The organism is Enterobacter sp. WPR_3_1, from assembly GCF_003635055.1.
Lineage (GTDB): Bacteria > Pseudomonadota > Gammaproteobacteria > Enterobacterales > Enterobacteriaceae > Enterobacter > Enterobacter ludwigii.
On record NZ_RBXU01000014.1, the window covers coordinates 1 to 115,343 of the forward strand.

Annotated in this window: 107 protein-coding genes and 5 tRNA genes (1 of these 112 running past the window's edge); 60 read left to right on the forward strand and 52 right to left on the reverse strand. The window is 54.3% G+C overall.

All coding sequences use genetic code 11. The features are described 5' to 3' along the window. The 5 genes from BJ887_RS19610 to BJ887_RS19630 all read right to left on the reverse strand — a co-directional run. Nucleotides 1-719, reverse strand: a 719-nt coding sequence (locus BJ887_RS19610; RefSeq protein WP_121340313.1) for an elongation factor Tu, incomplete at its 3' end; no start/stop codon positions are given. Nucleotides 720-837: 118 nt separating this feature from the next. Next, a tRNA-Thr gene (locus BJ887_RS19615) sits at nt 838-913 on the reverse strand. Nucleotides 914-919: 6 nt separating this feature from the next. Next, nucleotides 920-994 (reverse strand) — tRNA-Gly (locus BJ887_RS19620). A 116-nt stretch (nt 995-1,110) separates the two neighbouring features. Next, nucleotides 1,111-1,195 (reverse strand) — tRNA-Tyr (locus BJ887_RS19625). 8 nt (nt 1,196-1,203) lie between these two features. Beyond that, a tRNA-Thr gene (locus BJ887_RS19630) sits at nt 1,204-1,279 on the reverse strand. Between the two features lie 315 nt (nt 1,280-1,594). Between BJ887_RS19630 and coaA the strand changes: the two genes are divergently transcribed. Continuing rightward, nucleotides 1,595-2,545 (forward strand): type I pantothenate kinase, encoded by a 951-nt coding sequence (coaA, locus tag BJ887_RS19635; RefSeq protein ID WP_025206418.1) that lies wholly within the window; start codon nt 1,595-1,597, stop codon nt 2,543-2,545. 50 nt (nt 2,546-2,595) lie between these two features. Here the strand turns inward: coaA and dppF are convergent, their stop codons facing one another. The 9 genes from dppF to BJ887_RS19685 all read right to left on the reverse strand — a co-directional run bounded on the left by dppF (nt 2,596) and on the right by BJ887_RS19685 (nt 13,181). After that, on the reverse strand, nt 2,596-3,609 hold the full coding sequence (gene dppF / locus BJ887_RS19640) for a dipeptide ABC transporter ATP-binding subunit DppF (protein ID WP_020882631.1): 1,014 nt from the start codon (nt 3,607-3,609) through the stop codon (nt 2,596-2,598). Further along, nucleotides 3,606-4,589: a dipeptide ABC transporter ATP-binding protein gene (gene dppD, locus BJ887_RS19645; RefSeq protein ID WP_014168148.1), complete on the reverse strand. Its 984-nt coding sequence runs from the start codon at nt 4,587-4,589 to the stop codon at nt 3,606-3,608. Before dppD ends, dppF begins: the two co-directional genes overlap by 4 nt. Before the next feature lie 10 nt (nt 4,590-4,599). Next, entirely contained in the window at nt 4,600-5,502 is a 903-nt protein-coding gene (gene dppC, locus BJ887_RS19650; RefSeq protein ID WP_014168147.1) for a dipeptide ABC transporter permease DppC, read from the reverse strand. A gap of 9 nt (nt 5,503-5,511) precedes the next feature. Further along, entirely contained in the window at nt 5,512-6,531 is a 1,020-nt protein-coding gene (gene dppB, locus BJ887_RS19655) for a dipeptide ABC transporter permease DppB (protein ID WP_020882632.1), read from the reverse strand. Nucleotides 6,532-6,692: 161 nt separating this feature from the next. Continuing rightward, nucleotides 6,693-8,300 (reverse strand): dipeptide ABC transporter periplasmic-binding protein DppA, encoded by a 1,608-nt coding sequence (dppA, locus tag BJ887_RS19660; protein ID WP_014168145.1) that lies wholly within the window; start codon nt 8,298-8,300, stop codon nt 6,693-6,695. A 620-nt stretch (nt 8,301-8,920) separates the two neighbouring features. Continuing rightward, nucleotides 8,921-8,997: transfer RNA gene (locus BJ887_RS19670), tRNA-Pro, on the reverse strand. Between the two features lie 91 nt (nt 8,998-9,088). Further along, nucleotides 9,089-10,780 (reverse strand): kdo(2)-lipid A phosphoethanolamine 7''-transferase, encoded by a 1,692-nt coding sequence (gene eptB, locus BJ887_RS19675; RefSeq protein WP_025206419.1) that lies wholly within the window; start codon nt 10,778-10,780, stop codon nt 9,089-9,091. Between the two features lie 261 nt (nt 10,781-11,041). Then, nucleotides 11,042-12,244, reverse strand: a complete 1,203-nt coding sequence (locus BJ887_RS19680; RefSeq protein ID WP_025206420.1) for an MFS transporter — start codon at nt 12,242-12,244, stop codon at nt 11,042-11,044. Nucleotides 12,245-12,482: 238 nt separating this feature from the next. Further along, on the reverse strand, nt 12,483-13,181 hold the full coding sequence (locus BJ887_RS19685) for an autotransporter domain-containing protein (RefSeq protein WP_020882635.1): 699 nt from the start codon (nt 13,179-13,181) through the stop codon (nt 12,483-12,485). 162 nt (nt 13,182-13,343) lie between these two features. On the opposite strand from BJ887_RS19685, the gene tag reads away from it, so the two are divergent. Then, entirely contained in the window at nt 13,344-13,925 is a 582-nt protein-coding gene (gene tag / locus BJ887_RS19690; RefSeq protein WP_078775034.1) for a DNA-3-methyladenine glycosylase I, read from the forward strand. Beyond that, a complete protein-coding gene (locus BJ887_RS19695) occupies nt 13,903-14,343 on the forward strand; it encodes an N-acetyltransferase (RefSeq protein ID WP_044858831.1) in 441 nt (146 codons plus the stop codon). The genes tag and BJ887_RS19695 overlap by 23 nt, the downstream gene beginning before the upstream one ends. Here the strand turns inward: BJ887_RS19695 and BJ887_RS19700 are convergent. After that, the gene (locus tag BJ887_RS19700; RefSeq protein ID WP_229216862.1) at nt 14,312-16,591 is read right to left on the reverse strand and encodes a molybdopterin guanine dinucleotide-containing S/N-oxide reductase; all 2,280 of its coding nucleotides are present in this window, start codon (nt 16,589-16,591) and stop codon (nt 14,312-14,314) included. The genes BJ887_RS19695 and BJ887_RS19700 overlap by 32 nt on opposite strands. A gap of 212 nt (nt 16,592-16,803) precedes the next feature. Between BJ887_RS19700 and BJ887_RS19705 the strand changes: the two genes are divergently transcribed. The 6 genes from BJ887_RS19705 to ghrB all read left to right on the forward strand — a co-directional run bounded on the left by BJ887_RS19705 (nt 16,804) and on the right by ghrB (nt 22,792). Beyond that, the gene (locus tag BJ887_RS19705; RefSeq protein WP_121340316.1) at nt 16,804-17,466 is read left to right on the forward strand and encodes an OmpA family lipoprotein; all 663 of its coding nucleotides are present in this window, start codon (nt 16,804-16,806) and stop codon (nt 17,464-17,466) included. Nucleotides 17,467-17,590: 124 nt separating this feature from the next. Continuing rightward, a complete protein-coding gene (locus BJ887_RS19710) occupies nt 17,591-18,607 on the forward strand; it encodes a LacI family DNA-binding transcriptional regulator (RefSeq protein ID WP_032679356.1) in 1,017 nt (338 codons plus the stop codon). A gap of 103 nt (nt 18,608-18,710) precedes the next feature. Further along, a complete protein-coding gene (locus BJ887_RS19715; RefSeq protein WP_032679355.1) occupies nt 18,711-19,460 on the forward strand; it encodes a sugar phosphate isomerase/epimerase in 750 nt (249 codons plus the stop codon). A 3-nt stretch (nt 19,461-19,463) separates the two neighbouring features. After that, on the forward strand, nt 19,464-20,402 hold the full coding sequence (locus tag BJ887_RS19720) for a sugar kinase (protein WP_121340317.1): 939 nt from the start codon (nt 19,464-19,466) through the stop codon (nt 20,400-20,402). Nucleotides 20,403-20,510: 108 nt separating this feature from the next. Next, nucleotides 20,511-21,791 carry an MFS transporter gene (locus BJ887_RS19725; RefSeq protein WP_121340318.1) on the forward strand — a complete coding sequence of 427 codons (1,281 nt, stop codon included), beginning with the start codon at nt 20,511-20,513 and terminating at the stop codon, nt 21,789-21,791. A gap of 26 nt (nt 21,792-21,817) precedes the next feature. Next, the gene (gene ghrB / locus BJ887_RS19730) at nt 21,818-22,792 is read left to right on the forward strand and encodes a glyoxylate/hydroxypyruvate reductase GhrB (protein ID WP_014168132.1); all 975 of its coding nucleotides are present in this window, start codon (nt 21,818-21,820) and stop codon (nt 22,790-22,792) included. Nucleotides 22,793-22,850: 58 nt separating this feature from the next. Here the strand turns inward: ghrB and cspA are convergent, their stop codons facing one another. Together cspA and BJ887_RS19740 are read right to left on the reverse strand one after the other, a co-directional pair. After that, entirely contained in the window at nt 22,851-23,063 is a 213-nt protein-coding gene (cspA, locus tag BJ887_RS19735) for an RNA chaperone/antiterminator CspA (RefSeq protein ID WP_014168131.1), read from the reverse strand. Between the two features lie 245 nt (nt 23,064-23,308). Continuing rightward, nucleotides 23,309-24,019: a DUF3053 domain-containing protein gene (locus BJ887_RS19740; RefSeq protein WP_020882641.1), complete on the reverse strand. Its 711-nt coding sequence runs from the start codon at nt 24,017-24,019 to the stop codon at nt 23,309-23,311. A gap of 331 nt (nt 24,020-24,350) precedes the next feature. Here BJ887_RS19740 and BJ887_RS19745 point away from each other — a divergent pair, with 331 nt between their 5' ends. Then, nucleotides 24,351-24,638, forward strand: a complete 288-nt coding sequence (locus BJ887_RS19745) for an HTH-type transcriptional regulator (protein WP_014168128.1) — start codon at nt 24,351-24,353, stop codon at nt 24,636-24,638. 46 nt (nt 24,639-24,684) lie between these two features. On the opposite strand, the gene BJ887_RS19750 is transcribed toward BJ887_RS19745, so the two are convergent. The 4 genes from BJ887_RS19750 to BJ887_RS19765 all read right to left on the reverse strand — a co-directional run bounded on the left by BJ887_RS19750 (nt 24,685) and on the right by BJ887_RS19765 (nt 30,034). Next, nucleotides 24,685-26,304, reverse strand: coding sequence for an ABC-F family ATP-binding cassette domain-containing protein (locus BJ887_RS19750; protein ID WP_121340319.1), 1,620 nt, complete (start codon nt 26,302-26,304; stop codon nt 24,685-24,687). 272 nt (nt 26,305-26,576) lie between these two features. Next, nucleotides 26,577-28,646 (reverse strand): glycine--tRNA ligase subunit beta, encoded by a 2,070-nt coding sequence (gene glyS / locus BJ887_RS19755; protein ID WP_014168126.1) that lies wholly within the window; start codon nt 28,644-28,646, stop codon nt 26,577-26,579. A 9-nt stretch (nt 28,647-28,655) separates the two neighbouring features. Further along, the gene (gene glyQ, locus BJ887_RS19760) at nt 28,656-29,567 is read right to left on the reverse strand and encodes a glycine--tRNA ligase subunit alpha (RefSeq protein ID WP_014168125.1); all 912 of its coding nucleotides are present in this window, start codon (nt 29,565-29,567) and stop codon (nt 28,656-28,658) included. Between the two features lie 161 nt (nt 29,568-29,728). Beyond that, the gene (locus BJ887_RS19765; RefSeq protein ID WP_014168124.1) at nt 29,729-30,034 is read right to left on the reverse strand and encodes a YsaB family lipoprotein; all 306 of its coding nucleotides are present in this window, start codon (nt 30,032-30,034) and stop codon (nt 29,729-29,731) included. Nucleotides 30,035-30,218: 184 nt separating this feature from the next. Between BJ887_RS19765 and BJ887_RS19770 the strand changes: the two genes are divergently transcribed. Further along, entirely contained in the window at nt 30,219-31,214 is a 996-nt protein-coding gene (locus BJ887_RS19770; protein ID WP_014168123.1) for an acyltransferase, read from the forward strand. Here the strand turns inward: BJ887_RS19770 and BJ887_RS19775 are convergent. The 4 genes from BJ887_RS19775 to xylA form a co-directional block, all read right to left on the reverse strand. Beyond that, a complete protein-coding gene (locus BJ887_RS19775) occupies nt 31,207-32,127 on the reverse strand; it encodes a GlxA family transcriptional regulator (protein ID WP_121340320.1) in 921 nt (306 codons plus the stop codon). The genes BJ887_RS19770 and BJ887_RS19775 overlap by 8 nt on opposite strands. Beyond that, a complete protein-coding gene (locus tag BJ887_RS19780; protein ID WP_020882645.1) occupies nt 32,127-32,666 on the reverse strand; it encodes an isochorismatase family protein in 540 nt (179 codons plus the stop codon). Before BJ887_RS19780 ends, BJ887_RS19775 begins: the two co-directional genes overlap by 1 nt. Before the next feature lie 103 nt (nt 32,667-32,769). After that, nucleotides 32,770-34,224, reverse strand: a complete 1,455-nt coding sequence (xylB, locus tag BJ887_RS19785) for a xylulokinase (protein WP_121340321.1) — start codon at nt 34,222-34,224, stop codon at nt 32,770-32,772. Between the two features lie 71 nt (nt 34,225-34,295). Then, a complete protein-coding gene (gene xylA, locus BJ887_RS19790) occupies nt 34,296-35,618 on the reverse strand; it encodes a xylose isomerase (protein WP_086462926.1) in 1,323 nt (440 codons plus the stop codon). A 371-nt stretch (nt 35,619-35,989) separates the two neighbouring features. On the opposite strand from xylA, the gene xylF reads away from it, so the two are divergent. The 4 genes from xylF to xylR all read left to right on the forward strand — a co-directional run bounded on the left by xylF (nt 35,990) and on the right by xylR (nt 40,966). Continuing rightward, a complete protein-coding gene (xylF, locus tag BJ887_RS19800) occupies nt 35,990-36,982 on the forward strand; it encodes a D-xylose ABC transporter substrate-binding protein (protein ID WP_032679983.1) in 993 nt (330 codons plus the stop codon). Nucleotides 36,983-37,053: 71 nt separating this feature from the next. Continuing rightward, the gene (locus BJ887_RS19805; protein WP_020882648.1) at nt 37,054-38,595 is read left to right on the forward strand and encodes a xylose ABC transporter ATP-binding protein; all 1,542 of its coding nucleotides are present in this window, start codon (nt 37,054-37,056) and stop codon (nt 38,593-38,595) included. Then, nucleotides 38,573-39,754 (forward strand): xylose ABC transporter permease XylH, encoded by a 1,182-nt coding sequence (gene xylH, locus BJ887_RS19810; protein WP_014168116.1) that lies wholly within the window; start codon nt 38,573-38,575, stop codon nt 39,752-39,754. The genes BJ887_RS19805 and xylH overlap by 23 nt, the downstream gene beginning before the upstream one ends. Before the next feature lie 33 nt (nt 39,755-39,787). Further along, complete coding sequence (gene xylR / locus BJ887_RS19815) at nt 39,788-40,966, forward strand: D-xylose utilization transcriptional activator XylR (protein ID WP_020882649.1); 1,179 nt, start codon at nt 39,788-39,790, stop codon at nt 40,964-40,966. Nucleotides 40,967-41,013: 47 nt separating this feature from the next. Here xylR and BJ887_RS19820 read toward each other — a convergent pair whose 3' ends face one another. After that, nucleotides 41,014-41,838 (reverse strand): protein bax, encoded by an 825-nt coding sequence (locus BJ887_RS19820; protein ID WP_020882650.1) that lies wholly within the window; start codon nt 41,836-41,838, stop codon nt 41,014-41,016. A 314-nt stretch (nt 41,839-42,152) separates the two neighbouring features. Between BJ887_RS19820 and BJ887_RS19830 the strand changes: the two genes are divergently transcribed. Then, a complete protein-coding gene (locus BJ887_RS19830; RefSeq protein ID WP_121340322.1) occupies nt 42,153-44,183 on the forward strand; it encodes an alpha-amylase in 2,031 nt (676 codons plus the stop codon). A 179-nt stretch (nt 44,184-44,362) separates the two neighbouring features. After that, complete coding sequence (avtA, locus tag BJ887_RS19835) at nt 44,363-45,619, forward strand: valine--pyruvate transaminase (RefSeq protein WP_047954895.1); 1,257 nt, start codon at nt 44,363-44,365, stop codon at nt 45,617-45,619. A 4-nt stretch (nt 45,620-45,623) separates the two neighbouring features. Here the strand turns inward: avtA and BJ887_RS19840 are convergent, their stop codons facing one another. Together BJ887_RS19840 and yiaJ are read right to left on the reverse strand one after the other, a co-directional pair. Continuing rightward, nucleotides 45,624-46,079: a 4Fe-4S dicluster domain-containing protein gene (locus BJ887_RS19840; protein ID WP_121340323.1), complete on the reverse strand. Its 456-nt coding sequence runs from the start codon at nt 46,077-46,079 to the stop codon at nt 45,624-45,626. Between the two features lie 3 nt (nt 46,080-46,082). Beyond that, the gene (yiaJ, locus tag BJ887_RS19845; RefSeq protein WP_020882654.1) at nt 46,083-46,901 is read right to left on the reverse strand and encodes an IclR family transcriptional regulator YiaJ; all 819 of its coding nucleotides are present in this window, start codon (nt 46,899-46,901) and stop codon (nt 46,083-46,085) included. A 224-nt stretch (nt 46,902-47,125) separates the two neighbouring features. Between yiaJ and yiaK the strand changes: the two genes are divergently transcribed. The 8 genes from yiaK to araD are packed head-to-tail and all read left to right on the forward strand — an operon-like array spanning nt 47,126 to nt 54,675. Next, nucleotides 47,126-48,124: a 3-dehydro-L-gulonate 2-dehydrogenase gene (gene yiaK, locus BJ887_RS19850; protein ID WP_014168108.1), complete on the forward strand. Its 999-nt coding sequence runs from the start codon at nt 47,126-47,128 to the stop codon at nt 48,122-48,124. Between the two features lie 10 nt (nt 48,125-48,134). Next, nucleotides 48,135-48,602 (forward strand): YhcH/YjgK/YiaL family protein, encoded by a 468-nt coding sequence (locus tag BJ887_RS19855; protein WP_047954894.1) that lies wholly within the window; start codon nt 48,135-48,137, stop codon nt 48,600-48,602. Between the two features lie 27 nt (nt 48,603-48,629). Continuing rightward, nucleotides 48,630-49,556 (forward strand): DUF4862 family protein, encoded by a 927-nt coding sequence (locus BJ887_RS19860; protein ID WP_014168106.1) that lies wholly within the window; start codon nt 48,630-48,632, stop codon nt 49,554-49,556. A gap of 43 nt (nt 49,557-49,599) precedes the next feature. Then, nucleotides 49,600-50,919, forward strand: coding sequence for an MFS transporter (locus tag BJ887_RS19865; protein ID WP_014168105.1), 1,320 nt, complete (start codon nt 49,600-49,602; stop codon nt 50,917-50,919). Nucleotides 50,920-50,967: 48 nt separating this feature from the next. After that, nucleotides 50,968-52,473 carry an FGGY-family carbohydrate kinase gene (locus BJ887_RS19870; RefSeq protein WP_121340324.1) on the forward strand — a complete coding sequence of 502 codons (1,506 nt, stop codon included), beginning with the start codon at nt 50,968-50,970 and terminating at the stop codon, nt 52,471-52,473. Continuing rightward, complete coding sequence (gene ulaD, locus BJ887_RS19875; protein ID WP_040018411.1) at nt 52,470-53,144, forward strand: 3-keto-L-gulonate-6-phosphate decarboxylase UlaD; 675 nt, start codon at nt 52,470-52,472, stop codon at nt 53,142-53,144. The genes BJ887_RS19870 and ulaD overlap by 4 nt, the downstream gene beginning before the upstream one ends. Continuing rightward, the gene (locus tag BJ887_RS19880; RefSeq protein WP_014168102.1) at nt 53,126-53,986 is read left to right on the forward strand and encodes an L-ribulose-5-phosphate 3-epimerase; all 861 of its coding nucleotides are present in this window, start codon (nt 53,126-53,128) and stop codon (nt 53,984-53,986) included. Before ulaD ends, BJ887_RS19880 begins: the two co-directional genes overlap by 19 nt. After that, nucleotides 53,980-54,675 carry an L-ribulose-5-phosphate 4-epimerase gene (gene araD / locus BJ887_RS19885; RefSeq protein ID WP_014168101.1) on the forward strand — a complete coding sequence of 232 codons (696 nt, stop codon included), beginning with the start codon at nt 53,980-53,982 and terminating at the stop codon, nt 54,673-54,675. Before BJ887_RS19880 ends, araD begins: the two co-directional genes overlap by 7 nt. On the opposite strand, the gene BJ887_RS19890 is transcribed toward araD, so the two are convergent. Further along, nucleotides 54,676-55,494: a helix-turn-helix domain-containing protein gene (locus BJ887_RS19890; RefSeq protein ID WP_020882659.1), complete on the reverse strand. Its 819-nt coding sequence runs from the start codon at nt 55,492-55,494 to the stop codon at nt 54,676-54,678. A 224-nt stretch (nt 55,495-55,718) separates the two neighbouring features. Here BJ887_RS19890 and BJ887_RS19895 point away from each other — a divergent pair, with 224 nt between their 5' ends. Continuing rightward, complete coding sequence (locus tag BJ887_RS19895; protein ID WP_020882660.1) at nt 55,719-57,119, forward strand: MFS transporter; 1,401 nt, start codon at nt 55,719-55,721, stop codon at nt 57,117-57,119. A gap of 10 nt (nt 57,120-57,129) precedes the next feature. Then, nucleotides 57,130-59,085: a glycoside hydrolase family 127 protein gene (locus BJ887_RS19900; RefSeq protein ID WP_121340325.1), complete on the forward strand. Its 1,956-nt coding sequence runs from the start codon at nt 57,130-57,132 to the stop codon at nt 59,083-59,085. A 94-nt stretch (nt 59,086-59,179) separates the two neighbouring features. Here the strand turns inward: BJ887_RS19900 and BJ887_RS19905 are convergent, their stop codons facing one another. After that, on the reverse strand, nt 59,180-59,920 hold the full coding sequence (locus BJ887_RS19905) for a MipA/OmpV family protein (protein ID WP_121340326.1): 741 nt from the start codon (nt 59,918-59,920) through the stop codon (nt 59,180-59,182). Between the two features lie 117 nt (nt 59,921-60,037). Here BJ887_RS19905 and BJ887_RS19910 point away from each other — a divergent pair, with 117 nt between their 5' ends. Further along, nucleotides 60,038-61,003 carry a LysR family transcriptional regulator gene (locus BJ887_RS19910; protein ID WP_059305611.1) on the forward strand — a complete coding sequence of 322 codons (966 nt, stop codon included), beginning with the start codon at nt 60,038-60,040 and terminating at the stop codon, nt 61,001-61,003. Here the strand turns inward: BJ887_RS19910 and BJ887_RS19915 are convergent. The 6 genes from BJ887_RS19915 to BJ887_RS19940 form a co-directional block, all read right to left on the reverse strand. Beyond that, the gene (locus tag BJ887_RS19915) at nt 61,000-62,538 is read right to left on the reverse strand and encodes an aldehyde dehydrogenase family protein (RefSeq protein WP_059305610.1); all 1,539 of its coding nucleotides are present in this window, start codon (nt 62,536-62,538) and stop codon (nt 61,000-61,002) included. The two genes, BJ887_RS19910 and BJ887_RS19915, sit on opposite strands and share 4 nt — an antisense overlap. Nucleotides 62,539-62,624: 86 nt before the next feature. After that, on the reverse strand, nt 62,625-64,472 hold the full coding sequence (selB, locus tag BJ887_RS19920) for a selenocysteine-specific translation elongation factor (RefSeq protein WP_121340327.1): 1,848 nt from the start codon (nt 64,470-64,472) through the stop codon (nt 62,625-62,627). Next, a complete protein-coding gene (gene selA / locus BJ887_RS19925) occupies nt 64,469-65,854 on the reverse strand; it encodes an L-seryl-tRNA(Sec) selenium transferase (protein WP_121340328.1) in 1,386 nt (461 codons plus the stop codon). Before selA ends, selB begins: the two co-directional genes overlap by 4 nt. 103 nt (nt 65,855-65,957) lie before the next feature. Next, the gene (locus BJ887_RS19930) at nt 65,958-66,566 is read right to left on the reverse strand and encodes a glutathione S-transferase (protein ID WP_050737633.1); all 609 of its coding nucleotides are present in this window, start codon (nt 66,564-66,566) and stop codon (nt 65,958-65,960) included. An 89-nt stretch (nt 66,567-66,655) separates the two neighbouring features. After that, the gene (locus BJ887_RS19935; protein ID WP_014168091.1) at nt 66,656-67,792 is read right to left on the reverse strand and encodes an HlyD family secretion protein; all 1,137 of its coding nucleotides are present in this window, start codon (nt 67,790-67,792) and stop codon (nt 66,656-66,658) included. A 2-nt stretch (nt 67,793-67,794) separates the two neighbouring features. Beyond that, nucleotides 67,795-68,151, reverse strand: a complete 357-nt coding sequence (locus BJ887_RS19940; protein WP_014168090.1) for a DUF3302 domain-containing protein — start codon at nt 68,149-68,151, stop codon at nt 67,795-67,797. A gap of 655 nt (nt 68,152-68,806) precedes the next feature. Here BJ887_RS19940 and BJ887_RS19945 point away from each other — a divergent pair. The 9 genes from BJ887_RS19945 (at nt 68,807) to trmL (ending at nt 78,907) form a co-directional block, all read left to right on the forward strand. Next, entirely contained in the window at nt 68,807-70,714 is a 1,908-nt protein-coding gene (locus BJ887_RS19945; protein WP_121340329.1) for a PTS mannitol transporter subunit IICBA, read from the forward strand. 99 nt (nt 70,715-70,813) lie between these two features. Continuing rightward, nucleotides 70,814-71,962, forward strand: coding sequence for a mannitol-1-phosphate 5-dehydrogenase (mtlD, locus tag BJ887_RS19950; RefSeq protein WP_020882667.1), 1,149 nt, complete (start codon nt 70,814-70,816; stop codon nt 71,960-71,962). Next, on the forward strand, nt 71,962-72,549 hold the full coding sequence (gene mtlR / locus BJ887_RS19955) for a mannitol operon repressor MtlR (RefSeq protein ID WP_025206446.1): 588 nt from the start codon (nt 71,962-71,964) through the stop codon (nt 72,547-72,549). Before mtlD ends, mtlR begins: the two co-directional genes overlap by 1 nt. 58 nt (nt 72,550-72,607) lie before the next feature. Then, entirely contained in the window at nt 72,608-72,970 is a 363-nt protein-coding gene (locus tag BJ887_RS19960) for a YibL family ribosome-associated protein (protein ID WP_014168086.1), read from the forward strand. Nucleotides 72,971-73,255: 285 nt separating this feature from the next. Beyond that, complete coding sequence (gene lldP, locus BJ887_RS19965) at nt 73,256-74,911, forward strand: L-lactate permease (RefSeq protein WP_121340330.1); 1,656 nt, start codon at nt 73,256-73,258, stop codon at nt 74,909-74,911. After that, nucleotides 74,908-75,681 carry a transcriptional regulator LldR gene (gene lldR, locus BJ887_RS19970; protein ID WP_014168084.1) on the forward strand — a complete coding sequence of 258 codons (774 nt, stop codon included), beginning with the start codon at nt 74,908-74,910 and terminating at the stop codon, nt 75,679-75,681. Before lldP ends, lldR begins: the two co-directional genes overlap by 4 nt. Then, on the forward strand, nt 75,678-76,865 hold the full coding sequence (gene lldD / locus BJ887_RS19975; RefSeq protein WP_121340331.1) for an FMN-dependent L-lactate dehydrogenase LldD: 1,188 nt from the start codon (nt 75,678-75,680) through the stop codon (nt 76,863-76,865). The genes lldR and lldD overlap by 4 nt, the downstream gene beginning before the upstream one ends. A 182-nt stretch (nt 76,866-77,047) precedes the next feature. After that, nucleotides 77,048-78,388, forward strand: coding sequence for an aromatic acid/H+ symport family MFS transporter (locus BJ887_RS19980; protein WP_121340332.1), 1,341 nt, complete (start codon nt 77,048-77,050; stop codon nt 78,386-78,388). A gap of 45 nt (nt 78,389-78,433) precedes the next feature. Then, nucleotides 78,434-78,907 carry a tRNA (uridine(34)/cytosine(34)/5-carboxymethylaminomethyluridine(34)-2'-O)-methyltransferase TrmL gene (gene trmL / locus BJ887_RS19985; RefSeq protein ID WP_014168081.1) on the forward strand — a complete coding sequence of 158 codons (474 nt, stop codon included), beginning with the start codon at nt 78,434-78,436 and terminating at the stop codon, nt 78,905-78,907. Here the strand turns inward: trmL and cysE are convergent. The 5 genes from cysE to BJ887_RS20010 form a co-directional block, all read right to left on the reverse strand. Beyond that, nucleotides 78,904-79,725: a serine O-acetyltransferase gene (cysE, locus tag BJ887_RS19990; protein ID WP_008502718.1), complete on the reverse strand. Its 822-nt coding sequence runs from the start codon at nt 79,723-79,725 to the stop codon at nt 78,904-78,906. The two genes, trmL and cysE, sit on opposite strands and share 4 nt — an antisense overlap. Before the next feature lie 78 nt (nt 79,726-79,803). After that, nucleotides 79,804-80,823 (reverse strand): NAD(P)H-dependent glycerol-3-phosphate dehydrogenase, encoded by a 1,020-nt coding sequence (gene gpsA, locus BJ887_RS19995; protein ID WP_014168080.1) that lies wholly within the window; start codon nt 80,821-80,823, stop codon nt 79,804-79,806. Then, a complete protein-coding gene (secB, locus tag BJ887_RS20000; RefSeq protein WP_014168079.1) occupies nt 80,823-81,290 on the reverse strand; it encodes a protein-export chaperone SecB in 468 nt (155 codons plus the stop codon). The genes gpsA and secB overlap by 1 nt, the downstream gene beginning before the upstream one ends. 32 nt (nt 81,291-81,322) lie before the next feature. Next, nucleotides 81,323-81,574: a glutaredoxin 3 gene (gene grxC, locus BJ887_RS20005; RefSeq protein WP_014168078.1), complete on the reverse strand. Its 252-nt coding sequence runs from the start codon at nt 81,572-81,574 to the stop codon at nt 81,323-81,325. A gap of 11 nt (nt 81,575-81,585) precedes the next feature. Then, entirely contained in the window at nt 81,586-82,017 is a 432-nt protein-coding gene (locus BJ887_RS20010) for a rhodanese-like domain-containing protein (RefSeq protein ID WP_014168077.1), read from the reverse strand. A 246-nt stretch (nt 82,018-82,263) separates the two neighbouring features. On the opposite strand from BJ887_RS20010, the gene gpmM reads away from it, so the two are divergent. The 3 genes from gpmM to BJ887_RS20025 are packed head-to-tail and all read left to right on the forward strand — an operon-like array spanning nt 82,264 to nt 86,037. Then, nucleotides 82,264-83,808, forward strand: a complete 1,545-nt coding sequence (gene gpmM / locus BJ887_RS20015; protein WP_121340333.1) for a 2,3-bisphosphoglycerate-independent phosphoglycerate mutase — start codon at nt 82,264-82,266, stop codon at nt 83,806-83,808. 33 nt (nt 83,809-83,841) lie between these two features. Then, a complete protein-coding gene (gene envC, locus BJ887_RS20020) occupies nt 83,842-85,101 on the forward strand; it encodes a murein hydrolase activator EnvC (protein WP_025206449.1) in 1,260 nt (419 codons plus the stop codon). Between the two features lie 3 nt (nt 85,102-85,104). Continuing rightward, nucleotides 85,105-86,037, forward strand: a complete 933-nt coding sequence (locus BJ887_RS20025; protein WP_121340334.1) for a divergent polysaccharide deacetylase family protein — start codon at nt 85,105-85,107, stop codon at nt 86,035-86,037. Nucleotides 86,038-86,106: 69 nt separating this feature from the next. Here BJ887_RS20025 and BJ887_RS20030 read toward each other — a convergent pair whose 3' ends face one another. After that, complete coding sequence (locus BJ887_RS20030; RefSeq protein ID WP_044866025.1) at nt 86,107-86,865, reverse strand: glycosyltransferase family 2 protein; 759 nt, start codon at nt 86,863-86,865, stop codon at nt 86,107-86,109. A 324-nt stretch (nt 86,866-87,189) separates the two neighbouring features. Here BJ887_RS20030 and BJ887_RS20035 point away from each other — a divergent pair, with 324 nt between their 5' ends. After that, on the forward strand, nt 87,190-88,323 hold the full coding sequence (locus BJ887_RS20035; protein WP_223398579.1) for a glycosyltransferase family 9 protein: 1,134 nt from the start codon (nt 87,190-87,192) through the stop codon (nt 88,321-88,323). A gap of 39 nt (nt 88,324-88,362) precedes the next feature. Here the strand turns inward: BJ887_RS20035 and tdh are convergent, their stop codons facing one another. Together tdh and kbl are read right to left on the reverse strand one after the other, a co-directional pair. Continuing rightward, complete coding sequence (gene tdh, locus BJ887_RS20040) at nt 88,363-89,388, reverse strand: L-threonine 3-dehydrogenase (RefSeq protein WP_121340335.1); 1,026 nt, start codon at nt 89,386-89,388, stop codon at nt 88,363-88,365. Between the two features lie 9 nt (nt 89,389-89,397). Then, complete coding sequence (gene kbl, locus BJ887_RS20045; RefSeq protein WP_020882676.1) at nt 89,398-90,594, reverse strand: glycine C-acetyltransferase; 1,197 nt, start codon at nt 90,592-90,594, stop codon at nt 89,398-89,400. A gap of 215 nt (nt 90,595-90,809) precedes the next feature. Between kbl and rfaD the strand changes: the two genes are divergently transcribed. Genes rfaD through BJ887_RS20075 form a run of 6 tightly spaced genes read left to right on the forward strand, consistent with a single transcriptional unit; the run spans nt 90,810 to nt 96,933 of the window. Next, nucleotides 90,810-91,742 carry an ADP-glyceromanno-heptose 6-epimerase gene (gene rfaD / locus BJ887_RS20050; RefSeq protein WP_058653899.1) on the forward strand — a complete coding sequence of 311 codons (933 nt, stop codon included), beginning with the start codon at nt 90,810-90,812 and terminating at the stop codon, nt 91,740-91,742. A gap of 2 nt (nt 91,743-91,744) precedes the next feature. After that, nucleotides 91,745-92,791, forward strand: a complete 1,047-nt coding sequence (gene rfaF, locus BJ887_RS20055; protein WP_020882677.1) for an ADP-heptose--LPS heptosyltransferase RfaF — start codon at nt 91,745-91,747, stop codon at nt 92,789-92,791. A gap of 3 nt (nt 92,792-92,794) precedes the next feature. Beyond that, nucleotides 92,795-93,778, forward strand: coding sequence for a lipopolysaccharide heptosyltransferase RfaC (rfaC, locus tag BJ887_RS20060; protein ID WP_032679328.1), 984 nt, complete (start codon nt 92,795-92,797; stop codon nt 93,776-93,778). Nucleotides 93,779-93,781: 3 nt separating this feature from the next. Beyond that, a complete protein-coding gene (locus tag BJ887_RS20065; RefSeq protein WP_025206455.1) occupies nt 93,782-94,876 on the forward strand; it encodes a glycosyltransferase family 9 protein in 1,095 nt (364 codons plus the stop codon). A gap of 1 nt (nt 94,877) precedes the next feature. Then, complete coding sequence (locus BJ887_RS20070) at nt 94,878-95,783, forward strand: sugar glycosyltransferase (protein WP_050737639.1); 906 nt, start codon at nt 94,878-94,880, stop codon at nt 95,781-95,783. Beyond that, a complete protein-coding gene (locus BJ887_RS20075) occupies nt 95,770-96,933 on the forward strand; it encodes an O-antigen ligase (protein WP_121340336.1) in 1,164 nt (387 codons plus the stop codon). The genes BJ887_RS20070 and BJ887_RS20075 overlap by 14 nt, the downstream gene beginning before the upstream one ends. Before the next feature lie 14 nt (nt 96,934-96,947). On the opposite strand, the gene BJ887_RS20080 is transcribed toward BJ887_RS20075, so the two are convergent. Continuing rightward, nucleotides 96,948-97,910 (reverse strand): polysaccharide deacetylase family protein, encoded by a 963-nt coding sequence (locus tag BJ887_RS20080; RefSeq protein ID WP_121340337.1) that lies wholly within the window; start codon nt 97,908-97,910, stop codon nt 96,948-96,950. 150 nt (nt 97,911-98,060) lie between these two features. Between BJ887_RS20080 and rfaQ the strand changes: the two genes are divergently transcribed. The 7 genes from rfaQ (at nt 98,061) to coaD (ending at nt 104,952) form a co-directional block, all read left to right on the forward strand. Then, complete coding sequence (gene rfaQ / locus BJ887_RS20085) at nt 98,061-99,128, forward strand: putative lipopolysaccharide heptosyltransferase III (RefSeq protein WP_080127464.1); 1,068 nt, start codon at nt 98,061-98,063, stop codon at nt 99,126-99,128. Continuing rightward, complete coding sequence (locus BJ887_RS20090; RefSeq protein WP_020882684.1) at nt 99,128-100,255, forward strand: glycosyltransferase family 4 protein; 1,128 nt, start codon at nt 99,128-99,130, stop codon at nt 100,253-100,255. The genes rfaQ and BJ887_RS20090 overlap by 1 nt, the downstream gene beginning before the upstream one ends. A 2-nt stretch (nt 100,256-100,257) precedes the next feature. Beyond that, nucleotides 100,258-101,355: a glycosyltransferase gene (locus tag BJ887_RS20095; RefSeq protein WP_121340338.1), complete on the forward strand. Its 1,098-nt coding sequence runs from the start codon at nt 100,258-100,260 to the stop codon at nt 101,353-101,355. Nucleotides 101,356-101,369: 14 nt separating this feature from the next. Beyond that, nucleotides 101,370-102,359 carry a glycosyltransferase gene (locus BJ887_RS20100; RefSeq protein ID WP_020882686.1) on the forward strand — a complete coding sequence of 330 codons (990 nt, stop codon included), beginning with the start codon at nt 101,370-101,372 and terminating at the stop codon, nt 102,357-102,359. A 65-nt stretch (nt 102,360-102,424) separates the two neighbouring features. Then, nucleotides 102,425-103,699: a lipid IV(A) 3-deoxy-D-manno-octulosonic acid transferase gene (gene waaA, locus BJ887_RS20105; RefSeq protein WP_014168058.1), complete on the forward strand. Its 1,275-nt coding sequence runs from the start codon at nt 102,425-102,427 to the stop codon at nt 103,697-103,699. Next, nucleotides 103,699-104,469, forward strand: coding sequence for a glycosyltransferase family 2 protein (locus BJ887_RS20110; protein ID WP_025206462.1), 771 nt, complete (start codon nt 103,699-103,701; stop codon nt 104,467-104,469). Before waaA ends, BJ887_RS20110 begins: the two co-directional genes overlap by 1 nt. Nucleotides 104,470-104,472: 3 nt before the next feature. Beyond that, nucleotides 104,473-104,952 carry a pantetheine-phosphate adenylyltransferase gene (gene coaD, locus BJ887_RS20115; RefSeq protein WP_014168056.1) on the forward strand — a complete coding sequence of 160 codons (480 nt, stop codon included), beginning with the start codon at nt 104,473-104,475 and terminating at the stop codon, nt 104,950-104,952. 2 nt (nt 104,953-104,954) lie between these two features. Here the strand turns inward: coaD and mutM are convergent, their stop codons facing one another. From mutM to radC, 4 genes are all read right to left on the reverse strand, one after another. Then, on the reverse strand, nt 104,955-105,764 hold the full coding sequence (gene mutM, locus BJ887_RS20120) for a bifunctional DNA-formamidopyrimidine glycosylase/DNA-(apurinic or apyrimidinic site) lyase (RefSeq protein WP_047954873.1): 810 nt from the start codon (nt 105,762-105,764) through the stop codon (nt 104,955-104,957). 74 nt (nt 105,765-105,838) lie between these two features. Further along, a complete protein-coding gene (gene rpmG / locus BJ887_RS20125; protein WP_003024094.1) occupies nt 105,839-106,006 on the reverse strand; it encodes a 50S ribosomal protein L33 in 168 nt (55 codons plus the stop codon). 22 nt (nt 106,007-106,028) lie between these two features. Further along, entirely contained in the window at nt 106,029-106,265 is a 237-nt protein-coding gene (gene rpmB, locus BJ887_RS20130) for a 50S ribosomal protein L28 (RefSeq protein WP_002436699.1), read from the reverse strand. Nucleotides 106,266-106,482: 217 nt separating this feature from the next. Then, nucleotides 106,483-107,148, reverse strand: coding sequence for a DNA repair protein RadC (gene radC / locus BJ887_RS20135; RefSeq protein WP_020882690.1), 666 nt, complete (start codon nt 107,146-107,148; stop codon nt 106,483-106,485). 172 nt (nt 107,149-107,320) lie between these two features. Between radC and coaBC the strand changes: the two genes are divergently transcribed. From coaBC to slmA, 3 genes are all read left to right on the forward strand, one after another. Further along, nucleotides 107,321-108,532: a bifunctional phosphopantothenoylcysteine decarboxylase/phosphopantothenate--cysteine ligase CoaBC gene (gene coaBC, locus BJ887_RS20140; RefSeq protein WP_025206464.1), complete on the forward strand. Its 1,212-nt coding sequence runs from the start codon at nt 107,321-107,323 to the stop codon at nt 108,530-108,532. After that, complete coding sequence (gene dut, locus BJ887_RS20145; protein WP_014168052.1) at nt 108,510-108,968, forward strand: dUTP diphosphatase; 459 nt, start codon at nt 108,510-108,512, stop codon at nt 108,966-108,968. Before coaBC ends, dut begins: the two co-directional genes overlap by 23 nt. Nucleotides 108,969-109,088: 120 nt before the next feature. Continuing rightward, complete coding sequence (gene slmA / locus BJ887_RS20150; protein ID WP_020882692.1) at nt 109,089-109,685, forward strand: nucleoid occlusion factor SlmA; 597 nt, start codon at nt 109,089-109,091, stop codon at nt 109,683-109,685. Nucleotides 109,686-109,724: 39 nt separating this feature from the next. Here slmA and pyrE read toward each other — a convergent pair whose 3' ends face one another. Both pyrE and rph read right to left on the reverse strand, forming a co-directional pair. Next, the gene (gene pyrE, locus BJ887_RS20155) at nt 109,725-110,366 is read right to left on the reverse strand and encodes an orotate phosphoribosyltransferase (RefSeq protein ID WP_014168048.1); all 642 of its coding nucleotides are present in this window, start codon (nt 110,364-110,366) and stop codon (nt 109,725-109,727) included. A 68-nt stretch (nt 110,367-110,434) separates the two neighbouring features. Beyond that, entirely contained in the window at nt 110,435-111,151 is a 717-nt protein-coding gene (gene rph, locus BJ887_RS20160; RefSeq protein WP_013094888.1) for a ribonuclease PH, read from the reverse strand. A gap of 125 nt (nt 111,152-111,276) precedes the next feature. Here rph and BJ887_RS20165 point away from each other — a divergent pair, with 125 nt between their 5' ends. Further along, nucleotides 111,277-112,140, forward strand: coding sequence for a YicC/YloC family endoribonuclease (locus BJ887_RS20165; RefSeq protein WP_020882693.1), 864 nt, complete (start codon nt 111,277-111,279; stop codon nt 112,138-112,140). Nucleotides 112,141-112,391: 251 nt separating this feature from the next. Further along, nucleotides 112,392-113,009 (forward strand): trimeric intracellular cation channel family protein, encoded by a 618-nt coding sequence (locus BJ887_RS20170; protein WP_020882694.1) that lies wholly within the window; start codon nt 112,392-112,394, stop codon nt 113,007-113,009. 68 nt (nt 113,010-113,077) lie between these two features. On the opposite strand, the gene ligB is transcribed toward BJ887_RS20170, so the two are convergent. Beyond that, on the reverse strand, nt 113,078-114,748 hold the full coding sequence (gene ligB / locus BJ887_RS20175) for an NAD-dependent DNA ligase LigB (RefSeq protein ID WP_121340339.1): 1,671 nt from the start codon (nt 114,746-114,748) through the stop codon (nt 113,078-113,080). Nucleotides 114,749-114,999: 251 nt separating this feature from the next. Between ligB and gmk the strand changes: the two genes are divergently transcribed. Then, nucleotides 115,000-115,343, forward strand: the 5' portion of a protein-coding gene (gmk, locus tag BJ887_RS20180; RefSeq protein ID WP_014168044.1) for a guanylate kinase. It continues 280 nt past the right edge of the window; 344 of the gene's 624 nt are visible here — the first part of the coding sequence; the start codon lies at nt 115,000-115,002; the stop codon falls past the right edge of the window.

Below are 115,343 nucleotides of genomic sequence, written 5' to 3' on the forward strand. Positions count from 1 at the left end.
CCAACTTTGATGATACCGCGCTCAACACGACCGGTAACAACGGTACCACGACCGGAGATGGAGAATACGTCTTCGATTGGCAGCAGGAACGGCTTATCAATCGCACGCTCTGGTTCTGGGATGTAAGAATCCAGGAAGCCAGCCAGTTCGATGATTTTCGCTTCCCACTCAGCGTCGCCTTCCAGCGCTTTCAGCGCGGAACCACGAACGATTGGGGTGTCGTCGCCTGGGAAATCGTACTGAGACAGCAGTTCACGAACTTCCATCTCTACCAGTTCCAGCAGCTCTTCGTCATCAACCATGTCACATTTGTTCAGGAACACGATGATGTAAGGAACGCCTACCTGACGACCCAGCAGGATGTGCTCACGGGTCTGAGGCATTGGGCCGTCAGTCGCAGCAACAACCAGGATCGCGCCGTCCATCTGCGCAGCACCGGTGATCATGTTTTTAACATAGTCGGCGTGGCCTGGGCAGTCTACGTGCGCGTAGTGGCGAGTCGGGGTGTCGTACTCAACGTGAGAGGTGTTGATGGTGATACCACGAGCTTTTTCTTCTGGCGCGTTATCGATCTGGTCGAATGCACGAGCAGAACCACCGTAGGTTTTAGCCAGAACGGTAGTGATTGCAGCGGTCAGCGTTGTTTTACCATGGTCAACGTGGCCGATAGTACCGACGTTAACGTGCGGTTTTGTACGTTCAAACTTTTCTTTAGACATCGATTGTCCCTCTAAGACACGGATAAATCGGTGATATCACCACATCAACCAGGCGAAATGCCTGAATTGTTGAATACAGTAAAATTGAAACAGAGAGAAACGGGAAGGAGAAGTGAAGTGGTGCTGATACCCAGAGTCGAACTGGGGACCTCACCCTTACCAAGGGTGCGCTCTACCAACTGAGCCATATCAGCACGTATTGGAGCGGGCAGCGGGAATCGAACCCGCATCATCAGCTTGGAAGGCTGAGGTAATAGCCATTATACGATGCCCGCATCCTGAAACTCGGCTACCCAGTTCTTTCTGTAACAAAAAAAGAGATTTCTCTCTTTTTAGGTTCGAGCTGATTCAATTTTCAAACCAGCTCCGGCGGCTTAACGCTGCCAGAAAGTGGTGGTGGGGGAAGGATTCGAACCTTCGAAGTCTGTGACGGCAGATTTACAGTCTGCTCCCTTTGGCCGCTCGGGAACCCCACCGGACTTGATGGTGCCGACTACCGGAATCGAACTGGTGACCTACTGATTACAAGTCAGTTGCTCTACCTACTGAGCTAAGTCGGCATCAAGTAGCGCGCATTCTATGGAGACATGCGCAGTCATGCAACTAAAAAATTGCATAAAACGTTCTTTCGCTCACATTTTATTCGAAACAAGGGTTAACCGCTGTAAATTCATCCACTCAAGGTCAAAAATTCAACATCGGCGCCCGATTTACACCACTTATACCGTATCGTGATGGCTCCCGCGTAAAGCATCGCTTCCCCATATTTTTTCTTATTATTCCTGTCATCTGGTGTTAACCTCCTGCCCATTGTCCAAAATTAACTACGTTGAGCCCGGACGCGCTGTGTTGTGCTGGCTCACTGAAGCATGCTTATGAGCAAAAAAGAGCAAACGTTAATGACACCTTATCTTCAGTTTAACCGTAGCCAGTGGGCTGCACTGCGTGACTCCGTCCCGATGACGCTGACGGAAGGCGAAATCGCACGGTTAAAGGGGATAAACGAAGATCTGTCGCTGGAAGAAGTGGCAGAAATCTATTTACCACTCTCGCGCTTGCTTAACTTCTATATCAGCTCCAACCTGCGCCGTCAGGCGGTGCTGGAGCAGTTCCTCGGGACGAACGGCCAACGCATTCCTTATATCATCAGCATTGCAGGCAGCGTGGCCGTCGGTAAAAGCACCACCGCACGCGTATTGCAGGCGTTACTGAGCCGGTGGCCAGAACACCGCAGCGTGGAGCTCATCACCACTGACGGTTTCCTGCACCCGAATGAGGTGTTAAAGGAACGCGGGCTTATGAAGAAGAAGGGCTTCCCGCTCTCTTATGATATGCACCGTCTGGTGAAGTTTGTCTCTGACCTGAAATCGGGCGCGCCTAACGTGACGGCTCCTGTCTATTCGCACCTGATCTACGATCGCATCCCGGGTGGAGACAAAACGGTGGTTCAGCCGGATATCCTGATCCTCGAAGGGTTAAACGTCCTGCAAAGCGGGATGGATTATCCTCACGATCCCCATCATGTGTTTGTCTCTGACTTCGTCGATTTCTCTATTTATGTCGATGCGCCGGAAGACCTGTTGCAGAACTGGTATATCAACCGCTTCCTGAAGTTCCGTGAAGGCGCGTTCACCGATCCTGACTCCTATTTCCACCACTACGCCCAGCTTTCTGAAGAAGAAGCCATTAATGTGGCGAGAGGGCTGTGGAATGAGATCAACTACGTGAACCTGAAAGAGAACATCCTGCCCACCCGTGAGCGCGCCAGCCTGATCCTCACCAAGAGTGAGAAACACGCTGTCGACCAGATCCGTCTGCGCAAGTAATCACGCAGACATAAAAAAACCGGCTTAGCGCCGGTTTTTTTATTGATGGATTACGCCATCGGCTTTTCGCCATTCTCATCCTGATCGACCGCGAAGCAGGCAACCAGCTGACCGCCATAATCCTTAAGCTGTGGCTGTAACTGGGTGCACGGGCCAAAGCGGCGACTGCAGCGGGCGTTGAATGCACAGCCTGGAGGCGGATTCAGCGGGCTGGGCAATTCACCCGTCAGCTTGATACGCTCACGACGATCGTCAGGGTTCAGACGCGGGGTCGCAGACAGCAGCGCCTGGGTGTACGGGTGACGAGGATGAGTAAAGATCTGCTCTTTTGTCCCCTTCTCCACGCAGCGCCCCAGATACATCACCATCACTTCGTCGGCAATGTGTTCCACAACCGACAGGTCGTGCGAAATAAACACGTACGACAGCCCCATGTCCTGCTGCAGATCCATCATCAGGTTCAACACCTGCGCACGCACAGAAACGTCGAGGGCTGATACCGGCTCATCGGCGATGACCACGTCAGGGTCGAGCATCAAACCACGCGCAATCGCGATACGCTGGCGCTGGCCGCCAGAGAACATATGCGGATAACGATCGTAATGCTCGGTCTTCAGGCCCACTTTCGCCATCATCGCCAGCGCTTTTTCACGACGCTGCTCTTTGTTCAGATTGCTGTTAATCAGCAGGGGCTCTTCCAGAATCTGTCCCACTTTTTTACGCGGGTTCAACGATCCGTACGGGTTCTGGAACACAATCTGGATTTTCTGACGGCGCAGTTTCTGCGCCTGCGGATCGTGCTTGAGCAGGTCCTGTCCCTGATAATAGAGCTCACCGCCGGTGGGGACTTCAATCATTGTCAGCAAACGACCCAACGTCGATTTGCCACAGCCTGACTCACCGACCACCGCCAGGGTTTTGCCGCGTTCAAGGGTAAAGGATACGCCATCCAACGCTTTCACCAGGCGTTCAGGCGCAAACAGCCCCTTCTTCACCGGATAGTATTTTTTCAGGTCGATAGCCTGCAACAGCGGTTGTTGCGTGGTGGCCTGTTGCGTACTCATAGTGTTGGCCTCCCGGCATCATCGAGTGGGTAGTGGCATTTCGACTGACGACCGTCAGCAAGCAGGTTGAGCTCTGGCTCTTCTGCACGACATTTGTCTGTAGCATACGGACAACGCGGATTAAGCAGGCAGCCCTGCGGTCGGTCATATTTACCCGGTACGACGCCCGGAAGTGATGCCAGACGCGCTTTGTCCTGGGCAAACTCCGGCAGCGCACGCAAAAGCGCCTGCGTATACGGGTGACGCGGCGCGCGGAAAATATCGTGCGAATGTCCAGTCTCGACCACCTGACCTGCGTACATCACGATAATTTTGTGCGCCGCTTCGGCCACCAGCGCCAGGTCATGCGTAATCAGCACCAGCGCCATGTTCTCTTTCTGCTGCAGTTCCAGCAGCAGCTCGATGATCTGCGCCTGGATAGTCACGTCCAGTGCCGTTGTCGGTTCATCCGCAATCAGCAGTTTTGGCCGACAGGCAATCGCCATGGCGATCATCACACGCTGGCTCATCCCACCGGAGAGCTGGTGCGGGTAAACGTCCAGACGCGATGCCGGGTCAGGGATACCAACCTGATTCAGCAGATCGATCGCACGCTGACGCCGGGTCTTCTTATTCCCGCCCTGGTGCACCTTGATGGCTTCCATAATCTGGAATCCCACGGTGTAACAAGGATTCAGGCTGGTCATTGGGTCCTGGAAGATCATCGCCACTTCCGCACCGACCAGCTGGCGGCGCTGCTTTTCGGAGATACGCTGCAGGTCCTGACCGTTAAACTCCAGACTTTCGGCCATGACGCGGCCGGGATAATCAATCAGCCCCATGATGGCCAGTGAACTGACCGACTTACCGGAACCCGACTCACCCACAATGCCGACCACTTCGCCCTGATTTACGCTGTAGCTGATGCGGTCCACGGCGCGAAACGGAGTGCCTTCGTCACCGAAGTGCACCGATAATTTATCTACATTTAATAACGCCATCTCGTGCCTCTTACTGCTTCAGTTTGGGATCAAGTGCATCACGCAGGCCATCACCCATCAGGTTAAATGCCAGCACCGTCAGCAGGATTGCCAGACCCGGGAAGGTCACAACCCACCAGGCGCTTTGGGCGAACTGCAACACATCGGAGAGCATGGTGCCCCACTCCGGTGTTGGCGGCTGCGCACCCATGCCCAGGAAGCCAAGAGCGGCCATATCAAGAATGGCGTTAGAGAAACCGAGCGACGCCTGAACAATCAGCGGCGCCAGGCAGTTCGGGAAGATGTTAACGAACATTTGACGCATCGCGCCAGCACCCGCCACGCGGGAGGCCGTTACGTAGTCGCGGTTTACTTCCACCAGCACCGCCGCGCGCGTGAGTCGCACATAGTGGGGAAGCGCCACGAAGGTTAATGCCAGCGCGGCGTTACTGATCGACGGACCAAAAATCGCCACCAGTACCAGCGCCAACAGCAAGCTGGGCAGCGCCAGCATGATATCGACGATACGCATGATGATGTTATCGATAATGCCGCCGAAGTAGCCGGCAACCAGACCGAGTACGATCCCCATAACCAGCGACAACACGACCACCAGGCAGCCGACCAGCAGCGACAGACGCGCACCGTACATCAGACGCGACAGCACATCGCGGCCCACGTCATCGGTACCCAGCAGGTGCGACAGGCTACCGCCGTCCTGCCATGCTGGCGGTGCCAGCAACGCATCACGGAACTGATCCGCCGGGTTATACGGTGCAAGTACGTTGGCAAACACCGCAATCAGGATCATGACAGAGACATAAACCAGCCCCACCACCGCGCCTTTGTTGCGCTTGAAGTAGTGCCAGAATTCCTGCAGCGGCGTCATGGGAACCGGTGCAGTAACCACTTTATTTTCAGAAACGTGTGACATGATGGCCCCTTACTTCTTATGACGAATACGCGGGTTCACCACGCCGTAGAGCAAATCGACCAGCAGGTTGACGAGAATAATCATCGTCGCGACCAGCAATACCCCGCCCTGCACTACCGGATAATCACGGCGTTGCAGTGCGTCAATCAGCCAGCGTCCGAGGCCCGGCCAGGAGAAGATGGTTTCGGTCAGGATCGCCCCCGCCAGCAACGTCCCCACCTGCAGACCAATAACGGTCACCACCGGCAGCATGGCGTTACGCAGGGCGTGAACGATAATGACGCGCATACGCGTCAGGCCTTTGGCGCGTGCGGTGCGAATGTAATCCTCACCCAACACTTCCAGCATTGAAGAACGGGTCATACGCACGATAACCGCCAGAGGAATGGTACCGAGCACCATCGCAGGCAGGATCATATGTGCCACCGCATCAATGAAGTTACCCTCTTCGCCCCAGATAGCCGTATCGATCAGCATGAAACCGGTCAGAGGATTCGTATCATCCAGGAAGACCATATCGCTGACGCGTCCGGAGACCGGCGTCAGGTTTAGCTGCACCGAGACCAGCATGATCAGCATCATGCCCCACCAGAAGATAGGCATGGAGTAACCCGTCAGCGCCAGGCCAACAGCCGTATGGTCGAAAATAGAGCCACGTTTCACGGCAGCCAGGACCCCAACAGGGATACCCACCGCAGTGGCGAAAATCATGGCGCAGACACCAAGCTCCAGTGTCGCTTTAAAACGCGGCACGAACTCGTCCCACACCGGAAGACGGCTTTTCAGCGAAATCCCTAAATCACCGTGCAACACGCCCCAGATATAGTTGAGGTATTGCTGCCACAGTGGTTTGTTCAGGCCAAGCTCAGCCAGCAGCTGTGCATGGCGTTCAGGTGAAATACCACGCTCGCCCGCCATAATCATTACCGGGTCGCCGGGGATCATATGGACGAAGGCAAAAGTGAGAAGGGTGATACCGATAAACGTGGGGATAACAAGTCCCAGACGTCGGAGGATGAACTGCAACATAACCCGGATTCTCTCTGATGACGTACAACCAGTTGGCGTGACGTCTGTATTGCTCACAAATGTAAATTCCCTCTCTCTTCAGGAGAGGATTAGGGTGAGGGAATGCATGCACGCCCTCACCCCTGCCCTCTCCGTGAAGGAGAGGGTGAACACCCTACTTATTATTCAACAGAGACGTTTTCGAAGTGGTGTTTGCCCAGTGGATCAACCACGTAGCCCTTCACTTCTTTACGCACTGGTTCGTATACGGTGGAGTGAGCCACAATCAGAGCCGGAGCCTGATCGTGCATCACAACCTGAGCCTGTTTGTACAGCTCGATACGTTTGTTGTGATCGTCGGTCGCACGCGCCGGCTGGATCAGGTCTTCAAACGGCTTATAGCACCAGCGAGAGTAGTTAGAACCGTCTTTCGCAGCTGCACAGCTGAACAGGGTAGCGAAGAAGTTGTCCGGATCCCCATTGTCACCGGTCCAGCCCATCATCACCGCCTGATGCTCACCCGCTTTGGCACGCTTCAGATACTCGCCCCACTCATAGGTCACAATCTTGGCCTGAACGCCCACTTTAGCCCAGTCAGCCTGAACCATTTCAGCCATACGGCGTGCGTTCGGGTTATACGGACGCTGTACTGGCATCGCCCACAGCTCAACGGTAAAGCCTTTCTCCTGGCCTGCTTCTTTCAGCAGCGCTTTCGCTTTCTCAGGATCGTAGGTGTAGTCTTTAACGTCGTCGTTATAGCCCCACATGGTTGGTGGGATCAGGTTCTTGGCGGCAACACCCGCGCCCTGATAGACCGCTTTAATGATCGCTTCTTTATTCACCGCATAGGTCAGCGCCTGACGGACTTTCACGTCATCAAACGGTTTCTTCTCGGTGTTGAAGGAGAGGTAACCCACGTTCAGACCAGCCTGCTCCAGCAGGTTGATGTTTTTATCCTGCTTCATGCGCGCGATGTCAGCCGGGTTCGGGTATGGCATGACCTGGCATTCATTTTTCTGCAGTTTTGCGTAACGCACAGAAGCATCAGGCGTGATGGAGAAGACCAGACGGTCGATCTGCGGCTTGGTGCCCCAGAAGCCCGGGAAGGCTTTATACAGAATACGGGAATCTTTCTGGTACTGCAGAAGCTGGAACGGACCGGTACCGATTGGGTTCAGGTCCACTTTCTCCGGGGTGCCGGCTTTCAGCATGTTGTCCGCGTACTCTTTAGACAGAATAGAGGCGAAGTCCATGGCCAGGTCAGCCAGGAATGGTGCTTCCGGACGCGTCAGCACGAACTGAACGGTTTTATCGTCCACTTTTTTCACTTCAGCGATCAGGTCCTGCAGGCCCATCCCTTCGAAGTATTCATAGCTGCCGCCAGACACTTTGTGATACGGGTTCTGAGCGTTTTTCTGACGGTCGAAGGAGAACACAACGTCATCGGCGTTAAAATCGCGCGTTGGTTTGAATTCTTTGTTGTCCTGCCACTTCACGCCCTGGCGCAGGTGGAAGGTATAGGTCTTACCGTCTTCGCTGACGTCCCACTTCTCCGCCAGACCTGGGATCACTTCCGTGGTACCGGTTTTGAATTCAACCAGACGGTTATAGATAGGCACAGAGCTTGCGTCGTAAGTCGTACCAGAGGTAAAGAGCTGTGGGTTAAAGCCTTCCGGCGAGCCTTCAGAACAGTAAACCAGGGTTTTTGCCTGTACGCTTGCTGCCACGGTCATAGCCACCAGGCTCAGACCAAGCTTCAGCATCCCTGACTTCTTCAAGGAAATACTCATTATTCTGCTCCAATGTGATGTTTTGCTTTGTTGTGTTACGCCGCCAGACCTTTATTTATTTTTTACCCGGTCCGGTCGGTGATGCCCGAAGGCGTTTAAGGGATGGAGAATCCTTTCAGAAGAGCGTTTGAGTTGCAGCGCAGATCGTCCCTGAAATGCCCCTCATGCCCTACAATCTGTCAACAGAATGTGAAAACGTCAATACAGGTGACGGGGATTTACGCTGAGTGTGAGAAACCGCAAACAAAGATTAAAAAAACTATGTATGCCAGTTTTCAGCAGGGAAATTTATGCTACTCGCCATGTTGCAGCACAATTATCTTCATATTTCGCAACAATCAGTGATTAACTTTTATTCAGATCGGGTAAATTTTCTTGCAGAACGGTGATTATCTGAGCACTAAATACCACGAACGTTAAAACGCACAGCGAAAAATGCTGAGGTTATCCATAAGCAACGCGAAAAAAGATCAATCTATATATAAAAAAATACAATGGATTATGTCACAAAATCGTTAACAGACAGGAAGAAGGCGGGATAAGGGGCGTTTTTGTGAATCAGGATGAGTAAGCTGCTAATGCAAAAAGGGCTAACCTTGCGGTTAGCCCTTCTTTAAATGTGGTCGGCGAGAGAGGATTCGAACCTCCGACCCACTGGTCCCAAACCAGTTGCGCTACCAAGCTGCGCTACTCGCCGAATGCGGAGCGCATCTTACTGCTGAGGTGCGCCCCCGTCAATCCCTTAAATTAAAAAAGCCCTTCAACTGGCGATATTCTCGCCAGACGCGTTACTGCGCGGCTTTCGCCTTGCTATCAGGGAGTTTGCACCAGTTGTTATTTTCGTTGATACCGCCATCAGGAGAGGTATAACCCAGGCAACCCAAAATGGTGTCGTACAGCTCAACATGACGACGCGGCACCTTCATGTCTGCCTCTTTTTTCAGGTGGGCAAACATCTTCGCTTTCTCCGGGTCTTCGAGGTACTTGTCCGACATCCACACCATCATGGGCACGCGGAACTGTTCCGGAGGAGCCATATTACGTGGCGTACCATGCAGGTGCTCAAATTCATTAATTGACTCACCGTGATCCGCTGCATAGAACACAATCGCTTTCTTATCGCGTACCTGGTCAATCACCGAATCGATAAAGTGATCCACATACAACACTGAGTTATCGAAAGAGTTAATCAACTGGTCTTTGGTACAGTCTTTATCCACACCAATACATTCCGGCGTCCACCTGGCAAAGCTACGCGGATAACGTTGGGTGTAATTAAAGTGCGATCCTTTGGTATGCAGAATAATCATATGCTTACCATCAGGATTTCCATTAAGAGAGAGCTTCATCTCATTAATCAGCAACATATCATCGACAGACTTGCCACGGTTACGTGGCTCCGCACCGATTTGCTCACGATAGGCAATGTTCTGCGCCATGGTGTTACTGTAGAACCACATCTCGCTTTGCATTGCATACAGGGCGGAAGTAAAGCCGAGCTGGTGAAGCACCGAGAAGACATTTTGCTCTTTCAGTGTTCGCTGCGGGTTATCGCTCGCCCCACCCTCGCGCACAAACATGCAGCGTAAGGAGAGCTTGGTGGCGGTATCACAGGAGTAACCGCGATAGGCAACCAGGTTTTTCTCCTGAGCCAGTTTAGGCGTGGTATCACGGTCATAACCCAGAATGCCCATATGATCCCAGCGTGTCGTTTCACCAATGATAAAGACGACATAGGTATCATCGATATCTTTTGGCGCGTCATAGGTAAATTTCTTTGCCGGGTTCAACAACGATTTGTTATCAGAGGATTCATCCACCTGTGCCCAAGCATACAGCCCCAGAGCGGAAATCCAGTTTGACGGCAAATAAGAATTTGCAACCACACCACCGTAGCTTGGCATGTCCACGCCAGACGTACGCTCATAATTTTTCTGCTTCACTTCCAGCAGGCGAATCGGCCCCCAGACCATCAACCCAGCGAGCAGCACAATCGCGACACTTCTGAAACGTTTCCCCGGCGTGCGAATCTGGTGTACCAGCGTGTACCGGCAGCGGTTGCTCCAGATGAGCAGCAGAGGCAAGGTACTGACTGCCACCAGCCAGAGAATAAAGTGCAGACCAACGACCTCTTTAGAGAGATCTATATCCGTCGTCATCACCGAAGCAATAATGCCGTAGCCAATGACAACGTTCATAAAAGTCATGTAATAACTGGCACCAGCGGAGCACAGCACAATAAACGTTGCCAGTACTCGCCATACGCGGCGGCCAAACAGGGTGAGAACCCGGAATAAAAAGAAGGTGACCAGTACAGCAGCGACCAATTCGACAACCGCTGCAACTCCTTTCCAGACGGTAAAATCGTGCGCGTATCCGTCAAACCGACGGAAAAAAACTGCGCCATTCATAAACAGGCCGATGTACAACGCCAGCAAAAAGCAGAGCTTTTGTTGCGCCATCGATTTAATGTATTTCATGCAAGCTACCCGGAAAAAGGGACGGTACCACCGCCCACTCGGTATTAAAAGTAGGCAGATTAGATATACGCTCAGGGGATCGTTAATCAGAAACGTCTACAAGCGTGGTAAGTAGACCACAGGGATGGGAAAAAGTGGCAACAGAGAATGTGATCGGTGCAGTTATTTACAAAAAAGCAAATCCTGAAACCGACGTTTTCATCTAAGTCTCAGTTTTTAAGATAATAAAAAGGCCGGATAACCGGCCTTTTTTTGTTGTTGTCAGGCATGCGCTTCGTTAAAGACTTCACGCTGCGGCTGGCGAATGGTGGTCGACAAGGCCAGCGAGATTATCAGCAAAGCAAATATCACGCAGAAGGTCACATAGAACCCACCGAACAGCGAAGCGATTAACGAGCCGCAGATACTGCCGATGCCAAAGCCCAGATAGATAACACCGTAGTTTTTCGCCAGATTGTTCAGGCCGAAGAACTCACTGACCAGCGACGGGAAGACTGTAATCGTGCCGCCGAAATTAAAGGCCACACAGGCAATTGCGGCGAAGAACGTGGCTTCGTTCAGTGGGGCAAACAACAGCGCCGCCATCCCCACCAGCGAAACAACCTGCCCGATAGTAATCACGCGGATACGGGCAATTTTGTCAGACAGAATCCCGAGCACCAGTCGGCCAGAGAGGTTGGCAATGGAGATGACGGTGACCGCATTCGCCGCTGTTGCCGCATCCAGTTTCACCATTCCCTGAGCAATATCTTTCGCCACCCCAATCACATACAGACCGCTCATGCAGGCTGTCAGGAACATGACCGCCAGCATCCAGTACTGTGGTTGACGCATAGACTGCGCGAGGGTGAAATCATTCTCCACCACACCGTTAACGGTTTTCACCTCTTGCTGCGGCGCATCTTTCATCAGCGTGGCGCCGAACAGGATCATGACCAGAACGATAGCGCCCCAGATCATGAACGTTTTTTCAAGCCCCACGGAAGCAAGCAGGTGGGAATCGATAAATTTAAAACCGAGGCTCCCCAGGCCATAGGACCCAATGGCAAACGCAGAGATTAAACCTTTACGTTCCGGGAACCACTTGACACAGTTTGACAGGGTCAGCAGATAACCTGCACCGTCGGCAAGTCCCACCAGCACCCCGGCGCTCAGCCACAGCATCATCAGGTTGCTGGAATGCGCCGTCAGGAAAAAGCCCACGCCCAACAAGATACCCGATGCCATCGTCACCCGCTTCACGCCGAATCGCTCCTGCAATTTTCCCGCGACGGAAGATGAAAGCGCCAGCCCGAGGCTCAGCAAGCCGAAGGAGAACGCCACCTGGCTGACCGGTGCACCAAGCTTATCGGAAAGTGCACTGTTAAACAGGCTCCAGGTATAGACCGACCCCAGCGCAAACTGGGTCACGATGGTGCCAAAAAGCGTTAGCCAGCGCGTACGGTTGTAAGTTGATGTGTTCATGGCAGTTGTCCTGCAAGAGAAAGTAAGGGAATTCGCTGAGGACAACGATAAACAAAACCTTAATATGCCTGGGGTAAAACGGCATGAAATGCAGGAGGAATGGAATGAAATGCCATAAATCGGGAATGAATGACCTTGCCGGGGAATGAAGCGACAGCGTGTTAGTGACTGCTATCGCTACAACCCCCACGGCTATTGTATTCAGGATGTTATCGGCACGTTTAAAAAAGTAACAACCTTAAAAATTAGCGCTCACGCCCAGGGTGTACATAAACTCCTCACCCGTGGTGGTGTATTCCCCTTGTGCCAACGACGCATAGGCCGCCATATGCGTATTAAACGGAATATCCGTTCCGACGGTTACATCCATCCAGTTGCCGCTTTGTGTCGGTGCAGGTGTCTGTGGCATCCCAAACTGGGATTTCCACTGGTTTTCACCAAACTGCTGGTTATAGCTTATCTGCGCCCACGGGCGAAGCTCGCCGTACTGTGTATCCACGCGCCAGCCGAGCGTGCTGACGCTGGCATGCCAGAGTGGGTCGGTAAGCCCCTGCGTCGTCGCGCTGTCACCAAATTCGTTGATCATCATCGGTGCCGTGCCGTCATAACGCCATGCCATCACCGGACCGGTCGTGATACGCCCTGACACCGGAATGTTCCAGCCCACGCTCATGGCCCCTGCCGGCGTGGAACCCGACGGTAAACTCAGCGCAAGTCCAGGGGCATTTTGTGAGGACTGAATCCGCTCGGCGAGAATATCCTCATAACGCGGTTGGTGATCCGCATCCCATGTATAGCGTTCCGCCGTATTACTTTGGGCGTCTGAAACGATATATTCCTGTTGCCAGGCAAATGCTGTATTACAAAAAAACAGACAGGCTGAAATCCCCGCCAGGCCAGAAACAGCATGGCGACCACTGATTTTTTTTATCATCATCAAAGCGACTCCAGAGAGAGCCGAATTCGGCGATATTTGTCATTGTTTAGGAAGAGTTTTGCGGGCATATGGCCCTGTATTAACTATTGTCTTTATAGTAGACACGTCAAGCCTGACAGAATGAAAATTTTGCGATAACCGTTTCATTAAGGGAGATAACCGATGCAGCGTTGCGGTTGGGTAAGCCAGGATCAGCTTTATATCGACTATCACGATCGGGAATGGGGCGTACCGGAGACAGAAGGGAAAAGGCTTTTTGAGATGATCTGCCTGGAAGGTCAACAGGCGGGCTTGTCATGGATTACGGTGCTTAAGAAACGGGAAAACTATCGTAATGCCTTCCATCAGTTCGATCCGGTCGCCGTCGCTGCCATGACCGAGGACGATGTGGAACGGCTGGTCCAGGATGCAGGCATCATCCGCCATCGCGGTAAGATCCAGGCCATCATTGGTAACGCGCGCGCTTATCTGGCGATGGAGCAAAACGGAGAACCGTTCTCAGAATTTGTCTGGACGTTTGTGAACAATACGCCGCAAATTACCCAGGCCGCCACGCTCGCGGAAATCCCGGCCTCCACCCCGGCGTCAGATGCGCTCTCTAAAGCGCTGAAAAAACGCGGCTTTAAATTTGTCGGCTCCACCATCTGTTACGCCTTTATGCAGGCCTGTGGCCTGGTCAACGACCACGTTACCGGCTGCGTCTGTCATCCAGGGAGGCACCATGATCCGCAAATGGGAAAGTGATAATGCCGGGCCACTCCTGAGTCTGTGGCTTGAAAGCACCACGGAGGCGCACCCGTTTATCAGCGCGAGCTACTGGAAAGAGAACGAAGGTATGGTGCGGGATGTTTACCTGCCCGCCGCCGAAACCTGGGTATGGGAAGAGGATGGAATGCCGCGCGGCTTTATCAGCGTCATGCAGTCCCAGTTTGTAGGCGCGCTGTTTGTCTCAACTGACTTTATTGGTCGGGGGATTGGGCGTGCGCTGCTGAACCATGTTCAACAGCGCTTCCCGTATTTAAGCCTGGAGGTCTACCAGAAAAATGTCCGGGCGGTGAATTTCTATCATGCACAGGGTTTTCGCATTGAAGACAGCGCCTGGCAGGATGACACTCAGCACCCAACGTGGATCATGAGCTGGCAGGCGGATCAAACGCCGTGAGCGTAAGCTCGGGTCCCTGATATTTCTCGACCCAGGCCAGCGCCGTGTTCCCCGCGCAGCCATTCCCCAGCTTCGAGCTGGGGAGATCTTTGGTCAGAACGTTTACTGCACCGTTTTTACAAATACCGCCTTCGCTCGGCTCCAGGTCTGGCCATGCCCCCTGGTGAATGCAGATAACGCCAGGTTTAATCCCGTCGCTCACTACCGCCCCTGCCAGCACCTGGCCACGCTGATTCCAGACGCGAACCACGTCACCGTCAACGATCCCACGCGCGTGTGCATCTGCGCTGTTCAGGGTCACGGGCTCCCGTCCGGCAACCGCATACCGCTCGCGCAGTGATGAATAGTTAAGCTGGCTGTGCAGGCGATGGGCAGGATGGGCCGATAACACCTGCAACTGTTCCGGCTGGGCATTACCGTGCCACTCGTCCGGCTCAAGCCACGTTGGATGCGCCGGACAGTCGGCATACTTAAATTGGGCGATACGCTCGCTGTAGATCACAATCTTCCCGCTCTCGGTTTTCAGCGGATGGTTCTCCGGGTCGCGGCGGAAATCGGCGAAGCGAACAAACTGCGCATTCTGTTCGCTCTCCGGCATCTCAATAATCTGGTTCGCTTCCCAGAACTGCGCAAATGGCGGCAGCGTCACGCCCTGCTGGGCCCCGCGCTGACCTGCAATCTGGTAGAACGTCTCCAGCCACTGCAAATCCGTTTTGCCCTCGGTAAAACGCTCGCGCCCCCCCGTTTCCCACAACTCGCTCAGCTCAGCAAACACCTCAAAATCATCACGCGCCTCATCACGCGGCGCCACGACGCGCTTCATCGGTACCATATGCTGATTGCTGTAGTCACCGGTCATGGTGAGGTCGTTACGCTCAAACGAGGTGGTCGCCGGCAGCACAATATCGGCATGTTTGGCTGAGGCGGTCCAGAAGCATTCTGAGATAACCACCAGTTCTGGCTTCTGCCAGGCGCGGATCAGGCGATTCGTGTCCTGGTGATGAGTAAAGTTCGCGCCGCCGGCCCACCAGACAAACCGGATATCCGGGAAGTGGCGATCCAGACCGTTGTGCTGATAAAACCCGCCCGGGTTTTCCAGGGCTTCAACAATGCGCGCCACCGGGATTTTATCCACGGCATCTACACCGCCCTGAATCGAGCCCTGCAGAGAAGCCAGCACTGCCGCTTTGCGGGTCGGGTTGCCGCCATTGGCGAAGTGATAAGAGAGACCAAACCCACCGCCCGGCGTACCAATCTGCCCTAGCATGGCGGCCAGCGTCACGAGCATCCAGTGTTTCTGCTCACCGAACTGCTGGCGCTGCATCCCCCACCCAGACATTAACATCGTGGTGTTTTGGTGGAATAACGCTGCCAGTTCACGCAGTTTGGCCGCAGGAACCCCACAAATCTCTGCCGCCCACTCTGCCGTTTTGGCCATACCGTCTGTAATGCCCGTCAGATAGTCGGCGAAGTTGTCAAAACCGGTGGTACAGCGTGCGAGGAACCCGGTATCGTGCCAGCCGTTCTCCACCAGCGTATGGGCAATGCCCAGCATCATCGCCACGTCGGTGCCCATATGCGGGGCAATCCACTCGGCGCTGTCGCCGAAGAAGTCCATGGTTTCCGAGCGCATCGGGTCAATGCAGATGATGCGTTTGCCGCTTTTACGCAACGCATCGAAATACGGGATCCCCTGCTCGTCACTGGCATTCCACGCGATTTTCAGGGTGTTGAGCGGGTTGGCGCTCCACAGCACCACCACATCGGTGTGCTCCAGCACCAGCGGCCAGCTGGTCTGCTGCTGATACACTTCGTTACCGCCCACCACGTAGGGCATGATCGCCTGCGCTGCGCCGGTGGAGTAATCACCAAGATGGCCGGTATACCCCCCGGCCAGACTCATATAGCGCTGCAGTAACGTCGAAGCCTTATGCAGCACGCCATTTGAACGCCAGCCGTAAGATCCGGCAAAAATGGACGACGGGCCATACGTGTCGCGAATACGTTTGTGCTGCGCATGGATCAGCGCCAGCGCGTCATCCCAGCTCACCCGGACAAACTCATCCTGACCACGAATACCCTGCGGCTTGTCTGGCGACGCCAGAAATCCTTTACGCACCATCGGCCAGCGCACGCGCGTTTTGCTGTGCACCTGATCGCGAACGACGGTCTGTAAAGAGTTGGGATGTTGCGTTGGCAATGCTCCGCGAGACGACAGAACATTTTCGCCATCGGTCTCGACCAGCATCGGCCCCCAGTGGGCGGCGGTCAGAATCGTTTTTGTTGAGGTGCTCAAGCGTGCGCTCCTGGTTGCGTGCAGGTTTTACGGCCTTCTTAGTGAGGCAGTTTATGGTTTGTCACAAATTTCAGAGTTATACCCGGAATTTTCTCCGTATCTGGACGTCATAATCAACTGCCACGCGCGTCGTGGCAAAGAATAAAAAGGATTAAGGAAATAAGATGAAAAAACGCGTATTCGTTATTGCCGCTCTGGTGAGCGGTGCACTGGCTGTTTCTGGCTGCACAACAAACCCTTACACCGATGAAAGCGAAGCAGGTAAATCCGGCATCGGTGCAGGTCTCGGCTCGCTGGTAGGGGCCGGTGTGGGCGCACTCTCCTCCTCCAAGAAAGACCGCGGCAAAGGCGCGTTAATTGGCGCAGCGGCAGGTGCAGCCCTGGGCGGCGGCGTGGGTTATTACATGGATGTGCAGGAAGCAAAACTGCGCGACAAAATGAAAGGTACCGGCGTGAGCGTGACGCGCAGCGGCGATAACATCATCCTGAATATGCCAAACAACGTCACCTTCGACAGCAGCAGCGCAACGCTGAAACCAGCAGGGGCGAACACCCTGACCGGCGTGGCAATGGTGCTGAAAGAGTACAACAAGACTGCGGTGAATGTGATCGGTTATACCGACAGCACCGGCAGCCAGGATCTGAATATGCGTCTGTCTCAGCAGCGTGCCGATTCTGTGGCCAGCTCGCTGATCACGCAGGGCGTTGCAGCAAACCGCATCCGCACCAGCGGCATGGGCCCTGCAAACCCTATCGCCAGCAACAGCACGGCGGAAGGCAAAGCGCAGAACCGTCGCGTTGAGATTACCTTAAGCCCAATTCAGTAAGGGCTGCCCCCCTCTTCCAGGGGGAGAGGGGGATAAGGGCATCATGCCGCCACGTCGGCATGAACCGCTTGCCATCGCTAATTTTCCCGCTAAGGTGTTCTCACTCACTTCAGGGAATTCAGCGATGAGCAAACCAACACGGGCCACAATCAGCGACGTGGCGAAAGCCGCCAAAACCGGTAAAACCAGCATTTCACGCTACCTCAACGGCGAGAAACACCTGTTGTCCGATGCGTTGCTCGCTCGTATTGAACAGGCCATTGCCGATCTCGACTACCGCCCGAGTCTTATGGCGCGCGGGCTCAAACGGGGTCGTACCCGTCTTATCGGGCTTATCATCGCCGATATCACCAACCCCTACTCCGTTAACGTATTGAGCGGAATTGAAGCCGCCTGTCGCGAAAAGGGCTTTACGCCGCTGGTCTGTAACACCAACAACGAAGTCGATCAGGAGCTGCATTACCTGGATCTGCTGCGCAGCTATCAGGTCGAAGGGATTGTGGTAAATGCCGTGGGCATGCGTGAAGAAGGTTTAAACCGCCTGCAGCAATCCTCCCTGCCGATGGTTCTCATCGACCGCAAAATTCCGGAATTCGCCTGCGATGTCGTCGGGCTGGATAACACTCAGGCGGCGACAACCGCCACTGAGCATCTGATTGAACAGGGCTTTGAAGCCATCCTGTTTCTGAGCGAACCTCTGGGCATGGTCAACACCCGTCGTGAGCGACTGAGCGCGTTTCGTGCCACGCTGGAGCGTTACCCCGGCGTGATTGCCGAGAATGCCGAAACGCCCCTCCACGAAGCCGATCAGCTCGACAATACCCTGCGGCAGTTCCACACCCGCCATCGCGGAATGCGTAAAGCCGTTATTTCTGCCAACGGGGCGCTGACCCTGCAGGTTGCCCGCTCGCTTAAGCGCATTGGCCTGCACTGGGGAAGCGATATCGGTCTGCTGGGGTTCGACGAACTCGAGTGGGCAGAACTGGCTGGCGTCGGGATCACCACCCTCAAACAACCCACCTGGCAGATTGGCTATGCCGCTGTTGAACAAGTGGTTCGTCGTATTGAAGGCACCAGCGATGCCGTTCGCGAGCAGGTATTTTCCGGCGAGTTGATTGTTCGCGGCTCCACCGCCCGTTAATTTTCCCTTGTGATACCGATCATAAATTCAACATCCTGACCTTTTCTTTGGAACCGGTTCCATCTAGCGTAATAGTATTGATGTATTGCGATGGAGTCCGACGATGGGCAGAAAAATCATGGTGGTCACCGCCGCGTATGGCGCGGAACAGGTGCGACAGGCAGGAGGTCAACGGGCAATGCTGCCCGTCATTGCGGGCGCGGGTGCCGACGGCGTCGAGATCCGCCGCGAGTTGTTCAACAGCGAAGAGCTGCTGGCGCTGCCCGCGCTGGGTGAATCCATTGAGTTGCTGGGCCTGCTGGCATGCTACTCCGCCCCTGCGGCCCTGTTTATGCCCGATGGCACCCTCAACCCTGACCTGCCCCGTTATCTCAGCGAAGCCAGTACCCTGAATGCGCTGTGGCTCAAGGTCTCGCTGGGTCATTTCAGCGACACCCAGCCGCTTCACGCCCTGCGTGCCCTGCTCGATGAAAGCGGTATGGCCCTGGTGGTGGAAAACGACCAGACCGACTGCGGCCAGCTTGCGCCGATGCAGCGCTTCAAAGCCGCCTGCCGGGACATGGCGCTGCCCGTCACGCTGACGTTCGACATGGGCAACTGGCTGTGGGTGGGCGACTCCCCGGAAGAAGCCGCGCGCCATCTGGCCTCCGCAGTGAGCTATATCCACGTTAAAGCCGCCGTGCCGCATAAAGAAAATTTCCGCGCCGTGGCGCCGGATCGGGCCGATGCGCGCTGGCTGGATCTGCTTTGTCAGCTGCCCGCCGATGCCCCGCGTGGTATCGAGTTCCCGCTGGAAGGGGCGGATTTAACCGCCGTCACCCGTCATTACGTAAACCTGCTGCGTGAGGAGTAAACCATGCACAAGACGCTGGATGTGATCACTATCGGCGAAGCCATGGCAATGTTTGTCGCCACCGAAACGGGCGACCTGAGTACGGTGGAGCACTTTATCAAACGCGTGGCGGGGGCTGAGCTGAACGTCGCGACCGGCCTGGCGCGCCTGGGTCTGAACGTCGGCTGGGTCAGCCGCGTGGGTGATGACAGCTTTGGCCATTTCGTTCTCGATTCGCTGAAAAAAGAGGGCATTGATGCTTCCGGCGTCACCCTCGATGGACGCTTCCCGACCGGTTTCCAGCTTAAATCGAAAGTCGAAAATGGAACCGATCCCATTGTGGAGTATTTCCGTAAAGGGTCTGCGGCGAGCCACCTCTCAGTCGAGGATTACCACGCCCACTATTTCGCCTCTGCACGCCATCTGCATCTGAGCGGCGTGGCGGCTGCGCTTTCTGCCAGCTCGTATGCATTACTGGATCATGCCGCAACCACCATGAAGGCTCAGGGGAAAACGATCTCATTCGATCCTAACCTGCGCCCGGTGCTGTGGAAAAGCGAAGCGGAAATGATCGAGAAGCTGAACCGTCTGGCGTTTCAGGCTGACTGGGTTCTGCCGGGCGTGAAAGAAGGCATGATCCTGACCGGTAAAAACACCCCTGAAGGGATTGCCGATTTTTACCTTAACAAAGGGGTAAAAGCGGTGGTGCTGAAAACCGGCGCCGATGGCGCCTGGTTTAAAACGGCTAACGGCGAGCAAGGCGCAGTCGCGGCCGTGAAGGTCGATAGCGTGGTTGATACCGTCGGCGCTGGCGATGGTTTTGCCGTGGGGGTCATTAGTGCCCTGCTGGAAGGCAAACCGCTGCAACAGGCCGTCGCCCGGGGCAATAAAATTGGCTCGCTGGCAATCCAGGTGCAGGGCGACAGTGAAGGATTACCGACCCGCGCGCAGCTGAACGAATAAATTCCGTTTCCCTCCCCCTCTCCTCAGGTAGGTCAGGGGGAAACAAAACAAACCACCGTGTACCCTACATACAACGGCGGTACAAACCTCAACAACAGAGGCAAGCCTATGAACAGTTCGACCAATGCAGTAAAACGCTGGTGGTACATCATGCCAATCGTGTTTATCACGTACAGCCTGGCGTACCTTGATCGTGCCAACTTCAGTTTCGCGTCCGCGGCAGGGATCACCGAAGACCTGGGGATCACCAAAGGTATCTCTTCGTTGCTGGGTGCCCTTTTCTTCCTGGGCTACTTCTTCTTCCAGATCCCCGGCGCTATCTATGCGGAGCGTCGCAGCGTCCGCAAATTGATTTTCGTTTGCCTGATCCTGTGGGGTGCCTGCGCCTCACTGACCGGCGTGGTGAATAATATTCCAGCGCTGGCAGCCATTCGCTTTATTCTTGGGGTCGTTGAGGCAGCGGTAATGCCCGCGATGCTGATTTATATCAGCAACTGGTTTACCAAATCCGAGCGCTCACGAGCCAATACTTTCCTGATCCTCGGTAACCCGGTCACCGTGCTGTGGATGTCGGTGGTTTCTGGCTACCTGATCCAGTCCTTCGGCTGGCGCGAAATGTTCATTATCGAAGGGGTGCCGGCGGTTATCTGGGCATTCTGCTGGTGGATGCTGGTAAAAGATAAACCTGCGCAGGCGAAATGGCTCTCCGAAGATGAAAAAGCCGCTCTGCAGGCGCAGCTGGATAAAGAACAGCAAGGCCTGAAAGCGGTGCGTAACTACGGCGAAGCATTCCGCTCGCGTAACGTGATTCTGCTCTGCGCCCAGTATTTCACCTGGAGCATTGGCGTGTACGGTTTCGTACTGTGGCTGCCATCGATTCTCCGCAATGCCGGTGAAAACCTTGGCATGGTGGAAGTGGGCTGGCTGTCGTCTGTACCTTACCTCGCGGCCACGATCGCCATGATCATTGCGTCATGGGCATCGGACAAAATGCAGAACCGTAAGCTGTTTGTCTGGCCGCTGCTGCTGATCGCTGCCTTTGCCTTCATTGGTTCCTGGGCCGTCGGCGCGAACCATTTCTGGGTCTCTTACACCCTGCTGGTGATTGCGGGTGCGGCAATGTACGCCCCTTATGGACCGTTCTTTGCGATCATCCCGGAGATGCTGCCGCGTAACGTCGCAGGCGGCGCGATGGCACTGATTAACAGTATGGGGGCGCTGGGCTCGTTCTGCGGCTCCTGGTTTGTGGGTTACCTGAACGGAGCAACCGGCAGCCCGTCCGCATCGTACATATTTATGGGGGTAGCGCTTTTCACCTCCGTGTGGCTTACTCTGATTGTTAAGCCTGCTAATAATCAACAATTACCTGTCGGCGCACGCCACGCCTGAATCCTTAAAAATCAACGGAGATTAGCATGAAGCCGTCCGTCATTTTGTATAAAGCACTGCCGGAAGATCTGCAGAAACGCCTTGAGGAACACTTCACCGTTACCCAGGTGAAGAACCTCAGCCCGGAAACCGTGGCGCAGCACGCCGATGCGTTCGCCAGCGCCGAAGGTTTGCTGGGTTCAAGCGAAAAAGTGGATGTCGCCCTGCTGGAGAAAATGCCGAAACTTCGTGCTACCTCTACCGTTTCCGTGGGCTATGACAACTTCGACGTGGATGCCCTTAACGCCCGCAAGATCCTGTTGATGCATACGCCACATGCGCTGACGGAGACCGTGGCCGACACGCTGATGGCGCTGGTCCTCAGCACGGCGCGTCGTGTGGTCGAAGTGGCCGATCGCGTCAAAGCTGGCGAATGGACAAAAAGCATTGGTCCGGACTGGTTTGGGGTGGATGTTCATGGCAAAACGCTGGGCATCGTTGGCATGGGCCGTATTGGCCTGGCTCTGGCGCAGCGCGCACATTTTGGTTTTAACATGCCGATTCTATATAACGCGCGTCGTCATCACAGTGAAGCCGAAGAACGTTTTAACGCCCGCTACTGCGAGCTGGATACGCTGCTGCAGGAAGCCGATTTTGTCTGTCTGATCCTGCCGCTGACGGACGAAACCCGTCATCTTATCGGTAAAGAGGCGTTTGAAAAAATGAAGAAAACGGCCATTTTCATCAACGCGGGTCGTGGCCCGGTGGTGGATGAGAAGGCGTTGATTGAGGCTCTGCAACAGGGTGAGATCCACGCTGCCGGTCTTGACGTGTTTGAACAGGAACCGCTGCCGGTGGACTCACCGTTGCTTTCATTGCCCAACGTGGTGGCCCTGCCCCACATCGGCTCAGCAACCCATGAAACACGCTATAACATGGCTGCAACCGCGGTAGACAACCTGATCGCTGCCCTTAGCGGAAAGGTGGAAATCAACTGCGTTAACCCGCAGGTTCAGCGATAGAAATGAAAAAACCCGCCAGAAGGCGGGTTTTTAAAATTTGTGCTACTGGGTTGGAAGCTTACAGGCTTACAACGTTACCAGCTGCTGGGCCTTTAGCGCCGCTTTCGATGGTGAAGGAAACTTTCTGACCTTCATCCAGAGATTTGTAGCCTTCGTTCTGGATAGCAGAGAAGTGTACGAACACGTCTTTAGAGCCATCGTCAGGAGTGATGAAGCCGAAACCTTTATCAGCGTTGAACCATTTTACCAGACCAGTCATTTTAGCAGACATAGAATTACCTTAATTAACAAATATATTGTGCCTTCCGGCTTGATGGATTGTGTTACAGATTTTTAAGCGATGAAGGAAGGGTCACTACGAAGGGTATCTATGGATAACAATCTGGACTGCTTTACTAAACTGCTTTAGGTCTGTGTAACAAACCGACCTGTATAGTTATACCGATGTGGTAGAAGAATAACAAGCGTTATTTTCGCCCAGAATAAAAAACCCCGCCTGAGGCGGGGTTTTCCGATTTATTCTGTGGCAGCGACCGCTGCACTCCACGCCTGACTAAAGGCCTGGTGCTGGGAGGCCAGTGGCCCAATCAGCGCATTATACTGGCTTGCCTGCTGCGAGGTCGGGAACTGAATACCGTTGGCCACAAAGCTCACCTGAGTGCCCTGCTGGGAGATAAAGTCCCCCACCTGAACCAGCTGCTGCGTGAAAATTTGCGCGGCCGGGATCAGCGGTTGCATCGCTTCAGAAGGTTTCGACACCACTTTCTCATACACTTTGTCGAAGACCGGTTTGAGATCGTCGCCCTGCTTCAGCGCGGAACGTGACGCGTCCGCCTGCATTTTCGCATTCTGCAGCTGTTGGCTCAGCACGCCGAGCGCACCGTTGGACTGGCGCAGCGGTTCACGTTGCGTCATGTAATCCTGCGGGACGCGAATAGCGTTCACGCTATCCACAACCGGACGGATACCGGAATCCATCGCCTGGCTCACCTGCTGTGAATAACCATAAAGAATGGCGTAATCAGACACGAAGGGGCCAAACTGTTTTTTCTGATCCGCAGTCAGCGTCGGCAACCGTTCACCGCTGCGCATCACCGTATTCTGTAGAAAATCGATAAACGCTTTGCGCTGATCGCCTTCTTTATCAAAACACCCACTCAGGCTAACAACCATCAACAACGCCGCAATAGGCGCAAACCAGCGAGAGCAGGACTTTCCTGTCGCCATTTCATTACTCCTTTCACCCAAAAAAGCGCACACCGGCACATGCGTGCCCGACGCTGACAAGGATAGTCCAGGTCAGCCCTGCAAGATACTCTTTTCATGCAAAACGGCTATTGCCGTTTTATTTCTTACTATTTACAAAAAAATACCTGGCGAAGCCGACATAAGCGTAATCAGGTAATTAGTCTCACCGTGGCAACGGCTGAAACGCATAAAGCGATCGTTACCGCACGATTAATCACATCCGTGACGATCCGTCGTTTGTATTAGGGACTATTCTTAACAGGCTCTCTGATGTTCTTGATCCCGGTATGTGATTTAAGAGGAGTCCTCAATGGAATATAAAGATCCTGAGCTTGAGCTGCTGAGCAGCCTGGAACAGATTATTTTTAAAGATGTACCGCAGACGTTAACCCTGCAACAAAGATCCAATCCCTTTAAAGAATATGAGCAATTGCGCAAAGGGACTGGATTAAAAACTGAAGAATTCGCCAGAGCGATGGGTGTCAGCGTGGCTATGGTGCAGGAGTGGGAGTCAAAACGCGAAAAACCCACCCCAACCGAGCTAAAGCTGATGCGCCTGATTCAGGCCAACCCTGCACTCAGCAAGCATATAGCATGATGCAGTAAAGTGAGTTACCGCCCCCGCCTTTGCGGGGGCTTGTGTTTTAAAGGGGGGCACACCGCCAACCCGCCTCTTCCCAGACCAGTTCATGCGTCAATGCTAACCCCCGCAAAAAAGCCTCATCGTGAGAAACCACCAGCAATGCCCCGGGGAAACCGGCCAGTGCGGCTTCAATCGCCTCGACCGAGGCCAGATCCAGATGGTTGGTCGGTTCATCCAGCAGTAAAAGCTGCGTAGCGTCTTCACGCCACAAGACACAGGCCAGAGCAGCCTTGAGACGTTCCCCGCCGCTCAGCTCAGCCAGCGGAAGCACCACTTTGTCAGCGCCCAACTGAAGCTGCGCTAAACGGGTTCGCAGCACACCCTCTTCCAGAGGTGTATGACTCAGATTGAGATGCGCCATCACCGACTGCGAAAGATCGAGCTGCGACAGATGTTGATCGAGATAAGCGCAGTTTACCGATACCTTACACGTTCCTGAGAGCGGAGCCACTTCGCCGAGAATGGCTTTTAAAAGCGTCGATTTACCGCAGCCGTTTGGCCCTTTTAGCGCCACGCGCATCGGTCCGTCCATCCGCCAGTTGGTCGGAGGGAGAGTGACGTGTGGCAGCACCAGCCCCTCCATCACCAGCACCTGTTTCCCCTCAGCAATCTGGCTTCCAGGCAACGTGAACATCACCGGATTCTCCTCTTCAACTCGCTCCCGGGCCTTGTTCACCGCGGCATTCAGCGCTTCATGTTGATCGCCATGCTGTTTTTTCCAGGCGCCAATGCGCTCTTTGGCTGCCATGTTGTATCTGACCCGCTCGAACGAGGCGATATTAAGGTTATCGACCGTACGTAACGTCTTCGCCGAACGCCGCTGGCTTTCGTCATGCTCTTTTTGCATCCGCGCGCGGGTGCGTTTGCGTTCTGTTGCCGCATGTTCCAGTGCCGCACGGGCTGCCTGCTGTTCGGCGTCCCGCTGATGCGTATAGTCGTCGTAACTGCCACCGTAGTGGCGAAGACCCGAGGCGCTCAGTTCAAGAATACGCGGTACCTTCGCCAGCAGTTCACGGTCGTGGGAGGCCACCAGCACGCCCCCCTGATAACGGGCGAGCTGGTCGTAGAACCACTCACGTCCCTGCCGATCGAGATGGTTGGTGGGTTCGTCCAGCAGCAGATAATCCGCATCAGCCGTAAACGCGCCACAGAGCAACGCGCGAATGCGCTCGCCGCCACTGAGTTCCATGGCTGATTTATCCGGGTCAAATGGTGGAAGTTTTGCGTGGAAAAACGCCTCGCTCAGACGTTCTGCTACATCCCAGTGTCCGTCGAGTAACGCCAAATCATCGGGCTGGTAGTCACCGCTGTCGATGCGCTTACGCGCCGCAAAAATCGCCTCATACCCCAGCAGCTCAGCAAGCGTGGTTCGCGGGGAGATATCGGGCTGTTGTGCCACATAAGCGTACGTTGCAAAACGTTCGATATGACCGCTGGCAGGTTCATCACACCCTGCCAGCAAACGTAGCAGACGTGTTTTACCGCTGCCGTTGCGGCCAACCAGCGCGCACAGTGACGGCGCCAGAGAAAGATTCAGCGGACCAAAAAGGGTATCGCCCGTCGCAAACTGACAGGTCACCTGATGCAAAATAAAAGAAGGGGATTGCGCAAAATGAGCCATAAGCACTCCTGAATGAAATCAAAACATCCCCTGCCGACGCGGTCGCGTTTAGCAAGGATCGAAATTCATCAGTCGTGTTTGTTCATTTTCGGGATGCGCTCCTGAGGGAGAAATATAACGAGAAACAGGATAACGGTAATTTGCTGACCATTTCAAGGTGAATTTTTAGGCGATTGCACTGCGCTTACCTGGCTCACAAAAAACGAGACATAAAAAAACCCGCCGAAGCGGGTTTTTTCTCATCTGCTGGCCCGTCACCGGGCACATGCACGTTACTGCAGCAGCGAAATATCCGCCACGCGCAGGAACAGCTCACGCAGTTTTTCGAGCATAGAGAGACGGTTGATACGCAGCTCTTTATCTTCCACGTTCACCATCACTTTCTCGAAGAAGGCATCGATGACATCACGCAGTTCCGCCAGCTCCACCAGGGCTTCCTGGTAGCGGCCTTCGGCGAAATACGGCTCCAGCTTGTCACGCAGTACCACAACCTGCATCGCCAGGGCGATCTCTTCTGGCTCTTTCAGCGTCGCAGCGTTGACACGCTCGTTCAGCGTTTCGTCGGATTTCGCCAGAATGTTAGAGACACGCTTGTTAGCCGCGGCCAGTGCGGATGCAGCTTCCAGCGTACGGAAGTGGGAAACCGCCTTCATACGCGCATCGAAATCTGCCGGACGGGTTGGACGACGTGCCAGTACCGCCTGAATGGTATCGACGGTGTAACCTTCGTCCTGATACCACGCACGGAAGCGACCAAGCATAAAGTCGATCACATCGTCGACCACGTTGGCGTTGGTCAGCTTATCACCGTACAGACGTACCGCTTCTTCAGTCAGGGTCTGCAGATCCAGGTTCAGGTTCTTTTCAACGATGATACGCAGCACGCCCAGGGCAGCACGACGCAGCGCAAACGGGTCTTTGTCGCCTTTTGGATGCTGGCCGATGCCAAAGATACCTGCAAGGGTGTCCATCTTATCGGCAATCGCGACCGCACAAGCCACCGGATTAGACGGCAGCGCGTCACCCGCAAAGCGCGGCTGATACTGCTCGTTCAGGGCCACGGCCACATCTTCCGCTTCACCGTCGTGACGCGCGTAGTGCATCCCCATCACACCCTGGGTGTCGGTAAATTCGAACACCATGTTGGTCATCAGGTCACACTTGGACAGTAAACCCGCGCGCGTTGCGTGGTTCACATCCGCACCGATTTCACGTGCGATCCAGCCAGACAGCTCCGCAATACGGTCAGTCTTGTCGCGCAGCGTACCCAGCTGTTGCTGGAACAGCACGGTCTGCAGACGTGGCAGGTGATCTTCCAGACGCTTTTTACGGTCGGTGTTGAAGAAGAACTCGGCATCCGCCAGACGTGGACGCACCACTTTCTCGTTACCGGAGATAATCTGGATCGGATCTTTTGATTCAATGTTCGCCACGAAGATGAAGTTTGGCAGCAGCTTGCCGTCGTTGGCGTAAACCGGGAAGTACTTCTGGTCACCCTTCATGGTGTACACCAGCGCTTCAGCCGGCACGGCCAGGAATTTCTCTTCGAACTTCGCGGTCAGTACCACTGGCCATTCAACCAGAGAGGTTACTTCTTCCAGCAGGCTGTCGCTCAGATCCGCTTTACCGCCAATCTTACGCGCCGCGTCTTCCGCATCCGCCTTGATTTTGGCTTTACGCTGTTCGTAGTCAGCAATAACTTTACCGCGCTCCAGCAGGATCTGCGGATACTGGTCAGCATTGTCGATGGTGAACTCAGGCTCGCCCATGAAGCGGTGCCCACGGATCACGCGATCGGACGCCACACCCAGGATGGTGGCCGGAATAACGGTATCGCCCAGCAGCAGCGTCACGGTGTGCACAGGACGCACGAAGTGCACGTCGCTTGCGCCCCAGCGCATCAGTTTTGGAATCGGCAGCCTGGCCAGCGACGTGGCAATCATGTCAGGCAGCAGCGCTTGCGCACTTTCACCTTTCACATGTGCACGGTACAGCAGCCACTCGCCTTTATCGGTGGTCAGACGCTCAGCCTGATCGACGGTGATACCACAACCACGCGCCCAGCCTTCAGCCGCTTTGCTTGGCTTGCCTTCAGCATCAAACGCCTGAGCAATCGCCGGGCCACGTTTTTCAACTTCACGATCCGGCTGAGACGCCGCCAGGTTCGCCACTTTCAGCGCCAGACGACGCGGAGCAGCAAACCATTCAATTTTACCGTGTGCCAGGCCAGCGTTATCCAGCTCAGCAGTCACGTTCGCAGCAAAAGATTCAGCCAGGCTGCGCAGGGCTTTTGGTGGCAGCTCTTCGGTGCCAATTTCCACCAGGAAAGTTTTCTCAGACATGGCCGCCTCTTATTTGTTTCGGTTGCACATCGGGAAGCCAAGGGCTTCACGGGACGCATAGTACGCTTCTGCAACGGCTTTGGTCAGGGTACGAATACGCAGAATGTAGCGCTGACGTTCAGTCACGGAGATGGCTTTGCGGGCGTCCAGCAGGTTGAAGCTGTGGGCGGCCTTCAGAATACGCTCGTAAGCAGGCAGCGGCAGCGGAGACTCCAGCGCCAACAACTGCTGCGCTTCTTTCTCGTACTGCTCGAAGCAGGTGAACAGGAAGTCCACATCCGCGTATTCGAAGTTATAAGTGGATTGCTCCACTTCGTTCTGATGGAACACGTCGCCGTAGGTGGTTTTACCCAGCGGGCCGTCGCTCCAGACCAGGTCGTAAACGCTGTCTACGCCCTGAATATACATGGCCAGACGTTCCAGACCGTAGGTGATTTCGCCGGTAATCGGTTTACATTCCAGACCGCCAACCTGCTGGAAGTAAGTGAACTGCGTCACTTCCATACCGTTCAGCCACACTTCCCAACCCAGACCCCAGGCACCCAGCGTTGGGTTCTCCCAGTTATCTTCCACGAAACGGATGTCGTGAATGGTTGGATCCATACCCAGCTCTTTCAGTGACCCGAGGTACAGTTCCTGAATGTTGTCTGGCGATGGCTTAATCACCACCTGGAACTGATAGTAATGCTGCAGACGGTTCGGGTTTTCGCCGTAACGGCCATCGGTCGGACGACGTGAAGGTTGCACATAAGCAGTCGCCATTGGCTCCGGCCCCAACGCGCGTAAGCTGGTCATTGGGTGTGAAGTGCCTGCGCCTACTTCCATGTCCAAAGGTTGAACAATGGTACAGCCCTGACGAGCCCAGTAATCCTGTAAGGTCAGGATCAGGCCCTGGAAGGTCTTGGTATCAAACTTTTGCATAGTATGTCGTGCTGGATACGTGTGGTTTTAAATGGAAGGGACCAGTATACCCGCTGCCTGCAAGATATACAGTACGAAACGGGTTTGTTTAGGGAAAATTGGGGAAATAAGCCACCACGCCAGGCAGCTGCCGGCGTCTGGCTGTTGATTATGCGGGTGGCTTAGCGCATGGAGAGATGTAAAAACTGACCGTCTGCGTCAAACGAACAGACAAAGCCCTCTTTACGGGACGTATGGCCTTTCAGCTCATAACTCCCCTGGAATCGCTCAAATCCGGTGACATCAATGTTCTGCGCATCCGAGTTATAGCGGCGCGCAGCCTGATCCTTACAGAACTGCTCCATATTCAGGGAGCGTTCCGGGCTGATTTTTCCCTGCTGTGCTTTTTGCACGGGTGCAGAGGGTGGCGTACTGCAACCTGCCAGGATAAACAGCAGAAAGAGTGACGCCGCACGCTTCATCATCATTTTTATTACCGCCCTGTTCAGTGGCTGTTATTTTTAGTAGCAAAGCTTTTATAGATTATGCCCTGGCATTCTGCGAACCTCGCGGCTTTCAAACAAGGCTGCTCAATAAAACTCAGAATTTTCCAGGGAGAGGCTTCAATACAATCGCAGTCACACTGAATTTACAAGGGATGATGAGGAACTGATGTCGTCAAAAATTAGCTGGATTGATAATCTGCGAGGAATAGCGTGTCTGATGGTGGTCATGATCCACACGACGACCTGGTATGTCACCAATGCGCACAGTATCAGCCCTGTTAACTGGGATATAGCCAATATTCTTAACTCCGCGTCGCGGGTCAGTGTGCCGTTGTTCTTTATGATTTCCGGCTTTCTCTTTTTTGGCGAGCGTAGCGCGCAACCGCGTCATTTTATCCGCATCGCCGCCTGCCTGGGCTTCTACAGCGCCGTGGCCTTGCTCTATATCACCCTGTTCACCTCGATTAACGCCGGGCTATCACTCAAATACCTTCTGCAAAAACCCGTCTTCTACCATCTGTGGTTTTTCTTCGCCATTATCGTTATCTATCTGGTTTCCCCACTGATTCAGGTGAAAACCGTGAGCGGGAAAATGCTGCTGGCGCTGATGGTGGTCATTGGCATCATAGCCAACCCGAATACGGTCTCGCAGAAAATTGATGGTTTTGAATGGTTACCGGTCAATCTCTATATCAACGGCGATACCTTTTACTACGTACTCTACGGCATGCTGGGGCGAGCTATCGGGATGATGGACACCCAAAAACGCGGCATGAACGGGCTATGTGCAGCGCTGTTTATCATCGGCGTGATCGTCATTTCGCGTGGGACGCTGCATGAACTGCAATGGCGCGGCAATTTTGCCGATACCTGGTACCTGTATTGCGGCCCGATGGTCTTCATCTGTGCCGTATCCCTGCTTACGCTCGCCAAAAACACCCTGAACGCACGCCCCCTTCCGGTGCTGAGCGTTATCTCCCGACACTCGCTCGGAATATACGGTTTTCACGCGCTGGTGATCCACGCCCTGAGAACGAGAGGGGTAGAGTTCAAAAGCTGGCCGGTACTGGATATCCTCTGGATTTTCACCGTCACGCTGATGGCGAGCCTGCTGCTGTCAATGCTGCTGCAGAAGGTCGACACCCGCCGCTTCGTCAGTTAACGCTGCGCTGTCGGGCACGATGATACTGGCGCGGGGAGGAAAACCCCGCGGCCAGTGAGGCCTGTTCCACGCCACGCCCTTGCAACAGCCACTGTTCAGCCACCGCCAGACGCAACTGCTCCAGATAGTCGCGAACGCTTATCCCTAAATGCGTCTGAAAAAGCCGCGTTAAATGGCGCGGGCTGACATGCGCCAGAGCGGCAATCTCGGGTAAAGCCCAGGCTTTGTGCGGCTCGGTGGTAAGCGCGTCCTGCGCACGATGAATGGCCGGGTGAAGATGATTGCGGTAGCGTAACCATGGCGACAGCTGGGGATCGTCCCCGGAGCGACGAAACCAGACCACCATTTCGCGCGCCACGGCCAGCGCTTTTTCTGCGCCACACAGGCGGTTAATCATATGCAGCGCCAGGTCGATGCCCGAGGTGATGCCGGCGCTGGTCCAGATATTCTCATCCTGCACGAAGATCCGGTTTTCTTTGATGATTGCCGTCGGAGCCGCCGTACGCAAACGGCTTATAACGTCATGATGCGTTGTGCACTGCCGGTGGTTCAGCAAGCCCGATTTTGCCGCCAGCAACGCCCCTGAACAGACACACATGACGGTGATATCCTGACGATGAATGTGCGGCTGCAGGCGCATTAACCAGTGCTGGATCAGCTGCGCCTGCGGCGTTGAGAACTGAAAGCGGGAGTCGCTTACCCCCGGCAGCACCAGCAAACTGCCCTCAGGCAGGTTTTCCGGCAGCGGCTGAATACCGCCCATCATCAGACCAATCGACGTCGGAACCTCTGCCTGCGGACCAATGTAATGCAGGCGAAACGCGTCCCCGGCCAGCACAAAGGTCTCTGCCGGACCCGTCATGTCTAATGACAGCACCCCGGGCAACATCACAAACCAGACGTCGATGCTCATTACAGTGACTCCAGCGTCTCCGCAACCGTTTTAATGTCGGCAAACCGCCCGGCCAGTACCGTCTCGGTACGATGGCGCAGTTCCTCTGCGCTCAGGGTTATCCCCTTGTGCGTCATTGGAAACGTGAGCGTTGCCTCGCTAACAAAGGTCACAGCATAGCCCAGATCGGATGCCACCCGCGCAGTGGTTTCACAGCATTGTTCCGTGCGAATGCCGCACACGATGAGCTGATTAATGTCTCGCTCACGCAGCCAGCGGTCAAGCCCGGTATCCGTGAACGCATTATGGACGTGTTTCTGGAAGACCACGTCCGGCTGATGACGTAAAAAGGCCATCGGTTTGACATAGCCGCTTTGCAGTGTGAACGGACCGTCTTCATCTACATGGAAAATATCAACGACAGGAATGCCACGCGCCTGGCAGCCCTCAATCAGCCCCAGCATCGCCTGCTGAAAGGCAGGAATTTCGTCCTCCTGCCAGTAATGACGATGATGAAAAGACTGCTGAGTATCGATGTTGATTAATGCAGTACGTGACATGTTGAATCTCCTCGCCAGTGGGTATGACACCATACTGGCAAGGAAATAAAGGCCCGCACAGACCAAAAAAGGACAACCTCGTGCCTCTGACAGACAACCGTATTTACGACATCAGCGGCAGCAGCTGTTGGTAGATTTTGCGAAAGACCTCGCGTCTTTGCGCATAACGCGCATGACGTGACGCATCAGGCAGATGCGCCTGTTCCAGTTGAAGCTGCGGTAACAGCTGAGAAAGCGGCGTTTCCGGGTTCATGGCAATCTGTGCCAGTCGCGCTGCACCGAGCGCAGGCCCCACATCACCACCGGTACGAAAATCGAGCTGCAGTCCGCTGATATCAGACAGCATCTGGCGCCAGTAGCTGCTACGCGCACCGCCGCCAATCAGGGTGATACTCGCCGGCGTCACACCGCAGTCATGTACCACGTCCATTCCGTCCGCCAGGGCATATCCCACGCCTTCCAGAACGGCACGAGCCAGTTCCGCCGGACCATGCTGATGGGTTAACCCAAAGAATACCCCTTTCGCTTCCGGGTTGTTATGCGGCGTGCGCTCGCCGGAAAGATAGGGTAAAAACCAGACGGTACCCGCACTTTCATCCGCCTGCTGTGCAGCAGCAATCAGTGCCGGAACATCAGCCATCCCGGTCAGTTTCGCGGCCCAGTCAAGGCAAGAGGCGGCGCTCAACATAACCGACATCAGATGCCATTTTCCCGGCAGCGCATGGCAGAAACTGTGAACGGCACTTTCAGGATTACTGCGATAACCCTCGCTGACCGCAAAATAGACGCCAGACGTTCCCAGCGAAAGCATCGCCTGCCCGGCTTCCACCATCCCGACCCCCACGGCACCCGCCGCGTTGTCACCGCCACCGGCCACCACCGGGACAGCAGGCATATTCCAGCGTTCTGCGACGGCAGGCTGTAAGGTACCCGTTATCTCACTGCCCTCATAGAGCGCTGGCATATGTTCGCGAGTCAGGTGGCAGGCATCGAGCATGGCCTCGCTCCAGTCACGTTTGGCCACGTCGAGCCACATCGTGCCGGCAGCGTCGGACATGTCGCTGGCGAAATCACCCGTCATGCGAAAACGCAGATAATCTTTTGGCAGTAAAACTTTCGCCACCTGACGGAAAATTTCCGGCTCATGGCGGTGTACCCACAGTAACTTTGGTGCGGTAAAACCGGGCATCATCAGGTTGCCGGTAATACTGCGGGAGGTGGGTACTCGCTCTTCAAGGAGTGCGCACTCTTCTGCACAGCGACCATCGTTCCAGAGAATGGCCGGTCGCAGGACGTGATGCTGACTGTCCAGTAACGTCGCGCCGTGCATTTGCCCGGCAATGCCGAGGGCTTTGACGTCACGCAGACTGTGCTGTTCACCTAGCGCTTTGATTGCACGATCCGTTGCCAGCCACCACTGCTCCGGATCCTGTTCCGACCATAGCGGATGCGGACGTGAGACCTGCAGCTTTTCTGTCTGCGTTGCTAACACGTCGCCCTGCTCGCTTAACAGGATGGCTTTCACACCCGATGTGCCAAGATCAATCCCGATATACATTCGGTGACTCCTTTAACAGAAATGCCCGGTGGCGCGACGCTTACCGGGCTTACGTTATTATCTACTCACTGTTATTTATCGAACAGGTAGTGATTAACCAGGTTTTCCAGCAGCTCCTGATGCCCGCTCTGATGCTGCGGTGCCAGTTGATGTTGTTCAGCGTACTTCGCGACGTCCGCAAGCGATAACTGGCCTTTCAAAATTTGCTGACCCAGCTCACTGTTCCAGCCGCTATAACGCTTCGCGACACGTTTATCCAGTTCACCGTCTTCAATCATACGGGCGGCGACTTTGAGCGCCAGCGCCATGGTATCCATTGCGCCAATATGGCCGTAGAACAGGTCGTATTTGTCGGTGCTCTGACGGCGCACTTTGGCATCGAAGTTCAGCCCGCCGGTGGTGAAACCACCCGCTTTGATAATTTCATACATCACCAGCGCATTCTCTTCCACGCTGTTCGGGAACTGGTCGGTATCCCAACCCAGTTGCGCATCGCCGCGGTTAGCATCAACAGAACCGAAGATACCCAGCGCGATAGCAGACGCGATCTCGTGATGGAAAGAGTGGCCGGCCAGCGTGGCATGGTTGGCTTCAATGTTAACTTTGATCTCTTTTTCCAGGCCGAACTGTTTCAGGAAGCCGTACACGGTAGCAACGTCGTAGTCGTACTGGTGCTTAGTAGGTTCCTGAGGCTTCGGTTCGATCAGCAGCGTACCGCGGAAACCGATTTTGTGTTTATGGTCGACCACCATCTGCATAAAGCGGCCAATCTGCTCGCGCTCCTGACGCAGGTCGGTGTTGAGCAGGGTTTCATAGCCTTCACGACCGCCCCACAGCACATAGTTTTCGCCGCCCAGCTGATGCGTGGCGTTCATTGCGGTAACCACCTGCGTTGCCGCCCAGCTAAACACTTCCGGATCCGGATTGGTTGCCGCACCCGCGCCATAGCGTGGGTTGGTAAAGCAGTTGGCCGTGCCCCACAGCAGCTTCACGCCGCTTTGCTGCTGTTTAGCCGCCAGCACATCCACCATCTGCGCGAAATTGTTCAGATACTCTTTCAGTGAGGCGCCTTCCGGCGACACATCCACGTCATGGAAGCAGTAGTAGGGCACGTTCAGCTTGTGGAAGAATTCAAAGGCGACATCGGCTTTACGCTTCGCCAGCTCGATGGCCTCACCCGGCTGCTGCCATGGACGGTCAAAGGAACCCACGCCGAACATATCGGCTCCGTTCCAGCAGAAGGTATGCCAGTAACAGGCGGCAAAGCGCAAATGATCTTCCATGCGCTTACCCAGCACCAGCTCATCCGGGTTGTAGTGACGAAATGCTAAAGGATTGGTTGTTTTCGGGCCTTCGTAACGAACACGATCGAGTTGGTCGAAATAAGCTTGCATATTGAGCTCCATAATCAGGGTATGCGGCGAGTCGTTGATACAGGAGTAATAGTGAATAGACATTTTGGCTTGCTCAATTACGTTATTTCACACTGCTATTGAGAGAATGCACAACTGTGCGCTGGCTCGCAAAATAATGTGCAGGCAAACTATTTTTCGGCCCCTCTTCCATAATCAAATGTAATTAAGACGTTACGTATTTTAAAATTCGATCGCGGTCATAAATTCAGAAATAAACCAAATATCATAATGCGAAGATAAAAATCTGTAATTGCCAGCCCGCCTTTCCCCGTTAAAAATTTGCTGCGTCCCAGCAGTGAATGTTTCTTTTATCTCAGCAACACATACCCCTACAAAAAGGCCTTATAATTATGAAGATAAAGAACCTGTCCCTTACTCTCTGCACTACGCTCCTCCTTGCAAGCTTTGCCGGACATGCCAAGGAAGTCAAAATTGGCATGGCGATTGACGATCTGCGCCTTGAACGCTGGCAGAAAGATCGCGATATTTTTGTGAAAAAAGCGGAATCACTTGGCGCGAATGTGTTTGTGCAATCCGCGAACGGCAACGAAGAAACGCAAATGTCGCAAATTGAGAATATGATCAACCGCGGCGTCGATGTGCTGGTCATTATCCCTTATAACGGCCAGGTATTAAGTAACGTCGTTAAAGAAGCCAAACAAGAAGGCATAAAAGTCTTAGCCTATGACCGCATGATTAATAATGCGGATATCGATTATTATATTTCGTTCGACAATGAAAAAGTGGGTGAATTACAGGCTAAAAGCCTGATCGACAAAGTACCTCAGGGCAATTATTTCCTGATGGGCGGCTCGCCGGTTGATAACAACGCCAAGCTGTTCCGCGAAGGGCAAATGAAAGTCCTGAAGCCGTATATCGACAGCGGTAAGATTAAAGTGGTCGGCGATCAGTGGGCGGATGGCTGGCTGCCAGAAAACGCGCTGAAAATCATGGAAAACGCCTTAACCGCCAACAACAACAAAATCGATGCTGTCGTCGCATCCAACGATGCCACCGCAGGGGGCGCAATCCAGGCACTCAGCGCCCAGGGGCTGGCAGGAAAAGTGGCTATTTCGGGTCAGGATGCCGACCTCGCGGGCGTCAAACGCATCATGGCAGGCACACAAACCATGACCGTCTACAAACCGATTACCCAGCTTGCGAATACGGCGGCGGAAATTGCCGTGGAGCTGGGAAATGGTAAGCAACCTAAGGCAGACGCGACGCTGAATAACGGGCTTAAAGATGTTCCGGCTCGTCTGCTCACCCCCATTGAAGTCAATAAAGACAACATTGACGCCACCGTCATTAAAGACGGTTTCCACAAGAAGAGTGAACTGTAATCCAGCGCGCCCCTGCTCTGCGGGGGCGCATCGAGTTGTACTGTTCTTCCCTCGGGTCATGTGGAGCAGTTATGCCTTATTTACTTGAAATGAAAAGCATCACCAAGCGCTTTGGCGCGGTGAAAGCGGTCGACAACGTCAGTCTGCGGCTCAATCCCGGCGAAGTGGTCTCGCTGTGTGGCGAAAACGGATCGGGCAAATCGACGTTGATGAAAGTGTTGTGTGGGATCTACCCGCACGGCAGTTACGAAGGCGAAATTGTCTTTGCCGGTGAAGTGATTCAGGCGACACACATTCGCGATACCGAACGCAAAGGCATCGCCATCATCCACCAGGAGCTGGCGCTGGTGAAGCACCTCACCGTGCTGGAGAACATTTTTCTGGGGGCCGAAATTTCACGTCATGGCGTACTGGATTACGACACCATGACGCTACGCTGTGAAAAACTGCTGGCCCAGGTAAGTCTCGCGATTTCCCCGGATACGCGCGTCGGTGATCTTGGCCTCGGGCAACAACAGCTGGTTGAAATCGCCAAGGCGCTGAACAAACAGGTAAGGCTGTTGATCCTCGATGAGCCAACGGCCTCCCTCACCGAGCAGGAAACGGCCGTCCTGCTCAATATCATTCGCGATCTGCAAAACCACGGCATTGCGTGCATCTACATTTCGCACAAGCTCAATGAGGTAAAAGCCATTTCGGACACCATCTGTGTGATCCGCGACGGTCAGCACATCGGCACACGTGAAGCTGCCGGCATGAGTGAAGATGACATTATCACCATGATGGTGGGGCGCGAGCTCACGGCGCTCTATCCAAACGAACCGCACACCACGGGTGACGAAGTGTTACGCGTGGAAAACCTCACCGCGTGGCATCCCGTTAACCGCCACATCAAGCGCGTTAATGACGTCTCGTTTTCCCTTCACAGCGGCGAAATCCTCGGTATTGCGGGGTTAGTCGGGGCCGGACGAACTGAAGCCGTCCAGTGCCTGTTTGGCGTGTGGCCGGGCCGCTGGGAAGGCCGTATTTTTATCGACGGACAGCCGGTAAAAATCGAGAACTGCCAGCAGGCGATTGCCCACGGTATCGCCATGGTGCCGGAGGATCGCAAGAAAGATGGCATCGTCCCGGTCATGGCAGTGGGTAAAAACATCACGCTTGCCGCGCTCGATAGGTTCTCCGGTGCGCTGAGCAGCCTCGATGATGCTGCTGAGCAACAGTGCATTCTCCAGTCGCTCGCCAGACTCAAGGTCAAAACATCCTCCCCGGAACTGGCCATTGGACGTCTGAGCGGGGGCAACCAGCAGAAGGCAATCCTGGCGCGCTGCCTGCTCCTCAACCCACGCATATTGATCCTGGACGAGCCGACGCGTGGGATCGATATCGGCGCCAAGTACGAAATCTACAAACTGATTAATCAGCTTGTACAGCAAGGGATTGCCGTCATTGTCATCTCGTCTGAGTTACCCGAAGTGCTCGGCCTGAGCGATCGCGTGCTGGTCATGCACGAGGGAAAACTGAAAGCCAATCTGATTAACCAGAACCTGACGCAGGAGCAGGTGATGGAAGCCGCTTTAAGGAGCGAACGTCATGTCGAAAAGCAATCCGTCTGATATTAAAGTCGCTGTTCCGACGCCCGGCGCGTTTGCCGGGCTAAAAGCGCTGAACCTGCAGGTTTTCGTGATGATCGCGGCGATTATTGCCATCATGTTGTTCTTTACCTGGATGACCGATGGCTCGTACTTAAGCGCGCGTAACGTCTCTAACCTGCTGCGTCAGACTGCCATTACCGGCATCCTCGCGGTGGGCATGGTATTCGTGATTATCTCGGCGGAAATCGACCTGTCGGTGGGGTCGATGATGGGTCTGCTTGGTGGCGTGGCGGCCATTTTTGACGTCTGGCTTGGCTGGCCACTGCCGCTGACCATTGCGGTTACGCTGGTGCTGGGCCTGCTGCTGGGCGCCTGGAACGGCTGGTGGGTTGCCTACCGTAAAGTCCCGTCGTTCATTGTCACGCTGGCGGGGATGCTGGCCTTCCGCGGGATCCTAATTGGCATCACCAACGGCACCACCGTCTCCCCTACCAGCGCAGCCATGTCACAAATTGGTCAGAGCTACCTCGCCGATAGCGTCGGCTTTACGTTCGGTGTGATTGGGTTGCTGGCATTTGTGGCCTGGCAGTGGCGTGGACGAATGCGCCGTCAGGCGTTGGGTCTGGCATCGCCAGCGTCAACGTCCACAGTCGGTCGTCAGGCACTCACTGCGGTCATTGTACTGGGCGCAATCTGGCTTCTGAACGACTATCGCGGTGTCCCGACGCCGGTATTGCTGCTGGCACTGTTGCTGCTGGCCGGGATGTTTATGGCCACGCGTACCGCGTTTGGCCGCCGTATTTATGCCATCGGCGGCAACCTTGAGGCTGCTCGTCTTTCAGGGATCAACGTCGAGCGCACCAAACTCGCCGTCTTCGCCATTAACGGCCTGATGGTTGCTATCGCCGGGTTGATCCTCAGCTCGCGTCTGGGGGCGGGTTCTCCCTCGGCCGGGAACATCGCCGAGCTGGATGCTATCGCCGCCTGCGTCATTGGCGGCACCAGCCTCGCAGGCGGTGTCGGCAGCGTGGCAGGCGCGGTGATGGGGGCATTTATTATGGCTTCGTTGGATAACGGGATGAGTATGATGGACGTCCCGACGTTTTGGCAGTATATCGTCAAGGGGGCCATTCTTTTGCTGGCAGTCTGGATGGACTCTGCAACCAAGCGACGAGCCTGATAACAATATTGTGACTTATTTGGGAAGTTAGCCATGTTTGAAAAGCGTCACCGCATCACGTTGTTATTCAATGCCAACAAAGCCTACGACCGTCAGGTGGTGGAGGGCGTTGGTGAATATTTGCAGGCGTCGCAATCCGAGTGGGATATTTTTATCGAAGAAGATTTCCGAACCCGTCTCGAAAACATCAAAGAGTGGCTGGGCGATGGGGTCATCGCTGACTACGACGACCCCGTCATTGAGCAATTGCTGACTGACGTCGACGTTCCGATTGTCGGCGTCGGCGGCTCTTACCATGCGCCCGAGCACTATCCGCCGGTCCACTATATCGCCACCGATAACCATGCGCTGGTTGAGACCGCCTTCCTGCATTTGAAAGAGAAAGGCGTCCATCGCTTCGCGTTTTATGGTTTACCGTCAACCAGCGGCAAGCGCTGGGCAGTTGAGCGCGAACATGCTTTCTGTCAGCTTGTCGCGCAGGAGAAGTACCGCGGCGTGGTTTATCAGGGGCTGGAGACCGCGCCGGAAAACTGGCAGCACGCGCAAAACCGACTGGCGGACTGGCTGCAAACCCTGCCGCCGCAAACCGGCATCATTGCCGTTACGGATGCTCGAGCCCGCCACGTCTTGCAGGTCTGCGAACATTTACACATTCCGGTGCCGGAAAAACTGTGCGTCATTGGCATCGATAACGAGGAGCTGACGCGTTACCTCTCTCGCGTGGCGCTCTCGTCCGTGGCACAGGGTACGCGTCAGATGGGCTATCAGGCGGCGAAGTTACTGCATCGTCTGCTGGATAAAGAAGCGTTGCCGCTTCAGCGCTTACTGGTTCCCCCTGTCCGTGTAGTCGAACGCCGTTCAACGGATTACCGCTCCTTAAGCGACCCGGCAGTTATTCAGGCCATGCACTACATTCGCAACAACGCCTGCAAAGGGATTAAGGTCGATCAGGTGCTGGACTCGGTGGGCATTTCCCGTTCGAATCTGGAGAAGCGGTTTAAAGAGGAAGTGGGCGAAACCATTCATGCGGTCATCCACGCCGAGAAACTGGAGAAAGCACGCAGCCTGCTGATCTCCACCTCATTGTCGATCAACGAAATCTCACAGATGTGCGGTTACCCGTCGCTGCAATATTTTTATTCGGTGTTCCGAAAGGAGTATGAAAGTACGCCAAAAGAGTACCGGGAGCGTCACAGCGAAGTGATGATGTAGAAAAAAGAGAAAAGAAAACGCCTTCCGATGGAAGGCGTTTTTTTGAATTACATATGTGCGGCGATTAAGCGCTGGTTATCCTGGTACATCGCGAACAGATAGTTGTTATAGCTCTGTCCCTTGGTCGAATAACCTTTCAGCTTGTGGATCATCGTGCTGGCCGTCACTTCCTGATCCGCTTTACGCAGCTGAGCGCGCGATTTACGGAACGATGAGTAGGCCGGATGCGTGTTCAGATTCACCACGTAGGCATTCACGGAATCTTTCACTGATTCAAACTGAGAATAGCCTTTCACCTTACCTGGTGCATTGTTACAACGCCCCTTGATACATTTCATACCAAACAGGTTGTTGTTATTACGCGCCAGTTTCGAGGTACCCCAGCCACTTTCTGCTGCAGCCATGGTCGCAACCATGCTCCCCGGGATAATGTCGACACGCTCTAAGAGAGAGTTCCACGGCACACGGCGCGTGTTACCGTTCCAGCTCACCTTGTAGCGTTTGGTGATATCTTTCAGACGCGCGCGTTCTGATGGCGACCAACGGCTGTCGTACTGTTTGGCAATCAACCAGTTACGATCCGCAGTAATCGCGGCGTTTTGACTTGTGATGTAAGGCATTACCGTCCGGAGAAACGCTTTTTTCCTTGGTGTTCCGGAAGGGTATTTTCGCAAATCAGGAAGTGAACTACTCTTTGCACTATTGCGAGAATACTCTTGTTTACTGCTAACCTTACTACTTGTCGTCTTTATTACGTGGGCTTTCTTACTCGTTGTATCCGTGTGCGTCTTCGCAAGCACCTCACCCGAAAATGCCATGGTGAGTAACATGAGTATCGCGGCCCCATATCGTCGAATGGGAGTCGATATCATTAGGTCTCCTGGTCGGATATAAACATTCCAACACCTTATTTTTTTCACAAATTTGAGAGCGGAATCTCAAATCATAACAAAAATAGACTGCAAGAGCACGTATAGAAATAGTCCAATTCCGAAACTATGTCACCTGAAACCTGCTCACATAAGCATCAATTCTGAAAAATTGTGCGCGAACTCGCAGATAACTTCCTAATTTTGCGCGGGATCACTCATCCTCACGCGTCATCCTTGCAGAAAGCCCCGGGGGATGAGTTTTTACCCCACACCTGATGGCACACTGGTCAAAAATGCCGCGACAGGAAAATGGAATGAAACGCACCGCATTAGCTTTTCTGATGTTACCCGCACTGGCTCATGCTGACTGGTCATCACCGGGTTTCAACGCCTTTAGCGCCGAAGGTACCGGGATATTCACCAGCCAGGCAAAGCTTGCGAAGGGTACTCGCCCTCTTACGCTGAGTTTTGACAACACGTGCTGGCAGCCAACGGATGCAATAAAACTCAATGAGATGCTGTCGCTTAAAAAATGTGACGGCACGCCGCCGCAGTGGCGACTGTTCCGCGACGGCGAGTATCAGATGCGTGTCGATACCCGCTCTGGTACGCCCACACTGATGCTGACTATTCAGAGCGCAACGGAACCGTCGCTTGCAAACGTTACCCGCCAGTGTCCGAAGTGGGACGGTAAACCCCTGACGCTTGAAGTTGGCAACGATTTCCCGGAAGGATCGGTGGTCCGTGATTTCTACAGCAAACAGACTGCAACAGTGCAGAATGGAAAAATCACCCTGCAACCCGCCGCCAACAGCAACGGCCTGCTGCTGCTTGAACGCGCCGAAACCGACAAACCTGCGCCGTTTAGCTGGCAAAACGCCACCGTCTATTTCGTGCTGACTGACCGCTTTGTCAACGGCGATCCCTCTAACGATAACAGCTATGGACGCCACAAAGATGGCATGCAGGAGATCGGCACCTTCCACGGTGGCGATCTCAAGGGGCTTACAACCCGGCTCGATTATTTACAGCAGCTGGGCGTGAATGCGCTCTGGATAAGCTCCCCGCTGGAGCAGATCCACGGCTGGGTTGGCGGTGGCACCAAAGGTGACTTCCCCCACTACGCCTATCATGGCTACTACACCCAGGACTGGACCACGCTTGATGCCAACATGGGCACCGAAGATGATTTACGCCACCTTGTCGATGAAGCGCATAAACGCGGTATCCGCATCCTGTTTGATATCGTCATGAACCACACGGGTTACGCGACGCTCGCAGACATGCAGGCGTTCCAGTTCGGGGCCCTTTATCTGCAGGGTGATGAACTGAAAAAAACGCTGGGCGAGCACTGGACGGACTGGAAGCCGGGAGCAGGCCAAAGCTGGCATAGCTTCAACGATTACATCAACTTCAGCGACAAAGCCGCCTGGGAAAAATGGTGGGGTAAAAAGTGGATCCGCACCGACATTGGTGATTATGACAATCCCGGCTTCGACGATTTAACCCTGTCGCTGGCGTTCCTGCCGGATCTGAAAACGGAGTCGACGACCCCTTCCGGTTTACCCAACTTCTACCAACATAAACCTGATACCCACGCGAAGGCCATTTCGGGCTACACCCCGCGTGATTACCTGACCCACTGGCTCAGCCAGTGGGTACGTGACTATGGCATTGACGGTTTCCGTGTGGATACGGCAAAACACGTGGAACTCGAGGCCTGGCAGCAGTTGAAAGATCAGGCAAGCCAGGCGCTGGCAGCCTGGAAAGGCGCGAACCCCGACAAAAAACTCGACAATACTCCGTTCTGGATGACCGGCGAGTCATGGGGCCACGGCGTGATGCAAAGCGATTATTACCGCCACGGGTTTGACGCGATGATCAACTTTGATTATCAGGAGCAGGCAGCAAAAGCGGTCGGTTGTCTGGCGGACATCGACCTGACCTGGCAGCAGATGGCGGAAAAACTGCAAAGCTTCAATGTCCTGAGCTATCTCTCGTCGCATGACACACGCCTTTTCCGTGAAGGCGGCCAGCGTGCCGCAGAGCTGCTCCTGCTCGCACCGGGCAGCGTACAAATTTACTACGGCGATGAATCCGGGCGGCCATTCGGACCGACAGGGTCCGATCCATTACAGGGCACCCGCTCGGATATGAACTGGCAGGACGTGACGGGCAAGCAGGCCTTAACCGTCGCCCACTGGCAGGTTCTGGGCCAGTTCCGCGCCCGTCATCCCGCAATAGGTGAAGGCAAACAAACCACGCTCTCGCTGAAAGAAGGCTACGGCTTCGTTCGCGAGCACAATGGCGATAAGGTCATGGTGGTGTGGGCAGGTAATCAATAACGACGCAAACCGGTTCCCTCTCCCCTCCGGGAGAGGGATATTTCACCAGAACAATCCACTACCTAAATGCCTTCCCACCACATAAAACAACAATCCCGACCGCATCTCTCGATTTGCACCAGCACGGTGCTAGCGTTATGGTTACCCACTTTCAAAATAAGCTCGACAGATCACCTGCTATGACGTTTTCACTTTTCGGCGACAAATTCACCCGCCATTCAGGCATTACTCGCCTGATGGAGGACCTCAACGACGGGCTGCGCACACCAGGCGCCATCATGCTCGGCGGCGGAAACCCGGCTCAAATCCCGGAGATGAACACCTATTTTCAGACGCTGCTGGCTCAGATGCTGGAAAACGGGAAAGCAACCGATGCGCTTTGCAACTACGACGGCCCACAGGGTAAAACCGAACTGCTGACACTGCTTGCTGAAATGCTGCGCAAAGAGCTGGGTTGGGATATCGAACCACAGAATATTGCACTGACAAACGGCAGTCAGAGCGCATTTTTCTACTTGTTTAATCTGTTCGCAGGCCGTCGTGCCGACGGCACCACCAAAAAAGTGCTGTTCCCGCTGGCGCCAGAGTACATCGGCTATGCCGATTCCGGCCTCGAAGAGGATCTGTTCGTCTCGGCGCGCCCGAATATTGAGCTGCTGCCAGAAGGCCAGTTCAAATATCACGTCGACTTTGAACATCTGCATATTGGTGAAGAGACGGGCATGATCTGCGTATCACGTCCAACCAACCCAACGGGCAACGTCATCACCGACGACGAACTGATGAAGCTGGATGCGCTGGCGAATCAGCACGACATCCCGCTGGTGATTGATAACGCTTATGGCGTGCCGTTCCCGGGGATCATCTTCAGCGAAGCACGTCCGCTGTGGAACCCGAACATCGTCCTGTGTATGAGCCTTTCCAAGCTGGGTCTGCCGGGCAGCCGTTGCGGGATCATCATCGCCAATGAAAAAATCATCACCGCCATTACCAACATGAACGGCATTATCAGCCTTTCCCCGGGGGGAATCGGCCCGGCGATGATGTGCGAAATGATCAAACGTAATGACCTGCTGCGCCTGTCGAACGAGGTTATCAAGCCGTTCTATTACCAGCGGGTACAGGAAACGATCGCCATTCTTCGCCGCTACTTACCGGAAGAACGCTGCCTGATCCACAAACCTGAAGGGGCGATTTTCCTGTGGCTGTGGTTTAAGGATCTGCCGATCACCACCGAGCTTCTCTACCAGCGCCTGAAAAAGCGCGGCGTGTTGATGGTGCCGGGTGATTACTTCTTCCCGGGGCTGGATAAGCCGTGGCCGCATACGCATCAGTGCATGCGCATGAACTACGTGCCCGATCCGGAGAAAATCGAAGCGGGCGTGAAAATTCTCGCCGAAGAGATCGAGTACGCCTGGCGCGAAGATAGCCAGTAACGCGTTACGCCAGATTATGCAGCCGTTCGGTGCGTAATCTGGCGGGGTCAACGCAGCGCAGCGCGTGGGTTGGGCACGCCTCCACACAGGCGGGTCCAGCCTCGCGATCTGCGCACAAATCACATTTCACCGCCTGAAGGCGGTTCCCCACTCGCTGAACCTGCATCGCCCCAAACGGGCACGCTACCACACAACTTTTACAGCCAATACAGCGCGCCGGCTCCACCCGCCAGGCACCCGCGGTGTGGCGAATAGCCTGTGTCGGACAAACAGTGGCACAAGGGGCATCTTCACACTGATGGCAGCCCACAGCCGTAGTGAATGCGCCGCCTTTGACCACCCGAATGCGGGGCGCAAACGCGCCTGCAGAAAGCATTCCCTGATGCGACACCACGCAGGCCACTTCGCAGGTACGGCAGCCAATGCATTTTTCCGTATCAGCCAGGATAAATCGGTTCATCTGTCACGCTCCGCGCACGTTAAAACCCAACTCTTTTGAGATAGCCTCTGCCGTTTCCCGCAGCGGTTTCAGCAGGTTTTTTTCACCAATTTGCTTCATGCGGGACGTCGAGAGCGAAATGGAGATCGCGTACGGCACGCGGCCATGAATATCAAACACCGGTACGGCAAGACAGGAGACGCCCAGCTCGTTCTCTTCTTTATCCATCGCCATGCTGTGCTCGCGGATTTCCGCCAGCTCGTCATACATCGCACTCAGTTCGGTAATCGTGTTGCGGGTGAGCGGCTGGATCTGCTCCTGATGGCTCTGCCAGTAGCTCGCCACATAGTCCTGATGACCAAACGCCATGTAGATTTTGCCCATCGCCGAACAATAAAGCGGCATATGCTGACCGATGTAAGCACGCGTGCGCAGCATACCGGTTGTGGGCTCCAGCTTATAAATCAGAATCGCATGATCGTCCTCGCGGCTTGAGAAGTTCACCGTCTCACCGGTGGCGATATTCAGCGTCTCAAGGTGCGGGGCCGCCACGTGAATGATATTCAGCGACGACAGCGCCTTTTGCCCGACGGCGATAAATTTGGTGGTCAGGCGGTAGCTACCCGCCGCAGGCGCCGGGGTAACGTACCCGCACGACTGTAACCCCTGCAGTAAGCGGTGCACGGTGCTTTTATTCAGCCCTGCCAGTTCCGATAAATGGGCCAACGGACACCCGTTCGGGTAGTTGCTGAGGATCTCAATCAGCATCAGGCCGCGAAACAAGCTCTGGCTACCTGCTGGCCTCTCTTTCTCTTGCGTCATTTCGCTCTCTTTCGTGCTCATCCAATGGCTCCTTTTTATCGCGTCCTGATGGTAGCGCAAAGTGTGGTTCAGTTCACGATCTCAACAGAAAAAACACAACCAGTTGATTTTAATCGATTTTGAAAATCATGAATGTCGTTGATCTGGCAAAATTTGATCGCTATATTTGAAATCAGATTTCGCATAGTGAAATTTAGCGATAAAAAAGCACTCGCACTTGCCCCGACAAAAACAGGAGAACAGGGATGAAAGTGACCTTTGAAGAGTTAAAAGCGGCGTTCAGGCGGGTCCTGGTCGATCGCGGCGTAAAAGCGGACACCGCCGACGCCTGCGCGGAGATGTTTGCCCGCACCACGGAATCGGGCGTCTATTCACACGGGGTTAACCGCTTCCCTCGTTTCATTCAGCAGCTTGATGCCGGCGACATCATTCCTGATGCCCAGCCAACACGGGTGACCTCGCTAGGTGCCATCGAACAGTGGGATGCCCGACGTTCGATTGGCAACCTGACGGCGAAAAAGATGATGGATCGCGCCACCGAACTGGCCGCCGACCACGGTATCGGCCTGGTGGCTCTGCGAAACGCCAACCACTGGATGCGCGGCGGCAGCTACGGCTGGCAGGCCGCAGAGAAGGGGTACATCGGGATCTGCTGGACTAACTCCATTGCCGTCATGCCAGCCTGGGGCTCAAAAGCGTGCTGCATCGGCACTAACCCTCTGATCGTGGCGATTCCGTCTACGCCGATCACAATGGTCGATATGTCGATGTCAATGTTCTCCTACGGCATGCTGGAAGTGAATCGCCTGGCCGGACGCACGTTGCCGGTGGATGGGGGGTTTGACGATGAAGGGCACCTCACCAGAGAACCTGGTGTGATCGAGAAAAACCGCCGCATTCTGCCGATGGGCTACTGGAAAGGATCGGGCTTATCCATCGTCCTCGACATGATCGCAACCCTGCTCTCCAACGGATCCTCCGTTGCGGAAGTGACCCAGGACAACAGCGACGAATATGGCGTGTCACAAATCTTTATCGCCATCGAGGTCGATCGTTTGATCGACGGACCCACCCGCGATGCCAAACTGCAGCGCATCATGGACTTTATCATCAACGCCGAGCGGGCTGATGACAACGTCGCGGTTCGACTGCCGGGTCATGAATTCACACGTCTGCTCGAAGAGAACCGCCGCAACGGCATCACCATTGACGACAGCGTGTGGGCGAAAATCCAGTCTCTGTAAGGAGTGGGCCATGATTTTAGGACATATTTCGCAGCCAAATCCGTGTCGCCTGCCGCGGGCGATAGAGAAAGCGCTCGATTTTCTGCGCACCACGGATTTCACGGCGCTGGCACCTGGCGTGGTGGACATTGACGGACGTAACATCTTTGCTCAGGTGCTCGACCTCACCACTCAAACGTGGGATGAGAACCGTCCCGAAGTGCACCGTCGCTATCTGGACATTCAGTTTCTGGCATGGGGTGAAGAGAAAATCGGTGTCGCCATTGATACCGGCAATAACGAAATAAGCGAATCGCTGCTGGAACAGCGGGATATTATTTTTTATCACGGCAGCGAAAATGAATCATTTATAGAAATGACGCCCGGCACGTACGCCATATTTTTCCCGCAGGATGTTCACCGTCCTGCCTGCATTAAAAATAAGGCATCGGCAATTCGTAAAATTGTGGTGAAAGTAGCAATCAGCGAAATAGATTAATTTTCTGAACTCTATTGGGAATGCGAAATGACTTACACCGGTTTTATAATTGGTGCGTACCCCTGCGCACCCTCGTTTCACCAGCAAGGGGAACAAGAAGAGCAGGACTTCTGGCGAGCGCTTTCCGATACGCCAGATATTCGCGGGCTGGAGCAACCGTGTCTTGAGGATCTCCATCCGTTGGGTGACGAATGGCTGTTCCGCCATACGCCGGGAGACTGGCAAATGGTGGTTACCGCGGTGATGGAAACCATGCGCCGCCGCGGCACAAATGGCGCGTTTGGCCTGGCCTCTGCCGATGAAGAACAGCGCAAAGCCTGCGTTGACTATTACCGCCATCTGCTGCGAAAGATTGATGCCATCAATACTCGCTTTCCAGGCAAAATTATCGCCCTGGAGATGCAGGCCGCGCCGCAGGCGGGAAACCCGTCTGTTGAACAAGCTACCGCTGCGTTTTCCCGTTCTGTACGCGAAATCACCTCATGGGACTGGTCATGCGACCTGGTGCTTGAACACTGCGATGCCATGACCGGCCCCGCGCCACGCAAGGGGTTTTTGCCCTTAGCGCAGGTGCTTGAGGTGGTGAAAGAAACGGATATCAGCGTATGCATTAACTGGGCGCGGTCGGCTATCGAAGGACGCAATACCACGCTGCCGCCTGAACATGTTAAAGCCGCACTTGAGGCCGGGAAGCTGGGCGCACTGATGTTCTCCGGGACCTCCGTCCGCGGAGCGTACGGCGAATGGCAGGATCTGCACGCGCCATTTTCCCCGTTCTGCGCCGACAGTTTAATGACCACCGACCAGGTAAAAGCACTTTTTACTGCGGCGAGTGCCGCAACATTGAAATTCTCCGGTATTAAATTACTGGAAATAAATGCTAATGCTAACGTCAGCCATCGCATCGCTATTTTGCGTGACGGCATTAGTGAAATGAAAAAAGCAACGCAATAACAATAAAAATCTTATTCCGGTTACATTCACTGAGATATTAAATATGAATATTTCTACTCATGCTCTACAAGCGGATATTCCGCGCCAGCGCTGGTTAAGAATCATTCCGCCTATTCTTATCGCCTGTATTATTTCATATATGGACCGCGTGAATATCGCATTTGCGATGCCAGGCGGTATGGATGAAGAGTTAGGTATCTCTGCCACCATGGCAGGCCTGGCGGGTGGGATCTTCTTTATCGGTTATCTGTTCCTGCAGGTGCCCGGCGGCAAGATTGCCGTGCATGGCAGCGGTAAGAAGTTTATTGGCTGGTCGCTGGTTGCCTGGGCGGTGATTTCGGTCCTGACCGGCGTTGTGACCAACCAGTATCAACTGCTGGCACTGCGCTTCTTACTCGGTGTGGCAGAAGGCGGGATGCTGCCTGTGGTGCTCACGATGATCAGTAACTGGTTCCCGGACGCCGAACGCGGCCGCGCCAATGCGATTGTCATCATGTTTGTTCCCATTGCGGGGATCATCACCGCACCCCTGTCGGGCTGGATTATCACCGCACTCGACTGGCGCTGGCTGTTCATCATTGAAGGGCTGATGTCCATTGTGGTGCTGGTGCTCTGGGTGTTCACCGTCTACGACCGCCCGCAGGAAGCTCGCTGGATCTCCGAGGCCGAGAAAAATTATCTGATACAAACGCTGGCCGCAGAACAGCAGGCTATTGCCGGAAAAGCGGTGAAAAATGCCTCGCTGAGTGCGGTTCTGTCCGACAAAACCATGTGGCAGCTGATTGCCCTGAACTTCTTCTACCAGACCGGGATTTACGGTTACACCCTCTGGCTGCCAACCATTCTCAAAGAGCTGACGCATACCAGCATCGGCCAGGTGGGAATGCTCGCCATCCTGCCTTATGTCGGCGCCATTGCGGGCATGTTCCTGTTCTCCTCACTGTCTGACCGTACCGGCAAGCGCAAGCTGTTCGTCTCCCTGCCGCTGATTGGCTTCGCGCTCTGCATGTTCCTCTCCGTGGCGTTGAAAGAGAACATCTGGCTGGCCTATGCCGCGCTGGTGGGCTGTGGCTTCTTCCTGCAGTCCGCTGCGGGTGTGTTCTGGACGATTCCGGCGCGCCTGTTCAGCGCAGAGATGGCCGGTGGCGCTCGCGGCGTGATTAACGCCCTGGGTAACCTCGGTGGGTTCTGCGGCCCTTACGCGGTGGGCGTGCTGATCACCCTCTACAGCAAAGATGCCGGGGTGTACTGCCTCGCGGTTTCACTGGCGCTGGCCTCGCTGCTCGCCCTGATGCTACCGGCGAAATGCGATGCCGGAGCGGAACCCAACCCCGGCGTGAACCCGCATAAGCACGCAGCCTGATCCCCCCGCCCTCTCCTGAAGAGAGGGCGTAAGACAAGAGAGTCAACGATGAGTGAAAAAGAGCCCTTCTGGCTGGGTATCGATTGTGGCGGAACGTATCTGAAAGCCGGTCTGTACACCAGCCAGGGCCAGGAAGTCTGTATTGAGCGCCGCTCGGTTGCCACACTCAGCCCACACGCAGGCCACGCTGAGCGGGATATGCACCAACTCTGGCAGCAGTGCCACGCCACCGTCGCCCTGCTGCTTAAAAAGGCCGGCATTGGCGGCGCACAAATCAAAGGCGTCGGGATATCGGCACAGGGTAAAGGACTGTTTTTACTGGACAAGTATGACCAGCCCCTCGGCAACGCCATGCTCTCCTCTGACCGCCGGGCGCTGGAGATTGTACAGCGCTGGCAGCAGGACGGTATTCCTGAAAAGCTTTATCCGCATACGCGCCAGACGCTATGGACGGGGCATCCCGCCTCCCTCCTGCGTTGGGTGAAAGAGAATGAACCGCACCGTTATCAGCAGATTGGCTGTGTGATGATGGCGCACGACTACCTGCGCTGGTGCCTCACCGGCGTTAAAGGGTGTGAAGAGAGCAACATCTCTGAATCCAATCTCTACAACATGAACACCGGGCAGTACGATCCGCAGCTCACACGCTGGCTCGGCATCGACGAAATTGACGGCGCGCTGCCGCCGATCGTCGGTTCAGCAGAAATGTGCGGGGAAATCACCGCTCAGGCCGCCGCCCTGACCGGTCTCGCAGCGGGTACACCCGTTGTGGGGGGGCTGTTTGATGTGGTTTCCACCGCGATCTGCGCCGGGTTACATGACGACAGCACGCTCAACGCCGTGATGGGCACCTGGGCTGTCACCAGCGGGATCGCCAACGGTATAGGCCATAACGAGCCGTATCCCTATGTGTATGGGCGCTACGTTCATCCGCAGCACTACATCGTTCACGAAGCCAGCCCCACCTCGTCCGGTAACCTCGAATGGCTGACCACACAGTGGGGCGACATGTCATTCGATGCGATCAACCAGTCCGTTGCCAGCCTGCCGAAAGCCGGAAGCGATCTGCTCTTCCTGCCGTTCCTCTATGGCAGCAACGCCGGGCTGGAGATGACCTGCGGGTTTTACGGTATGCAGGCCCTGCATACCCGCGCGCATCTGTTGCAGGCGGTCTATGAAGGTGTGGTCTTCAGCCACATGACCCATCTTAACCGCATGCTAGCGCGCTTCACGCACGTGCAGGCATTGCGCGTAACCGGCGGCCCTGCCCATTCGGATGTGTGGATGCAAATGCTCGCGGACGTCAGCGGTCTGGCAATAGAACTGCCACAGGTCGAAGAGACCGGCTGTTCCGGCGCGGCGCTGGCCGCGCTGGTGGGTACCGGCGTTTATCCCGATTTCCGCACCGCGCAGCAGGCTGTCAGACATCACATTCGCGTCATCACACCCGACAAGCATGCCCATGCGGCCTACCAGCGCAAGTATCAGCGCTACCAGCTACTGATTTCAGCACTACAGGGCTATCACGCCCATGTTAAGGAGCACGACCTATGAGCCGACCATTACTGCAGCTGGCGCTCGACCATACCTCACTTCAGGCCGCACAGCGCGACGTCGAGCGGCTTGCGGATCACGTCGATATTATCGAAGCAGGCACCATTTTGTGTCTCACCGAAGGGCTTAATGCCGTGCGCGCACTGCGCCAGCAGTGTCCGAAAAAAACGATCGTGGCTGACTGGAAAGTGGCCGATGCCGGAGAAACGCTGGCTGAACAGGCGTTTGGCGCAGGCGCGAACTGGATGACCATTATCTGCGCCGCGCCGCTGGCAACCGTCGAGAAGGGTCACGAGGTGGCTCTGCGCTGCGGCGGGGAAATTCAGATGGAGCTGTTTGGTCACTGGACGCTGGATGATGCGCGAGAATGGCACCGTATCGGGGTCACACAGGCCATTTATCACCGTGGGCGCGACGCACAGGCCAGCGGCCAGCAGTGGGGCGAGGCGGATCTCGCCAGCATGAAAGCCCTCTCGGATATCGGCCTGCAGCTCTCGATCACCGGCGGCATTACCCCCGCCGACCTGCCGCTGTTTAAGCAGATCAATGTGAAAGCGTTTATTGCCGGACGGGCACTGACAGGCACTGCTAACCCACCGCAGGTGGCCCATGCATTCCATTCACACATCCGCGACATCTGGGGGGAGTCACCATGCGTCAGCATCCGTTAGGTATCTACGAAAAAGCGCTGCCGAAAGCGCTCACCTGGCCAGAGCGCCTGGTGCTGGCAAAAAGCTGCGGATTTGATTTTGTCGAGATGTCGATCGATGAAACCGATGAGCGCCTGTCCCGCCTTGAGTGGAACACCGCGCAGCGCGCCTCTCTGGTTGAGGCGATGCTGGAAACCGGGGTCGCGATCCCGTCGATGTGTCTGTCTGCCCACCGCCGTTTCCCGTTTGGTAGCCGGGACGAGACCGTCCGCGAGCGCGCACGCGCCATTATGACCAAAGCCATCCGTCTGGCGCGCGATCTCGGTATTCGCACCATCCAGCTTGCCGGGTATGACGTCTATTACGAAGAACATGACGAAGGTACCCGGCAACGCTTTGCCGAAGGGCTGGCATGGGCCGTGGAGCAGGCCGCCGCCGCGCAGGTCATGCTGGCAGTGGAGATCATGGATACCGCGTTTATGAACTCCATCAGCAAATGGAAAAAGTGGGACGAAATGCTCGCTTCGCCATGGTTCAGCGTTTATCCGGACGTCGGCAACCTGAGCGCGTGGGGTAACGATGTGGCCGCCGAGCTGACGCTGGGCATCGATCGCATCGCCGCCATCCACCTGAAAGATACCCAGCCCGTGACTGAACAAAGCCCCGGACAGTTTCGTGACGTACCGTTCGGTGAGGGGTGCGTTGATTTCGTGGGCATATTTAACACACTGAATCAGCTCAATTATCGCGGCGCATTTCTGATTGAAATGTGGACTGAAAAAGCCAAAGAGCCGGTACTGGAAATCATCCAGGCACGCCGCTGGATTGAAGCCCGGATGCAGGAAGGAGGGATGACATGTTAGAACAACTCAAAGCCGAGGTCCTGGCGGCAAACCTGGCGCTGCCTGCCCACCAGCTGGTGACTTTCACCTGGGGCAACGTCAGTGCGGTGGATCGTGAACGCGGCCTGATGGTGATTAAACCCTCCGGCGTGGAGTATGACGTGATGTCCGCAGAGGATATGGTGGTGGTGGACATTGCCACGGGCCAGGTGGTCGAGGGGGTTAAAAAACCCTCTTCCGACACGCCAACCCACCTGGCGCTGTATCGCCGTTACCCTGAAATTGGCGGCATTGTGCATACCCATTCCCGCCACGCCACTGTCTGGGCGCAGGCAGGGCAGGATTTACCGGCATGGGGTACCACGCACGCTGACTATTTTTATGGTGCGATCCCCTGCACGCGGTTGATGACCCCGGCTGAAATTGCGGGTGAATACGAATACCAGACCGGTGAAGTGATCATCAAAACCTTTGAGGAGCGCGACGTAAACCCGATGCAGATCCCGGCGGTGCTGGTCCATTCTCACGGCCCGTTCACCTGGGGGAAAAATGCGGCCGATGCGGTACATAACGCTGTGGTGCTGGAAGAGTGCGCCTTTATGGGGCTGTTTTCACGCCAGCTTGCGCCACAGCTACCGACGATGCAGCAGGAACTGCTCGATAAACATTACCTGCGCAAGCATGGAGCAAATGCCTACTACGGGCAGTGATTACCCGGAATTAATATGCTCCTTACAGTACCGCCGTTTCCAGACGGCGGGCGTTAAGCCGGTATGCTTTGAAAATATCTGCCGGAAATACCCGACATCATTAAAACCGCAGCGGGTTGCCACTTCGGTCAGGGACGCGGAGTCGTTCAGCAACAGCTTTTCTGCCGCCCTGACGCGCTGGCGATGGATCGCTTCCGTCAGGGTTAAGTGAAAGGTCCGGCGAAATACACGTCCCAGATAATCGGCATTGCAGTGCAAGGCTTTTGCCAGTTGCGATGTGGAAAGCGGCAGATGAAACTGCGTGCGAATAAGCTGTTTTGCCTTCCATGCCATGGCCGCGCCGGCTTCATCGGCTCTGTCTTCATAACCTGAGGAGATCGACACTTGCTGTAAAATCAGCAGCAAAATCATTTCCAGCGCCACGCTTCGCTGTAATTTTTCCTGCTCACTCAGGAATTGCCGGAATAGCGCAATCACATATTGAGCATCGCGCACGCAGCAATGTTGTTCAATGGCCACCGGAAAAGCATGTGGCAAAGGCGACGATTGCCCTTCGACCTCAAAATGCAGCCAGTAGAACCGCAGGTCCGCCGGGAAATCTTCTGTCCCCACGTGTCGACGCGCCGGCCAGAGCAGTAAGCTCTCTCCCGCTTTCACCTCAAAGAGCGTGTTTTCTTCCTGGATCGTTAATGTCCCTTTTTCAACGAAGATAATCTCCCACGAAGTTAATTTGCGCGCCGGATGCCGGCCCACGCCCCGGGAAATAAAGAGCCCACCATTTTGCACTTTAATCGGAAGCGCTATGGATAATTCAAGCATGGATATTCACCATTCCGCTCTGATTGCCATTAATATTCATCTTATGCTTTGATTATTAATGAATATCTTCCTGCCTTCCCGATCGAAATCACAAATTTATCATCAGGTCGGAATCGTCACCTTTTTATACTTTTCCCTTCCCTTGTTGGCCCGAGCGTTCGGTGCAGAATGAATGGGGTACCTTGCATAAATACGATAAAAATCGATTACCGAGGAGTTACCTCATGACTTCCACACCGATTACAGAATCACAGGTCGTACAAGGGGCTATGGATGACCGCCTGTCAGTCCGCGAAAAAATAGGCTACGGCCTGGGTGACGCGGGTGGCACGGTCATTACCTGCCTGATCATGAATTTTCTTACCTTCTTCTACACCGACGTTTTTGGTCTGACGCCTGCGCTCGTTGGCACGCTGTTTATTGCCCTGCGCGTGTTTGATGCCATTTCCGATCCGGTGATGGGGGTGATTGCCGACCGAACACAAAGCCGTTGGGGGCGTTTTCGCCCGTGGCAGCTGTGGGTGGCGCTTCCTGTCGGAGTTATCGGTGTACTGACCTTCACCGTGCCTGACGCCAGCATGGGGGTGAAAATCGCCTGGGCGTTTGGTACCTATCTGCTGTTGTCAGTGGGCTATACCGCCATCAACGTGCCCTACTGCGCGCTGATCAACACCATGACCACCCGCCACAGCGAGGTCATCTCCTGTCAGTCATGGCGCTTTGTGCTGTGCGGTGTGGCGGGCTTTTTGGTCTCTGTTGGCCTGCCGTGGCTGGTCGCAGCGCTGGGCGAGGGCAACGCCGCGCGAGGCTATCAGCTCGGCGTTGGGGTGTTGTGCGCCATCGCCGTGGTGATGTTCCTCTGCTGCTTCTTCTGGGTGCGTGAGCGCGTCCCGCTGGCGCTGATGGGCAAATTCACCTTACGCGAGCATCTGGCCGGCCTGCGCAACAACGATCAGCTCCTGCTGATGCTGGTGATGTCATTCCTGCTGATCAACGTCTTCAACATTCGTGGCGGCGGCTACATGTACTTCATCACCTACGTGCTCCAGGGCAGTACCGCTTATACCTCGCTGTTCTTCACGATGGTGACCTTTGCGGCCATTCTCGGCGCGGTGATCGTGAATCCCCTTTCTCGCCGGATTGATACCGTCAAACTCTATTACTACACCAACCTCGTGCTGGCCGCGCTCGCGGCGGGAATGTGGTTTCTGCCAGGCGGTCCGGCTCATCAGATGCTCTGGCTGATCGTTATTCTGAGTAACGGCGTCATTCTCGGTTTTACCCTGCCCCTGCACTTCTCGCTGATGGCATTTGCAGATGACTATGGTGAGTGGAAAAACGGGGTACGTTCATCTGGCATGAACTTCGCTTTTAATCTGTTTTTCATCAAGCTCGCCTGGGCGTCCAGCGCCGGGATCATCAGCCTGGTGTTTATCGCCGTCGCCTACCAGCCGGGCGCGGGCAACCAGACGCCAGCCTCGTTGCAGGGAATTACTGCGATGGAGACGCTGCTCCCCGCCCTTTTCCACCTGCTGCTGGCGGTCTCAATCCGCTGGTGCAGACTCAACAATCCCATGATGTCGCGCATTGCCACCGATCTGCGCCAGCGTCACGTATCGTCCTGAGGAGAATGACATGTCCATAATGGAAGCCGACCTGCACACACTGAACATCAACGACCCGTTTCTCGGTCAGTATCAGCGGCTGGTGCGTGATGTGGTGATCCCCTACCAGTGGGATGCGCTAAACGATCGCGTTACCGAAGCCGAACCGAGTCACGCCATCACCAACTTCCGCATTGCGGCTGGGCTGGAAAAAGGGGAGTTCTATGGGATGGTGTTTCAGGACAGCGACGTGGCGAAATGGCTGGAAGCCGTCGCGTGGTCGTTGTGCCAGAAGCCCGACCCGGAACGTGAAAAAACCGCCGATGAGGTGATTGAGCTGATTGCGGCGGCGCAGTGCGACGATGGCTATCTCAACACCTACTTCACGGTGAAAGCACCCGGTGAGCGCTGGACGAATCTCGCCGAATGCCACGAACTGTACTGCGCCGGACATATGATTGAAGCTGGCGTGGCCTATTTTCAGGGAACCGGAAAACGCCGTCTGCTGGAGGTGGTATGCAAACTGGCGGACCATATCGATCGGGTCTTTGGCCCCGGCGAGGAGCAGCTTCACGGTTATCCGGGCCATCCGGAAATTGAGCTGGCGCTGATGCGGCTTTACGACGTCACTCAGGAACCGCGTTACCTGGCCCTTGTGAAATATTTTATCGACACGCGCGGCACACAGCCCCATTTCTACGATATCGAATATGAGAAACGGGGCCGGACATCGTACTGGAACACGTACGGCCCGGCGTGGATGGTCAAGGACAAAGCCTATAGCCAGGCGCATCAACCGCTTGCCGAACAACACACCGCCATCGGCCACGCGGTTCGATTTGTCTATCTGATGGCGGGCATGGCGCATCTTGCTCGCCTGAGTCATGACGAGGGTAAACGCCAGGACTGCCTGCGGCTGTGGAATAACATGGCCCAGCGACAGCTCTATATTACCGGCGGGATCGGCTCGCAAAGCAGTGGCGAAGCCTTCAGCAGCGATTACGATTTGCCTAACGATACGGTATATGCCGAAAGCTGCGCCTCCATTGGCCTGATGATGTTTGCCCGCCGGATGCTGGAGATGGAAGCGGACAGCCAGTACGCCGACGTGATGGAGCGTGCCTTATACAACACGGTACTGGGCGGCATGGCGCTGGACGGTAAACATTTCTTCTATGTGAACCCGCTGGAGGTACACCCTAAAACGCTGGCATTTAATCATGTCTACGACCACGTTAAGCCGGTTCGCCAGCGCTGGTTCGGCTGCGCCTGTTGCCCGCCCAATATTGCCCGCGTGCTCACTTCGCTGGGCCACTATCTCTATACCGTTCGTCAGGACGCGCTCTTTATCAACCTCTATGTGGGGAACGACGTCGCCATACCGGTAGATGAGGGCACCTTACAGCTACGGATTAGCGGTAATTATCCATGGCAGGAAGAGGTCAACATCGAGATCACCTCACCTGTCTCGGTGACCCACACGCTGGCACTACGTTTACCGGACTGGTGCACAAGCCCGGCCGTGTCACTGAACGGCGAAAGGGTCACGGGTGATGTCTCCCGGGGGTATCTGTACCTCACCCGCCGCTGGCAGGAGGGAGATACCCTTACGCTGACCTTACCCATGCCGGTCCGGCGCGTGTACGGTAACCCGCTGGTACGCCAGCAGGCCGGCAAAGTCGCGCTGCAGCGTGGCCCGCTGGTCTACTGCCTGGAAGAGGCCGACAATGGCGCGAACCTGCATAACCTCTCCCTGCCTGAGCAGAGCGAATTTCGGGTCTTTGAAGGAAAAGGGATCTTTGCGCACAAGATACTGATTCAGGCGGAGGGCATCGCGCGTCACGCTGATGAGGAAGGCACGCAGGCACTGTGGCAGTACGATCGCGCCCCGGTGAAGCGCCAGCCCCGGACGTTGACCTTTATTCCGTGGTTCAGCTGGGCAAACCGGGGAGAAGGCGAAATGCGGATTTGGGTGGATGAGGCCTGAAGGCATCTGTCCTGTCAGCCTCACCCCAACCCTCTCCCACAGGCGCGGGAGATAAAAACCGAGGCCGGGTAGGCAATCGCCACCCGGCTTTAGATCAGAAACGCCAGGACATGCCGGTCATCAGCGCGAAACTGTCTTCGCGGTCGATCATCGGACTGTTCTTCACGTCGTCAGGTAACACGGTATAGACCGCGCTGGCGTTGATAAACAGATTCTGGGTTAACTGATATTTAGCCGCAAGACCCACATACGGCGTCCAGCTATCACCTGCGGTGTATTCATTGAGGCCTGAGCGGCGAGACTCATTGCCGGATACACCGTAGTAGTAATCGATATAGCTTTCGTCGCTGTAGAAAATACCTACCGATGGCGTCAGCGTCAGACGTTCCATCCGAACCGGACGGAAGTATGAGATTTCACCGATCACGCCGCCGCTCTCATCCATCGCATCACCCGAGACCGCCACTTTCAGCGAGCCCCAGTGTTCATGGCGGTAGTACGCCCCGCCGAGAAACACTGATGCTTTACGCTCATCGAGGTGTTTCATCTGAGCGTCGTCGTTATCTTCAGGATCAAATCGCAGTGGCATCCACGATGCGGTCATACTGAATTCATTTTTTTCGTCTTTCCACAGGATCCATCCGCCGGTGGTCTGGCGAATATAAAACCGGTCGCCTTCATAGCTAATTAACGGTACCGCCGTGGTATTTTCGTTATAACCTTTATAAGGCGACTCATTAAATACAGCCCCCGCCCCAAGTGAAAAGTCACCAGCCATTGCAGATGATGTTGCAAATAACGTGGCTGCGATGAGTAAATTGTATTTAATAGTCATTACATGTAATCCATTTAGACGCCAAACAAGCGAGGCGAATAATAATGGTTACAAATTTGCCAATGCAACGCTGCAGTTTATATAATATTATATATAAAAACATATAGATGGGTGCGCATGATGAATAAGTTCCAGCTAAAACCACGCGAGTTAAAAATTATTTCCGTCATCGCAGCCACCCACAGTATTGGCGATGCCGCAGCCCTGCTGGGCATGGCACAGGCTAACGTCAGTAAATACCTTTCTGATTTTGAAACGCGTGTCGGTCTTAAGGTATTTGAGCGCACGACCCGTCAACTGGCGCTAACCCAGTTTGGCGAAGCGTTACTCCCCTACATTGACGCCACGCTGGATAAAAATAGCCAGCTCATTAATTTCATTGCTGATTATAAGCATGAGAAGCGCGGAAAAGTGACCATTTACGCCCCAACGGGTATCGTGATGTATCTGGCGCGACACGTGATCCATCAGATTGAGGACATCGGTGATATCCGTATCTCGTTAAAAACGTACAACCTGGATCGTAATGAATATTCCGAAGGGGTCTCGTTCCCCGATGATTGCGATATTCTCATTACCTATGCTCAGCCGAAAGATGAAAGTCTGGTCGCCAGTGTATTAACGAAATATTCCGTCACGGCATTTGCCACTGAAGAATATTTGAAAAACCACCCCTTAACTGGACCTGAAGATTTAATGAATCACTCCTGTATTTTAATAGACTCGATGCTGGTGGATGAGGCGAACATCTGGCGTTTTCGCGTCCACGGCAGTGAGACCGTATATGATTACAGAGTGACCGGAAATTATATTTGCGACAATACGCAGACGGCGCTGGAACTGGCCCGAAATAATCTCGGTATTGTTTTTGCGCCGAAAGAAAGCCTGAAAAAAGAACTTAAGAGTGGTTCTCTGGTTCCCTGCTTCCCGCATCAGGAAGAGTGGTGGCTCGACCTGACGGCAATATTCCGCAAACGTGAATACCAGCCCTGGCGCGTGCAGTACATTCTGGACGGCGTACTGAACTGCCTGCGTCAGCAAATTGCTCAGGCTGCCCAGGGGCAACCTGAGCTGGAGGGTTAGAACAGCCCCAGTGGTTTATCGGAATAACTCACCAGCAGGCATTTCGTCTGCTGATAATGCTCCAGCATCATCTTGTGGGTTTCACGCCCGATGCCCGACTGCTTATAGCCCCCAAAGGCCGCGTGCGCCGGGTAAGCATGGTAGCAGTTGGTCCACACGCGCCCGGCCTGAATGCCCCGCCCCATTTTATAAGCCAGATTACCGTTGCGGCTCCAGACGCCAGCCCCGAGGCCATACGGCGTATCGTTAGCAATCTCCAGCGCCTCCTCCATCGTTTTGAAGGTGGTGACGGCCAGCACCGGTCCGAAAATTTCCTCCTGGAAGACGCGCATGTTGTTTTTGCCGAACAGGATCGTCGGCTCCAGGTAATATCCGTCCTGCAGATCGCCGCCCAGCATTTTACGCCGACCGCCGGTCAGGACATCCGCCCCTTCTTTCTTGCCGATATCAATGTAGTTGAGGATAGTGTCCATCTGCCCGTGCGAGACCTGCGCGCCCATCTGGGTCACGTTATCAAGCGGGTTACCGCTGCGGATAGACTCGACGCGGCGAATGGCTCGCTCCATAAAGCGCTCATAGATAGACTCCTGCACCAGCGCGCGGCTTGGGCAGGTACAGACTTCACCCTGGTTAAAAGCAAACAGCGCAAAGCCTTCCAGGGCTTTATCGAAGAAGGCATCCTCTTCCTCCATGACGTCGGCGAAGAAAATGTTCGGCGATTTACCGCCCAGCTCCAGGGTCACTGGAATGATGTTCTGGGTCGCGTACTGCATGATCTGCTGACCCACTTCCGTCGACCCGGTAAACGCGACTTTGGCGATCCGCTTTGAGGTCGCCAGATATTCCCCTATCTCACCCCCCGCCCCGTTCACCACGTTAATCACGCCTGGCGGGAGAAGGTCGCCAATGACTTCCATCAGCAGCAGGACTGACAGCGGGGTCAGGCGGGCCGGTTTGAGCACAATGCAGTTACCCGCCGCCAGGGCGGGCGCCATTTTCCAGCTCGCCATCAGCAACGGGAAGTTCCACGGAATGATCTGCCCCACCACGCCCAGCGGTTCGTGGAAGTGGTACGCCACGGTGTCGCTGTCTACCTCGCTAATTCCGCCCTCCTGAGCGCGAATACAGGAGGCAAAATAGCGGAAGTGGTCAATGGCCAGCGGCACGTCTGCCGCCATCGTTTCACGGATTGGCTTACCGTTATCCCAGGTTTCCGCCGTTGCCAGCAGCTCCAGGTTCTGTTCCATCCGGTCAGCGATTTTGAACAATATCGCCGCTCTGTCCTGAACAGAGGTATGCCCCCATTTGTCTTTGGCTTTGTGCGCGGCGTCCAGTGCCAGGTCGATATCCCCCTTGCCGGAGCTGGCTATCTCACACAGCGGCTGGCCGGTAACAGGCGTCAGATTGGAATAGTATTCGCCGTCGACGGGTGCAACCCAGTCGCCGCCGATAAAATTTTCATAACGGGGCTTCAGCTTGAGGGGAAAACCATACTCGCCAGGCTGGATACGCGATGAGGGAGGATTGTTTGTCATGACCGTCTCCTTGCTGTTGGTGTACAACAAGGGTAGTTCCGGCTGGCGATTTTCTCGCCAGCCGGTAACGGTGTTTACGACGGGGGTCACGGAGTTTCAGGAAATAATAACGAATCCCGCAATAAATGATCGTTGCCACGACGACGGGTAAAGCCGATGCGGTTGAAATATTCCAGGATCTGAATCGCCAGCTTGCGCCCGACGTTCAGCCGATCGCGGAAATCTGCTGCGCAGGTCGTGCCTCGCGCCTGATCCAGCTCGCGGATCAGGTTAGCAAACGCCACAATGCGATCGTTACGGTAATAACGATCTTTCACGATCGCGACGATTAATCCCTGCTGCGCCGCATGGCGCAACACCTGGCGCATCACCTGTTCGTCGGTATTCGTTTCACGTGCGAGATCGCGAACCCACCACGGCTCGTCGCCAAACAGCGGAGCCACTTTCTGCCATATCGCCTCTTGCCCGGCGTTGAACCCGGCTTTGTGATCCGGCAGATGCAGCCAGCCGTGGTGGCTTTTTATCAGCCCACTTTCGCGCATGTTTTCAATCAGCAGCAGCACCAGCGCATCGTTTTCCATCGGCAACGCCATGCGTCGCAGGCGTTCACGTCCCGGGCCGGGTTCATCCTGATGCTGTTCATGGTAAGTGGCGAGCGTGGTCAGTACCTTGCGCTGCCAGCATGCTGCGACCGGGGCATTCAGTAAATTGTTACCCGCCTGAATAAAGCCGGGCTCCTGGGTCAGCAGGCGTAATCCTTCCGCGCTGAGCTGACGAGCCCATGCGAAATCGTTCAGATTGACGGCACCGCGCTCAAGATGAACAAGCAACGCGGCTTTATCATCCGCGGCCTGCGCCAGCGCTCCCAGCCATTGCAGATACTCCGGCTTGCGCTTGCCGCGACGCGGCGGGTTGAGCGTGACCACCCGCGCCCCGGCCAGCGTCTCCCGGGCCGAAATGTCACGCAGTACCAGACGGTCATTATCCGCGAGCCACAGTGGCGAATCGAAAACCAGTTCGGCAAGGTCGTTTTCCAGCAGTGACACGCGCCCGGTGATATGGCTGGCCGCGTGGTGGATATGCAGCGGCTGCCATTGGGTCAGCGGCACATGCGTCTGCAGGGCGACGATCGCCCGCTCAGAAGGCTCTGGCGGTGCACCGGCCAGCAGCCAGTCGCCACGGTTAAGCTTCTCTTTTTCCGCATCGCCCGCAATATTGAGCGCGATCCGCTGCCCGGCATGGGCATGCTCTACGGGCTGGTTCTGCGCATGCAAACCGCGCACACGCATCGGGGCGTTGGCACCCGTGAGCCATAAGGTATCGCCCACGTTCACTTCACCGCTCAGCGCGGTACCGGTGACCACCAGCCCCGCGCCTTTAACGGTAAAGGCCCGGTCGATCGCCAGACGGAAACGATGATGGCTGGCATGCTCGCGTGAGGGAAGCTGCTGCAAATGGTGGCGAAGTTCGTCAATACCGCGCCCTTCTGTCGCCACGGTGACGAACAATGGCGCATCGGCAAATCCATACTCCCGCAAGGTCGCCTGTACGGTTTCGCGCACCGCGTTGAGTCGCGCCTCATCGACGCGGTCAGCTTTGGTCAGCGCAACGGTCAGCTGCGGGTTGCCCGTCAGCTGTAAAATTGCCAGATGTTCACGCGTTTGCGCCATCACGCCGTCATCACAGGCCACTACCAGCAGAGCATGATCGATGCCACCGACGCCCGCCAGCATGTTAGAAAGAAACTTCTCGTGTCCCGGTACATCAATAAAACCCAGCACCCGGCCATCAGGCTGAGGCCAGTAGGCATAGCCCAGATCGATGGTCATGCCGCGTTTTTTCTCTTCCGGCAGACGATCGGCATTCACCCCGGTCAGGGCCTGTAATAAGGTGGTTTTTCCGTGGTCGACGTGACCGGCGGTGGCAATAATCATTTCAACAGCATCTCCAGAAATCGCGCTTCATCTTCAAGACAGCGTAGATCCAGCCACATTCGGCCATCGTAAATGCGCCCGATAACCGGTGCTGGCAAGGCACGCCAGAGCGCCGACAAAGCGTCAAGCTGGCTGCCGCGCCCGTCACGGGGTGTAAACGTGAGCGCCGCGCTGGGCAGCCTGTCCACCGGCAGTGAACCGCTGCCGATCTGCGACTGACAAGCTTCAAGGCGCACGTCAAAATCGGGGTAGTGCGGCGCAATGTGTGGCAAGAGAAGCTCACCCTGGGCGCGAATTGAGGCGGCATCACGGGCCAGCAGGCGCAGCGTGGGCAGCCGTTCAGCCAGTTTTTCCGGGTAGAGATAAAGGCGCAGCGTCGCTTCCAGCGCAGCAAGCGTCATTTTATCGGCTCGCAGTGCACGCTTGAGCGGGTGCTGCTGCAGCTTCGCAATAAGCGCACGTTTACCCACGATAATCCCCGCCTGCGGGCCGCCGAGCAGTTTGTCGCCGGAGAAACTCACGAGACTGACGCCCGCCGCAATCATCTCCTGCGGCATGGGCTCTTTTGGCAGACCGTACTGGCTCAGATCGACCAGCGAACCGCTACCGAGGTCGGCCACCACCGGCACACCCAGCTCACGGCCCAGCTCCGCCAGCTCCGCCTCTTCAACGGTTTTTGTGAATCCGGCTATCTGGTAATTACTGGTGTGGACCTTCATCAGCAGCCCGGTATTTTCATTCACTGCCGCGCGATAATCTTTTGCATGCGTGCGGTTGGTGGTGCCCACTTCATGCAGGGTACAGCCCGCCTGGCGCATAACATCCGGAATGCGAAACGCACCGCCAATCTCGACCAGCTCGCCACGGGAAACCACCACCTCTTTACCGCTGGCGGTCGCTGCCAGCATTAACAGTACCGCCGCCGCGTTGTTATTCACGATGCAGGCATCTTCCGCGCCGGTCAGCTCGCAGAGCAGGTCTGCCAGCGCCCGATCGCGATGTCCGCGCCCTGCGCCGTCCAGATCGTACTCAAGCGTCACGGGGGAACGCATGGCCTGCACGACCGCAGCGACGGCCTCTTCTGCCTGTTGAGCGCGACCAAGGTTGGTGTGCAGCACGGTTCCCGTCAGGTTGATGACCGGGCGTAACGCGCTTTGTGCTTTCTCCTCGAGCCTCAGCTCCACTTCCTGCCCCCACGCCGCACACCAGTCCGGCAATGCATTTTCTGTCTGAATATGGCTGCGGGCTTCGTCCTGAAGCAGACGTAATATTTCAACCGTCGCGGTATGGCCGAACCGCGCAACGGCAGCATGCACGCGCGGCTCGCGAAGAAGACGGTCGGTTGCAGGGATCTGGCTGTACAGGGAGTGATGAGTTGTCATGAAAGCGCCTGGCGAGTAAATATCATCCCCCCTCCCGACGGGAGAGGGAGTCAACATAAGAAGGGATTGTACCGCCTCCTGCTGCGAAGTGTTATAACCCGCATCAAGCCTTTGGCGGTTCGGTACGGGCAAAGCTCTCGCGCTGAAAGAGTGTTTCTGCAAGCTTCACCAGCAATGGACGGTCGACGCACCAGCCGGGGGAAACGCGGCGGAAATTGAGATAACCGATGGCGCAGGCAATGGCTATCGTTGCCAGGTTCAGGCTATCGGGTTGAATTTTTCCCTCCCGGATAAGCTGTTCGCACCAGTCCAGGCTGCGGCTGATTTTTTCACGCTGGCGTAACAGTTCCGTTTCAGACTGCTGGGCGGCGGGTCTTGCCTGCTCGCGTACGGACGTTAACGCCGCATCCATAATACCGTCGGCCAGCGCTTCAATTTGCTTCATTGCCAGCGCCGCGTTTGGATCGGCCGGTAACATCGCCGGGGCCACGCCGAGCAGCTCGATGTACTCCGCAATAATGGGGGAATCAAACCAGTACTGGCCTTCGTCTGTTACCAGCGTCGGCACTTTTCCCAGCGGGTTGTACTGCGCCACACCGTTTTCAGCGTGATAAGGCTGTTCATTGACGAACTCGAATTCAATCCCTTTCTCCAGCAGGAGAATCGAGATTTTTCGCACGAAGGGACTGGTGTAGCTGCCGATAAGTTTCATTGCCTGATCCTTGATGCCGAAAAAAGTCAGTATGGATCAAGCGATGAAAAAAGGGCAGGTATGCGTGTCGCATTCCTGCCCTGAAGGGGTTAGTGATCGAGATAGAGGTAGTGCATCCAGCTGGTCATACGCAGCAGCACCTTACGCATTACCGAGACGTGAGCAAAGTGATCCGAATAGACCGCCACCTGAGCATAAATGCCGTCGGGCAGCGCATCGACATCAGCATTCGGCTCCAGCTCGATAGTGCCTAATACGCCATCGGTACCAGGGATCACGGTCAGCGACTGCAACGCACCCTGCGCCTGGTATGACCCCCCCGGCACCACCGGCAGAATACTGGTGAGCTTGCCGGAGAAGACCTGGCCCGGCAGCGCGTTGAAGACCACTTCCGCTTCGTCGCCCGGCTTCAGACGCAGCAGCGAGTTCTGACGGAACTGGGCCACAATCTGGCGTTTCTGTTCAGGAATAAAGACCATGACCGGGCGCAGCGGCAGCGCGGCAGCATAGGTCCCCGGACGAATCAGCACCTGCGTGATATAGCCATTGCTCGGCGCACGCACCACGGTCTGATCCAGGTTGTATTTCGCTTCAGCAAGCTGAGCGCGCAGGGAAGCAACCTGGGATTGCTCACCGTTGACCATACTGTCTAACTGACTTTGTATTTGCGTCTGTTCAGCCACCGAGCCTTTTACCAGCGCATCCTGCGCCAGATAGTTTTGCCGTGCGTTGTCGATATCGCTTTCAGAGAACGGGTTAACCTTTGCGCGGCTGCCTTTCAGGTAGCGCTGGTAATCTTTATACAGGCGGTCACGTTCAGCGGACACGCGCGTGGTATTGGCGACCGCTTCCGCAAGCTGCGCTTTGAGATTGTCGATATTGTGCGTGGCGGTGACCAGGTCGGCCTGCAGTCTGTCAACGCGCGCCTGATAGCGGCCCGGATCAAGTTTAAATAACACTTCGCCTTTTTTAATTAGCTGGTTATTTTTATCGGTAACTTCACTCACTACCCCAGTAACCTGCGGCGTAATCGGAATGGAAATAACCGCTTTTTGCGCCGTAAAGGTATAGGGATGGTTATAGTTCATCAACAGGATAAGCCCGGCGACAATAAACACCCCACCTAATGTTGCGGTCGCGAGGGTCCACTGGTTTACCGGAATACGGAATATTTTAAAAATGGCCCAGGCAAAGGCTACATAGGTCAAAATAATCAGCAGATCCATGATTAGTGCTCCAGCGTATTCTTGTCAGCCGTGGGAGGTACCGCTGCCAGTTTTTGTTCTAATTCGGCCACACGTTTAGTCAGAGCATCCATACCCGGGACCTCATCAGGTTTTGAGATGTGGTTCTGCATCCCCCAGCCGCGATCTTCGCGGTACAACGTGGCCCAAATCCACAGGAACGGCCAAATCGCATGGAGCGTAAACAGGCTAATCCATCCCGCCGTATGAATGGCATCCGCATGGGGATGATTCCGTTTTTTGGCCATATTATAAGGAATATCATGGATGGCGATGATTCCGTAAAAAAGAACCAGAAATACAAAAATCAATACGCCCAGCGCAAAATAGTTGAGAAACATATTCTCCTCACTTAAACAACGTCAACTCATTAAATTAATAAAACGGAACGCAACCTAATTAATTTTTTATAAATACGAGGTGTACTTATATTTCAGAGCCGGGGAGTATCGTTTTTTATAATATCTCCATGCAAGTTTATAAGCGTGTCAAAATATATCCTGAATAATAATAGACTTAACCTTACAATATGAGCGTAACGTACCTTATTGCTTTTCGCCATACCACACATGAAAAGTCATTTTTTAGCTTTATGTGTGACTTCATGACATCCTGGCGTTGAATCGCCAGGCAGAATTTGTCGCCGATCACATCCGGAGAATTCTGCATAAAAATTTTTTGTGAAATTAGTCACAATCCAGAAACAAACTCACGACAACCAAATGTGATTTACATCACAGAAGTGGGTGGCTTTTGCTTTATTTATCGCCATCGTATTTTTTTTATCCACCATTTTTGTGACGAAGATCACTTCATTCATGTCTGCACCCCCTACATTTACGTGATTCATATCACACAAATTTCCGTCGTCTGGACAGTTGAACGATTCAGTGCCAGATTTCACAGCATCAGAACAGGGCCCGGCTACCTCTGCCGCCTCATTAACAATAAACCTCGGGCCGCAAGCCTAAGCGTAAACAGAAGAAGGGGTGTTTTATGTCATCCGATTTCAAGATCAAAGTTCAAAGCTTTGGTCGTTTCCTCAGCAATATGGTGATGCCAAATATCGGCGCGTTTATCGCGTGGGGTATCATCACTGCGTTGTTCATTCCGACAGGGTGGTTGCCTAACGAAACGCTGGCGAAACTTGTTGGCCCAATGATTACCTACCTGCTGCCGCTGCTTATCGGGTTTACCGGGGGTCGTCTGGTGGGTGGAGACCGTGGTGGCGTTGTGGGTGCCATCACGACGATGGGGGTTATCGTCGGTGCGGATATGCCGATGTTCCTCGGTGCAATGATTGCGGGCCCTCTGGGCGGCTGGGCAATTAAGAAATTCGACGTCTGGGTTGATGGCAAGATCAAATCCGGCTTCGAAATGCTGGTGAACAACTTCTCTGCGGGCATCATCGGTATGATCCTCGCGATTCTGGCGTTCCTCGGCATTGGCCCTGCGGTTGAAGTGCTGTCCAAAGTTCTGGCGGCAGGCGTTAACTTCATGGTTGCGCACGACATGCTGCCGCTGGCGTCTATCTTTGTTGAACCGGCGAAAATCCTGTTCCTCAACAACGCCATTAACCACGGTATCTTCTCACCGCTGGGCATTCAGCAGTCTCATGACCTCGGCAAGTCCATCTTCTTCCTGATTGAAGCCAACCCGGGCCCGGGCATGGGTGTTCTGCTGGCGTACATGTTCTTTGGTCGCGGCAGTGCGAAACAGTCTGCGGGCGGTGCGGCTATCATCCACTTCCTGGGCGGTATCCACGAAATTTACTTCCCTTACGTGCTGATGAACCCACGTCTGATCCTGGCCGTTATCCTCGGCGGTATGACGGGCGTGTTCACCCTGAGCGTGCTGGGCGGTGGTCTGGTTTCTCCGGCCTCTCCAGGCTCCATCCTGGCGGTTCTGGCGATGACCCCGAAAGGTGCCTATTTCGCTAACATCGCAGCCATCTGTGCGGCAATGGCCGTCTCCTTCGTGGTCTCTTCTATCCTGCTGAAAACCAGCAAAGTGAAAGAAGATGACGATATCGAAGCGGCAACCCGTCGTATGCATGACATGAAAGCCGAATCAAAAGGCGCAACGCCGCTGGCGGCGGGCGATGTCTCTAACGACCTGAGCCACGTACGTAAAATCATCGTGGCCTGTGACGCGGGTATGGGTTCCAGCGCCATGGGTGCCGGCGTACTGCGTAAGAAAGTGCAGGATGCGGGTCTGACCAACATCTCCGTCACCAACAGCGCCATCAACAGCCTGCCTGCAGATGTTGACCTGGTGATTACGCACCGCGATCTGACCGAACGTGCGATGCGTCAGGTTCCTCAGGCACAGCACATTTCGCTGACCAACTTCCTGGACAGCGGCCTGTACACCGACCTGACCGAACGTCTGGTGGCCGCGCAGCGTCATGAAGATAATGAAGTCAAAGTCCGCGACAGCCTGAAAGACAGCTTTGACGCGAACGACAGCCACCTGTTCCGCCTGGGCGCAGAAAACATCTTCCTGGGCCGCACGGCGTCCCACAAGGAAGAGGCGATTCGCTTTGCCGGTGAACAGCTGGTGAAAGGCGGCTACGTGCAGCCTGAATACGTTGACGCGATGCTGGAGCGTGAAAAACTGACCCCAACCTATCTGGGTGAATCCATTGCGGTTCCACACGGTACGGTTGAAGCGAAAGACCGCGTACTGAAAACCGGCGTGGTGTTCTGCCAGTATCCGGATGGTGTACGCTTCGGTGAAGAAGAAGACGACATCGCCCGCCTGGTGATTGGTATCGCCGCTCGCAACAACGAGCACATCCAGGTGATTACCAGCCTGACCAACGCGCTGGATGACGACTCTGTCATTGAACGTCTGGCCAACACCACCAGCGTGGAAGAAGTGCTGGCGCTGTTGAACAAGTAACGGAACCTCTTCCCTCTCCCCCTGTGGGGAGAGGGTTAGGGTGAGGGCAAAGCCTCACCCCAGCCCTCTCGGGTAAAAACATTGATTAAGGTTAATACTATGAAAGCATTACATTTTGGCGCAGGTAATATCGGTCGTGGCTTTATCGGTAAACTGCTGGCAGACGCAGGCATTACGCTGACATTCGCCGATGTGAATCAGGTAGTCCTGGATGCCCTGAATGCCCGTCATAGCTATCAGGTACACGTGGTAGGCGAAAACGAGCAGGTTGAGACGGTGTCTGGCGTTAATGCGGTAAGCAGCATTGGCGAAGACGTTATCGACCTCATCGCCAGTGTCGATCTGGTGACCACGGCCGTTGGCCCGGTGGTGCTTGAGCGCATTGCCCCTGCGGTGGCGAAAGGCCTGGCAAAACGTAAAGCGCAGGGCATCGACACACCGCTGAACATCATCGCCTGTGAAAACATGGTGCGCGGCACCACGCAGCTGAAAGGCCATGTGCTCGCCGCCGTCGCGGACGAAGATAAAGCCTGGGTGGAAGCGCACGTCGGCTTTGTGGATTCCGCCGTTGACCGTATCGTTCCGCCATCAGAATCCGCCACCCACGATCCGCTGGAAGTGACCGTGGAAACCTTCAGCGAGTGGATCGTCGATAAAACCCAGTTTAAAGGCGCGCTGCCAACCATTCCGGGGATGGAATTAACCGATAACCTGATGGCCTTTGTCGAACGTAAACTCTTCACGCTGAACACCGGGCATGCTATAACCGCGTACCTCGGAAAATTGGCCGGTCATCAGACCATTCGTGACGCGATCCTCGATGAGAGCATCCGTGCAGTGGTTAAAGGGGCAATGGAAGAGAGCGGCGCGGTGCTGATCAAACGCTACGGTTTTGATGCTGAGAAACATGCAGCATACATCCAGAAAATCCTCGGTCGTTTTGAAAACCCGTATCTGAAAGATGACGTTGAGCGCGTAGGCCGTCAGCCACTGCGTAAACTGAGCGCGGGCGATCGCCTGATTAAACCGCTGCTGGGCACGCTGGAGTATGGTCTTGCGCACGCCAACCTGGTGAAAGGGATTGCCGCCGCGATGCATTACCGCAGCGAACAGGATCCACAGGCGCAGGAGCTGGCTCAGCTGATTAACGATAAAGGCCCGCAGGGTGCGCTGGCGCAGATCTCGGGTCTGGATGCCAACAGCGACGTGGTTGTGGAGGCGGTGAACGCTTACAACGCAATCAAATGATGCAGAGTGCGGCGCAGGATAGCCTGCGCCCAAATAACAGATTGTCAGATATGCAGGCAATAATGGAACAAACCCAGGCCTTTGAAAATCGTGTGCTTGAGCGTCTGAATGCTGGCAAAACCGTACGAAGTTTCCTGATTGCCGCCGTCGAGTTGCTAACCGAGGCGGTGAATATTCTGGTACTTCAGGTGTTTCGCAAAGACGACTACGCGGTAAAATATGCTGTAGAACCGTTACTGGACGGAGACGGACCGCTGGGCGATTTATCGGTACGTCTGAAGCTGATTTATGGTCTTGGCGTGTTGAACCGACAAGAGTATGAAGATGCCGAGCTGCTGATGGCGCTGCGTGAAGAGTTAAATCATGACGGTAATGAGTACACCTTTACCGATGATGAGATCCTTGGCCCCTTCGGCGAGCTACACTGCGTCACCGCGCTTCCCCCTGCTCCCCATTTTGATAACAGTGACCCTGAGCTATACGCGATGCAAAAGCTGCGTTATCAACAGGTTGTCCGTTCCACGATGGTCCTTTCCCTGACTGAGCTGATTTCCCGAATCAGCTTAAAAAAAGCGTTTCAGAAGTAAGCCTGCTCACATTGGTGTATCCTTCCCTGTAAATTCCCCGTTTTCAGAGTTATTTGTCATGAAAGAAGTCGAAAAGAACGAAATTAAACGCCTGAGCGACCGTCTGGATCTGATCCGCCACCAGATGGCTGGTCTCTCGCTGGTTGAATCCGCCGAGAAGTATGCCGAGCTGGAGAAAGAGAGTGAGAAGCTTGAAGCGGAAATCGAGCGTCTGCGCGAAGTCAAAGGCCAGAAGCTGAGCAACGAAGCCCAAAAGCTGTTGAGCATGCCGCACCGCCGTGCCATCACTAAAAAAGAGCAGGCCGACATGGGCAAGCTGAAGAAAAGCGTCCGTGGCCTGGTGGTGGTTCATCCCATGACCGAGCTTGGTCGCGAAATGGGTCTGAAAGAGATGACGGGTTTTTGTAAGACCGCGTTTTGATCGTCCCCCGCCCTCTCTCCCAGGCGAGAGGGCGAAAACCACACCGCGTCGCCCCCCTCACCGCTTAAAATTGGCCCAACCAATCTCCCGATAATCACTTTCCTGGTTCACAATTCCACTAATTCCCCTCACAAAATCATTGCCGACTCATAACAACTGGTTAACCATTTATTGTCATTCACCCTACAACACAATATTGGCAGGACCACTTTTACACAGTTTGTGACGCAGAGATGAGCGGAGACTCACCCGCTACGCAGACTGTCTGGTCCTCAGGAGACCTGCATGAGCCTCTGGCAACAAAACTACGATCCGGCTGGCAATATCTGGCTGTCGAGCCTGATCGCATCGCTTCCGATCCTGTTCTTCTTCTTTGCGCTGATTAAGCTCAAGCTGAAGGGATACCTGGCCGCGACGTACACCGTTGCCATTGCGCTGATGGTGGCACTGTTCTTCTATAAAATGCCGGTCGATCGCGCGCTGGCCTCCGTCGTCTATGGTTTCTTCTACGGCCTGTGGCCGATTGCGTGGATTATCATCGCGGCGGTCTTTGTCTACAAAATCTCGGTGAAAACCGGGCAGTTCGACATTATCCGCTCATCGATACTTTCCATTACCCCGGACCAGCGTCTGCAGATGCTGATTGTCGGTTTCTCCTTCGGGGCCTTTCTGGAAGGGGCGGCCGGGTTTGGCGCACCGGTTGCCATCACCGCGGCGCTGTTAGTCGGGCTGGGGTTCAACCCGCTTTACGCCGCAGGTCTTTGTCTGATCGTTAACACCGCGCCGGTGGCGTTTGGTGCGATGGGGATCCCGATTCTGGTCGCCGGGCAGGTCACCGGTCTGGACAGCTTTGAAATTGGCCAGATGGTTGGCCGTCAGCTGCCGTTCCTGACCATCATCGTGCTGTTCTGGATCATGGCGATTATGGATGGCTGGCGCGGCGTTAAAGAGACATGGCCTGCGGTGGTCGTCGCTGGCGGCTCGTTTGCCATTGCCCAGTTTCTCAGCTCGAATTTCCTCGGCCCCGAATTGCCGGACATTATCTCTTCACTGGTGTCGCTGGTCTGCCTGACGCTGTTCCTGAAACGCTGGCAGCCAGTACGCATCTTCCGTTTCGCCGATATGGGTGCTTCACACGTCGATCAAACTCTGGCACGTACCGGTTATACCGCGGGACAAATCATTCGCGCATGGTCTCCGTTCCTGTTCCTGACCGCCACGGTTACGCTCTGGAGTATTCCACCGTTTAAGGCCCTGTTCGCACCGGGTGGCGCACTGTATGAGATGGTCATTAACATCTCCGTGCCGTTCCTCGACAAAATGGTCGCCCGTATGCCGCCCGTGGTGCACGCCGCCACGCCGTATGCCGCGGTGTATAAATTTGACTGGTTCTCGGCAACCGGCACCGCAATCCTGTTTGCCGCTATCCTGTCTGTGGTGTGGTTACGCATGAAGCCAGCGGCTGCAGTTCAGACTTTTGCGGCTACCATTAAGGAGCTGATGCTGCCGATCTACTCCATCGGCATGGTGCTGGCGTTCGCGTTTATCTCGAACTATTCCGGCCTGTCATCGACACTGGCGCTTGCGCTGGCGCATACCGGCCACGCCTTCACGTTCTTCTCGCCGTTCCTCGGCTGGCTGGGGGTGTTCCTGACCGGTTCAGATACCTCATCTAACGCCCTGTTTGCGGCCCTGCAGGCGACGGCAGCCCAGCAGATTGGCGTGTCGGACATCCTTCTGGTGGCCGCCAATACTACTGGCGGCGTGACCGGCAAGATGATCTCACCGCAATCCATCGCCATTGCCTGTGCGGCGGTGGGACTGGTCGGTAAAGAGTCGGACCTGTTCCGCTTTACCGTGAAACACAGCCTGATATTCACCTGTATGGTCGGGGTGATCACGACCCTGCAGGCCTATGTCTTAACCTGGATGATCCCATGATAGTCATGCCCAGACGCCTGTCCGACGAGATTGCCTCTCGCGTACGGGCGCTGATTGAAGAACAACAGCTGGAAGCGGGCATGAAATTGCCCGCCGAGCGCCAGCTCGCCGCCCAACTGGGTGTATCTCGTAACTCACTGCGTGAGGCGCTGGCGACGCTGGTCAGCGAAGGGGTACTGGTAAGCCGTCGGGGCGGCGGCACCTTTGTCCGCTGGCAGCACGATGACTGGTCCGAGCAAAACATCGTGCAGCCGCTTAAAACGTTGATGGAAAACGACCCGGACTACAGCTTCGACATCATTGAAGCGCGGCACGCCATCGAAACCAGTACCGCCTGGCATGCGGCCATGCGGGCCACTGAAGCCGACAAAGAGAAGCTCAAAGCCTGCTTTGACGCCACCCAAAGCAGCGACCCGGACATCGCCTCGCAGGCGGACGTGCGGTTTCATCTGGCGATTGCCGAAGCATCGCACAACGTCGTTCTGCTCCAGACCATGCGCGGTTTCTTCGACCTGCTGCAATCCTCCGTGAAGCAGAGCCGCCAGCGTATGTATCTGGTCCCGCCGGTATTTGCCCAACTGACCGAACAGCACGAGGCGGTACTCAACGCCATTCTGGCCGGGGATGCAGAGGCCGCGCGCAAAGCGATGATGGCGCATCTGGGGTTCGTGCACACCACCATTAAACGATTCGATGAAGATCAGGCCCGACAGGCGCGTATTACCCGTCTGCCTGGCGACAGTGATATTTCCAGGGAGAACAAAGCATGATTATTTCAGCAGCCAGTGACTATCGCGCCGCGGCGCAGCGCATTTTGCCGCCATTCCTGTTCCACTATATCGACGGCGGGGCATATGCCGAATACACCCTGCGCCGCAACGTGGAAGATCTGTCGGAAGTGGCGCTGCGCCAGCGCGTGCTGAAAGATATGTCTGAGCTGAGCCTTGAGACAACGCTGTTTAACGAAACGCTTTCCATGCCGGTGGCCCTTGCACCAGTCGGTTTGTGCGGCATGTACGCCCGCCGGGGTGAAGTCCAGGCGGCAGCGGCGGCGGATGCCAAAGGTATTCCGTTTACCCTATCCACCGTCTCCGTCTGCCCGATTGAAGAAGTGGCCCCGACCCTCCAGCGTCCGATGTGGTTCCAGCTGTACGTCCTGCGCGATCGCGGCTTTATGCGCAATGCGCTGGAGCGTGCCAAAGCCGCGGGCTGTTCAACGCTGGTCTTTACCGTTGATATGCCGACGCCTGGCGCCCGTTACCGTGATGCCCACTCCGGGATGAGCGGCCCAAATGCTGCCCTGCGTCGCTACTGGCAGGCGGTAACGCACCCGCAATGGGCCTGGGATGTCGGTGTGAATGGTCGCCCGCACGATCTGGGGAATATCTCGGCCTATCTCGGTAAACCCACCGGGCTGGAAGATTACATCGGCTGGCTGGCGAATAATTTCGATCCGTCCATCTCGTGGAAAGACCTGGAGTGGATCCGCGAATTCTGGGACGGCCCGATGGTGATCAAAGGGATCCTCGACCCGGAAGATGCCCGCGATGCCGTGCGCTTTGGCGCTGACGGTATTGTGGTCTCTAACCACGGCGGACGTCAGCTTGACGGGGTACTCTCTTCCGCACGCGCACTGCCGGCGATTGCCGATGCGGTGAAAGGTGATATCGCTATCCTCGCCGACAGCGGTATCCGCAACGGGCTTGACGTGGTGCGTATGATTGCCCTTGGCGCAGACAGCGTATTGCTCGGACGCGCATATCTTTATGCACTGGCTACGGCTGGTCAGGCAGGGGTGGCGAATCTGCTCAATCTGATCGAAAAAGAGATGAAAGTGGCGATGACGTTGACCGGCGCAAAAACGATTCGCGAAATCAGCAAGGACTCCCTGGTGCAGGAGTTGGGTAAATTACCCACCGCACTGGCACCGCTTGCCCAGGGTGACGCAGCCTGACGCCCGTCTGATTCCCCTTCCCCTCTCCTCGCGTCCGAACTCCCCTCGGGCGCTTTTTTTTGTCAAAAATAACATCCAGGTAACATATTGGATAAGAAAATTTGACATACCTGTGCCGCACGCAATTGTATATACAAGCAAATACAAGAACACAAAAACACCATCACATCAGAGGGGAGCGTATGAGATATTCAGGTCAGGTGGATATTCAGCAGGTGATCGACGACAGTCCCTTTTCCGGGTTTCACTGGGTGCTCATCGTGCTGGGCTTTCTGGTGCTGGCGATCGATGGTTTCGATACCGCAGCAATGGGCTACATTGCGCCCACGCTGTCGGCGGAATGGGGCATACACAAACAGGATCTGGGACCGGTACTGAGCGCAGCACTGCTCGGGCTGTCGCTGGGAGCGCTGGTCGCAGGCCCGGTATCGGACCGGATAGGCCGCAAGCGCGTACTGGTCTTTTCTTGTCTGTTCTTCGGCCTTTCAAGCCTGGGGACGGCCTGGGCACAAAGCCTTAACACCCTGACGCTATGGCGGTTTCTGACGGGCCTGGGGCTGGGTGCCGCCATGCCGAACGCCATCACCCTCATCTCAGAGTTTGCCCCTCAGCGCTGTCGCGCCATGGCGATTAATACCATGTACTGCGGCTTCCCGCTGGGCGCGGCCGGCGGTGGGGCGATATCATCCTGGCTTATCCCGCATCATGGCTGGCGAAGCGTACTGCTGACCGGCGCGATAGCACCGCTGATATTAACGCTGCTGCTGATGCTGTTTTTACCGGAATCGGTGAAATACCTGGTGCAGCGCGGGAAAGACATGATGCAGATCCGCCGTATCGCCAGCCGTTTCGCCCGCACGACCCTCGACGGCGTCACCGGTTTCTTTCTCGCAGAGGATCGGGTCGCCGCCAAAAAAGGGAGCGTAGCACAGCTGTTTTCACAGCCCTGGCTGCCTGGTACCCTGATGCTATGGGTAACCTATTTTATGGGGCTGGTGATTTATTACGTTCTGCTTAGCTGGATGCCGACACTGATGCTGGGGATGGGCTATCCCCTCGCGGAATCCGCATGGCTCACCTCGCTGTTCACCTTCGGCGGTACCGCAGGCATCCTTCTCGCGGGCTGGATGATGGATCGCTGGGAGGCACACAAAGTGGTCGCAGGTGGCTTTGTCCTGACCATGCTGCTCATTCTGGCGCTCGGCATTGAACATAACCATATCGCCCTGTTTGGCGGCTTGATTTTCCTGATGGGGATCGCGATGAACGGCGCGCAATCGGGAATGCAGACGCTGGCAGCCACCTTTTATCCTACCGAGTGTCGCGCAACGGGCATTGCCTGGATGCAGGGCATTGGCCGCTTTGGTGGCGTGGCGGGCATCATGACCAGCGCGCAGCTTCTCTCAATGCAGTGGCAGGCAGACAGTATTTTGATGATCCTTAGCCTGCCCGCCCTGCTGGCGGCCGCGGCAACCTTCTACAAAATGCTGCGTTGCCGCTCGCAGGATCTCGGCGTCGCATAAGCGGCCCGGTTTCTGCTATTCTGCCCCCGCAATTAAGGGGGCAGCATGCTTAACATCGTTTTATTCGAACCAGAAATTCCGCCGAATACCGGCAATATTATCCGCCTGTGCGCCAACACCGGTTTTCGTCTGCATATCATCGAGCCGATGGGTTTTACGTGGGACGACAAACGTCTGCGCCGCGCGGGGCTGGATTATCATGAATTTACGGCCGTGGTTCGCCATCATGATTACGCCGCGTTTCTGGAAAGCGAAAACCCACAGCGCATGTTCGCCCTGACCACCAAAGGTACGCCGGCACATAGCGCCGTGCGCTATCAGGACGGTGATTATCTGATGTTTGGCCCGGAAACGCGCGGCCTGCCGGCCACCATTCTTGATGCCCTGCCCGCTGAGCAGAAGATTCGTATTCCGATGATGCCGGACAGCCGCAGCATGAATCTGTCAAATGCGGTGTCGGTGGTGGTGTATGAAGCATGGCGCCAGCTGGGATACCCGGGCGCCATTCTCAGAAGTTAAATACCGTCACCATACTCAAACGTATGGTGAATACCGTTGAAGTGCTGATCCATATCCATCGACGGTTTGTCGCTGTCTGGTTTACCGACAATACGTGCCGGTACGCCAGCGGCAGTCGTGTGCGGCGGAACAGGCTGCAGAACAACCGAACCGGCGCCAATCTTCGCACCACGACCCACTTCGATGTTGCCGAGGATCTTGGCGCCCGCGCCAATCATCACCCCTTCACGGATTTTCGGATGGCGATCGCCGCTGGTTTTACCGGTACCGCCTAACGTGACCGACTGCAGAATCGAAACGTCATCTTCAATCACCGCGGTTTCACCGACGACAATGCCGGTGGCGTGGTCAAGCATGATCCCGCGGCCAATTTTCGCGGCCGGGTGAATATCCACCTGGAAGGTTACGGAAACCTGGTTTTGCAGGAAGATAGCCAGCGCGCGGCGGCCTTCATTCCACAGCCAGTGGCCGATGCGATAAGCCTGCAAGGCATGAAAGCCCTTCAGATACAGCAACGGCGTAGAGTATTTGTCCACCGCCGGGTCACGCGTGCGCACGGCCTGGATATCACAGGCAGCAGAAGCGATCATTTCAGGGTCAGCGGCATAGGCCTCTTCCACCACTTCACGAATGGCGATGGCGGGCATAATCGAGGAAGCCAGTTTATTGGCGAGCATATAGCTCAGGGCGCTGCCGAGGTTTTCGTGCTTGAGTAGCGTCGCATGATAGAAACTGGCCAGCATTGGCTCGCAGTCAGCCAAAGCCCGGGCTTCAGCTTTAATATTGTTCCAGACGATATCCAGTTCTTCACACGGCATTGCTTACTCCAGACGACATGTTAATGACCGGCCAGTTCTGTGCTGGCCGGGTCATAGTGCTAACAAGAATCCCTGCGACTAGTTACTGCTGCGCTCATCCTTGCGCGAACGACCTAATAAGGTCAATGCTGCCTCGCGCGCATTTTTTCCGCAATACAATACCTGATAAATTTCCTCGGTTATTGGCATTTCGACACCAAAACGGTGCGCCAATTCGCGAACTTCTTTGGTATTGCGATAGCCTTCAACCACCTGACCAATCTTCTCCTGCGCGCCTTTCACATCCATGCCCTCACCGAGCATCATGCCAAAGCGGCGGTTACGGGACTGGTTGTCGGTACAGGTCAGCACCAGATCGCCCAGGCCCGCCATGCCCATGAAGGTGGTCGGATCGGCACCCAGTGCTGCGCCAAGGCGGGACATCTCGGTTAAGCCGCGCGTAATCAGTGCGGTACGTGCGTTGGCACCAAAACCAATCCCGTCGGACATTCCGGCGCCGATCGCAATCACGTTCTTCACCGCACCGCCCAGCTGTACGCCGATAAAATCGGGGTTGCTGTAAACGCGGAAGCTTTTGCCGCAGTGCAGCAAATGCTGAAGATCGTCGGAGAAGGCCTGATCGGTTGATGCCAGCGAGATCGCCGTCGGCAGGCCAGCGGCCAGCTCTTTAGCAAACGTCGGCCCCGAGATAACCGCCAGCGGGATGTCATCACCCAGCGCTTCGCGGGCGACATCCTGCAACAGGCGTCCGGTTTCGGCTTCCAGCCCTTTGGTGGCCCATACAATGCGCGCATCAGGGCGCATCAGCGGCTTGATCTGACGCAGCACTTCGCCAAACACATGGCTCGGCACCACAATCAGAATGTTGCGGCTGGCCGCCAGCGCGGTCGCAAGGTCACTTTCAAGGTGCAGGGAGTCTGGGAACGGAACGTCCGGGAGGAACGCCACGTTGCAACGGTCGCGTTGCAGCGTCGCGATATGTTTTGGGTCGTGGCCCCAGAGAACCACTTCGTGACCATTTCTTGCCAGCGTGATGGCAAGAGCGGTGCCGTATGAACCGGCACCGATCACAGTCATTGACGCATTAAGAGTGCTCATCAGGCATCCTGATGTTGTTCAGTACCTTCGCCAGCTTGCTGCTGCAGATAGTTCATGAACAGCGCATCAAAGTTAACTGGCGCAAGGTTCAGTTGCGGGAATGTACCGCGAGAAACCAGGCTGGTGATGCATTCGCGAGCATACGGGAACAGAATGTTCGGGCAGTATGCACCCAGGCAGTGCGCCATCTGGTTGCCTTCGATGCCGCCGATGGAGAAGATGCCGCCCTGCTGAACTTCACACAGGAATGCAGTCTCTTCGCCCAGAGAGGCAGTAACAGTCACACGCAGTACGACTTCATACACGTCATCCGCCAGTTGGGTAGATGCGGTATCAAGATCAAGTTTAACCTCTGGCTGCCAATCTTTCTGGAAAACGTGTGGCGCATTTGGCGCTTCGAAAGAGACATCCTTGGTGTAGATACGCTGGATCTGGAAAGTCATTTCGGTGTTGTTTTGTTCTGACATGGAAAAACCCTTTTTAATTGTCCTAAAGTCTCTTAGCTCAGCAGCGGATCGAGTCCACCACGGGCATCGAGCGCATACAAGTCATCACAGCCGCCAATGTGCTGCGCATCAATAAAAATCTGCGGAACCGTCGTACGACCACTACGTTGGATCATCTCTTCGCGTTTAATCGCGTCACCGTCAATCGGCAGTTCTTTGAACGCTACGCCTTTGCTGTTCAGAAGCGCTTTTGCACGGTGGCAGAACGGGCACGTTGCTTTGGTGTAGATCTCGATATTGGCCATTACTGAACTCCTTATTTACCGCGAACCAAAGGAAGATTTTCCCCGCTCCAGCCGGAAATACCTTCTTTCAGAACCGTTACGTTTTCGAAGCCTGCTTTATGCAGCGCGCTGGCAGATTCCTGCGCCTGCATACCGGTCGCGTCAACAACGATAATCGGCTGGGCTTTATGTTTCTCAAGCTCACCAACGTTGTTTGCTTTGATTTCAGCAGGTAACAGGTTGATAGCACCAGCAATGTGACCTTTACGGAAATCGTCACGCTGACGCAGATCGACCACGACGGCATCTTCTTTGTTAATCAGACGCGTCGCTTCACCACGGGTGATAACCTTAATCTTAGACGTCAGGCCTTTAAATGTGGTGAACAGCACAGCAGCCAGCAGGCCAATCCACGCGATGCTCAGAACCGGATGGCGGCTAACGAATTGCATAATTTCTTGCATGGAGGGTAACTACTCCGACTTAGTGATTAAAAAAACCAGGACAGGAGTATACCTGTGCGTTGTGGCAAATACAGCCAGCGACCATAACCTAATCCATTTTCTGAGGCCTGCCACCTAAAAAATTGCCTCAAAAGCGTCCGCTAAGCACCTTGCCCCTGCGCTTTCTTTGATCTTCTGCGGCTATTTGATCGATTCAGCTGTAGTAAAATTACGCAAATTTTGACTCTTGAGCATGAGGTTGTCGCAATGTCGGTTTCTAAAAAACCTATGGTACTGGTGATTCTGGATGGCTATGGCTACCGTGAAGATCAACAGGATAACGCCATTTTCAACGCCAAAACGCCGGTGATGGACGCGCTGTGGGCAAAACGTCCCCACACCCTGATTGATGCGTCCGGGCTGGAAGTGGGTCTGCCAGATCGTCAGATGGGCAACTCCGAAGTTGGCCACGTAAACCTGGGTGCAGGTCGTATCGTGTATCAGGACCTGACGCGTCTGGACGTTGAAATCAAAGAACGTACCTTCTTCAACAACCCAGTACTTTGCGGCGCGGTGGACAGAGCCGTGGCGGCCGGTAAAGCAGTTCATATCATGGGTCTGCTCTCCGCCGGTGGCGTACACAGCCACGAAGATCACATCATGGCGATGGTTGAATTGGCGGCTGAGCGCGGCGCAGAAAAAATCTATCTGCACGCTTTCCTGGACGGTCGTGATACGCCACCACGCAGCGCAAGAGGTTCACTGGCCTCCTTCGAAAACAAATTCGCCGCGCTTGGCAAAGGACGTGTGGCCTCCATCATCGGGCGCTACTACGCAATGGACCGCGACAACCGTTGGGATCGCGTTGAACAGGCCTATGACCTGATGACGCTGGCAAAAGGTGAATTCCAGTTCGCGACCGCGGTGGAAGGTCTGGAAGCCGCTTACGCGCGTGATGAAAACGATGAATTCGTGAAAGCAACCGTCATTCGTGCTGAAGGCCAGGCTGATGCCGCCATGGAAGACGGCGATGCGCTGATCTTCATGAACTTCCGTGCTGACCGCGCGCGTGAAATCACCCGTGCGTTCGTGAACAGTGATTTCGACGGTTTCACCCGTAAGAAAGTGGTGAAGATCGACTTTATTCAGCTGACCGAATACGCCGCTGACATCAATGCCCCATGCGCTTATCCACCCGCTTCACTGGCCAATACCTTCGGCGAGTGGATGGCGAAGAACGGCAAGACACAGCTGCGTATCTCCGAAACCGAGAAATATGCCCACGTCACCTTCTTCTTTAACGGCGGTGTTGAAGAGCCGTTCAAAGGCGAAGATCGTATTCTGATTAACTCACCCAAAGTGGCTACCTACGATCTGCAGCCAGAAATGAGCTCTGCCGAGCTGACTGAAAAACTGGTTGCGGCAATCGAAAGCGGCAAATACGACACCATCATCTGTAACTACCCGAACGGTGACATGGTGGGTCATACCGGCGTGATGGAAGCCGCCGTAAAAGCGGTTGAAGCGCTGGATCACTGTGTTGACCAGGTCGCGAAAGCGGTTGAATCCGTTGGTGGCCAGCTGCTCATCACCGCTGACCACGGTAACGCAGAACAGATGCGCGACCCGGCAACCGGCCAGGCGCACACCGCTCACACCAACCTGCCTGTTCCGCTGATATATGTGGGTGATAAATCACTGAAAGCAGTGGAAGGCGGCAAGCTTTCCGACATCGCGCCAACCATGTTGTCGCTGATGGGCATGGAGATCCCTGAAGAGATGACTGGTAAGCCGCTGTTCATCGTGGAATAATCGCTCCCCATGAGGGGAAAGGCGATTTTTTCAATCACATGGGTCGTGAAGCCGCTTAGGTTATCAGTCAGACCTCTGCTTTGCGCCAGCGCACTCAGCGCTGGCGTATTGCTGTGCGCCGCATCCGCCCACGCGGATGACCGTGACCAGCTGAAATCCATTCAGGCCGATATCGCCGCGAAAGAGCGTGCGGTACGCCAGCAACAACAGCAACGCTCTGCTCTGCTCGCTCAGCTTAAGCAGCAGGAAGAAGCCATCTCCGCTGCCGCACGTAAATTACGTGAAACGCAAAACACCCTCGCCCAGTTGAATAAACAGATCGACGAAATGAACGCGTCGATTGCCAAACTGGAACGCCAGCGTGATGCCCAGGAACGCAACCTTGCCGCACAGCTTGATGCTGCTTTCCGCCAGGGTGAGCACACGGGCCTTCAGTTGATCCTCAGCGGTGAAGAGAGCCAGCGCGGTCAGCGTCTGCAGGCCTACTTTGGTTATCTGAACCAGGCGCGTCAGGAGACTATCGCGCAGCTGAAACAGACGCGCGAAGAGGTCACCACGCAAAAAGCCGAGCTCGAAGAGAAGCAGAGCCAGCAACAGACGCTGCTCTACGAACAGCAGGCGCAACAAGCGAAGCTCGAGCAGGCCCGCAACGAGCGCAAGAAAACCCTTTCCGGTCTCGAGTCCTCTATTCAGCAAGGCCAAAGCCAGCTGAGCGAAATGCGCGCCAACGAATCGAAACTGCGTAACAGTATCGCCCGCGCGGAAGCGGCGGCGAAAGCGCGCGCCGAAAAAGAGGCCCGCGAAGCGCAGGCCGTACGCGACAAGCAGCAGGAAGCCTCACGCAAAGGTACGACCTACAAGCCAAGCGAAAGCGAACGCTCCCTGATGTCACGTACCGGCGGTTTAGGCTCCCCTCGTGGTCAGGCTTACTGGCCCGTGCGCGGTACAATTCTGCATCGCTATGGCGAACAGCTGCAGGGTGAACTACGTTGGAAAGGGATAGTTATCGGTGCGTCTGAAGGTAGCGAAGTAAAAGCCATCGCCGATGGCCGTGTGATTCTGGCCGACTGGCTGCAGGGTTACGGGCTTGTGGTAGTGGTGGAACACGGTAAAGGCGATATGAGCCTTTACGGCTACAACCAGAGCGCACTGGTCAGCGTTGGTACTCAGGTGCGCGCCGGCCAACCCATCGCCCTCGTGGGCAGCAGTGGCGGTCAGGGCCGCCCGTCACTCTATTTCGAAATTCGTCGCCAGGGTCAGGCGGTCAATCCACAGCCGTGGTTGGGAAGATAAGTTTTGCTTCAATTTCGTCGAATTGTTCTCTCCTTCGCCAGTGCACTGGCGCTGGCAGCACCGGTCTACGCTGGCAAACTCGCGATAGTGATTGATGACTTCGGTTATCGTCCGCACACCGAGAATCAGGTACTGGCGATGCCGGCCGCCATCTCTGTCGCCGTCCTCCCGAATGCGCCGCACGCGCGTGAAATGGCGATCAAAGCGCATAACAGCGGTCATCAGGTTCTCATCCATCTGCCGATGGCACCGCTCAGCAAGCAGCCGCTGGAAAAAGATACTTTGCGCCCTGATATGAGCAGCGATGAGATCGATCGCATCATTCGCGATGCTTACAATAAAGTGCCGTACGCCGTCGGGCTGAACAACCACATGGGCAGCGCGATGACCTCCAGCCTGTACGGGATGCTCAAAGTGATGCAGTCGCTGGAGCGCTATAACCTCTATTTCCTCGACAGCATGACCATCGGCAACAGCCAGGCGATGCGTGCCGCGCAGGGTACAGGCGTGAAGGTAATAAAGCGCAAGGTGTTCCTCGATGACACCCAGAACGACGCGGATATCCGCGGACAGTTCAATCGCGCCGTACAGTTAGCCCGACGCAATGGCTCGGCTATTGCTATCGGCCATCCGCACCCGTCTACCGTTCGCGTTCTGCAGCAGATGCTGCCGACATTGCCGTCTGATATTACGCTGGTTCGTCCTGGCGATCTGCTGAATGAGCCACAGGTTGATACGTCGCGTCCTGGCAGTGCACAGCCACCGGTAACGCAGCCGCGCAATCCATTCAGGGGTGTAAAAATTTGCAAGCCTAAGCAGTCACCAGAGCCTGTATATGCTACTCGATTCTTTACCGTGATAGGGGAAAGTATCAGCCAGAGTTCCTTAGTGAAATATATGCAGCATCAATGGCAAGGCTGGGGTAAAAAAGCATAATTGGCCCGCCAACGCAGGCGGGCAGAGCATGGCAACGAGATGAGTGCCCATATACTTCCTGCATGCGGGCTATTTTTTATCCTCAAACTGATACCAGGCTTTGAAATATTTGAGAAAACTGTATAGCGTTGCATAGAGTCCCGTCACGACGCCCACTTTCCCCTGCCGCCAGGCACCACTGAAAAGATACCATTTAAAAAACGCCCCAATGGCACTAATTAGGCCTCGTCCAATTGAAGGGCGGATCTTCTGATATTTGACCAACCTTGTTGTATAGCTATTGAGCTTATTAAACACTTCATTCAGGTCATAAAAGGTATCATGGCGTACTTGCCCAGCCATGATGAAAGCATTAAGTTCACCTTCCACCTTGTCATCTACTGGTCGGAGATTAAATCTTGCACAGGTGCGATTAAAAAGTCGTACAGGGAAATCTGGCGACGATACTGGATAGATAGTACGAACTTCTTTTCCGAGTACGTACCAGTGTCGAGCAATACGCCAGGCATGATCTGGTGGAGGCTCAGCCCCACTCTTCAGATTCAGAATAAAGGATACAGTCAGGTCATCCAGGATTTCATCGCTATCCATGCATAACACCCAATCATGAGATGCAAGACTCACCGCATAGTTCATTTGGTCCCCATGCATCGTATATTGTCTATAGATAGGGCTTAAATTATAACTTTCACAAATGGATAGCGTGTTATCTTTACTTCCGGAATCAACAACAATCATTTCATCTGCAATTTTAAGAAGAGGAGGCAGAACATGGTTAAGAACCCTGGCTGAATTGCAGGTGAGTAAACAAACAGTTAACTTGAACATTCCCTTACTCTTTTCGAAAATGACCTACACAATTGTAGCAGGGAAAGTGTATTTAAGTGAATATCGAAACAATCAGCAAATAATAAATAAAATCGTCTTTTGTGACATCCATTCCATACTCTTCATTCCTTAAAGTAGGCCTGTAAACATACTTTTGCCTTTATCCAGGCACTAAAAAGTACTGTTTGACCAGTAGAGAGTGACCTGCACAGCGCGCCAAGCATTCTAACCCATTGAAATTATTAAACAAAAAATTAATTCCTCATTAAAATAGATGTTCACATTACTTATCATTATGCTTATACTGTTAGCAGAATGTTTAAAATGTGGTTTGTCAAACAAATGAAAAAAATCATCCTTTATTTTAAAGCACTTAATCGTCAACGAAATCATAAGACTCATGAATTAAAACGTCGGCTTAAACTCTATAAATTATCTAAAAACATTCCCGATAAAAGAGGCAAACCTTTCGATAGTTCCTCAGTAAAGCGGATCCTCTTTCCTTTTTTAGATTTAGGGATTGGTGATGCCGTTTGTCATACCGGAATGTGGAGAGAACTGAAAAAGGCTGGGTATATTGTCCAGATCGCGGCAGAAGAAAGAAACAGGGCTTTATTTGAAAAAATCGTTGATATTGATGAGATTTTTATCATTGATATCAATGAGTTAAACTCCATCTCACAAATAGAGACTGACCTGATCATTAATCCTTATGCATGGATGAAAAGAAAAGAGCTCTTTAGTGTACAACTGCTGCAGAAAACGCAATATAAATATGCGATGAGTTTTGGTGGCTGGCTTAATAAGCCCTACAATTTACAACTGCCAGCGGAGGGAGACTTTCACATTACTGATCCACAGAAAAAGATGCTTACTGCATTAAATATTCACACAAAACACTTATCTTACTCTTTACCAGCTTTACCGAGCCACGAAGAGACTATTAATGAGTATCTTCTTCCTTTTAAAGGAAAAAAGTGGATCGTAATCAACCCCTTTGCCAGTGTAGATGAGCGAAGTCTTAGTCGCGAGCAATTAGTAAGCCTGATTTCAAAAATTTCAGAACCAAAAAATAATCATATTTTCATTGTTGGTGAAAGAAAAAAGATTGAAAAATTAAACATTCAGGATCCTGCAGTTTCCGTATCTATTTTCCCGTCATTATGGGACACCGTTGCGCTAATCAAGCAGGCAGACCTTGTCATTTCAGTGGATACCGCTATTGTCCATATTGCCTGCGCTTTAGATAAAAAGCTCGTAGCTATATATTACTCAATGCTTCTTGATCATAATAAGAATTACGAAGGCAATAAAATATTCGGCCCGATAGGCGAAAATGCAAAACAACTTATTTTCAATAAATACGATAGAAAAATCGACATAAATTTAATTGCCACTGAAGCCAAGAATATTTTAGATGGCAAATGCGTTATAGAAGAAAAAGATAAATACCTGTGATGAAAGCCGGCCGGATTTAAATCCGGCCGACTTTTACTCTCAATCCCAGCTCAGGATAACCTTCCCGGACTGGCCAGAGCGCATCGCGTCAAAGCCTTCCTGGAACTTATCGATGGAGAAGCGATGGGTGATAATCGGAGACAGGTCCAGACCAGACTGGATCAGTGCCGCCATCTTGTACCAGGTTTCGAACATCTCGCGGCCGTAGATACCTTTGATGAACAGCCCCTTGAAGATAACCTTGTTCCAGTCGATAGACATATCAGACGGTGGAATGCCCAGCATCGCAATACGTCCGCCGTGATTCATGGTGTCCAGCATGGTGCGAAACGCCGGTGGTGCGCCGGACATCTCAAGACCCACGTCAAAACCTTCGGTCATGCCCAGCTCTTCCATCACGTCGCTCAGGCTCTCTTTAGAGACATCCACCGCGCGGGTCACACCCATTTTGCGCGCCAGCGACAGGCGATACTCGTTCACATCGGTAATCACCACATTGCGGGCACCAACGTGCTTCGCCACCGCAGCAGCCATAATCCCGATGGGACCCGCGCCGGAAACCAGCACATCTTCGCCGACCAGGTCGAAAGAGAGCGCCGTATGTACCGCGTTACCGAAGGGATCAAAGATAGAGGCCAGATCGTCAGAAATGTTGTCCGGGATTTTGAACGCGTTAAATGCCGGGATCACCAGGTATTCTGCGAAGCAGCCCGGACGGTTCACGCCCACGCCGATTGTGTTACGGCACAGGTGCGTGCGTCCACCGCGGCAGTTACGGCAGTGACCACAGGTAATATGGCCTTCACCCGAGACGCGGTCGCCAATGTTGAAGCCTTTTACTTCCTGACCCATGCCCACCACTTCGCCGACATATTCGTGGCCCACGACCATCGGTACCGGAATGGTTTTCTGCGACCACTGGTCCCAGTTATAGATATGAACGTCAGTGCCGCAAATGGCGGTTTTACGAATTTTGATCAGCAGATCGTTATGACCGACTTCCGGCTCCGGCACGTCGGTCATCCAAATCCCTTCTTCCGCTTTCAGTTTGGATAACGCTTTCATCACACGTCCTCAGGCAATTACGCCCAGCTGTTTGCCGATGCGGGTAAAGGCTTCCACCGCACGTTCAATTTGTTCAGGCGAATGCGCCGCAGACATCTGGGTGCGGATACGCGCCTGGCCTTTTGGTACCACCGGGAAGAAGAACCCGGTAACGTAAATTCCTTCTTTCTGCAGCTCGCGGGCAAAATTCTGCGCCACAACCGCATCGCCCAGCATCACCGGAATAATGGCGTGATCGGCACCGGCGAGCGTAAACCCTGCGGCACCCATTTTTTCACGGAACAGGCGGGCGTTTGACCACAGACGGTCGCGCAGCTCAGCGCCAGACTCCACCATTTCCAGGACTTTAATGGATGCGGCAACGATCGCCGGCGCCAGCGAGTTGGAGAACAGGTACGGACGGGAACGCTGGCGCAGCCACTCAACCACCTCTTTACGCGCAGCAGTATAACCCCCTGACGCGCCGCCGAGCGCTTTACCCAGCGTACCGGTGATAATGTCCACGCGGCCCATTACGTCACAGTATTCGTGAGATCCACGGCCGTTCTCACCAACAAAACCGACGGCGTGTGAATCATCAACCATCACCAGCGCATCGTATTTGTCTGCCAGGTCGCACACGCCCTTCAGGTTGGCAATCACGCCATCCATAGAGAACACGCCGTCTGTGGCAATCAGCACATGGCGGGCACCTGCTTCACGTGCTTCTTTCAGCCGCGCTTCCAGTTCAACCATGTCGTTGTTGGCGTAGCGGAAGCGCTTCGCTTTACACAGGCGCACACCGTCAATGATAGAAGCGTGGTTCAGGGCGTCGGAGATAATGGCATCTTCTGCGCCGAGCAGCGTCTCAAACAGACCACCGTTGGCGTCGAAGCACGAGGAGTACAGGATCGCATCTTCCATCCCCAGGAAGTCCGCCAGCTTTTTCTCAAGCTGCTTATGGCTGTCCTGCGTACCGCAGATGAAGCGTACGGAGGCCATACCGAAACCGTGGGTGTCCATGCCTTGTTTTGCCGCGGCAATCAGCTCAGGGTGATTCGCAAGACCTAAGTAGTTGTTCGCACAAAAGTTGATCACATGGCTGCCATCGGCAACGGTGATGTCCGCCTGCTGAGCAGACGTGATAATACGCTCTTCTTTGAACAACCCTTCCGCACGTGCGGTGTCGAGGTCGCTGTTTAACTGTTTGTAAAAATCACCACGCATTGCAATTCTCCAGACTCGGCAAATTTTGGCACATATTACCCAACCCTGGCCGCCATGACGAGATGACACATTATCTCTTCTCGTTTTTGCAGCATAAATCACGTGTACCCTTGCGCTATGTCGGTGAATGGCTGAAGGGCAGCCATACTAATGATATGATAAGAACATTAGCGTCCGGGATTGTCCCCGGACTCCACACTTCAAAGGTTACAGTTATGATCATCGTTACCGGCGGCGCGGGCTTTATCGGCAGCAACATTGTTAAGGCCCTCAATGACAAAGGCATCACCGACATTCTGGTGGTGGACAACCTGAAAGACGGCACCAAGTTTGTAAACCTGGTGGATCTGAACATCGCTGACTATATGGATAAAGAAGACTTCCTTATCCAGATTATGGCAGGTGAAGAGTTCGGCGAGATCGAAGCCATCTTCCACGAAGGTGCATGCTCTTCCACCACCGAGTGGGATGGCAAGTACATGATGGACAATAACTATCAGTACTCTAAAGAGATCCTGCATTACTGCCTGGAGCGTGAAATTCCGTTCCTGTACGCCTCTTCTGCAGCAACCTACGGTGGCCGTACGTCAGACTTCATCGAATCCCGCGAATATGAGCAGCCGCTGAACGTCTATGGCTACTCCAAATTCCTGTTCGATGAATACGTGCGTCAGGTTCTGCCTGAAGCCAATTCCCAGATTGTGGGTTTCCGTTACTTCAACGTGTATGGACCGCGCGAAGGCCACAAAGGGAGCATGGCGAGCGTCGCGTTCCACCTGAACACGCAGCTGAACAATGGCGAAAGCCCGAAACTGTTTGAAGGCAGTGACGGCTTCAAGCGTGACTTCGTCTACGTAGGCGACGTGGCGGCAGTGAACCTGTGGTTCTGGGAAAACGGCGTCTCCGGTATCTTTAACCTGGGGACAGGCCGTGCGGAATCCTTCCAGGCCGTGGCGGACGCCACCCTGGCGTACCACAAAAAAGGCAGCATTGAATACATTCCGTTCCCGGACAAACTGAAAGGTCGTTACCAGGCCTTCACGCAGGCGGATTTGACCAACCTGCGTGCGGCGGGTTACAACAAACCGTTCAAGACCGTTGCCGAAGGCGTAACGGAATATATGGCCTGGCTGAACCGCGACGCGTAAGTATGAAAATTCTGGTGATCGGCCCGTCATGGGTGGGCGACATGATGATGTCGCAAAGTCTCTATCGCACGCTCAAGGCGCGTTATCCCCAGGCGATAATTGATGTGATGGCACCTGCCTGGTGCCGTCCGTTGTTATCGCGTATGCCGGAAGTTAACGAGGCGATCCCAATGCCGCTCGGCCACGGCGCGCTGGAAATTGGTGAACGTCGCAAGCTCGGCCATAGCCTGCGCGAAAAGCGCTATGACCGCGCCTATGTCCTGCCTAACTCCTTTAAATCCGCCCTTGTACCCTTCTTTGCGGGCGTCCCCCATCGCACCGGCTGGCGTGGAGAAATGCGCTACGGTCTGCTGAACGACGCGCGCGTGCTTGATAAAGACGCCTGGCCACTCATGGTCGAGCGCTACGTCGCGCTGGCCTATGACAAAGGCGTGATGCGCAGCGCAAAAGATCTGCCGCAACCGCTGCTCTGGCCCCAGCTCCAGGTCAACGACGGTGAGAAATCCCACACCTGCAACGCGTTTGGAATTTCATCAGAACGCCCCATGATCGGTTTCTGCCCGGGAGCAGAGTTCGGCCCGGCAAAACGCTGGCCGCATTATCACTACGCTGAGCTGGCAAAACAGCTGATCGATGAAGGTAATCAGGTCGTGTTGTTTGGCTCGGCGAAAGACCACGAGGCGGGTAACGAAATTCTGGCTTCGCTGAATACAGAACAGCAGGCATGGTGCCGTAATCTGGCAGGGGAAACCCAGCTGGAACAGGCGGTAGTTTTACTTGCCGCCTGTAAAGCCGTCGTCACCAACGACTCAGGCCTGATGCACGTCGCCGCTGCGCTCAACCGGCCGCTGGTTGCTCTGTATGGCCCCAGCAGCCCTGACTTTACGCCACCGCTTTCTCATAAAGCGCGCGTCATACGTCTGATCAGCGGTTATCACAAGGTGCGAAAAGGCGATGCGGCTGAAGGCTATCACCAGAGCCTGATCGACATCACGCCCGAGCGTGTCCTTGAAGAGCTCAACGAGCTGCTGTTGAGTGAAGAAGGATAACGGATGCGGGTATTGATCGTTAAAACCTCTTCCATGGGCGATGTGCTGCATACTCTGCCGTCGCTCACCGACGCCATGCAGGCCATTCCCGGCATTCGTTTTGACTGGGTGGTGGAGGAGGGCTTCGCACAGATCCCCACCTGGCATGAAGCAGTAGACCGCGTGATCCCGGTTGCTATCCGCCGCTGGCGTAAAGCGTGGTTCTCAGCACCGATTAAGGCTGAACGTCAAGCCTTCCGTGATGCGGTGCAAGCGCAGCGTTACGATGCCATCATTGACGCACAGGGTCTGGTCAAAAGCGCCGCGCTGGTCACGCGTCTGGCGCACGGCGTAAAGCACGGTATGGACTGGCAAACCGCCCGCGAGCCGCTGGCGAGCCTGTTCTATAATCGCCGCCACCATATCGCGAAACAGCAGCACGCCGTGGAGCGCACCCGCGAGCTGTTTGCGAAAAGCCTCGGCTATGCAAAACCGGACACGCAGGGTGATTACGCTATTGCGCAGCATTTTTTGCGCGATGCGAAGACGCACACACCGCCCTATCTGGTCTTTCTGCATGCCACAACGCGCGATGATAAGCACTGGCCGGAATCACACTGGCGAAGACTCATTGAGCTAATGCAACCGACCGGCATCCATATTAAACTCCCGTGGGGCGCAGAACACGAAAGGCAACGCGCAGAGCGTTTGGCCGCGGGTTTTTCAAATGTGGAAGTGTTACCTAAACTCACGCTGGCTCAGGTTGCCGCGCAACTGGCAGGCGCCAATGCCGTCGTATCCGTGGATACCGGATTAAGCCATTTAACCGCAGCGCTGGATCGCCCCAATATCACCCTTTTCGGTCCGACCGACCCGGGGCTGATTGGGGGGTACGGTAAAAACCAGCATCAAATGGTCAGTCCGACGCAGCAGATGAGAGACATTACCGCAGATGCGATTTTTTCGTTTTTACAGGGCAGCCATCGGCTTTCTAACAGGGATATTTAACCCATGAGTTATGTATTTCTGCTGATTTTACTTTTTCCGGTGAAACTCATCCGGAAGCTGTTTCGCAAAGACACGGGCAGAAACCTTGTCATTCAGACAGCCAAAATCGGTGACTTTATCAATGCAACGCCTCTACTGGCGTATCTGCAAAAAAGCGATGTGCTGATCAGCCGCAGCGTTAACGCATTGGCTCAGCATGACGACAGTATCGAAGAGATCTTTTTTGTGGAGCAGCAAAAGCGCAACCTGTGGCGTAAGCTCTGCTTCGCCTGCCGGATCATGAATCGCTACGACAATGTCTATCTGCTGCAGCCCAACAGTGTGAATCTCTTTTTCGCTTCAGCCTGTAATGCAAAAAACAAACAATTTTTAAGCACTTATACACGCAGGTGGTATCACGGAATTTTTTATGCCACGGCTGATGGTACCGTTGAGCATGGCAAAAAGACGCTGTCCGTCACTAACTATCTCAAGCTCGCCGATCGCGCGCTCACCTGGCAGGACTCCCCCAAGCACGCCACAAAGCCCCTGTTCAAGCCTGCGGTTTACCCACAAATTCTCGATAAACCCGGGGTTATCCGAATTGGTATCAGCATTTCTGCCGGTAACAAAGCAAAGACGGTTCCCCCGGTTATCTGGAAACGTATTGTCGATCATCTTGCCGACCTGCCCTGCGAGTTTTATGTTTTTGGCGCACCGAACGAACAGCCGTGGATGGATGACATCACCCGCGCTTACGGTGAAATTCCCAATTTTATCAACCTCATTGGAAAAATATCGCTCGAAGAACTGCCGTGGGCGATATCCAAAATGGATTGTTATATTGCGTCAGATTCAGGGAATATCTACATTGCCGATGCGGTGGGCGTCCCGGTGGTGTTGCTGTTTGGCCCTTGCTGCCATTATGAACAACGTCCGCTTGGCAAGGTATTGCTGATTGGGAAGGATGAAAATATAAACTCTTACGTCTTTGAAACGCGTTACTACTTCAGCCAGCCGAAAGAAGAGCTCTTTGAGGTAACAGACGAAGATTTGGCGAGAATCAGTCATTTGTTGTCTACTGTTGCGCATAAAAATAGTGAAATCGAGAAGGCTTAAGATGGGCTCTCTGACTAAGCAGTTTTACCGTTATACCCATAAACGAAACATGCGTCACAATGAAAATTTGTGGCCGTATGTGAAGATTGCGCGAAATGAAAGCGGCGAGATTTCTGATTTTGTCTATCGTGGTCAGCCCGTTCAACTTACAGCCCTTACTTCTCTCAAAAATGCATTTAGCGGAGAAGTGTTAATTACCGCCACTGGCCCCTCAGTCAAAAAAATAGATTTTTCTACATTACCCGTAGATGTCATTCGTACGGGGGTAAATGGGGCATGGCACCTTCATAACCAGCTTAATTTTAGCCTTTACTTTATTGTTGACATGACTTTTATTGACCGGCAAACAGCGTTGTTAAAGCGTATCGTGGCCAATAAAAATTTGCTTCTGTTTACAACGGCTATGGGGGTGGTTAAGCTTATTGACCGTTTTTCATACGAAAATATCTACTGCCAGATAGCCATAATCGAAGATATTTGCTACAAAACGTATAAACCCTCAATCAAACGCGAAGCGCTTTTTAATACCCTCAAGGATCGTCCTGGGATCGTTTTTTCTGAAAATACGCCAAATAGCGCTTTTAGCCTCGATATTTGTCAGGGTGTCGTTGATGCCGGTACAGTGGTTTACTGGGCATTGCAGATCTTAAATTACATGGGTTTCTCAAAAATCTATATTGCTGGACTGGATATGACACACTTTTCTAAACCGAGATTTTATGAGAAAACAGAAACCATGCTGCCTTCGTTTCTGGAAGATAAGGTACAGGATATTGTTCTTCCTGCACTCTCTCTTGCAAGTAAGATTTTTGCTTCTGCAAACAAAGAGGTGATTAATCTTTCCCCTCAAAGTGCTATACCTTCTTCTGTTTTTGTCAGAAAGGATTTTACGGATGTATTTAAATAGACTGCCGCGTATTACATTTTACCCTTTTGTAGCATTTATGTTTTTAAGCATGATATTCTGTGGGGTATCTAAAGTAAATATTCTTTTCCACGTTTCCCTGGTCCTTTTTCTTATCACCATAATGCTGGTAAAAAGCGCCAGAGAGCGGTTTATACATGACAAAGAATTTCTTCCAGCACTTGGGCTGCTAACTCTGTTTGTCCTTTATTTTTCCCTCTCGAACCTTTGGGCCGAGACATCACACTTAAGTTCTGCTCTTACCCATTCATTTTACATCCTTATTTTCTTCTGCCTGTATCGGCAATGTGAGCTTGAAAACAAGAAGACATACCTGATTGGTTCAGCTTATTTTGGAATTGTTACACTGACTTTACTGACATTAGTCTATGTTAATAAAACACATCTACTTATCGGACGCCTAAGACTTGCTTTTCCCTATGCACCCGACAACGTCATTGACCTGGGCGGATATATGGCATTGGGGATTATTTTAAGTGCGATTCTTGTGCGAGAAACCCGCAGCCTTTGGTATTATGTTCCGGTTCCGTTGTTGTTGAGTGGCTTATTACTGACGCAAAGCCGTGGACCATTATTGGCGTTAATGATAGCAACAGCTGTCGTATTCTGTATTAAACCAAAATGGAACAAGAAGTTTGTGTTCTTGTCCCTGGCCACTCTGCTTATACTGGGCATTACACTTTATTACAGCGGCTTTTACGACCTGCTTATAAAGCGGTTTGAAGATTCTAATCAGGCTGGCTCCGTTCGTTTTGGCATCTGGCAGCATGCTTTTGAAGTAACAAAAGAAAGATTAGTTTTTGGCTGGGGATTTAATAAAGATCTGTCATTCATTAATGGTTATGAACAGCATGTGACGACTACACACAGCCTCTACTTCGGTGCCTTTCTTAAGGGCGGAATCGTAGGGCTAACGCTGTTTTTAGCGATGATTGCCTACGCATTCAGGCAATGCCTGAGACACCTTGCTGTAGACCACAAAGCCGAGGTTGCGGTACTGATTTTCGCGCTCGTATTTTATTCCACTCAGGGGATGTTCGTTATCAGTAATCCTCGAGAATACTGGGTGTTATTCTGGATACCGTTAGCCATCATATTTAGTACACCCGTGAAAAAAACCGTTCAGAGATAATCTTTAGGCGCCGGTTAACCGGCGCTTCTTTTACTCCGATAAAACTCCGCCAGCGTCATCCCCACCGTCTTGTCCGACAGCCATGTAAACAACTGTTCCAAATCCAGGTACAACCCTTCAATGGCCGCATCATCTTTGAACGTAGGACTTCCGCCGGGCATAAATTCTGAAGAATGGAGCATAAACTCCACATAATCATTGCCCTGCGACAAGCACTGTTGTGCGACCTTAATCATCTCAGACGCGTTTCCACCTGACGGACGCAGCCAGTTAACTGACGGGGAACGATATTTCCCACGCAGCCGATCGTAGCCCTGTTTAACGGTGTTCAGCCAGGCCGGGTGTTTATACTGAATACTCATCGGCACTTCGAGCAGAGGGCTATTTCCCGGGCGGGAAATATCCTCTGTATCGATAAAGTAGGCATGGTCAGGGAAATGCTGATAATTCGTTCCTCCGTGACCCTGCGGCGCCCCTTTTGCATTTCGCCAGTTCACCCGTGGGGTGACGGAACAGTCAACCTGATAACCCAGCTCTATCAGCAAGTTTGCGTAGCGACGATCAAACGCCCAACGCCCGGCACGGTGGCTCAGCATTTTGGTCTGGAAGGTCTCTTCCAGCAAGTGCGTCATAAAAAGCACTTTCTCGCGCATAATTTCATCTGAAAACTCAATCAGATAAGGCTGCCAGCGCCAGTCATCACCGGTGAGGTCATGTTCAGGTGGGCTGTTCCACGCATGAAGATGCATGCCAACCTCGCCCTGGCCGCGGGCAATCACATCTTTTGCGAACTCAATGAAAACCGGTTCGATCGCCATCTCATAGTTGGTCAGCCAGACCGGCTTAAAACCAAAACGCTCGCATAGCGCCTGAAATCGTGCCAGGTAGCGTGCGTTTTCCGTTTTGATAACACGGTGGTTTTGCCAGAGATTATCGCCTTCTGTATCAATGGTGATGATAAACGCTGGTTTTTTCATAATGAGTCCGTAAGACGTAAGAGTGAGGGCTATGTTACGCACTCTGCGAAGGAGGAGTAAACCCTTCCAGGGAAATTCCTGACATTATGGAGAAAGAGTGCAAGTCGCCATCAGGTCTATTAGAATTGCTGACAGTATACCGCTGATAAGATGATGATGATTAACCTACTCGACACGCCTGATTTACGTATTTTACTTATCAAACTTCGACATCATGGCGACATGTTACTCACAACTCCGGTCATTAATTCGTTACGTCAAAAATGGCCAACGGCGCAAATCGATGTTCTTCTTTATGAAGAGACACGCGATATGCTCGCCGCGCATCCGGCGATCGGCACCATCTACGGTATAGATCGTAAATGGAAGCAGCTCGGCACCCTGAAACATCTGCAAAAAGAGTGGCAGTTACTCTGTGCCTTAAGAGCGCAGCGTTATCATCTGGTGATTAACCTTGCCGATCAGTGGCGCAGCGCCATTGTCACCCGTTTCACCGGCGCGCCAGTACGCCTCGGGTTCGCGTTTAACAAGCGAAAAAACGCGTTCTGGCGTTTTTGCCATACCGATTTGGTTTCCGTCGCCAATCACCCGTCTCTCCATACCGTTGAACAAAATCTTTCTATTCTTTCACCGTTGCCCGTCCCGGCTCAGCCAGACGTCACTATGGCCTACCGCGCAGAGGACTGGGATCGTGCGCGCCAGCTACTGACGCAACAGGGTGTGGCTGATAACTACGTGGTGATCCAGCCAACGTCACGCTGGTTCTTTAAATGCTGGGACGAAGGCAAGATGGCGCAAACCATCTCGGCACTCCAGCAGGATGGCCACACTGTGGTTCTCACCGCAGGCCCGGATAAAAAAGAGCTGGCGATGATAGACCGCATTCTCGCCGCGGCGCCAAAAACGGGCGTAGTCTCTCTGGCCGGTCAACTCACGTTGCGCCAGCTGGCATCACTTATCGATCATGCACGCCTCTTTATTGGCGTCGATTCCGTTCCGATGCACATGGCCGCCGCGCTTCAGACGCCGTGCATTGCTCTCTTCGGCCCGTCAAAACGGGTGTTCTGGTCGCCATGGCAGGTCAACGGTGAAGTCATCTGGGCTGGCGATTTTGGCCCACTTCCCGACCCGGACGCCATTGATACCAAAACAACTGAACGCTATCTCGACGCCATTCCCGTTGATGTCGTGGTCTCCGCCGCCAGGAGATACCTGTAATGAAACACCATCGTCTGGCGATTGTTCGCCAAAAATACCGTCCTGATGGCGGGGCGGAACGCTTCGTTTCCCGCGCACTTACCGCACTGAGCAACCAAAACCTGGAGCTCAACGTCATCACGCGTGAGTGGCAGGGGGAGAAGCAGGACGACTGGCATATCCATATTTGCGACCCACGTAAATGGGGCCGAATCAGTCGCGAACGCGGGTTTGCACATGCCGCGCGTGCGCTGTGGGAACAGCAGCAGTTTGACATTGTGCAGAGCCACGAGCGTATTCCTGGCTGCGATATTTACCGCGCAGGGGATGGCGTGCACCGGCGTTGGCTGCTGCAGCGTGCGCGCATTCTGCCTGCCTGGCGTGCACAACTTCTGATGCACGATCGCTACCATCGCTACGTCATGCACGCCGAACGTGAAATGTATCAGGCTCCTGAATTGAAAGCCGTTATCTGCAATGCGGAGATGATCAAACGCGAAATCATCGAAGACTTTGATATTGACGCAAAAAAGATACATGTGATTTATAATTCAATTGATTCCAGCCGCTTCGTTCCGGCAACCGAAGGACAGCGCGCTGCACTGCGTCAGCAGCTCGGATTGCCTGTCGATGCCGTGGTGTTGTGTTTCGTCGGGTCAGGTTTTGAACGTAAGGGACTGGCCAGCGCTATCCGCGCTATTGCGGGCACACCCGCGTGGCTGATTGTGGTTGGACAGGATAAAGCAGAAAGTCGTTACCGTGACCTCGCCCGTTCATTGGGCTGTGAGGGGCAAATTCGCTTCCTGGGGATGCAAAAAGAGACACTGCCATTTTACCAGGTATCCGATGGATTACTGCTGCCAACGCTGTATGATCCTTTTCCAAACGTCATTCTTGAAGCGATGGCCTGCGGTTTGCCCGTCATTACTTCAGTGAGTTGCGGTGGTGCAGAGTTTATTGAGCAAGGTCAGAATGGCTTTTACTGTGATGCACTTGATATCAGCAGATTGAAGGAGGCAGTCATGACCCTTCCATCTTTGGATAAGAATAACGATATGGGGCGGGCAGCGCGTGAGCGCGTAAAAGAAGCGACCCCAGAAAAATTATCAAGTCAGCTTATTTCGCTTTATCAAAAATTACTGGATTAAAAATGCGCATCCTAATGATTATTGATGGTTTGCCCGGTGGAGGAGCCGAAAAAACGGTTCTCACCCTCTCCAGCGGATTGATAGAAATGGGGCATCAGGTCTCCCTTTTCTCCCTGCGAAAGGTGTGCGACTACGCCATCCCGGCAGGCATTGATTATCAGGTCATTCAGGATACGTGTAAAAAACCCTGGAGAAAGCTCACCGAGATCCCGCGCCGGGCGCAACTGCTGGACAATGCCATTGAGCAGGCTGAGCGCAGCGGGAAGTTCGACGTCATATTCTCGCATCTGCATAAAACCGATCGTATCGTGGCGCACAGTCGTGCGCTGGATCGCGATAAGGTCTGGTTCTGCGTGCATGGCATGTTCTCATTCTCCTACCTGCGTCATCGCCACGGCCTTTCACGCTGGTTTAAGCATTACAAAATTCGTCATACCTACGAAAACCGAAACGTTGTCGCCGTCTCCGCCGCCGTGCTGAAAGATCTCTCAGAGACGCTGTCCATCGACCTTCGTCGCAAAGCGGTTATCCATAATCCCTTTGATATTCCTGAAATCCAGCGTCTGGCGGATGCACCTTTTGAGATGCAGGGGCAGGATTACATTATTCACGTGGGTCGTTTTCATGAACATAAACGCCACGACCGCCTTCTGCGTGCCTATGCACAGAGCAAAATAGACGCATCGCTGGTGATGATGGGCAACGGTTCTGACACCAAAATTCAACAGCTTAAACAGTTAGCGAAAGAACTCGGGATCGAAGACAAGGTTATTTTCCGCCCCTTCGAGTCCAACCCTTATCCGTGGATTAAAGGCGCACGGCTTTTAGTGTTAAGTTCTGACTGTGAAGGTTTTGGTAACGTACTGGTAGAATCCATCATCTGCCAGACGCCGCCTGTCAGTACGAACTGTCCTGGCGGGCCCGCTGAAATCCTCACGGGTACGCTGGCGCGCGGGCTGTCGGAGATGAATGACGAATCACTGGCGAAAACACTGGCCGATCTCTATACCTCCCCGCCTGTCGTTGATAGCGCAACGATCGCGTCGTTCGGGATAAATGCTATTTGCCGGCAATATGTTGCGTTGGTAGACAATCAATAATAATCAGGTTTCTTATGCAAAATTCAGCGCCATTATTAAGCGTGGTGGTTGCCGTTTATAACGGCGAAGCTTTCCTGGATCAGTTCTTTACCTGCCTTGCGAATCAACAGATCGACAGTATGGAAGTCATCATCGTCAATGATGGCTCCACGGACAGTTCGATGCAGATAGTCGAAACCTGGCGTGAAAAACTGCCGCAAATGCAGGTTATCGAACAGGAAAATCAGGGTGTATCCATTGCGCGCAATACCGGTCTGGCCGTCGCTACCGGCCAATATCTCTCTTTCCCGGATATTGATGATGTCTTTAAGCCCGGCATGTATCAGCGCTTGCTTGATATGGCCGTCACGCAGAATCTGGATGTCGCCACCTGCAACGGAAACTACGTCTGGGAAAACAATAAGAAGCCTTCACGGCCGATTTTCCCGGAAGACAAGCTGGCCTCGACAGGCGTCATGACCGGTGCGGCCTGGTTAAAAAAAGCGCTCGACTCACGCAAGTTTCTGCATGTGACCTGGCTGAATATCTATCGCCACGACTTTATTCGTCAGAACGGTTTTCGTTTTGAGCCCGGCCTGCGCCATCAGGATATCCCGTGGACTACCGAAGTCTTGCTCGCAGCTGACCGCGTGCAATACACCAGTGAACGTTTTTACGACTATTACATTCACTCCGCATCGGTTTCTCATATGCCGGACAATGATGACACGCTGATTCGCTCGGCGCGCCATTACATGAAAATTCTGCAGATGCTGGATGCCATCAACCAGCGTTACCCGGAAAAAGTGAAAGATATCCCCGCCTGCCACTGGCAAATCGCCAAAGAGGGGCTTGGGATCATTCATACCTTCGACAATATGAAGGATGTACAGAAGAAATCGATGATAATAAAAGAGTTCTTCGACACGGGTATCTGGAGGCTTATCTGGAAAAGTGCCAAAAGCCCCCGTTTGCGCTGGCGCCTGGGCCGACGCTACTTCCGTTTAAAACGGTATCTGGCATAAGAGATAGCTTTACCCGGCTTAAATGCTTAGAATTTCCCCGCCGAAACTAAAAAACGGATAATCGCTTGGAATTGTTGTATACCGCCCTGCTCTACATCATCCAGCCACTGGTGTGGCTGCGACTGTTGCTTCGTAGCCGTAAAGCGCCTGCGTATCGTAAACGCTGGGCTGAACGCTATGGTTACTGCCGCAATAAAGTCGTGCCGGACGGTATTTTGCTGCATTCCGTTTCTGTGGGCGAAACGCTGGCGGCGATCCCGCTGGTTCGCGCCCTTCGTCACCGCTATCCGTCACTGCCGATCACGGTCACGACCATGACGCCGACGGGGTCTGAACGCGCATTATCGGCGTTCGGTAAAGACGTTCAACACGTCTATTTGCCTTACGACCTGCCTTGCGCCATGAATCGCTTCCTGAATACCGTTCGCCCGAAACTGGTGATCGTCATGGAAACCGAGCTGTGGCCAAATATGATTTCCGCCCTGCATGCCCGTAAAATTCCGCTGGTGATTGCCAACGCGCGCCTTTCAGAGCGCTCGGCGAAAGGTTACGGCAAGCTAGGTAAATTTATGCGCCGCCTGCTCAGCCGAATTACGCTGATTGCCGCACAGAATGAAGAAGACGCGGCGCGCTTTCTCGCTCTGGGCCTGAAGCGCAACCAGCTTGCGGTGACGGGTAGCCTGAAGTTCGATATCTCCGTCACGCCTGAACTCGCCGCCCGTGCGATTACGCTACGTCGCCAGTGGGCACCGCGTCGCCAGGTGTGGATTGCAACCAGTACCCATGACGGCGAAGAAGCCATTATCCTGCAGGCCCATCGTAAGCTGCTGGAAAAATTCCCCGATTTGCTGCTGATTCTGGTCCCCCGTCACCCCGAACGTTTTAAAGATGCGCGTGAGATGGTGCAGAAAGGCGGCTTCAGCTTTACCCTGCGCAGCAGCGGTGAGATCCCCTCCGGCAGCACTCAGGTGGTGATTGGCGATACAATGGGCGAGCTGATGCTGCTTTACGGCATTGCCGATCTGGCTTTTGTCGGCGGCAGCCTTGTGGAGCGCGGCGGCCATAATCCGCTTGAGCCGGCCGCACACGCCATTCCGGTGCTGATGGGTCCACACACGTTTAACTTCAAAGATATCTGCGCTAAATTGCAGCAAGCCGATGGGTTAATTACCGTGACCGACGCGGACTCGGTGGTCAAAGAGGTCTCAACCCTTCTGACCGACGAAGACTACCGCCTCTGGTATGGTCGCCATGCTGTCGAAGTGCTGCATCAGAACCAGGGCGCACTCACTCGTCTGCTGCAACTTCTGCAACCTTATCTGCCTCAGCGGAGCCACTAATGTCAACGCGTCTGTCGGTCGTGATGATCGCCAAAAACGCCGCCGACCTGCTTCCGGACTGCCTGGCCTCCGTCGCCTGGGCTGACGAAATTGTCCTTCTCGACTCCGGCAGCGAGGACAACACGGTGGATGTCGCCCGTGCCGCGGGTGCAAAGGTTTTTATCGATACCGACTGGCAAGGCTACGGCATCCAGCGACAGCGCGCGCAGCGCTATGCTACTGGCAATTACGTGCTGATGCTGGACACTGACGAGCGCATCACACCTGAGCTCCGCCAGGCCATTCAGGCGGTGCTGGCAGCACCTCAGCCTGGCGCGGTATACAGCATTGCACGTCGCAACTATTTCCTTGGCCGTTTTATGCGCCACAGCGGCTGGTATCCAGACCGCGTAATGCGCCTCTACGAGCGTGAGCGATATCAGTACAACGATAATCTGGTCCATGAATCCCTGGCATGCGACAGTGCCCCCGTCATTCCTCTGACGGGCGATCTGCTGCATCTGACCTGCCGGGATTTCGCCAGCTTCCAGCGCAAACAGCTTAACTATGCCACCGCATGGGCACAGGAGCGCCACCTGCGCGGCAAGAAGGCCACGCTGACCGGTATTTTCACCCACACGCTGGGGGCATTTCTGAAAACGCTGTTGCTGCGAGGCGGCGTGCTGGACGGTAAACAGGGGTGGTTACTGGCGGTGGTGAATGCCCAGTATACTTTCAACAAATACACCGAGCTGTGGGCGCTCTGCCGCGGCTACTCAGAGAAAACGTGAGCCATGAGCACAAAAGCGATTTATCCGGGTACCTTTGATCCCATCACCAACGGTCATCTTGACATCATCACCCGTGCGGCATGCATGTTTGATAAGGTGATTCTGGCGATCGCCGCCAGCCCCAGTAAGAAACCCATGTTCGATCTCAATGAGCGCGTTGCACTTGCCACTGACGCTATCTCACATCTGCCAAACGTCGAGGTGGTGGGATTCAGCGATCTGATGGCCAACTTCGCCCGTGCCCGGCAGGCTAACATTTTGATCCGTGGGTTACGCGCGGTGGCTGACTTCGAATACGAAATGCAGCTGGCGCACATGAACCGCCACCTGATGCCAGAGCTGGAGAGCGTGTTCCTGATGCCCTCAAAAGAGTGGTCGTTTATCTCTTCCTCGCTGGTCAAAGAGGTGGCGCGTCATCACGGTGACGTGACCCATTTCCTGCCGGCTAACGTCCATCAGGCGTTGATGGAAAAATTAAAGTAGCCCTATTTCTGGCACTGACGGCAATAGAACGTGGCGCGCTGAGCGTGCTTCGTTGCAATAATCGGTGTCCCACAGACTCTGCACGGCTCACCCTTACGGCCATATACCTGCAGCTCCTGGGCAAAATAGCCGGGTTTACCGTCGCTCTGCAGGAAGTCCTTCAGGGTGGTCCCCCCTTGCTCAATAGAACGCAACAGCACCGCTTTAATCACCCGGACCAGCAGTTCACACTCCTGGGATGACAGCGACGAGGCCAGCCGATCGGGATGGATCCCGGCGGCAAACAGCGATTCGCTGGCATAAATATTCCCTACTCCCACCACCAGCTTATTGTCCATCAGCCACGGTTTGATCGGGGTTTTCTTCTTTGCACACTTCGTTTTCAGGTATTCCGCGTTAAACGCCTCAGCAAGCGGCTCTGGCCCCAGATGCGCCAGAACGCTGTGTCCTTCAAGCTCTTTGGTCCACAGCCATGCGCCAAAGCGTCGTGGGTCGGTGTAACGCAGCACTTTACCGTTGCTCATCACCAGATCGACATGGTCATGCTTTTCCGCGGGCAGTTCTTCGGTAAGGATGCGCAGACTACCAGACATACCGAGATGGATGATAATCCAGCCGTCGGGCAGCTCCAGCAGCAGATATTTGGCGCGACGCTGGACGCTGAGAATCGGTTTATCGCTTAACGCATGGATTTCATCGGACACCGGCCAACGCAGGCGACCGTTGCGAACGATAGCATGAAGAATAGTCGCGCCGACCAGATGCGGCTCAATACCGCGGCGGCTGGTCTCTACCTCAGGTAATTCAGGCATGGTTCCTCCGGAGTAAGATGCAGAATGCAAAAAACCCCGCAGTTGCGGGGTTTTTCAATACAAGGAGGCTAAAATTATTTGATTTTAGCTTCTTTGTACAGTACGTGCTGGCGTACAACTGGATCGAATTTTTTCAGTTCCAGTTTTTCCGGCTTAGTACGTTTGTTCTTCGTGGTGGTGTAGAAGTGACCTGTACCAGCAGAAGAAACCAGCTTGATTTTCTCGCGAATACCTTTAGCCATGATTTATTTCCTCTTTAAGTACTTAGTACTTTTCGCCACGGGCACGCAGTTCGGACAGAACTGTATCAATGCCTTTCTTATCGATTACACGCATACCTTTAGCAGATACGCGCAGGGTGACAAAACGCTTCTCGCTCTCAACCCAGAAACGGTGAGAGTGCAGGTTCGGCAGGAAACGGCGTTTAGTCGCGTTCAGTGCGTGGGAACGGTTGTTACCGGTCACCGGACGCTTGCCAGTAACTTGGCAGACTCGGGACATGTCTATTCTCCAAAAATCAAATTAGCTCGAGCTTCGTATGGGGTATCGGCGCCTCGTCAGGCTTTACAGCCCGGTCATCGCATAGTTCTATTGAACTCTCGATTGCCAGGCCCAAATGCCAAACCCGAGATTCTCAAAGGTGGCGTAGTATACGCTGACTCGGCGGTGTGCTCAAGTCCCGAACAGACAAAGATCCCGATGGATCGCGAGAAATAGCCTAAATCCAGCCATGTTCTGCAAAAGAAATGTACTCGCCGCGACCAATTATCAGATGGTCGAGCACACGAATGTCCATGAATTGACAGCATTTGATAATGCGTTCGGTCATCTCTTTGTCAGCTCTGCTTGGTTCTGCACAGCCAGAGGGGTGATTATGCGCGAGTATCACGCCGGCTGCATTCACTTTTATCGCTTCCCGCACAATTTCTCGTGGATGAACCTCAACGTGGCTCAGTGTTCCGGAAAAAAGACGGCTATGTTTTAGTACCCGGTTCCTGTTATCAAGAAAGATCACCATAAAGATCTCGCGCTCCAAATCTGATAACTGGCTCTGGAGAAATACGCGTGTCATATCCGGGGTGAGTATGGGATCTTCCTCTTCCATACGGACGTCGTAAAAACGGCGGGCCAGTTCAGCAATCCCCCTCAGTTGGGCGAACTTCGCCACGCCAATTCCTTCGACGTGCCTGAATTCCGTCAGATCCGCCGTCAATAAGCCATACAACGAACCAAAATGGTCGATGAGCTCCTTTGCCAGCGTAAATACCGTTTTGCCGGGCGTTCCGGTGCGTAAAAAGAGTGCCAGCAACTCGTCGTCCTTTAACAACGTGACGCCATAGCGCAGCATTTTTTCACGCGGTAGCAGCAGTTCAGTCTCTTCCATGCCTGTCTCCTTCGGTTTGCCATCATGCTGCCACAGCCACCCCCGGCACTCGACGCCCACTTTTCATTCCTGCGTAACGCCTCGCAAACTGGCCGAAGGACAAAATCACCCCCTTTTTGGGATTGTGATAAAATGCCCGCTCTCTGGTGAAACCCAACAGGAAAGAATCATGATGAGCCTGGCCGGTAAAAAAATCGTTCTTGGCGTGAGCGGCGGTATTGCTGCCTATAAAGCGCCGGAGCTGGTGCGTCGTTTGCGCGAGCGCGGGGCGGATGTGCGGGTCGCGATAACGGAAGGCGGCAAAGCCTTTATCACGCCTCTGAGCCTGCAGGCCGTTTCAGGGTACCCCGTCTCTGACAGCCTCCTTGATCCGGCCGCCGAAGCCGCGATGGGCCATATTGAGTTGGGAAAATGGGCAGACCTGGTTATCCTTGCCCCCGCCACAGCAGATTTAATTGCCCGCGTAGCAGCCGGCATGGCAAACGATCTGGTCTCGACCATTTGCCTGGCCACGCCCGCACCTGTTGCCGTCGTCCCCGCGATGAACCAGCAGATGTACCGCAACGCCGCCACCCAACATAATCTGACGACGCTGGCCTCACGCGGCCTGCTCATCTGGGGGCCGGACAGCGGTAGCCAGGCGTGTGGTGATGTGGGTCCTGGTCGTATGCTTGACCCGCTGACCATCGTTGAGCTGGCCGCCGGCCATTTTTCGCCTGTCAACGATCTGCAACATCTCAACATCATGATTACCGCGGGTCCAACGCGCGAGCCGCTGGACCCGGTGCGTTACATTACCAACCATAGCTCCGGTAAAATGGGCTTTGCGATTGCTGCCGCAGCGGCAAAACGCGGTGCAAAGGTCACGCTGGTGAGCGGCCCGGTCTCGTTACCGACACCGCCGTTCGTGCAGCGTATTGATGTCACCACCGCCCTGGAGATGGACGCCGCCGTACAGGCGCATGCGCAGAACCAGCAGATCTTTATCGGCTGCGCGGCTGTTGCAGATTACCGTGCCGAAACCATTTCCGGGTCAAAAATTAAAAAGCAAGGCGATGAATTAACACTAAAAATGGTGAAAAATCCGGACATTGTTGCGGGTGTCGCCGCACTGAAAAGCCATCGTCCTTACGTTGTTGGGTTTGCCGCAGAAACAAATAATGTGGAAGAATATGCCCGGCAAAAACGTACCCGCAAAAACCTCGATTTGATTTGCGCGAACGACGTATCGCTGGCTACGCAAGGATTTAACAGCGACAGCAACGCACTGCACCTTTTCTGGCAGGATGGAGATAAAGTCTTACCGCTTGAGCGCAAGGAACTCCTGGGCCAACAATTACTGGACGAGATCGTTACCCGTTATGATGAAAAAAATCGACGTTAAGATTCTGGACCCGCGTGTTGGTAAGCAATTTGCGCTGCCAACCTATGCCACCTCCGGCTCTGCCGGTCTTGACCTGCGCGCCTGTCTCGATGACGCCGTAGAGCTGGCTCCGGGTGCAACCACCCTGATCCCAACCGGCCTGGCAATCCACATTGCTGACCCGTCTCTGGCAGCGGTGATCCTGCCGCGTTCTGGTCTGGGTCATAAGCATGGAGTGGTACTGGGTAACCTGGTCGGCCTGATCGACTCTGACTACCAGGGTCAACTGATGGTTTCCGTCTGGAACCGTGGTCAGGACAGCTTCACCATTGAACCGGGCGAGCGTATCGCACAGATGGTCTTTGTACCGGTGGTTCAGGCAGAATTTAACCTGGTGGAAGACTTTGACGCCACCGACCGTGGCGAAGGCGGCTTCGGCCATTCCGGGCGCAAATAACCGCCCGACCGACACGTATCTCACAGCGCCATAATGCAATAACAAACCGCAAACGTCAGTTTGCGGTCGCTGTGTGGATGCCAGCCTGGCAAGTGCTTATTTTCAGGGGTATTTTGTAACATGGCAGAAAAACAAACCGCGAAAAGGAACCGTCGCGAAGAAATACTTCAATCTCTGGCGCTGATGCTTGAATCCAGCGATGGTAGTCAACGCATCACCACCGCAAAACTGGCCGCCTCCGTGGGCGTGTCTGAAGCGGCGTTGTATCGTCATTTTCCGAGCAAAACCCGGATGTTTGACAGTCTGATCGAATTTATCGAAGACAGTCTGATCACTCGCATCAACCTGATTCTGAAAGACGAAAAAGACACGACTGCGCGTTTGCGTCTGATTGTGCAGCTCATTCTGGGCTTTGGTGAGCGCAATCCGGGCTTAACCCGTATCCTGACTGGCCACGCGCTGATGTTCGAGCAGGACCGATTGCAGGGCCGTATTAACCAGCTCTTCGAGCGTATTGAAGCACAACTGCGCCAGGTACTGCGCGAGAAAAAAATGCGTGAGGGTGAAGGTTACAGCACCGATGAAACGCTGCTGGCAAGTCAAATCCTGTCGTTTTGCGAAGGCATGCTCTCCCGTTTTGTACGCAGCGAGTTTAAATACCGTCCAACGGACGATTTTGACGCCCGTTGGCCGTTAGTGGCGGCACAGCTGCAATAATCTTCAGGCCCGGTAAGCAGAACGCCACCGGGCTTGATATTACACGCCGAAAGCTTCGCGATACCCACGTACCGCAGCCAGATGATCCGCCATCTCAGGCTTCTCTTCCAGATACGCAATCAGGTCTTTCAGGGTGATGATTGAGGTCACTTTACAGCCGTAATCGCGCTCAACTTCCTGGATAGCAGAGATTTCGCCACGCCCGCGTTCCTGACGATCCAAAGAGATCAGCACGCCAGCAAGCGTAGCGCCGTTAGCCTGAATAATCTCCATCGATTCGCGAATAGCGGTACCGGCGGTGATCACATCGTCCACCAGCATAACGCGACCCTGCAGCGCGCTGCCTACCAGATTACCGCCTTCACCGTGGGTTTTAGCCTCTTTACGGTTAAAGCAGTACGGTACGTCGCGGTCGTGGTGTTCCGCCAGCGCAACCGCAGTGGTAGTGGCAATCGGAATGCCTTTATAGGCCGGGCCAAACAGCAGGTCAAAATCAATGCCGGAGTCCACCAGCGCTTCGGCATAGAAACGGCCTAACAATGCCAGATCGCGCCCGGTATTAAACAGTCCGGCGTTGAAGAAATAGGGGCTCTTACGCCCGGATTTCAGCGTAAACTCGCCAAATTTCAGGACCTGCTTGTTAAGCGCAAACTCAATAAACTCACGCTGCCAGGATTTCATGGGCTTACTCCTCCGACTTTTGCTTTTGTACGAACAAAAAAAAGGCGACTCATCAGTCGCCTTTAAAATCAATTTTCTAACGCCGCCTTCTGCGTCGTTACGATAGATTCAATTCCCCCTCGGGCCAGCGCCAGCAAGGTAAGAAGTTCTTCATGGGTAAACGGCTCACCTTCTGCCGTGCCCTGCACCTCAATGATGCGACCGTCTTCAGTCATCACCACGTTCATGTCAGTCTCGGCAGCGGAATCTTCAACGTATTCCAGATCGCAAAGCGCTTCACCGTTAACGATACCCACGGAAACAGCCGCGACCATCCCTTTCATCGGATTCGTTTTCAGCTTACCGGCTGCAACCAGCTTATTCAGGGCATCGGCCAGCGCTACACATGCACCGGTAATCGACGCCGTACGCGTACCACCGTCTGCCTGAATGACGTCGCAGTCCAGAGTAATGGTAAATTCACCCAGTGTTTTCAGATCAACGGCGGCGCGCAGCGCACGTGCGATCAGACGCTGGATTTCCATGGTACGGCCGCCCTGCTTGCCTTTTGCCGCTTCGCGGGCGTTACGGGTATGGGTTGCACGCGGCAACATGCCATATTCCGCAGTGATCCAGCCCTGGCCCTGACCTTTCAGGAAGCGTGGAACGCCCTCTTCGATGGACGCGGTGCACAGCACTTTGGTGTCACCAAACTCAACCAGTACGGAGCCTTCTGCGTGTTTTGTATAGTTACGGGTCAGGGTGACGGGACGCACCTGATTGGCGCTACGACCTGCTGGACGCATAATGAAATCTCCGGCTTGAAACGAATGTGGCTGCGCATTATACGGATAAAGGACGCTTATTCCTATCCTGAGAAGCCCCCGAAAGCTATAATCCCCCCATCTCTCCTTTAAAAACGGGAATGTCTATGATCCGCAGTATGACCGCCTACGCCCGGCGTGAAATCAAGGGTAGCTGGGGTAGCGCCACATGGGAAATGCGCTCGGTAAACCAGCGCTACCTGGAAACGTATTTCCGTATGCCGGAGCAGTTCCGCAGCCTTGAACCTGTTGTGCGCGAGCGTATCCGTGCTCGTCTGACGCGCGGTAAAGTGGAATGTAACCTGCGTTTTGAGCCTGATGCCAGCGCCCAGGGTGAGCTGATCCTCAACGAAAAACTGGCGAAACAGCTCGTCACTGCAGCGAACTGGGTCAAGATGCAAAGCGATGAAGGGGAAATCAACCCGGTCGATATTCTGCGCTGGCCTGGCGTCATGGCCGCCGGTGAGCAGGATCTGGACACGATTGCCGCTGAAATTCTCAGTGCCCTCGACAGCACGCTGGATGACTTTATCATTGCCCGCGAAACTGAAGGCCAGGCCCTCAAAGCGATGATTGAGCAGCGTCTGGAAGGCGTGACCACCGAAGTGGCTAAAGTCCGTACCCATATGCCTGCGGTCCTGCAATGGCAGCGTGAGCGCCTGGTGGCCAAACTGGAAGAAGCGGAAGTTCAGCTGGAAAATACCCGTCTGGAACAAGAGCTGGTGCTGATGGCACAGCGCATTGACGTCGCCGAAGAGCTGGATCGTCTGGAAGCGCACGTTAAAGAGACTTACAACATCCTGAAGAAGAAAGAAGCCGTAGGGCGTCGTCTCGACTTTATGATGCAGGAGTTCAACCGCGAGTCGAACACCCTGGCCTCTAAGTCGATCAATGCTGAAGTGACCAACTCCGCCATTGAACTGAAAGTGCTGATTGAGCAGATGCGCGAGCAGATCCAGAATATCGAGTAACGCTTTATTCAAGCCGCTTTCTCATCATGGCCCCGTTCAGGGGCCATTTTTTTATCGGAACAGGCTATCGGCGGCAAACGCCTATAACATGAATAATTGTAATGTGAAAATTACCGTTTAACGCCATCACACCCAGCCAAACAACGTTTAGTCATTACCAAAAATAAGGCTAACGTCCTCACACAAGAAAAACTAAATCGTGACAGACCGCACAAAACGCTACCCTGTTGCCCTCACTATCGGGGGAACACATGCTGCTACATATCCTTTATCTCGTCGGGATCACTGCCGAAGCCATGACCGGTGCACTCGCTGCCGGACGCCGTCGTATGGATACGTTTGGGGTCATCATTATTGCTACCGCCACCGCGCTGGGAGGCGGATCGGTACGTGATATCCTGCTGGGGCATTACCCTCTCGGCTGGGTTAAGCACCCCGAGTACATCATCATTGTGGCTGTCGCCGCAGTGCTGACCACTATCCTTGCTCCTGTAATGCCCCATCTTCGACGTCTGTTTTTAGTGCTTGATGCTCTGGGCCTGGTCGTGTTCTCCATCATCGGGGCACAAATTGCGCTGGATATGGGCGAAAGCCCGGTGATTGCCACTATTGCCGCAGTCGTGACGGGCGTATTTGGCGGCGTACTGCGCGATATGTTCTGCAAACGCATTCCCCTGGTCTTTCAAAAAGAACTCTACGCCGGGATATCCTTTGCATCAGCCGTTCTGTATATCGCTTTACAGCATTATGTTTCCAGCCATGACGTCGTGGTCATCGCCACCTTGTTATTTGGCTTCACGGCTCGCTTGCTTGCGCTGCGCTTGAAACTGGGACTGCCCGTGTTTCATTACACTCAGGACACCCACTGACTGGCCGCCATCTATTCTCCCCGATAAAGTGGCGGCATTTATCCGCGATAAGCGACAGCAAGCTCATGTCAGAATCCTTGCACTCCCTGTTTGCCGAGCCAGGCAACCAGGCCGGCAATGCCAGGATCATGAATAAACGCAACAAGCTGCCGGGCTTTCTCCTTTCCTGTGCCGGGAAGCGCCTGCCAGTCTGCTGCGTTACGCTCACGCATTTTCTGCCACGTCAGGTCTCCCATAGCGTTTAGCGAGGCCTGCGTCAGCGGAACATCCAATGCCATGATCCAACGAATAAAGGGTCGCTCACGTACCAGATTAAAGCGATGCCAGAGCGCCAGCCCGCGTGCTGCGGAAAACCCCGGGGTAGACTCCAGCTGCGCCTGCGTTAATGTCAGCCATGAGAAGATATGTTCAAAATGATGCGCCTGATGCAGCGCCCGCCAGCCTGACTCACCGACTCCTTCAATATTCAGCACGTGCTTTGAACTGAGCCACTTCAGGCGGGCAAAGAACTGCTCCATACACGCCGGCGAGGCGTAAAAACAGCTCTGCGCATGATAATGCGAGGCCGGGGGTGTGGGCTTTTGTCTCTCTTCCCCCCGCCAGACCACCTTATCGAACCGCGGGATACCCTGCCCGGCCAGACTGACCTGTATCTGATCACCCGTCGCAATATCCAGCCTTTGCCAGCGCTCAACGGACCCAAGACTGACCCGTTGTACCTGCTTATCATCCAGCAGGACAGGGACCAGCGCCGCCACGACCGAGATTTTTCCCGTGTGCCCCACGGCAAAATGAATATCTCTTACTTCGGCGATCTGTGCGACCGGGGGGTATTTCCATGCGACGACCCAGCTGCCTTCTCCGGGCAACCAGTTTTCGCCGGGAGGAGCATCCGCGGACCGCACCACAATGCCGTCCGTGGCAAAGGGTAATGCCGTGTCGTGCCACGTCGAGCGCTGTTTCTCGACAGCATCAACAGTCTGTACAGGCAGGGTATAACGGGCCGTCAGGGAAAAGCCGGCTTTAGATAACTCAGACAGCGCACTCGACATCACTTTCGGCCCATCCGGCCAGGCCCAGATAAATATCCCTGTCTGGCTCAGAAGTGGACTGTCCTTTTGCCGCATCATCGCGCCCGCCACTTTTGCCCGTGCGTTCATTCCCCCCATCTGTCGCTGAAGATGGTTGTCGCGTAACCAAAAAAGCTCTCCCTGTAAGACGCTGTTGGCCAGCGCTCCGGTCACTTTTTTGGGCACTGCGGGAATTAAATACACTTGTGCAGTCCAGTCTTCACCTTTAAGCCCATCACCACGACTGATAGCCTGGGTTAACTTTCCGTCGCGATACACCAGCGTCACGGCTACCCCGTCGACTTTTGGCTGCATCCAGAGAGTGTCACGACCACGCATCCACTGGCGTAGCTCTTCTTTACTGGCCGCTTTATGCACTCCCGTATGGGCAACAGGATGTCTTACGCTCCCCGTTAGAACCGGTAAGGCCTCCTCAGAAGGTATATCGCCGAAGCAGCGCTGCCACTGCTTTAAACGGCCATTGAGCTGGTCATAGACGTCGTCATTCACCTCGCTCATGCCCTGCTTCCAGTAGGCATCATCCCAGCGTTTGACTTGCGCACTCAATGTTGCAATCTCTTTCTCTGCTTTTGCCTGAGACCACACGGGACACACCGCGGCACCATAGCCGCACCACAACAGCATTAATCCGCTCATCCATCGCCACATCGCCACCCCTCCTTTGCGTTGGTGGAGGTATAACCCGACGCGGAAAACCGTGCTAATGGCAATCTTTCGCTCTGCGAGGCGTTGTCAGAGGTTTATTTTTATTGCTGCAAAACAGCTGTAAAACCTGAAAACGGCGCGCAAAATTCAATAATGCAGGGGAAAAAGTGTGACAAAGGCTACGTCACACAGCGGCGACGTGTATAATAAGCCCGTATGTAGGACTTCTTCGTTAACACATACAAAAGACTCTCATGGCTCAAGGCACGCTTTATATTGTTTCTGCCCCTAGTGGCGCGGGTAAATCCAGCCTTATTCAGGCACTGTTAAAAACCCAACCGTTGTACGACACACAGGTTTCTGTTTCTCACACCACGCGTAAACCGCGTCCGGGTGAAGTGCACGGTGAACACTATTTCTTTGTTGATCACGATGAATTCAGAGCGATGATTGGCAGAGACGCGTTTCTTGAACACGCAGAAGTTTTCGGTAACTACTACGGCACTTCGCGTGAAACCATTGAGCAGGTTCTGGCCACGGGCGTAAATGTGTTCCTGGATATCGACTGGCAGGGCGCACAGCAGATTCGCAAGAAAAT

Bases quoted from the DNA above. Each gene is read 5' to 3' on its own strand.
- coaA (WP_025206418.1), top strand. From the start codon at position 1,595: ATGAGCAAAAAAGAGCAAACGTTAATGACACCTTATCTTCAGTTTAAC.
- dppF (WP_020882631.1), bottom strand. From the start codon at position 3,609: ATGAGTACGCAACAGGCCACCACGCAACAACCGCTGTTGCAGGCTATC.
- dppD (WP_014168148.1), bottom strand. From the start codon at position 4,589: ATGGCGTTATTAAATGTAGATAAATTATCGGTGCACTTCGGTGACGAA.
- dppC (WP_014168147.1), bottom strand. From the start codon at position 5,502: ATGTCACACGTTTCTGAAAATAAAGTGGTTACTGCACCGGTTCCCATG.
- dppB (WP_020882632.1), bottom strand. From the start codon at position 6,531: ATGTTGCAGTTCATCCTCCGACGTCTGGGACTTGTTATCCCCACGTTT.
- dppA (WP_014168145.1), bottom strand. From the start codon at position 8,300: ATGAGTATTTCCTTGAAGAAGTCAGGGATGCTGAAGCTTGGTCTGAGC.
- eptB (WP_025206419.1), bottom strand. From the start codon at position 10,780: ATGAAATACATTAAATCGATGGCGCAACAAAAGCTCTGCTTTTTGCTG.
- BJ887_RS19680 (WP_025206420.1), bottom strand. From the start codon at position 12,244: ATGAACACATCAACTTACAACCGTACGCGCTGGCTAACGCTTTTTGGC.
- BJ887_RS19685 (WP_020882635.1), bottom strand. From the start codon at position 13,181: ATGATGATAAAAAAAATCAGTGGTCGCCATGCTGTTTCTGGCCTGGCG.
- tag (WP_078775034.1), top strand. From the start codon at position 13,344: ATGCAGCGTTGCGGTTGGGTAAGCCAGGATCAGCTTTATATCGACTAT.
- BJ887_RS19695 (WP_044858831.1), top strand. From the start codon at position 13,903: ATGATCCGCAAATGGGAAAGTGATAATGCCGGGCCACTCCTGAGTCTG.
- BJ887_RS19700 (WP_229216862.1), bottom strand. From the start codon at position 16,591: ATGCTGGTCGAGACCGATGGCGAAAATGTTCTGTCGTCTCGCGGAGCA.
- BJ887_RS19705 (WP_121340316.1), top strand. From the start codon at position 16,804: ATGAAAAAACGCGTATTCGTTATTGCCGCTCTGGTGAGCGGTGCACTG.
- BJ887_RS19710 (WP_032679356.1), top strand. From the start codon at position 17,591: ATGAGCAAACCAACACGGGCCACAATCAGCGACGTGGCGAAAGCCGCC.
- BJ887_RS19715 (WP_032679355.1), top strand. From the start codon at position 18,711: ATGGGCAGAAAAATCATGGTGGTCACCGCCGCGTATGGCGCGGAACAG.
- BJ887_RS19720 (WP_121340317.1), top strand. From the start codon at position 19,464: ATGCACAAGACGCTGGATGTGATCACTATCGGCGAAGCCATGGCAATG.
- BJ887_RS19725 (WP_121340318.1), top strand. From the start codon at position 20,511: ATGAACAGTTCGACCAATGCAGTAAAACGCTGGTGGTACATCATGCCA.
- ghrB (WP_014168132.1), top strand. From the start codon at position 21,818: ATGAAGCCGTCCGTCATTTTGTATAAAGCACTGCCGGAAGATCTGCAG.
- cspA (WP_014168131.1), bottom strand. From the start codon at position 23,063: ATGTCTGCTAAAATGACTGGTCTGGTAAAATGGTTCAACGCTGATAAA.
- BJ887_RS19740 (WP_020882641.1), bottom strand. From the start codon at position 24,019: ATGGCGACAGGAAAGTCCTGCTCTCGCTGGTTTGCGCCTATTGCGGCG.
- BJ887_RS19745 (WP_014168128.1), top strand. From the start codon at position 24,351: ATGGAATATAAAGATCCTGAGCTTGAGCTGCTGAGCAGCCTGGAACAG.
- BJ887_RS19750 (WP_121340319.1), bottom strand. From the start codon at position 26,304: ATGGCTCATTTTGCGCAATCCCCTTCTTTTATTTTGCATCAGGTGACC.
- glyS (WP_014168126.1), bottom strand. From the start codon at position 28,646: ATGTCTGAGAAAACTTTCCTGGTGGAAATTGGCACCGAAGAGCTGCCA.
- glyQ (WP_014168125.1), bottom strand. From the start codon at position 29,567: ATGCAAAAGTTTGATACCAAGACCTTCCAGGGCCTGATCCTGACCTTA.
- BJ887_RS19765 (WP_014168124.1), bottom strand. From the start codon at position 30,034: ATGATGATGAAGCGTGCGGCGTCACTCTTTCTGCTGTTTATCCTGGCA.
- BJ887_RS19770 (WP_014168123.1), top strand. From the start codon at position 30,219: ATGTCGTCAAAAATTAGCTGGATTGATAATCTGCGAGGAATAGCGTGT.
- BJ887_RS19775 (WP_121340320.1), bottom strand. From the start codon at position 32,127: ATGAGCATCGACGTCTGGTTTGTGATGTTGCCCGGGGTGCTGTCATTA.
- BJ887_RS19780 (WP_020882645.1), bottom strand. From the start codon at position 32,666: ATGTCACGTACTGCATTAATCAACATCGATACTCAGCAGTCTTTTCAT.
- xylB (WP_121340321.1), bottom strand. From the start codon at position 34,224: ATGTATATCGGGATTGATCTTGGCACATCGGGTGTGAAAGCCATCCTG.
- xylA (WP_086462926.1), bottom strand. From the start codon at position 35,618: ATGCAAGCTTATTTCGACCAACTCGATCGTGTTCGTTACGAAGGCCCG.
- xylF (WP_032679983.1), top strand. From the start codon at position 35,990: ATGAAGATAAAGAACCTGTCCCTTACTCTCTGCACTACGCTCCTCCTT.
- BJ887_RS19805 (WP_020882648.1), top strand. From the start codon at position 37,054: ATGCCTTATTTACTTGAAATGAAAAGCATCACCAAGCGCTTTGGCGCG.
- xylH (WP_014168116.1), top strand. From the start codon at position 38,573: ATGTCGAAAAGCAATCCGTCTGATATTAAAGTCGCTGTTCCGACGCCC.
- xylR (WP_020882649.1), top strand. From the start codon at position 39,788: ATGTTTGAAAAGCGTCACCGCATCACGTTGTTATTCAATGCCAACAAA.
- BJ887_RS19820 (WP_020882650.1), bottom strand. From the start codon at position 41,838: ATGATATCGACTCCCATTCGACGATATGGGGCCGCGATACTCATGTTA.
- BJ887_RS19830 (WP_121340322.1), top strand. From the start codon at position 42,153: ATGAAACGCACCGCATTAGCTTTTCTGATGTTACCCGCACTGGCTCAT.
- avtA (WP_047954895.1), top strand. From the start codon at position 44,363: ATGACGTTTTCACTTTTCGGCGACAAATTCACCCGCCATTCAGGCATT.
- BJ887_RS19840 (WP_121340323.1), bottom strand. From the start codon at position 46,079: ATGAACCGATTTATCCTGGCTGATACGGAAAAATGCATTGGCTGCCGT.
- yiaJ (WP_020882654.1), bottom strand. From the start codon at position 46,901: ATGAGCACGAAAGAGAGCGAAATGACGCAAGAGAAAGAGAGGCCAGCA.
- yiaK (WP_014168108.1), top strand. From the start codon at position 47,126: ATGAAAGTGACCTTTGAAGAGTTAAAAGCGGCGTTCAGGCGGGTCCTG.
- BJ887_RS19855 (WP_047954894.1), top strand. From the start codon at position 48,135: ATGATTTTAGGACATATTTCGCAGCCAAATCCGTGTCGCCTGCCGCGG.
- BJ887_RS19860 (WP_014168106.1), top strand. From the start codon at position 48,630: ATGACTTACACCGGTTTTATAATTGGTGCGTACCCCTGCGCACCCTCG.
- BJ887_RS19865 (WP_014168105.1), top strand. From the start codon at position 49,600: ATGAATATTTCTACTCATGCTCTACAAGCGGATATTCCGCGCCAGCGC.
- BJ887_RS19870 (WP_121340324.1), top strand. From the start codon at position 50,968: ATGAGTGAAAAAGAGCCCTTCTGGCTGGGTATCGATTGTGGCGGAACG.
- ulaD (WP_040018411.1), top strand. From the start codon at position 52,470: ATGAGCCGACCATTACTGCAGCTGGCGCTCGACCATACCTCACTTCAG.
- BJ887_RS19880 (WP_014168102.1), top strand. From the start codon at position 53,126: ATGCGTCAGCATCCGTTAGGTATCTACGAAAAAGCGCTGCCGAAAGCG.
- araD (WP_014168101.1), top strand. From the start codon at position 53,980: ATGTTAGAACAACTCAAAGCCGAGGTCCTGGCGGCAAACCTGGCGCTG.
- BJ887_RS19890 (WP_020882659.1), bottom strand. From the start codon at position 55,494: ATGCTTGAATTATCCATAGCGCTTCCGATTAAAGTGCAAAATGGTGGG.
- BJ887_RS19895 (WP_020882660.1), top strand. From the start codon at position 55,719: ATGACTTCCACACCGATTACAGAATCACAGGTCGTACAAGGGGCTATG.
- BJ887_RS19900 (WP_121340325.1), top strand. From the start codon at position 57,130: ATGTCCATAATGGAAGCCGACCTGCACACACTGAACATCAACGACCCG.
- BJ887_RS19905 (WP_121340326.1), bottom strand. From the start codon at position 59,920: ATGACTATTAAATACAATTTACTCATCGCAGCCACGTTATTTGCAACA.
- BJ887_RS19910 (WP_059305611.1), top strand. From the start codon at position 60,038: ATGATGAATAAGTTCCAGCTAAAACCACGCGAGTTAAAAATTATTTCC.
- BJ887_RS19915 (WP_059305610.1), bottom strand. From the start codon at position 62,538: ATGACAAACAATCCTCCCTCATCGCGTATCCAGCCTGGCGAGTATGGT.
- selB (WP_121340327.1), bottom strand. From the start codon at position 64,472: ATGATTATTGCCACCGCCGGTCACGTCGACCACGGAAAAACCACCTTA.
- selA (WP_121340328.1), bottom strand. From the start codon at position 65,854: ATGACAACTCATCACTCCCTGTACAGCCAGATCCCTGCAACCGACCGT.
- BJ887_RS19930 (WP_050737633.1), bottom strand. From the start codon at position 66,566: ATGAAACTTATCGGCAGCTACACCAGTCCCTTCGTGCGAAAAATCTCG.
- BJ887_RS19935 (WP_014168091.1), bottom strand. From the start codon at position 67,792: ATGGATCTGCTGATTATTTTGACCTATGTAGCCTTTGCCTGGGCCATT.
- BJ887_RS19940 (WP_014168090.1), bottom strand. From the start codon at position 68,151: ATGTTTCTCAACTATTTTGCGCTGGGCGTATTGATTTTTGTATTTCTG.
- BJ887_RS19945 (WP_121340329.1), top strand. From the start codon at position 68,807: ATGTCATCCGATTTCAAGATCAAAGTTCAAAGCTTTGGTCGTTTCCTC.
- mtlD (WP_020882667.1), top strand. From the start codon at position 70,814: ATGAAAGCATTACATTTTGGCGCAGGTAATATCGGTCGTGGCTTTATC.
- mtlR (WP_025206446.1), top strand. From the start codon at position 71,962: ATGCAGAGTGCGGCGCAGGATAGCCTGCGCCCAAATAACAGATTGTCA.
- BJ887_RS19960 (WP_014168086.1), top strand. From the start codon at position 72,608: ATGAAAGAAGTCGAAAAGAACGAAATTAAACGCCTGAGCGACCGTCTG.
- lldP (WP_121340330.1), top strand. From the start codon at position 73,256: ATGAGCCTCTGGCAACAAAACTACGATCCGGCTGGCAATATCTGGCTG.
- lldR (WP_014168084.1), top strand. From the start codon at position 74,908: ATGATAGTCATGCCCAGACGCCTGTCCGACGAGATTGCCTCTCGCGTA.
- lldD (WP_121340331.1), top strand. From the start codon at position 75,678: ATGATTATTTCAGCAGCCAGTGACTATCGCGCCGCGGCGCAGCGCATT.
- BJ887_RS19980 (WP_121340332.1), top strand. From the start codon at position 77,048: ATGAGATATTCAGGTCAGGTGGATATTCAGCAGGTGATCGACGACAGT.
- trmL (WP_014168081.1), top strand. From the start codon at position 78,434: ATGCTTAACATCGTTTTATTCGAACCAGAAATTCCGCCGAATACCGGC.
- cysE (WP_008502718.1), bottom strand. From the start codon at position 79,725: ATGCCGTGTGAAGAACTGGATATCGTCTGGAACAATATTAAAGCTGAA.
- gpsA (WP_014168080.1), bottom strand. From the start codon at position 80,823: ATGAGCACTCTTAATGCGTCAATGACTGTGATCGGTGCCGGTTCATAC.
- secB (WP_014168079.1), bottom strand. From the start codon at position 81,290: ATGTCAGAACAAAACAACACCGAAATGACTTTCCAGATCCAGCGTATC.
- grxC (WP_014168078.1), bottom strand. From the start codon at position 81,574: ATGGCCAATATCGAGATCTACACCAAAGCAACGTGCCCGTTCTGCCAC.
- BJ887_RS20010 (WP_014168077.1), bottom strand. From the start codon at position 82,017: ATGCAAGAAATTATGCAATTCGTTAGCCGCCATCCGGTTCTGAGCATC.
- gpmM (WP_121340333.1), top strand. From the start codon at position 82,264: ATGTCGGTTTCTAAAAAACCTATGGTACTGGTGATTCTGGATGGCTAT.
- BJ887_RS20030 (WP_044866025.1), bottom strand. From the start codon at position 86,865: ATGTTCAAGTTAACTGTTTGTTTACTCACCTGCAATTCAGCCAGGGTT.
- BJ887_RS20035 (WP_223398579.1), top strand. From the start codon at position 87,190: ATGTGGTTTGTCAAACAAATGAAAAAAATCATCCTTTATTTTAAAGCA.
- tdh (WP_121340335.1), bottom strand. From the start codon at position 89,388: ATGAAAGCGTTATCCAAACTGAAAGCGGAAGAAGGGATTTGGATGACC.
- kbl (WP_020882676.1), bottom strand. From the start codon at position 90,594: ATGCGTGGTGATTTTTACAAACAGTTAAACAGCGACCTCGACACCGCA.
- rfaD (WP_058653899.1), top strand. From the start codon at position 90,810: ATGATCATCGTTACCGGCGGCGCGGGCTTTATCGGCAGCAACATTGTT.
- rfaF (WP_020882677.1), top strand. From the start codon at position 91,745: ATGAAAATTCTGGTGATCGGCCCGTCATGGGTGGGCGACATGATGATG.
- rfaC (WP_032679328.1), top strand. From the start codon at position 92,795: ATGCGGGTATTGATCGTTAAAACCTCTTCCATGGGCGATGTGCTGCAT.
- BJ887_RS20065 (WP_025206455.1), top strand. From the start codon at position 93,782: ATGAGTTATGTATTTCTGCTGATTTTACTTTTTCCGGTGAAACTCATC.
- BJ887_RS20070 (WP_050737639.1), top strand. From the start codon at position 94,878: ATGGGCTCTCTGACTAAGCAGTTTTACCGTTATACCCATAAACGAAAC.
- BJ887_RS20075 (WP_121340336.1), top strand. From the start codon at position 95,770: ATGTATTTAAATAGACTGCCGCGTATTACATTTTACCCTTTTGTAGCA.
- BJ887_RS20080 (WP_121340337.1), bottom strand. From the start codon at position 97,910: ATGAAAAAACCAGCGTTTATCATCACCATTGATACAGAAGGCGATAAT.
- rfaQ (WP_080127464.1), top strand. From the start codon at position 98,061: ATGATGATGATTAACCTACTCGACACGCCTGATTTACGTATTTTACTT.
- BJ887_RS20090 (WP_020882684.1), top strand. From the start codon at position 99,128: ATGAAACACCATCGTCTGGCGATTGTTCGCCAAAAATACCGTCCTGAT.
- BJ887_RS20095 (WP_121340338.1), top strand. From the start codon at position 100,258: ATGCGCATCCTAATGATTATTGATGGTTTGCCCGGTGGAGGAGCCGAA.
- BJ887_RS20100 (WP_020882686.1), top strand. From the start codon at position 101,370: ATGCAAAATTCAGCGCCATTATTAAGCGTGGTGGTTGCCGTTTATAAC.
- BJ887_RS20110 (WP_025206462.1), top strand. From the start codon at position 103,699: ATGTCAACGCGTCTGTCGGTCGTGATGATCGCCAAAAACGCCGCCGAC.
- coaD (WP_014168056.1), top strand. From the start codon at position 104,473: ATGAGCACAAAAGCGATTTATCCGGGTACCTTTGATCCCATCACCAAC.
- mutM (WP_047954873.1), bottom strand. From the start codon at position 105,764: ATGCCTGAATTACCTGAGGTAGAGACCAGCCGCCGCGGTATTGAGCCG.
- rpmG (WP_003024094.1), bottom strand. From the start codon at position 106,006: ATGGCTAAAGGTATTCGCGAGAAAATCAAGCTGGTTTCTTCTGCTGGT.
- rpmB (WP_002436699.1), bottom strand. From the start codon at position 106,265: ATGTCCCGAGTCTGCCAAGTTACTGGCAAGCGTCCGGTGACCGGTAAC.
- radC (WP_020882690.1), bottom strand. From the start codon at position 107,148: ATGGAAGAGACTGAACTGCTGCTACCGCGTGAAAAAATGCTGCGCTAT.
- coaBC (WP_025206464.1), top strand. From the start codon at position 107,321: ATGAGCCTGGCCGGTAAAAAAATCGTTCTTGGCGTGAGCGGCGGTATT.
- dut (WP_014168052.1), top strand. From the start codon at position 108,510: ATGATGAAAAAAATCGACGTTAAGATTCTGGACCCGCGTGTTGGTAAG.
- slmA (WP_020882692.1), top strand. From the start codon at position 109,089: ATGGCAGAAAAACAAACCGCGAAAAGGAACCGTCGCGAAGAAATACTT.
- pyrE (WP_014168048.1), bottom strand. From the start codon at position 110,366: ATGAAATCCTGGCAGCGTGAGTTTATTGAGTTTGCGCTTAACAAGCAG.
- rph (WP_013094888.1), bottom strand. From the start codon at position 111,151: ATGCGTCCAGCAGGTCGTAGCGCCAATCAGGTGCGTCCCGTCACCCTG.
- BJ887_RS20165 (WP_020882693.1), top strand. From the start codon at position 111,277: ATGATCCGCAGTATGACCGCCTACGCCCGGCGTGAAATCAAGGGTAGC.
- BJ887_RS20170 (WP_020882694.1), top strand. From the start codon at position 112,392: ATGCTGCTACATATCCTTTATCTCGTCGGGATCACTGCCGAAGCCATG.
- ligB (WP_121340339.1), bottom strand. From the start codon at position 114,748: ATGTGGCGATGGATGAGCGGATTAATGCTGTTGTGGTGCGGCTATGGT.